Here is a 112,451-nt window from a genome sequence, read left to right on the forward strand (position 1 = left end):
CCGGCGTCGGATCCCCCTGGTTCAGTACGACGACCAGCCGCCGACCGTCGCGCTGCAACCGCTCGAGCAGCGGCGGCAACGTCGAGCCGCGGAACACGCCAGGGTCGCTCTTCACCTTCGTCTCGATCATCACGCCACGCCCGCGCACAACCAGCAGGTAGTCGGCACGGTCCCGGGTGAACTCGCGGTCGTGGTAGATCCGCGCCTTCGGCCAGAGCCGCTGCAGCGCCGCGTCGACCTCGGCGTCGTACCGCGCCGCCAGCCGGCTCACCCGCGAGCTCGTCCCGCGCGGCCGGAACGCCTCCGGTGTACGCCGTCCAGTACGCCGCCGCCCGAACAGCGGCGCCAACCAACGCCCCAACCTCGTGTCGATCATCGGCGGACCCCTCGACCTAGCCGGCACTTACCCCCAGTCTCCCCACCCCGCCGCCACACCCAACCGCCCCCACCCCGATCGTGATCCCACCTCCACAAACCGCAACCAGGTCCACCGGAACTAACCCCGTTCGCGAGGTCCGCACGCCCATGGGCCGGACAGCAAGCAGCCCGCAGGCGACCGGAGTCACCCACGGGCTGCGTGGGAGTCTGTCAGCTGTTCTTGATGGCGGAGACCTCGATCTCGAGGGTGACCTTCTCGCTCACCAGGACGCCGCCGGTCTCCAGGGCAGCGTTCCAGTTCACGCCGTAGTCCTTGCGGTTGATCACGACCGAACCCTCGAGCCCGACCCGCTGGTTCCCGTACGGGTCCGTCGCCGAGCCGGTGAACTCGAACGGGATCTCGACCGACTTCGTCACGCCGCGCACCGTCAGGTCGCCGACCACGGTGAACTCCGCGTCGTCGTCCTGCTTGATCGCGGTGGACACGAACGTGATCTCGGCGTGGTTGTCCATGTCGAGGAAGTCGTTGCTGCGCAGATGGTCGTCCCGCTGACCGTTGCGCGTGTCGATGCTCTTGGCCTGGATGGTCACCCGCCCGGACGAGTTCGCCGGGTTCTCCCCGTCGAGGTGGATGGTCCCCTCGAACTCGTTGAAGGACCCCCGCACCTTCGTCACCATCGCGTGCCGGGCGACGAACCCGACCCGGCTGTGCGCGGTGTCGATCGTGTAGTCACCGCTCAGAGCGGCGTACTCGCTGGCCATGTGGACTGCTACCTCCAGAGAATCGCATAGTTGAAGTTTGCATAGTCCACTTTTCACCTAAAGCGCCCGAATGTCCACTCCGGGTGTCCGCCTGTCAGGACGACGCCCCGGCAGTTGCCATCAGCAACGGACGTATTTCGGTTGCGGGTACGGCGGCCGGGCGGGTGTGATGTGTGGTCGAAGGATCGGAGGACCGTCGTGCAACCGCTCAGCGTCGAGGAGATCAGGCGCTCGTTCGTCAACTCGTCCAAGAGCCTGGTCAAGGCCATGACGCTGCCCCGGGGATTCCCCGAGCTCCCCTGGGAGTCGCTGGACTACCTCGGCTGGCGTGATCCGAAGGCGCCCAACCGCGCCTACCTCGTCGTCCGCCGCGACACGGGTGTCACCGGAATCGCGCTGAACACCCAGGCGACCGTGAAGCCGCGGCGCGGGACCGGGCTGTGCGACCTGTGCTACACCGCGCACCAGGTCACCGACGTGGCGTTGTTCGCGGCCCGGCGCGCCGGTTCGGCCGGCCGGGACGGCAACACCGTCGGCTTGTACATCTGCGCCGACCTGGCCTGCTCGCTCTATCTGCGCGGCCTCCGCGAGCTCGACGTACCGCAGGGCGAGACCTCGGCACCCGAGGTCCGGGCCGAGCGGCTGAACGCCCGACTTGAAGGATTCGTAAATCGCGTCCTCGGATGAGCGTCCGGAGTGGGTACCTGGAACTACGCTGGAGTCAGCGGCAGTCCACACGGGCGAAGGGAGCGCGAGTCGCGATGACGGAGTTCAGAATCACGCACGAGATCCACGAGGTACATCCGGACATCCGCGAGAAGCTCACCGCCACGACCATCGAGGCCATCAACGAGTCCAGCGCACGCTCCGCCGAGGACGCCGCCCTGGTACTGCGCCACAAGCTCGGTGAGATCGGCGTCAGCATGAGCGAAGCGGCCTGTCTGGCGGCCATCGAGCGCATCCGCTCCGGCAAACAGCTCCGCTTCGAGATCGAACGCGAGACCGTTCCCGAGCCGGAGTAGCTGCGCGACCCACCAACGGCCTCCGTCAGGAAGCCGTCGTCGCGTACTGTGCCAGGTCCTCAGCGGTGAAGAGGGCCTGGAGGGTTAGACCTGCGTCGGTGAGCGATTCGGGTGTGCCCTGGTTGCGGTTGATGACGCACAGGACGTCGGTGATCTGCGCGCCCTGAGCCCGCAGTTGCTCGGTGGACAGGACGACCTGACCTCCGGTCGTGATCACGTCCTCGACCACGGTCACGCGCCGGCCGGCCGTCTGCGCGCCTTCGGCGAGCCGCCGCGTCCCGTACGGCTTGGCCTGCTTCCGGACGAACGCACACGGCAACCCGGTACGGCGCCCGAGTGCGGTCACCACCGGGATCCCGCCGAGCTCCAACCCCGCCAGCACCTCGGTCTCCGCCTGCACCAACGGCACCATCGCCGCCGCGATCGCATCCAGCAACAGCGGATCCGCCTCGAACCTGTACTTGTCGAAGTACTCCGCCGCCACCTGCCCCGACCGCAGGACGAACTCCCCGGTCAGGTGCGCGGTCGCGTAGACCCCGCCTCCCCAGCTCCGCAATCTCCACGCCCGCACCCTACCGACGCAGGCCCTTCGCCTTCTCACCATGCACGACCCCAGGTTCAAACGTTTCCTCGAATCACCCCGCCTGGCGTTGGCTCGGGTGGTCCGGCACCGGAAGCAGCCGCCGGAAGTCCTCGGCCGAGATGATCGGGATGTCGAAGTAACGAGCAGCTCGAGCCTTGACGGACAGACTGTCGACATCGGCCGCAACGACGAACGTGGTGTCAGGCCGGACGGCCTCCTGAGGTACGAACCCAGCGGCAACGGCCCGGTCCCACCACACCTCGCGCGGCTCGACCATGTCTCCGGTGAACACCAGCGTGCTCCCCGGTGGAAACCCTTGGGCCCCCGGCCGCGCCGGTACGACGTACCGCCCGGAGCTCGCCCGCAGCAGAGCGTTGTCCACGTCGGACACACGATGCCCGAGCATCACCGCGACCTGGTCGAGATCGCTGCGCTGATCGGCCGTGATCTCACCATCGCTCCAGGAGGCCTCGGCCAACGAGGACACGTAGTACCGATGCAGGTCCTGGACCTGGGACCGGGTCAGCCCGAGCTCGGTCGCCACCTGGACGAGTTGGTCGGCGTCGGCCGCGGTGATCTCGCGGTTCGCGAGGATCCCGTCGAGCAGAGCCAGGTACGAGTCGGCCTGCGGCGGCTCGGGAACCCGCGGCAACTGATCGACGATCCGGCTCATCCACCCGTGCCGGCCACCCGCGTGCACAGGCCGCACCGTCGGCGTGAACTCACCCGCCGGCAGGGCGGGCCACGGCAGCCGCCGCACCTCCTCGTAGGCCCATTGCCAAGGCGGCGGTGACGGAAAGGCCTGTAAATACTGGGCGAACAGCTGCGCCGTCGCCCGGGTGTCCGCCAGCGCCGAGTGCCAGCCCTCGATCGAGATCCCGGCCGCCGCACAACACGCGCCGAGCGTCCGTTTGGCTCCCGGATACAGATAACCGGCCAGCGCCATCGTGCACATCGACCGCTCGGTGATCAGGGGCACGGCGTACCCGAGCCGGCCGAACTCGGCGCGCAGGAACCCCAGGTCGAACTCGACGTTGTGCCCGACAACCATCCGCCCCGCGAGCAACCCACCGAGCTCACGCGCGGCGTCACCGAACTCGGGCGCGGCCAGCACGTCGGCGGTCAGGATCCCGTGGATGTGCTGCGGGCCCAGGTCGCGTTGGGGATTGAGCAACGTCACCCACTCGTGCTCCACCTGTCCGCGCGCGTCCAGCAGCACCACGGCGATCTCGATCACCCGGTGCCGATGGCTCGGCAGCAAACCGGTCGTCTCGGTGTCGATGACGGCGTACATCCTCGGCGCCTCCTCCGGCTCGGTGACCGACCCGGAACAACCCAATCACACACCGCCGACAGTTTTATTCGGCCGGAACGTCGACCGCGATCTCCTCGCCCAACCGGGCCCCGTGCGACAGCTGGAGGTCGTCACCGCTCCAGAACCGCCCCGGGTCGTACCAGTTCGGCGACCGGCCGTGCAGCAGGCCCATCTCCTCGTACGTCACCGCCACCACCTCGGCGCAGTACGCCGACTCGAGCTCGAGCTCCCGCGATCCGCGCCGGAACGCCGGGATCCGGCCACGGGCCCACCGTGACGCCAGCCGGGCCGTCGACGGGAACGGCGTACCGTCCAGGCGCGCGATCGTGCGCAGTGCGGCGTTCTCCAGCTCCCGCGTCACGGGATGGTCCAGCTGACGCAACCAGGCCCGTTGACCGTACTTCCGCGCCCAGACGAGCACCGCGTCCCGCAGGTCGTGCAGCTGCACACCGCGGTGATGCGTACCGGTCCACATGTCCGGCAGGGACCGGCCGAGCTCGGCGTGCCACATCAGCGGCGGCAAATCTTCGATGACGACCGCCATCCCGACGTGGTTGACGGGGCTGTTCGTGGTCAGCTGAATGGCCCGGTCGGCCGCGCTTCCACCGCGGAACAGCCAAATGTCACCTGTTCGTGTCAGTTCCGTAGCGTCATCCAGCGAAATCCGGCTCTCCACGTCGCTAGGTTAGTCGCCATGAAGGTATGGAAGGTCGTAGGACTTGCGGGGCTCGTCGGCGTGGCCGCGACGGGCGTGGTGATCGCGCGGGGCGAGCGGAAGCGCCGCGCGTACACGCCGGAAGAGGTACGCGACCGTCTCAAGACCCGGGTCAAGGAAGCAGCGAACGCCTAGACCCCGGTCCGGCATCCAGCGGCCGGGCGTGGGTGGTACGCCGTAACTCGGTGGTACGGCGGACACCACCGCACGCCCGGCCGTTGTCGTCCCTTGCACGAGGCAGGAACGCCCTAGCGCGCCTCAAAGGTTGTGAAGAGCAACCTTTTCCAGGCGGCCGGACGTGATCGTCGCGGTCTGGTAGGTGCAGAACGGCTGGCGGCGGCGATCGGTCGGCGAGCCCGGATTCAGCAGGCGCAGACCGCCCGCGTTGGTCGTGTCCCACGGGATGTGGCTGTGGCCGAACACCAGCACGTCCACCCCCGGGTACGCCTTCTCGCACCGCTCCTCGCGTCCCTTGGCGGACCCGGTCTCGTGCACGACGGCGAGCGACACCCCGTCGAGCGTCACCCGGGCGACTTCGGGCAGCCGGGCACGCAACTCCGGCCCGTCGTTGTTGCCCCAGCACCCGATCAATCGGGCCGCACGAGCTTCCAACTCGTCCAGCAGCGCCACACTGACCCAGTCGCCGGCATGGATCACCACATCGGCCTGGTCGATCGCGTCCCACACCTGGTCAGGCAATTTCTTCGCACGGACCGGCAGATGGGTGTCCGAGATCAGCACCAGGCGCATGCGCCCACTCTCTACGCCTTCAGTGCCTCGATCAACTCCTTCTCCTTCGCCGGGCTCAGACCAGCCTTCCGCTCGCGATCAAGCCCGAGCTCAAGCTCCCACGCCAGCGTGTCCTCCAGGAACTCCCGCCGGGGCCGATGCGTCAGCCCGGCCGCCCGCGCCGCGGCACCGCTCCGGCTCGACCAGCCCTCGTACCCGGGCTCGGTCAGCCACATGGCGAGCGACTCCGGGCCCATGTACTGCTCGACCTTCCGCTCCTCCAGCCACTCCTTCGGCGCAAGCACCACGGGCCCCGTGTGTCCGCCGACCTCGCGCGCCAACTCGATCCACTCCCCGAACGGCACGACCGGACCGAACGTGTCGAACGTCCCGGTCCGTCCCTCGGTGGCGTTGTCCAGCAACCACGACGCGAGATCCCGGACATCGATCACCGACGTATCCAGCTCCGGAGTGTCGGGCACGAGCAGCGGATCCTCCGGCGCTCGGGCAGCCCGCGCCACCCACGCGCCGGCGCGGTCGCTGCGGTCTCCCGGGCCTCCGATCAGCCCGGCGCGCGCGATCACCAGCCGGTCCCCGACGGCGTCGATCGACGCGAGCTCGCAGGCGACCTTGGCCTCGCCGTACTGCTCCCGGTCGACCACGTCGAGCTCGGTCGGCGTCCGCAGTACGGCGGACTCGTCGGCCCCTGGCGTGTCGTACTTCTCGTAGGCGTTGTTCGACGAAATGTACGTCCAGTGCTTGGCCTTCGGACCGAACGCGGCTAGCGCGCCGCGGACGAACCCCGGCTGCCACGACACCTCGAATACCGCGTCCCAGTCCCGATCGGGGACAACGTCGTACGCGTCCGGGCGGCTGCGATCGGCCGCAACCAGCGTCGCGCCGGCTGCCACGTCACCGCTCTCGCCGCGGGCCACGCAGGTCACCGCATACCCCCGCGCGAGCGCCTGCGTCGCGATCTCGCGGCCCAGCCACGCGGTCCCGCCCAGCACCAGAATCTCCATGCCCGCAAGCCAATCAGGGCCCACCGACAAAACCCCAGCCGGTCTGCTGACGGCAGAAGGCGGAAACCCCTTGCGGTTCTGCGGATCCAGGAGCAGCCTCGAAGCAGAAGGCAACCGCGAGTGGGGGCCGTGGGCACAGGGGGAACAATGGCTTTCGTACAGATCATCGAGTACCGCACGTCCAAACCGGACGAGGTGGCGGCGCTCAGCGAGGAATTCACCAAGAGCAGGATGGCGGCGGGTGACGGGCCGTCGCCGACACGTGAGCTCACCGGCGCCGACCGAGACCAGCCGGGGCGGTACTTCGCCGTCGTCGAGTTCGCGTCCTACGAAGAGGCGATGGAGAACTCGAACCGCGCCGACACGAGTGAGTACGCGGCGAAACTGATGGAGCTGTGCGACGGGGAGCCGACGTTCTACAACCTCGACGTGGTGCACAGCGAGGACTTCAGCTGACCGACAGACCCTCGGGCCCAGCCGCTACCGCGAGTCCGGCTGGGTCCGAGTCATGCCTGGGGCGCGGTGGATCGCAGCGGATGCTTGGGACCGGGTCCGCGGCGCCGGACCCGGTCCGGCTCAGCGGAACACCCGGTACGACGACCAGCCGCTCGGTGGCGGACCGCCGGACGAACCGCCGCCGCGCTCCTGGTGCAGTGGGTCGGGGTCCTGTGGCTCGGGGGCGGAGTGCAGATCCGGCCAAGGTCTCGGCGGGAGGGTCTCGCGAGGTGGCAGTTTCAGATCGGGATCGGGGCCCTGCTCCTCGTCGATCCACTCGACGACGGTGGCGCCGCCGTGGCCGTGGATCGCGACGACGGACTCGATGCCGTCCCAGACCGTGGTCGTCGGATAGTCGCCGTACCAGCGGAGCGCGACCGCGCCGTCGGTGAACTGGACGCCCTCGGCGACGGGCCCGGTGCCGCTCACACCGGAGACGTCATGATGGCGGATCAGCCGGAAGCGACGAGACGTCATTTCGGGGCTACCTCCCAGAGCCGTTCGCCCGGCAGCGCACGGTCCGGGCCGGGGTCGGTGTCGGGGACCGGATCACTGGTCACGCGCAGGCCGGCGAACCGGCGCGACATGGCGGCGGCGTAGCGCTCGGCCACCTCGGCCTCCGCCCGGTAGTCCGCGACGACGTGGTCCCCGAACCACACCCGTACGCGGCGACGTTGAGGAACAGGGTCGGACATCTCAATGCACCCGCCTAGCCGGCCGGGGCGTTCCCATCAGCAGCGACAACGAACGACGTTTCACACCGATCACTTCCACTTCCCTGTGGGGATGGGTTCACTCGTAGTGACGGAGCCCACAACGCTTCATGACGCGATTCCCGCAGAACTTTTCGGGACCCTGTCCTCCGGCATCGCCCCGCGCGACCTCCGCGTCGCGCTCTACTAGGCCGTCCGCGACCTCCTCGACGGCACCACCGGCCGCGCCGTATCCCGCGAGTCCAAGGGCCTCCGCACGGACCTCGTCATCGACCCCACAACCGACCGCTACTCAGTCACCACCCGAACCACCCCGACGCTCCACCCACCCGCTAACGAACCCAAGCCCGCCACGCGTCCACATCAGGCGCATCCAACGTCGTACCAGCCGGGAAGGTGCGAGCACCGACCCCCGGCAGGTACGCCGCCTTCAGCAAGGACAGGGCGTGGCTGAGGACGAGCGCGACCTCGGGACGATCCGCGGACAACTCGTCGAAGACGGCACGCGCTTCTCGAGCCTGCGCCTCCTCGTCCCTCGCCCCAACAAGCCGAACCTCGACCACAACCGCGTACCGATCAATCGCCGAGACATCGTCCGGCTCCGGATCAGGCTCGCTGTAAGTATTCGGCTCGACCACGATCACCAGATCGCCGCCCGCCGTACGCGCCTTCCCACGAAAGAGAAACTCCTCCGCACCCAACTCCGGGTCCCCCACCCCCTCCAACCGCAACGCCCGCCCCACCCAACCAACCGTCTCCTCCAACGACTCACCCGCAGCTACGAAGACCTCATCGGTAGTCGACATCACCGCACGACCCAGGCACGCCAGCTGTCGAGGTCGGGCGCGTCGAGGGAGGTGCGTGCGGGGAACGTGTGCACTCCAGCGCCAGGGAGGTACGACGCCACGATCCACGACATCGCGTGGCTGAGGACCAACGCGACCGCCGGCTGCGTCGCGGCCAACTCATCAAAGACCGCACGCGCCTCCCGCGCCTGTGCCTCTTCCTCCCTGATCCCAACCAGGCGTACGTCGACCACCGCGTCGTACTTGTCAATCGCCGACACGTCCTCCGGCTCCGGTTCAGCCTCCCCATAGATGTTCGCCCCCACCACGAGCTGAACCTTCCCCTCAACAGTTCGCGCCCGCCCCCGAAAGAAGTGCTGCCCCTCCTTCAGCTCCGGATCATCGATCCGCTCCAGAGCAAGGGCGCCCGCCAGCCACTCGGCCGTCTTGTCGAGCGACTTGCCCGTGGCCATGAAGATGCTGTCGCTGGTGGACATCACTGCTCCTTCTTGTAGGTGACGAATCGCCCGTCACCGAGAATGACATGAACCACAGCCGCAAGAGGTTTGCCTGGCTGACCGCACGCCCGGCGGAACGACCGCCACGCTACTTCCTCAGACACACCGGGCGGGCGACCGTCGATCACGATCTCGTCCGCCTGCTCACTGGCCTCGTGCATCAGCCGCTTCACTGCGTTCGACGTACCGCTTTCTGGGGTCTTGAACTCGACGACGACTCCCTCGCCATGACGACTCTTCCTCACCATGACGTCCGGATTCTTCAGACCGTCCTCGGTGTGGTCCGCAATCAGGGCGTCGACTCGCCATCCTTCCTCGGCGAGCCGGTCGGCGATCGCCCGCTCCTTCGGTACGAACGAGTCCAGGGGGTCGTGGACGCCGGGGGTGAAGTCGGGGCCGAGGGGGCGGTTGTCGAAGGCTGGGTCGAAGGCGGTGGGGGCTTCTCGGGAGTTGCGTTTTAGGACGGCGGCGGGTGGGAGGGGCGGGAGGTTGATGTCTACCGTGATTGGGGTGGGAGCCTCGTCGGGGTAGTTGAAGGTGGCTTCTATGTGGGTGGGGGTGATGGTTAGGTGGGCGTGGTCCCAGGGGGCGTCGGTTGAGTCCGACATTGCTGCCAGGAGGCGTTGGAGCTGGTCGGTCAGGTCTACTTCGATGGCGTGGTCGGCGGTGGCTTGGTGTTCGTGGTGTTCACGGGCTTTGAGGTCCTTGTCGGATTCTTCTTCGATGACGAGGTCGCCGGTTTCGGTGACGGTGATCTCCAGCTCGATCGGGTCGTCGCGAGGTTCTTCGTCCTTCTCGTGGTCCTTGCGGAACTTCTCGAAGGCTTTGCGGGCGACCGTGATCAGAGGTGGTTCGTCATCGTCGTCCTCGGGGAGGTCGACGTCGTCGTAGCGGGCGGTGAGGCGTTTGGTGCGGCCGCGGAGGTCGCGTTCGGCGACGTCGCCGGTTCCGCCGGTCGCCTTGTTGCGGTCGGCGGAGTCGCTTGACGGACGGTCCGTCGTACGGGGTGAGCCGACGAGGCGCTCCGCCCAGGCCCGGGCCTTCGGCGGTGCCAGGGACAGGTAGTGGGCGGCGGCTTCGCAGGCGCGGGCGGCCGCGTCGAGTTGCTGGGCGGCGACCGTTGCCCGGCCGTGGGACGCCATCAGGGCGACCTGGGCGTTCTCGCGGCAGCGGTCCGCGGTGCGCTGCAGGTGCTGGACCACCTGCGGCACCTCGTCGAGGCAGTCGACCAGACCGCGCGCGACCCGCTGCAGGTCGGAGACCATCTAGATCTGGTCGGCGTAGCTCTTGCATCCGGCCGAGGCGATCTCCAGGGCCTCGGCGGCTTGCTCGACGGCCTTGCCGGCCGCGTCCAGGATCTCCGAGATGTCCCGGTCGACGCCGGTCGCCGTACCGGCGATCAGGCTCTCCACCTGCTGGCTGTGCTGGGTGAAGCGCAGCTTGAACCCGGCCAGGCCGCCGGCCGCCTGCTTGGCCTCCATCGAGACCTGGTGCAGCTGTTCTTTGAGCCGCTGTACATCGGACACCATGACCCTCTTCCCTAACGACGCTTCTTCGGCAGCACGATCGCCGTACCGGCCACGATGACCGGCACCAGGATCGCCAGCCACCAGGGCAGCCCGGACGCCATTACCGCGACGGCGACGACCGCACCGCCCCAGCCCCACCACCGGGCGCCCGGCAGCCGCGGCAGACCGAGCACCCGCGACGCCGCCAGCATGGTGACCGCGGCGATGGCCGCGGCCTCGACTCCGGCCAGGAACGACCGGGTGACCGCCCACACCACCACGAACCCGACCAGCATCAGGGCCGCGCTGATGGTACGGCGCCGGCGGCGCTCCTGGAGAGCCCGGGCGTCCGCGCGGACCTGTTCGAGCTGGTCGACCGCCTCACCCAACTGCTTGGTCAGCCGGGCCGCCGCGGACTCGAGGTCGGTGAGCCCGCGAATCTCGGGGACGACGATGTTGACCCGCTTGCCCTCGGCGGGCAGCCCGGCCCGCTGCAGACTGGCCGCGGCCTGCTCTGCCAATGCGTTCAGCCGAGCCTCGACCTTCCGGCCCCGCTCGGCCATCGCATCGGCCTCGGCCAGCGCGGTCGCCTCGGCCTTGGACTTGTGCGCGGTCAATCGGTCCTGTGCCTGCTGCGCGTCCGCACGGGCGCCCGCGACCTTCCGCAGCGCCCGGGCGTACTCGGACCACTCCTGCTCTTCCGTCTTCATCGCCGTACCAGTTCCACCGCGCGATCCACCTCGTCGGACCGCAGTGCCGCAAACGGTACGACGACCTGCGCCTCGGGATGCAGTCCGTCCCACAGCAGCGCCCGGTGCGGCTCGGAAGCCCACCGCACGAGCGGTCCACACACCGCCCGGACGCCGTCCTGCGGATGCCTGAGGAACAGGTGGGTCGCCACGTTGGCGCGCCCGTACCCGAGGTGCTCGGTGCACACGTGCAGTCGGTTCCACCAGCCGAACGTGATCAACCCCTGTGCTGGCCCGTCCCGGACGATGTCCTGCAACGCGTTCGCCGGACTCTCGAACAAGCCCTCGGCATGCAACTGCATCCTCGGCACGCCGTGGAACCCGAACCCGAGCAGATAGGTCTCGCCACCGACGTGACCGTGCCGCACGGTATCGCGCAACGAGAACAGCCGCGGCGCGATGTCGTCGTGCTTGTCGACCGTATCGACCTCACATCCCAGCTGGCGCAGCGCCTGGATCAACGCACCCTTGCCGTCGGCAACCTCCGGCGACGAGTTGGTGCCATCCATGAACACGAACCGCGGCGGGTGCACCGCGGCGGCTGCGGTCGACAGCGCCAGACCACTCAGCACGCCGAGCGCGTCGACCGGACCGTCACCCAGGACGAGTACGCCGGCGCCCGGCTCGGGCCGTACTTCGACCGGCACCGGCGCCTCCGTGACCGCGATCGGCAACCCCGTCCACGGCCGTCCCAGCTCGGGCTTCACCGCGGCGGCGGTGTCCGCCAAACGGGCCGGCTCGGCGAGGTGGAACACCCGCGGCGGATGCGCCGTCCTCGACTTGAGCCACAGCTCACGCCGCAGGTCGTCGAGGATCGGCTTGTCCGCGAAACTGACCAGGACGTGCTGGTTGTCGTCGGGCGAGCCGAAGTTCGCGTTCAGCACGGCCTCGCCGCGGAACTGCAGCTCGGCCGCGGCCGTGTTCCCGTTCCGCAGGATCGCCTGCGCGTCGGCGGGCGTCGTCTTCAACGCGATCCGGTACGGCACCTGGCCGAAGATCGAGTCCCGCCGGGTCGACAACCGCTTGACCCCCTCGATCGTCTGGGTCGCGAGCACGACGTGGACGCCGTACGCACGTCCCAGCCGGACCAACCGCTCGAGCAACTTGGCCGCCTCGTCGGCCAGCTCGTCGTCGTCCTCGAGCAGCACCTGGAACTCGTCCAGGACGACGAGGATCCGCGGCGGCCGATCGGGGCCGGGGGCAAGCTCCGCGATGTCGGCGACGTTGCCGTGCGACTTGAAGATCTCGCTGCGTCGAGCGAGCTCGTCGGACAAGTGACGCAGTACGGCGAGACCGAACGCCCGGTCGCTGTGGATGCCGAGCACGCGGACGTGAGGCAGCCAGTGCTCCCGCTCGGCCGCCGGGCCGAGGGCGGAGAACTCGACACCGTGCTTGAAGTCGAGCAAGTACATCTCCAGGTCGGCCGGTGCGTACCGCGCGGCCAGACCGTGGATCATCACGAGCAACAGGTTCGACTTGCCCTGGCCTACCGCGCCTCCGACGAGGACGTGTGGAAGGGCCGGGTTGCCGCTGCGCAACCGCACCAGCGCCGGCGTCCGGTCGTCGTACCCGATGACCGTGCTGAGCTCGTCCTTGACCGGTTGCCACCAGGTGGAGCGGTCCGGCAGGGTGCGGTCGAAGTCGATCGTCGGGAGTACGGCGATGTCGGCCAGCTCGGCCACGACGTCACAGATGCCTGCGGCAACGTTCGCGTCGAACGGCGGGTCGAGCTTCGCGGGCACGTCGGGCAGCTGGGCGACCTCGACGCGTTCGTTGGTGATGGCAACCGGTGTGAGCAGATCGAGCAACTGCTTGGTGTCGACGTCGTTCTCGGGCGTCATCGTCGGGTCGTGGTGGATGAGGAAGCAGATTCCGCGTTCACCCCCGGTCGCGGCCAGCCGGAGCAGGTCGCGCTGGGCGAGCGTGTCGATGCCGGCCGGGTAGTCGAACAGCACGATCAGCCGGTACGGATCGGTGACCCGGCCGGTCTCGCGGATGAGGTCCTCGAAGCGCTTGTGGCCGAGTTGCGCCTGCCGGCTGGCGCGCAGCGACGAGACGTCGACCAGCCCGGACAGCACCGCGTGCAACTGCTCCGCGGTGTGCGTTGCCCTCGGCACCAACTGCGGATACTTCGTGGTCAGGTGACCCAGAAGCCCCATCGTCCCCGTCAATCGGGGGTCGAAGGCATCGATCCTGAGCCGGAAGGGTTCGGCGGCCGCGACCAGCCGCAACGCCACGCTCTGCAGGAGCCGGCGGGCGGATTCGTTGCGGTCGGCGGTGACCCGCCAGCCGTTCGTCCGCAGGAGCGGCGCGGCGACCGGCGTACCAGGGTCGAGCTCCCCGACCCGCACGTACGACGGGATGCCCGCGCCGACGAGTTGACGCGAACGCCAGCGCGCGTCGTTCGGCGGGATGGACGCCAGTCCTGGCGCGAGGCGGTCCGCGAGCAGGCGCGCCTTCGGCTCGGCCTCGGCCAGCGCCTCAGCGGTCTTCGCGTCGACCAGGCCGCGGGACTCACGTCGCGCGATGGCGGTCTGTTCCTGCAGTTGCCGGTGCAGCTGCACGGCCCGCTGGTGCTCGCCGTGCGTCAGTCTGCGCGCGTTCTCCAGCAACTGCCCGAGTGCGTGTTGGAGACCGCGGATCCGAGCTTCCAGGAGCTCCGGCGCTGTTTCCGTCGTCCGCGCGGAGCGCGAAGCCGGTCCGGGCGTACTTCCCCCGTCAGGCTTCTCCGTCACGAGCACCGTCCTTCCACTTCTGCCCCGCGACACCATTTGCCTCGTCCAACCATGTCACACCACCAGCCCCTGACGTCACTCCAGGCATCAGTAGTCTCACGCCTCAGTCGGAGCGACGATTTCGAGCTCGTAGCCGTCGGTGTTGTGCAGGAAGGCGGCGTAATGCTGTGGGCCGCCGGCGTACGGGTGGCGGTCGGCGAACATCAGCGTCCAGCCGTGATGGGCGGCCTCGGCAACGATCGCGTCGACCTCGGCCCGGCCCGCCGCGGTCAGCGCCAGATGGTTCATCCCGGGCCGCATCCGGTCGTGCTCGTCGGCGGACATCGCCGGGCTCTGCTCGACCACCAGATAGCTGCCGTCGGGGGCGATCCAGGTCATCCCGCCGGGCCAGCTGTCACCGTCCTTCCAGCCCAGCCGGTTGAGGACCCAGCCCCAGCAGTTCAGTGCCCGGGACAGCTCCGGGACCCAGAGTTCGACGTGATGCACCGCGGCGACCATCGGAGCATTATCTGTGCTCGTCGAAATGGTTCGTCACCGCCACCGCGACCAGCCCGGTGACCACCAGCCAGACCAGCGCGGCGAGCAGCCAGGGCCACCACTGCAGACCCTGCGCGGCCTCGGCCACCGCCTTGCCGAACAGACCGCCGGCAGGCGCGAAGACGAGCACGAGCAGCACCCGCGCGATCGACGTCTCCCTGGTCATTCCTTCATTGTCCGAGCGGATCGTCCGGCCCGCAGAAACCTTGGCGTTTCGCGCCCCGTCACCTTTCTGTCCGTGGCAGGGTTTAGCGTCTGCGGTGACAGTTCGGAGATCGGGGGAATGGTGAGCGAGACCCGGATCGAGACGACGGCCTACGGTGCGGCCGCCCTGGATCGCCTGCACGCCGTCGTCGCGCGGCTCAAGGCCGACGACCCGATGAAACCTGTCACGCTCCTCCTGCCGAACAACCTGTCCGGCGTCGTCGCCCGTCGCCACCTGGCGACCTCCGGGATCGCGGGGCTGTATCTGGGCACGCTGGGCCGGCTGGCGGAGCAGCTCGCCGCCGCGGTGCTGTCCCCGCGGCGCCCGGCGACCCGCCCGATCGTGGCCGCGACCTGGCGGACGGCGCTGTCCAAGGCGCCCGGGATCTTCGAGGAGGTCGCCGAGCATCCGTCCACCATCCAAGCGCTTGCGTCAGCCCACCGGGAGCTCCGCGACCTCACCGACGGCGCGTTGGCGAAGGTCGCCGACGCGTCCGCGCTCGGCCCGGATCTCGTCCGGCTGCACCGGTACGTGACGTCCGAGCTCGAGCCCGAGTGGTACGACGAGACCGACCTGCTCCGCTCCGCCGCGGCCCGGGTCGACGCGGATCCCGGTCTGGTGGCCGAGCTCGGCGCGCTCGTCCTCTACCTACCGCAGGAGCTGACCCAGACCGAGGCCGCTTTCGTCGAGGCGCTCGGCGCGGCCGCGGCCGACCTCACGGTCATCGTCGGCCTGACCGACGTACGCCGTGCCGACCGGGCCGTCCGACGTTCGCTGGAACGGATCGGGATCGACCTGCCGACGTCGATCTCAAAGAACTACCCGGTCGCGACCGAGGTGCTGAACGCGTCCGACGCCGACGACGAGGTCCGGTGCGTTGTCCGCGACGTGGTCGCCGCGCTCGAGCACACCCCGGCGCATCGGATCGCGGTGCTCTACTCCGCCGCAGCGCCGTACGCGCGGCTGTTGCACGAGCATCTCGCCGCCGCCCGGATCGAGGTCAACGGGCCGGGCACGCGGCCGGTGCACGAGCGCGCGATCGCCCGGACCTTGCTCGAGGTGCTCGCGCTCGTCGACCAGGATCTGCCGCGTGCGGACGTGTTCCGCGCGCTGGCGAACGCGCCGACCCGTGACTTCAGCGGCGAGCGGATCCCGGTGCCGCAGTGGGAGCGGATGTCCCGAGCCGCCGGCGTGGTCCGGGGCGACGACTGGGACGCACGCCTCGCGCGGTACGCCGAGTCCGAGCGCCGTACTGCGGATCAGGAGGAGGCGGCCGAGGATCCACGGCCGGCCGCGATCCGCCGCGCGCAGTACAACGCGGCCAACGCGGAACGCTTGCATGCGTTTGCTTCGGAGCTCCGCCGCCGGCTGACCGCGGTCGCCGGGCTGGAGACCTGGTCCGAGCTGGCCGGCGGCGTGCTGCAACTCTTCCACGACCTGCTCGGCGACTACTCGTCCCTGCCGATCGAGGAGCAGTACGCCGCGGTCGCGGTCGAGGGCTCGCTGAAGGGCCTGTCGACGCTGGACGAGCTCGGGACGCCGGCCAGCCTGACGGTGCTGCGCGACGTGCTCGACCTCGAGTTGCAGCAGTCGCTCCCCCGCGTCGGCACGTTCGGCACCGGCGTGCTGGTCGCGCCGTTGTCGGCGAGCATCGGGTTGTCGGCCGACATCGTGTACGTCGTCGGCCTGTCCGAGGACCTGTATCCCGGCCGTGTGCACGAGGACGCGCTGCTCCCCCATCGGGTCCGGGAGGCGGCGGCGCCCGAGTTGGCGTCGTTCCGGGACCGGCTCGACGAGAAGCAACGGCACCTGCTGGCCGCGTTCTCGGCCGGATCCCGGGTCGTGGCGTCGTTCCCGCGCGGTGACCTGCGGCGGTCGTCGCGCCGGCTGCCGACCCGGTGGCTGCTGGGGACGTTGCGCGAGCTGACCGGCGACCACGCGCTCGCGGCGACCGAGTGGGACCAGGGTGAGTACGGCGACGGGCTGCGGACGTCGGCGTCGTACGCGGGATCGTTGACGACGGCAACCATGCCGGCGACCGAGCAGGAGTGGCAGGTCCGGGCGGTGTCGGCACGGCTGTGGCTCGACGACGAGGTCGTCGTCCGCGCGCGGGAGTTGCTGCGCGGGCGCGGCAGCAACGCGTTCACCCGGTTCGACGGCGACCTGTCCGGCGTGTCCGGCCTGCCGGAGTACGCGGTGGAGGACCGGATCGCCTCGCCGACGTCCTTGGAGGCCTACGCGACCTGCCCGCACGCGTACTTCGTCGAGCGGTTGCTTCAGGTGGAGCCGCTGGAGGCGCCGGAGGACCTGCTCGTCATCTCACCGATGCAGGTGGGGAACCTGATCCACAACAGCCTGGACGCGTTCGTCTCCCGGTTGTCCGGCTCACTGCCGTCGTACGGCGAGGCCTGGTCGGCCGAGCAGCGCTCGTTGCTGCTGGCCATCGGGGCGGATCTGGCCGACCAGTTCGAGGCGGAGGGTCTGACCGGGCATCCGCGGCTCTGGCAACGGGAGCGGCTGCGCATCCTGGGCGACCTGATGGTCCTGCTGAACGACGACGACACCTGGCGGGCCGAGCGGGACGCGTCGGTGGTGGCCTCGGAGTTGCGGTTCGGGTTCGACGGCGAGCCGCCGGTGGAGATCCCGGTGCCGTCGGGCCGCGTGCTGCTGCGCGGCAGCGCGGACAAGGTCGATCTCGGCCGGGACGGGACGATCTACGTGACCGACGTGAAGACCGGCGGCTTCTCGCGGTACGAGGCGATCGAGTCCGATCCGGTCGCCGGCGGGACGAAGCTGCAACTCCCGGTCTACGCGTACGCCGCCCGCGCCCGCCTCGGTGAACCGTCCACCCCCGTCGAGGCGTCGTACTGGTTCGTCCGCAAGGGCGGCAAGCGGATCCCGGTGCCGCTCACTCCCGAGGTCGAGGCCCGGTACGTCGACACGCTCGACGTCATCGTGTCGTCGATCGCGGCCGGGTACTTCCCGCCGAAGGCGCCCGAGGTCCCGGACTTCCTGTGGGTGCAATGCCCGTACTGCAACCCCGACGGGATCGGCCACAGCGAGGTGCGGGCCAGGTGGGACCGGAAACGGCACGATCCGACGCTGGAACGGCTGGTCCGGTTGATCGACCCTGGTGCGCTCGAGGAGGCCGGCGATGAGTGAGGTGTTGCTGGACAGCGAGGCACGCGAGCGGATCCAGTCGGACACGTCGTCGACGCTGTTCGTCGAGGCGGGTGCCGGGTCCGGGAAGACGCATGCGCTGGTCGAGCGGGTGACCACGCTGGTCCTGCGGGACGGCGTACCGCTGCGGACGATCGCGGCCGTGACGTTCACCGAGAAGGCCGGTGCGGAGCTGCGGGACCGACTGCGGGTCGAGTTCGAGCACGCGCGGAAGGGGCCGGCGCGAGCGCTGGCGGACGCGGCGCTCGATGATCTGGACTCCGCTTCCATCGGGACACTGCATTCGTTCGCGCAACAGTTGCTGCTCGCGCATCCGATCGAGGCCGGGTTGCCGCCGCTGATCGACGTACTCGACGAGGTCGGGTCGTCGGTCGCGTTCGAGGAACGCTGGTCGGAGCTGCAGCACCAGTTGCTGGACGACGACTCGATCGCGGAGCCGCTGCTGCTCGCGATGGCGGTCGGGGTCGAGTTGAAGCACCTGCGGTCGCTGGCGCGACTGTTCGGCAACGACTGGGACCTGATCGCCGAGCGGGTGCTGGTCGATCCGCCCGAGCTGGTGTCGATGCCGGATCTCAGCGGGCTGGTCGCCGCGGCCGCGCAGATCGGCGGGGCGGCCGAGTCCTGCCTGGATCCCGAGGACCGGTTGCTGCCGAAGGTCCAGCAGATCCGCGAGCTCGGCGTGATGCTCGACGCGGCGACCGACCAGGAGACCCAGCTCGCGATCCTGCAGACGTTCCGTGGGTTGAAGGTCGGCCGGATCGGCCGCAAGGAGAACTGGCCGGACATCAACCAGGTGCGCGGCGACTGCACCGAGGTGGTCGATGTCGCCGGGTCACTCGTCGAGCTGCTGCTCGATGCTTGCCTCCGGCACCTGTCACACTGGATCGCCGAGCGCGTGCTGGAGTCGGCCCGGTTGCGACGGGAGGAAGGGCGGCTCGAGTTCCACGATCTGCTTGTGCTCGCGCGGGATCTGCTGCGGCGGGAGCCGTCGGTGCGGGCCGCCTTGCAGGAGCGGTTCGAGCGGCTGCTGCTGGACGAGTTCCAGGACACCGATCCGATCCAGATCGAGCTCGCGGTGCGGATCGCGGGTGGCGCCGAGGCGGATGCGGAGGACTGGCGGGACGTCGAGGTGCCGGAGGGGCGGCTCTTCGTGGTCGGGGACCCGAAGCAGTCGATCTACCGGTTCCGGCGGGCGAACATCGCGACGTACCTCACGGCTCAGGACCTGCTCGGCGAGACGGTGGCGCTGACGACGAACTTCCGCACGGTGTCGCCGATCCTCGACTGGATCAACAACGTGTTCGGGTCGTTGATCCAGGCGCAGGAGGCTGCGCAGCCGTCGTACCAGGCGCTGTCGCCGCATCGTGGCGGACCGTCGGCGGAGTCGACCCTAGTCCCGGAGCGACAGCCGGAGCCGGACTCGCAGTCAACCGACGTCACCGGCGACCAACTATCCTTCACCGACCTCTTCGACGACACGCCTACCTCCTCCGACGACGCGTCCTCCTCCCCAAACGACGCTCCCTCCGCCTCCTCCGAGGCGGTCGGTGATCTTGCCACGGTGCTGCCGTTCCGGCGGGGCGCGGCATCGTCGACCGCCGAGCTTCCGCCTGCCGACCTGCCTGAGTACGACGAGTCCGTCTCGGGTCCCGCCGTCACCATCCTCGGCGCCGAGCCGCACGACGACCTCCCCCGCGCCCAGGCCTCCGTCCTCCGCGAACGTGAAGCGACCGACGTGGCCGCCGTCGTCGAGCAGGCGCTGACCGACGGCTGGCTGGTGTACGACGACCGCACCCACGGCTGGCGTCCCGCGGAAGCCGGCGACATCGCCGTACTCGTACCGGCCCGCACGTCGCTGCCGTTCCTCGAGGACGCCCTCGACCGCGCCGACATCCCGTACCGCGCCGAGGCCAACTCACTCGTCTACCAGACCGCTGAGGTCCGCGACCTGCTCGCCTGCGCCCGCGCACTCGGCGACCCGAGCGACCAACTCGCGCTCGTCACCGCCCTGCGTTCACCGCTCTTCGGCTGCGGCGACGACGATCTGTACGTCTGGAAGCGATCCGGCGGCTCGTTCACCCTCACCGCGCCGGTGCCGGACGCCCTGCTCACCCACCCAGTCGGCGAGGCGATGGAGTGGCTCCGGCGGACGTACTACGCCGCCCGCTGGCTCACTCCGAGCGAGGTCCTCGCGAAGATCGTCGCCGAACGACGCATGCTCGAGGTCGCCGCGATCAGGCCGCGGGCGCGGGACGCGTGGCGCCGGGTCCGGTTCGTGGTCGACCAGGCGCGGGCGTGGTCGGAGGTGGAGCACGGCGGCCTGCGGTCGTACCTCGCCTGGGCCGCACATCAGGGCGAAGAGGCGTCGCGCGTCGCGGAGGCAGTGCTGCCCGAGACCGACGCGGACGCCGTACGCGTCATGACCATCCACGCCGCGAAGGGCCTGGAGTTCCCGATCGTCATCCTGTCCGGCATGACCGCCGCGCCGAACAGGCAACGCGGCGTCCAGGTGCTCTGGCCGCCGGACGGCGGGTACGCGGTGAAGCTGAAGTCGTCGGTGCAGACCGAGGACTTCGACCTCGTCCAGCCGGTCGACGAGCAGATGGACGACTACGAACGCCGCCGCCTGCTGTACGTCGCCGCCACCCGGGCGCGCGACCATCTCGTGGTGTCGTTGCACCGGTCCGGCAACCGCCGTCACTCCAGCAACGCCGAGCTGCTCGCATCGGCCGGTGGCGTGGAGGCTCCGCACGTCACGCTGTTCGCCAGCCCGCCGCCGGTCGAGCGCGAGCCACGATCGTCGGCCGACGTGACGCCGCCCATCGCCCGTACCGACTGGGAGACCCGCGTCGCCGCGGCCAGGTCGTCGAGCCGCCGGCGCTCCGCGCAGAGCGCTTCCGGACTGGAAGGGACCGGCCCGGACGTCGCGCTGGCCGACGTCGACCCGGGTACGGCGAAGGCTGCCCGCGACCTCGAGCTCCCGCCCTGGTCCAAGGGCCGCTACGGCACCGCGATCGGCCGCGCGGTGCACGGCGTCATGCAGGTAGTCGACCTGTCGACCGGCGCCGGCCTCGAAGCAGCCGTTTCGTCGCAGTGCCTGGCCGAGGGCGTGCTCGAGTACGCCGACGTCGTCGCCGCGCTCGCGCGATCTGCTCTCGCCTCCGACATCGTCAAACGAGCCGCCGAGCGCGAACACTGGCGCGAGTCGTACGTCGGCGCCCTGCAGCCGGACGGGACGATCCTCGAGGGCTTCGTCGACCTGATCTACCGCGAGGACGACGGCCGCCTGGTCATCGTCGACTACAAGACGGACGCCGTCCCCGCGGCCGCGCTCGACAGCCGGGTCACGTACTACGCACCCCAACTCCAGGCCTACGCAGCCACTCTCCCGAACGCCGGCACGCCCGTTCTCCTCTTCCTGAACCCTGCCGGCGCCGTGCAGCGTTTGCTCTAGGCAACCAGGTCCACGGCCAATAAGGCGATCACCACACTCGACCCGAGTGCGGTCAACAGCCGTCCGAGGTGACCGGTCAACGCGCGTCCGAGCAGTGCACCGCCACCGGCCAGCAACAGTTGCCAACTGGCCGACGCGACGAATGCGGCAATGACGAACACGACCCGCTCCAACGGGTGCGAGTCACCCGATCCACCGCCGAGGACCAACGCCGCGAAGTAGATCACGGTCATCGGGCTCAACAGCGTCATGCCGAGCAGGCCGACGTACGCCTTCACCGCACTGACGGGCACCTGTGAGATCCCGGTCAGCCTGTGCGCGTGATATCGCCGTACCGCTCGGACCGCGGTGGTTGCCGCCAGCCCCAACAGCACCACGACCGATGCCCATCGCAGCGGCACGATGACCGGCTCCAGCACCGGCGCCAACGCCGACCCGGCAACCGCGGCCACCAACGCAAAGATCCCGTCCGCGGACGCGATCCCCAACGCAGCACAGGCCCCGACCCGCCACGAACTCCGCGCAGTCAACGCCACCAGGTAGGTCGCCACGGGCCCGACCGGCATGGCGATGCCATAGCCGGCCAACAACCCGGCGACCAGCGCCCCGGTCACAACTGCCCGAGGATCGCCCTCCCCCGACCACGCTGCTGCTGAACGCGCGCCGCCCGTGAGGCAACACCGTTCAACACCAGGCTCCCAACAGTCGTAGTCATACCCGAATCGTCAGCGCACCGCCTCTCCCCCGGCAACCCATTTACGCCGCCTGCGATCGCGGACGGTGGACCTGGCCTCTCTAGGATCGGCGCATGGACCCGACGCCGCACCGCCAGATCCGCGCCTTGTACGACGAGGACACCATCGCCGTCTACCAGGCGTACGATCCGGCGATCGCCGAGCCGGCCCTTGCCGCCGGCACCTTCGTGGCGCCTTTCAGCCTCAACCGAATGACCTGGATCAAGCCGTCCTTCCTCTGGATGGCTTACCGCTCGGGTTGGGCAACCAAGCCCGGCCAGACGCGCGTACTCCGCATCCACCTCAAACGATCCGGTTTCGAATGGGCTCTCGCCCACAGCACGCTCTCGCACTACGACGCCGCACACCACGACTCCGAGCAGGCCTGGCGTACCACGCTCGCCACGTCCCCCGTCCGCATCCAGTGGGACCCGGAGCAGACCCTCCACCTCCAGCCCCAGCCGAAGGTTCGGTCGATCCAGATCGGACTGTCCCCCGAGGCGGTCCGCCACTACGTCCACGACTGGATCACCACCATCGAGGACGTCACCCCGGTCATGCACCGGATCCACGAGCTGACCCGCACCGACGTCGACGAAGCGCGGTCCTTCCTTCCGGCCGAACGCCCGTACCCCTTGGATCGAGAGCTGGCCGCCCACATCGCCGCGACGTAGACGCTCGCCGCGGCGTGCGGGCGCGTGATCGGTCAGGAATCGAGAAGCCTCGATCGCCGGCCCGCTCATAGCGTTACCACCAGAGAGATCACCCCGATTCCCCTGGAGGTAGCCATGACTCAGAACCAGCAGACCGCCAAGCGCAAGCCCGGCACGCCCGGTCGATTCTCGCGCTGGATCCAGCGCACGATGAACGCCCGTACCAGCCGCAAGATCCACGCCGGCCGCGACAAGCTCATGGGCATGGACGTCCTCGTCCTCCAGACCCGCGGCCGCCGCAGCGGCGAGCCCCGCGAGACCCCGCTCGCCTGGTTCCCCGACGGCGACAACGCCTGGCTCGTCGTCGCCTCCGGCGGCGGCAGCCAGCACCCCGACTGGCACGCCAACCTCATGGCCCACCCCACCCAGGCCACCGTCGCCTTCCCCGGCCGCGACCCGCTGCCCGTCACCCCCGAAACCCTCACCGGCCCCACCCGCACCGAAGCCTGGCACCGCATCACCACCACCCAACCTCGCCTAGCCAAGTACCAATCCAAGTCCCCCCGCCGATACCCCGTGATCCGCCTGACCCCGCGCTAACCCAACCAGCCCCGGCAACCAACCAAGCCCCGCACCATCCCGCAGACACCCCGAGGACACGCCTATGTGCACCCCTGGCCGAGCCGGCCCACCAATCCCCAATCCCGCAGTACGTGACGCGAACACCGATCAGGCGCCATCGAACGACAATCCGGCGTCGCAGACTGACACTTCCCAGCCACCTGTATTCCAAGACAACCCACGCCCACGCCGAACCGCAATCGCCACTCCAGGCTAGGTGGGTGGCGACCGGCCAGCCGTCAGCAAAGTTGAGGCAACGTACGAACGAATCCGTTCCAGTCCGACGCCGTCCGTCAGCTGCTCGTACGTTCTGCCGCTGCTCGTACGCCGGGCAGCGCATGCCGGCCCAGCCAGCGATGAGCTAGGACGTAACGAGGTTGCGGCAACGTCACGTAGGACGGCGACTGCAGATCACCTACCACTTAGACGCTGCCGCCAACCGCAACGGGTCCGAGCGCTAACGGTCACCCCCGCTGGTCGTTCTCGGGAGCCTAGGGAGGGCGCTCTGCTACACGAAGCATCTTCCAATACTTGGAATCAAGGCCCAAGCGTTCGCAGAGTTCTTGGAGGCTGTTCTTCACCTGCTGGCTGACAGTCGCGTCGTACTCATGGATCTGGGTACACATCAACTCGAACGCGATGCCTGGCTCGCCGACATCGATCAACTCCCACGCCGGCTGCGTCTGTTGCGGTGTCAGTGTAGGTTCCACGGCAAGCACCACTGCCCTCATCTGTCCGATGAGGTCGTCCCAATCCGCTTTACTCATCCGGCCCGATCCCGACGATCCTTGAAGACTGCCCCTACCTGCTGAATAGACGATCCTTGAAGACTGCCCCTACCTGCTGAATACCGGTCCGGCTAGCACTCAGCGACCGCGATCTCCACGTCGTAGCTTGCCTTGAAGTCCGCGGCAAGCTCTTCGCACGCGATCCGTGGAACCCGCGCCTCCCACCACGGACGGCCTGGACGAACCTCAGTGTCGAGCAAGAGTGCCCGGTACCGCTCGTCGACGGCCGCCACCTCTTCCCGCACCCATCGCATCTGTTCAAAGTTGCTGAGCACAGGACTGTCGAGCAGCTTCATGACGAGGCTTCGCACCGACAGGTCGTTGTCGAACTCGTAGATGTTGTCGGCGTACCCGGCTTCGCACTGCTCCACGAAGTCACGCCAGCTGCCCACAACGTCCGTCGGCGTCAAGAGACGCCAGGAGCCCGCCGAGCTGGCCACCTCTTGAAATGCAGTCAGAAATCCCGCGTGTCAGTCACTTCTGAACTCGTCCCGAAGTAGGCAACTGGATCGTCCGGTCAGAGCTAATGGCCCAACGCCCACGGCCTCCGCCACGTCAATCCTCGTCGATCGAGGTCGCGCCGGCGGCCCTGAGCAGCCAGCGCAACGCGCCGATCGGCGCCGGCGAGCCATCCGTCTGCAGCAAGACGTGGAGTTCCTTGCCGGCGTCACTCGTCCAGCACCACCTGAGCCGAGGCGGCCCAGATCTTCATCTGGCCCCAGTCACCGGTCAACTCGTACAGACCCGAGTCCCACGTCATCGTGTCGATGTGACCGTAGTCGGTCTCACCGGACGCATCGGTCGCCGGCGGTGCTCCCTGCCCGGTCCATTCGAGCTCGGTAACTCCGTCGAACTCGAGGCGGCCGTCTCGATAGCAGAGGTAGGAGTCCGGGCCAGGCGCCACATACTTCGGATGGTCCGGTGTCAGCACGACCTCTAACCGGAATTTGACTGAGCCAGGCTTCGCAGCCACGTCGAGGACGAACGACTCTTCTAGCACGAAGTGTTCAAATCCCGGCATGTCCTCGTACTCAATCACGGCAGATCCCACTCGATCGGTATGTGGTTCCCAGGACTCTTACGTGTCACCGCATTGCCGAACGGATCAATGCGCTGTCCCGTGGAATCACGAACCTCTACATGTGGGAAACCGCTTCCGGGCGCGCGAGGAGTTCCCTTCTTGATTGTCATGCGCTTCACTCCTGCGGAATCGACGAAGATCATCGGACCAGTCTTTGTCTGGGTGAGGACCCAGCCTTGCGCATCACCGAAGGCGACCAGGTCGGACGCCTTCGCTGTGCCGCCCATCGTCATGCGACCGAGAACAGCGCTCGCGTCGTACTTCAAGACTGCCCGACCATCCGCCGCGCCAACTCGGCGGCTCGCCGAGCTGGCCCTGGCGACCTCGGATGCCCGGCCTAGGGCCGGGAAGCGGCTGGCTACGGCGCCTACGGCTACGTCGGCGGCTAGGTGGGAGCAGTTGCCTTTTACGACGCAGGCTTGGGTGGAGAGGATTCCAGAGGTGCCGGCTGAGAGGACGCCGGTGGCGGCGGAGACCTGCATGAAGATCGGGATGGCGGGGGCGCAGGCTCGGACGACCGTGCAGGTGACGGCGCCGGCCAGGGCTGCGGTGGAGGCGTAGGCGGAGATGTTGGAGACGTCGGTGAGGGTGCCTTCTATGTCGGAGAGGCCTTGGAGGTCGGTGGATTTGAGGGGGTTGCCGGAGGTGTAGGCGTAGGGGTTGAGGGAGCCGCCTTGGTCGGGGGTGAGGAAGGTGCCAGTGGCGGGGTTGTACTCGCGTTGGCCGAGGAGGTAGTTGCCGGTGGGGAGCTTCAGAGCGCCGATGTAGCCGGGGGTTGGAGCGTCGGCAGTGGCTGAAGGGTTGGAGCGCGGGAGGCCGTAGGGGTCGTAGGCGTGATGGGTGGGAGCTGCGGTGGCGGTGGTTAGAAGGGTGCCTGCGGAAGTGGTGGTCAGAGGGGTGAGGGCGGTGGGGGTGGTCTGGGCCAGCAGGCCGGTGCCATAGAGGTAGCGGGTAGGGGTGCGGGTGGTGGAGGTCGCGAGGATCTGCGGTGAGAGTGGATCCCAGACATACTGCGTGGTTTGGTTGCCGGTCGTGGAGGTCGAGCGGCGGCCGTCGCCGGTGTGGGTGTAGGTGGTTCGAGTGCCGGCAGTCGTCGAGGTGACTGGTTTGCCAGCCGCGGACCAGGTGTAGGTGGTCTTGCCGTCGGAGGTGAGGTTGCCGTCGGCGTCGTACGTGTGGAGGCGGGCGGTGGGCAGGTCGAGCGGGTACGTCGACGGGGCGGTGGTGGAAGCGATGAGTTCGCTGGATGGACCGTAGAGGGACCAGGTGCTGCCGGTGGGGCGTTGCTCCCAGGTGCGGTTGCCGATGCCGTCGTAGTCGTAGCGGATGAAGTCCTGGGCGTCGTCGGTGCACTGGTCGACGCCGTAACAGACGCCGGTCAGCCGATTGACCGCGTCATAGGTGTACGACGACTTGCCGGCGACCGAGTCGTCGCTGCGGATCAGGTTGTCGGCCTCGTCGTACGACGACGTGATCGTGCGGAACGGTCGACCACCACGAGTCAACGCGAGCGAGGTGGTCCGGCCCAGCAGGTCGAGCGAGCGAGTCTCAGTGAGACTGCCGGGGCGTGTGGTAGTGACGGTGCCCCGTTTGTCGTAGCGGTACGACGCCAGTGGCTTGCCGTCGACGGCCGCCGAGCTCAGCCGGTCGACGGCGTCCCAGGTGTAGGTCTCCGTCCGGCCGGCAGCGGTGCGCGCGATCAGATTGCCGACGGCATCCCAGCGGTAGGCGACCGACGCACCGGGCCGTGTGCTCGACGTCAACTGATCGAAGGCGTCGTACCCGAAGCGGGTCGTGCCAACTCCGTCGGTCATCGAGGTACGGCGACCGACCGCGTCCCACGTGAAGCTGACCGGAGGCGTCCCGTCGGAGTAGGCGATTCGCGTCATCGCCCCGCGCGGGTCGAGCGTGAACGAGGCCGACTTGCCTGAGGGCAGCGTGGTCCGGATCAGCCGCCCAGCCTTGTCGTAGCTGAAGCGCCAAGTGCGACCGCCATAGGTAGCGGCAGTCGCCCGGCCGGCACCGTCGTACTCGAAGGTCTGCGCTCGGCCACTGGCGTCGACGCGTTTCGTCAGCCGGCCGGACGAGTCGAACTCAGCCGTGGCCTCAGGCAACGACGGTCGAGTGAGGCCGATCAGAACACCGGCCGAGTCGTAGCGAAAGGAGGTCGTGTTGCCGCGACCGTCCACCACGGTCGCGAGGCGGCCTTGCCCGTCGTACGTCTGCCGGTTCGTGACGTTCAGCGGCCCACGTTGCTCCAGTGGCTGGTCGTCGGCGGAGTACGTGAAGGTGCTGACGGCGCCGCGTGGCGAGGTTGCCTTGGTCAGCCGGCCCCAGCCATCGTGCTGGAGCCGTGTGACGCGCCCCGCTGGGTCAGTGACGGCCACCAAGTCACCATCGCCCGAGTAGGCGAACCGCGTGACGCGGCCGAGTGCATCCCGCGACTGCGTCACCAGTCCGCGCCCGTCATAGACGACGGCCGACGTGCGACCCGCGTACGTCACACCGACCGGATTGCCGCGAGCGTCATACGAGTACGTCGTCCGGCGACCGAGCGGATCGATCGTCGCGACGACGTCGTTGGAGCCGTTGTACGTCCGACGCGTGACAGCGCCGGCCGCATCCGTCGACGACACGACCCGGCCGAGAGCGTCGTACGTATGGCGCGCGCCGTGGCCGAGACTGTCGAAGACCCGGATGAGGTTGCCGCCCGCGTCGTAGTGGAAGGTGACGGTCGCGCCGGTCGGGTCCGTCTGCCGGACGAGCCAGTTCCGCTCGTACTCGTTGATCCACTTCCCGCCGCCGGGATCGGTCATGGTCGACGTCCCGCGGACGCCCGCCGGATCCCAGGACCACGTCGACTTGGCGCCCTTGGCGTCGGTCTGGGCCACGACCCGACCGTCGTCGTCGTACTCCGTCACGAACGCCGGCTTCGTCGCGTCCCCCACGGTCTCCGACGTCAACCGGCCGTCGACGTACTCGTACCGCGTCCGGATCCCGCCAGGCGAGGTCACCCCCGTCAGGCGGCCGTCGGCGTACTCGTACCGCACGGTCCGTGGCTCCACGCCCGGCCCGGACAACCGGACGGACGCGATCTGTCCGAGCTCGTTGTAGTCGTACGACAGCGACCGGCGGCCGTTGGTCACCGTTGCCACGCGCCCCGAGACGCGTTCGACGATCACTCCTTGACCGTTGCGATCCACGATCGAGACCAGCGCCCCGGCGGCCGAGAAGCGCATCCGCAGCTGGTCGAAACTGGTCAGCAGGTACTCGCTGCCCGACCGCGCGAGCCGGAAGCGGGCGACACCGCGCTCGACCACGAACCCGGTCCCCTGCCGGTCGAACCCGATCACGCGTCCGTCCGAGGCGAAGTACCGCGCTCCCTCGGCATCGATCGCGAGACGGTCCGAGTACGACGGACGCCATCCGACGCCGAGTGGTCCCGCCTCGTCGTCGTTCGAGTTGTAGGTCCGGCCGACGGTCAGCGGAACCCCGAGTGCGTCGACAGAGGCATCAGTCTCGGACGCAACCAGCGCACCCGTCAGCGAGTTCACCGGGTCGGACTGCAGGGCGAACGGTCCGAACAGACCGCGCGCCTGGAGATCCGGCAGGACGAAGCCCGGCGCGCCGGCGTAGATCATCACGTTGCCGCCGGCCGAACCCTTGTCGTTCGTCAGGGACGCCGTCAGCAGGCCAGGTGAACTCGTCAACGCGCAGTCGACCGGCACTGTGACGGTCCATGTCAGGGACTGCGTGCGCGCGGGCTTCGGTGCCGGATGGTTCTCACACGGCCAGGCACTGACGTTCCAGGTGCGCGCGTCGGTGAGCTGGATCGTGCAGATGTTGCCTGACGGGGCGAAGGTCCGGGCCTGGAAGGTGAAGGTCTGCCCGGTGCCGGCGTGGGCGAACCCGCCGTCGTGCGCGATCTGCGGGCCTTTGGTCAGCAGTTGACCGCTTGCCGTCACGCTCACGTCGACGTGGACGCACGTCCCTGGAGGCGCTGCCTGCGCCGTCGGAGGAGCAGTTGAGAGGAGTTGGACGACCAGCAGTAGAGGCAGGAGCGAGGCGAACAGCCGCCTGGCCAACGACATCGGCGCGCCTCCGCTCGGTTGATGGGGTGTTACTCAGAGTCTATGGAGAATCCGGGGTCCTGCGAGCGGGTGGTTACGGGTTGTGGATATCGGGAAGTGACCCAGGGGTGTGGGTGAGCGGGGGGTCGCCTACGATCTGCGGAAACGGAGTCAGGGAATCGTTCGGATGATGGTCCGCCCGCTGGCGGGTCTGCCACCAAGAGTGTGAGGGTGTGGCTCATGAACATCGGTACTCGGAAGATCGTCGTCGACGAGGCGATAGCGCAGCTGCGCTTGTACGCCGAGACGAACGGCGCGGTACTGCGCTACTACGACGGTCTGCCGGGGATGACGTGTGTCGGGGGGTCCGACCCGAACCAGGTCACGCTCGAGGATCTGGCCCGCACGATGGTCATCGGCGCCGACCTGCGGGCGATGGACATCCCGTGGTTGCTCGAGGTGGACGCGGAGAAGGAGCTGGCGGCAATCCCGGTCGACGCGCGGCTGGAGGACGCGACGCCGGGCAGTGAGCTGTTCGAGGCGGCGATGGCGCTGGACGAGAAGTTCACCGGTCACCGCGGTTTCGGCCACGCGAAGAAGTCGAAGCTGCTGCACCTCAAGCGGCCGTACCTCTACCCGGTCACCGACAGCTTCATCCGGATGACCTACGGCTCGGCGTCGGCCGGCGCGGAGTTCCTGACCGCGGTGCACAACGACCTGGTCAACCCGGCCAACGTGCGCGACTTCAAGCTGCTGCAGGTCCGCCTGATCGCCGAGCCGCCCACGTCCGCCGCACGCCTGCTGGGTGAAGTCCCCACCCTCCGCCTCCTCGACATCCTCGCCTCCCTCCTGGGCGAGGCCAAGTAGAGCGCTAGATAACCCCGAGCCGCGCCAGCGGCTCGACCAGCTCGCGCTCCTCGTACGACAGGTGTGAGAGCAGCGTGTCGTCCAGCAGGTCGACCGCTGCGCGCAGCCCGTCGATATTCCCCGACCCGTCGACCAGCGCGACCAGCGCCTGGTCGACGCCTTCCAATACGTCGTGAATGACCCGGTGCTCCTCCTCCAGCCGGTCCACAACAGGGACCAGCGCCGGATCGGCCCGCCGCAGGTGCGGGAACAGCGAAGCGTCCTCCAGCGAGTGGTGCGTGGTCACCAGCCGGCAGTAGGACTCGCAGTACGTCCCGAGCGTCCAGTTGTTCTGCCGCATGGTCATGGTGTTGATGTGCGACCGGACCTGCCCGACACCGATCGACCCGGCAGCCACCTGCTCCACCAGATCACGCACCTGCTCGAGCTCAGCCCGCAGATGGTCGTGTACGTCGATCAGGTGCTGACCGGACTGCAGTTGGTACGGCGTGTACGTCCGCGACGGATCCAACGCCGGCCCGGTCGGCCGCTCCGACTCGTCCAGCAGCTGTACGGCGCTCCGTCGTACGGCGGGAGGTGGAGTCGGCACAACGGAGAACCCACCGCTGTCAGCCTCCGAACGAACCACCGGAGCACCGGACCGCGCAGCGTCGACCGCCTCGCGCACTCCGGCCGCGACCTCGGCGAACCGCCGGATGTCGTCCGGATTATCGGAGCCGAGGATGTACGTGCTCATGCCCTCGCCCAGCGTCAGCTCCGCGAGCTGGTCGATCCACAGCTCCTCGGGTCCCTGCAGGAACCCGCCACCGCGTCCGTCGAACCGCCCCGACAGGTTGTAGAGCCGCCGTACCGACGCAGGGTCGCGTCCAGCTTCCTCGGCGGCCTCGTCGATGGTCTTGTTCATCGCGGCGAGCTGGTCCGGCCCGGCGTACGCGCTGCTCGGCAGCCAGCCGTCAGCCAGTCGTCCGGTGACCGCGAGCATCCGTGGCTTGTAGGCGCCCAGCCAGATCTCCACGTCATGGGCGGGGCGCGGCCCGCGCTTGGCACCTGCGAGGTTGTAGTGCTTGCCGGACTGGCGAATGCCGCCGCCTTCCGGTGTCCACACCTCGCGCATGATCGCGATGGCCTCTTCCAGCGCGGTGATGCTCTGGCCGGCGGTCAGACGAGGCCCAGCGTTCGCAGCGACCGCCTCCAGGAAGCCGCCGGCGCCGAGGCCCAGCTCGACCCGGCCGCCGGTGATCAGGTCGAGGGTGGCGACGCTGCGGGCCAGCACGACCGGCTGACGCAGCGGGAGGTTGGCGACGTTGGTGGCGACCTTGACGCGCTCGGTCTGAGCGGCGACGACCGACAGCAAGGTCCAGGCGTCCATCAACCGCGGTTGGTACGGGTGGTCCTGGAACGTGACCAGGTCCAGGCCGACCTGCTCGGTCAGCTGCGCGAGCGCGACGACCCTCGCCGGGTTGTCGATCGCGGGGGTCAGGAACGTACCGAAGACCAACTCGTGGCCGTAGTCCATGGCTCACCTTTCACCGTTTGCCTGACCACGAAACTACTTCGCTGGACTAATAATCTCAAGCCAAGAACATCTGCTAACCAGCCATCAGCCGGAAGGCCTGGTCCGCGGACAGGGTTGTCCCTTGGTCCCAGGCGATCTCATAGGCCGCGTCTCCCAGGACGGCCCGGGCGGCCGCCGCGGCCCGGGAGTTGTCGCTCCCCTCGGCCGGCGCGACCACGAAGCCTTCCGTCGTCCGGATCGTGTCGACCGCGCCGAGGAGCTGGGCCGCGACCTGCTTGTCGGGCAGACACGCGGCGATGCCCTCCAGCGACCAGGCCATTCCCCGCAGCGACTCGTACTCCTCCGAGATGTGGAAGGCCTCGACGTGCAGCTTGAGCGCGGCCTCCGGGTCGCCGCGGAGCTCCATCACGTAGGCCAGCTCGGACAGCACCATCGACAGGTAGAGGACCGCCTCCTCGTGCTGACGGGCCTCGTCCACCAGCGCGCGCAGGCGCGTCTCGGCCTCGTCCAGCGCGCCGGTACGACGTGCGGCGAACGCCAGCACGATCTCGGCCAGAGCCTGTGTCGAGCGCTGGTCCTGTTCGGTCGCCACTCGAAGGGCACGCTCGGCGTGTGCCCGAGCGCCCTCGTAGTCACCCTGCCTGATGTCTGTCCAGCCCAGCATCCCCAGCGACCCTGCAAGCTCGGGCCAGAGCCCCAGCTCCTCGGCCAGCTGGACACCCTCGCGCTGCAGCCGCGCAGCCTTGTCGAAGTCGCCAGTGATCTCTGCATGCGCGCTGAGCCAACTCGTTGCCTGCAGTACGCCCCAGCGGTCGCCGAGCGAACGGAAGATGCGTGCGCTCTCCGACGCATCGGCGTACAGCGCGGCCACGTCTGACCGCACGTGTGCGAACTTCGCACGCGCTGTCAGCACCGCCGCGACACCCCACTGGTCGTCGTCCGCCTCGAACGTCTTCAGCGCGGCCTCGAGCAGCGCCTGGCACGTGCCGAGGTCCCCGACATCGCTGCCGGCAAAGGCGATCCACCACTGCGCGTGGGCGTCCGCACCGTCCAGCCAACGGTCTCGCTCGCGTGCAGCACCACTGTCTCCCTGCACGTACCTGAAACCGACCCGCCACGCACCAGCCCGAGCGGAGTCCGGCACAGCCGCCAACGAACGCAGGGCCTCGGCACTCCGGCCACGCAGGTACCAGTACCAGGCCAGTGAGTCCACCAGTCGCTCTGCCAAGTCCAACTGGCCTGACGCAACCGCCCGGTCCACGGCCGACCTCAGGTTGGGCGTGTCCTCGTCGAGCAACTGCAGCCATCGACCCTGCTCAGCGCCGTACAGGTGCGGCCGAGCTTCCTCAGCGAAGGCGGTGTAGTACTCGAGGTGCCGCTGCTGCACTGTCTCCAGCTCAGCCGCCTCAAGCAGCTTCTCCGTGCAGTACGCCGCCACGGACTCCAGCAGCCGGTATCGCGGTCCCTCCGATGCCTGCACCGGTACGACGAGCGACCGGTCGACGAGCCGTACCAGCACATCCAGTACGTCGACTCCGGGCTCAGCACACACCACCGCCGCGGCATCCGGCGTACACCCGTCCGCATGTACGGCGAGACGCCGCAGGACCACCTGCTCGTCCGGGCTGAGCAGTTCCCAGCTCCAGTCGATCATGGCGAGCAGAGTCTGCTGCCGGGGCGCCGCACCCCGGTGTCCCGTTGCCAGCAACCGGAACCGGTCGTCCAGTCGCGCCACCAGTCCGCGGACTCCAAGCGCCCGTACTCGTGTTGCGGCGAGCTCTAGCGCGAAGGGGATCCCGTCGAGCCGCCGGCAGAGCACGGCAACGTCTGCGGCCGTCTCAGCCGACAGGGTGAAGTCCCGGGCGGCAGCTGAGGCCCGCGCCACGAACAGCTGCACCGCACTGCATTGACCGACCACATCGAGCTCGGCGTCGCGTCCTGGTACGTCGAGGGTCGGCACGGTCCACACGACCTCGCCGGCCAGTCCCAACGGCTCCCGACTCGTTGCCAGGACCCGCAAGCCCGGAGCAGCGGCCAGCAGACGGTCTGTCAGTTCGGCCACCTCTGAGACGACCTGCTCGCAGTTGTCGAGCACCAGCAACCGTGAGCCCATGACCGCGGCCAGTCGCTCCACCACGTTCTCAGCAGGGCCGGCAAGCTCGCGGACATCCAGTGCGGCCTGGACTGCATCCGTCAGCGAGCTGCTGACCGACAGAGCAGCAGGCGTCACCGCAGCCAGCTCAACCAGGATCACACCGTCGGCGAAGCGCTCAGTCACCTGTGCAGCGGCAGCCAGTGCCAACCGCGTCTTGCCGACTCCCCCGGGACCGGTGAGCGTGACGAGCCGTGAGGACGCGAGCGCCGAGCTGACGTCGGCCAACGCGTCCGCACGACCAATCAGCTCGGTGAGCTGCGCCGGAAGGTTGGAGCGACGACTGGGCAGCTCCTGGGTCAGGATCGACTGGTGTAACGCCACCAGCTCCGGACTGGGGTCCAGACCGAGCTCGTCCGCGAGCAGTCGCCGCAGGTCCTCGTAACTGTCCAGGGCCTCGCTCTGCCGACCACTCCGGTACAGCGCGCGCATGTGGCTCGCCCGCAGTCGCTCACGCAGCGGGTGCTCGGCTACGAGCGCAGCCAGCTCGCTCACGGAGGCATCGGACCAGGTCTCCACTGCAGTGAGCCGCTGCTCGTTCAGCCGGGCCACGGCTGTCTCCACGAACGCCTCGTCCGCGAAGTCGGCGTACGCCGGGCCGCGCCAGAGTGCGAGAGCCTCACCGAGCTGGCCGGCGGCAATCCGGTCCGCGAAGGTCAGAGCGTCGTACGACGTGCTGTCGACGGTGATCGAGTAGCCGGCCGGGCCTGACTTCACCAGTGCGCGGCTACCGGGCTCGGCGTCCTCGAACGCGCGTCGAAGTTGCGAGACCTTGGCAGAGAGCGTTCCGGCCGGGTTGCCGGGCAGCTGTGATCCCCAGAGGTCGTCGATGAGGCGGTCGGCCGGGACCGGACGGCCCTCATGGGCCAGCAGGTCGGCCAGGAGGGCGCGCACCTTCAACCCCTGGATGGTGACGGGCTCCCCCGCGTCAGTCCAGGCCGTGACCGGCCCCAGCACCCCGAAACGCATGGCCGCACCCTAACCCGGCAGACCGGCCCTCCGGCTCGTCCCGCCGTCGCCCTGGCGCCTTACGGCCGACCGGAAAGAAACCGTAAACGGCTTCCGGCAGAGTCTGGGACATCAGGAAGGAGGCAGCAGATGCGACTGGCAGTGATCATCGGCAGCACCCGCAACGGGCGGTTCGGACCGACGGTGGCGCACTGGATCGCCGAGCAGGCGGCCAAGCAGTTCGAGGTCGACCTGATCGACCTGGCCGGCGCGAACCTGCCGGCCACCCTGCCCGACACCGACGACGAGACCCCCGCCGAGGTCGCCGTACTGGCACCGAGGCTGGCCACCGCGGATGCATTCGCCGTGGTCACGCCGGAGTACAACTGCAGCTTTCCGGCACCGCTGAAGACCGCACTGGACTGGTTCTACGAGGAGTGGCACGCCAAGCCGGTCGCGATCGTCAGCTACGGCCGGGAGACCGGTGGACTGTACGCCACGGCCCAGCTGCGGCAGGTCTTCACCGAACTCCAGGCGGTCACCATCCGCAACACGGTCGCACTGCCCTGCTACTGGGAGCAGTTCACCGCAGACGGCGACTGGCCACGGCCGGCCGCCGGCTACGAAGCCCAGGCCAAGCTCATGCTCGACCAGCTCGTCTGGTGGGCCCAGGCGCTCCTGGACGCGCGAACCCGACGTCCTTACCAACAGTAAGAAAGAAGGAAGAATCATGAGGAAGCTGATCGAGTCCACGTTCGTCACCACCAACGGCGTCATCGACAGCCCGCAGGACTGGTCCGGTCCCTACTGGGACGACGAGCACAACGACTACAACGCGAGCCTGCTGGACAACGTCGAGGCCCAGGTCCTCGGCCGGGTCACCTACGAAGGCTTCGCCGAGGCCTGGTCGCAGCGCGCCGGCGACCCGGTCGCCGACCGGTTCAACGCGATGCCGAAGTACGTCGCCTCGCGGACGATCACCGAGACGACCTGGAACGCGCAGCTGCTCGAAGGCGACGCGGCGGAAGCGGTCAAGAAGCTCAAGCAGGAGGACGGCGGCGACCTGATCAAGTACGGCACCGGCGAGTTCTCCAAGACCCTGCTCGAGCACAAGCTGGTCGACGAGTACCACTTCTGGATCTTTCCGGTCCTCGCCAGTGGGGCGAAGTTGTTCGACGGCCTCGACATCGACATCACCCACCTCGAACTGCTCGGCACGACCACGTTCAAGTCCGGCATCGTCGTCCACAAGCTGGGCCCGAAGGCCTGATCGCACGGCCACACACAGCGTCCGGCCGGTCACCCACTGGGTGGCCGGCCGGACGCTTGCTTGCTCCGCGAGCACCTTGGGTACCGGTTCGGCCTCGGGGATGTGAGGCGGCGCGGGGACCGCCTGCCACAAGTCCTCGCGATCCCTCCAGATCGCAGGTCTGCAGAGAGCCAATCGGACTGGAGGTCTGATGGATACCGTCCTGACCGTCGTCATCATCGTCGTGGTGGTACTCGCGGCGGCCGCGTTGCTGTTCATGTACCAGCGCAGACGTTCGGGTGAACTGCGCCAGCGGTTCGGCCCGGAGTACGACCACACCATCGAACAGTCGGGCGACCGGCGCAGCGCCGAACGCGAACTGCGTGAGCGCGAACGTCGCGTGTCGAAGCTCGACATCACTCCGTTGAGCAGAGAGTCCGCCGAGCAGTACAAGGCCGAGTGGGCGCGCGTGCAGCAGAGCTTCGTCGACCAGCCCGCGGCCGCGGTCGCCGACGCCGACCAGCTCGTGCTGCGGATGATGCGCGAGGCCGGCTACCCGGTCGACGAGTTCGACCAGCGGGTCAACGACATCTCGGTCGACCACCCGGAGGTCGCGGCGCACTACCGCGACGCCCACCGGGTCGCGGTCGCGCAGGCCAAGGGCGAGACCGACACCGAGGAACTCCGCCAGGCCGTCACCGCCTACCGCTACCTGGTCGAAGCCCTACTCGCCGACAGCCGAGACGCAAGCCAGAGCCGAGACACGGACCGAAGCAAGGACGTCGACCGGAGCCCAGACATGAGCCCGGCTGGAGACGTGAGCCAAAACAGGGACGTGGACCCGAGGGCAGACGGGAGCCGACCCGGGGACGCGAGCCTGCGCGGAGACGTGGACCCGAGCGCAGACGCGAGGCGACCCGGGGACGCGGGCCTGCGCGGAGACCTGGACCGGAGAGCAGACGAGGAGCAGAGCCGAGACGCGAGCCGGAGTGGGGACGTGAGCCGGACAGCCCGCTCGCACTCAACCGACGCCAAGGAGCAAGCATGACCACGCCAGACGACCGCCCGCTGAGCGAGACGGACGACCGCCGCATGACGGACGCCGACCGCGACGCGCTGGCCAGCGACGACCGCGACGCACTCGACCGCGACCCGGCGGACCGTGACCGTACGGCGGGCGCCTTCGACACCCCAGGTACGCCGGACGTCCACGACGACCGCCGTACGACGAACGCAGACACCGCCGGCCGGGACGCACTGGACCGCGAGGCGATGGACAGGGACGCGCTCGACCGCGACGGCTCGGGTCCGAGCACGACGGACCGGGACACGATGGGCCAGGGTGGGATGGACCAGGATGCCATGAACCGGGACGCGCTCGATCGGGACAGGTCGGGGCGGGACGCGCTCGATCGGGACTCTGGGACCGACTGGTCGGCCGGGGCCGCAACCGGGACCAGCACCGGAGCGGCGACCGGCGACAGCACAGCCGCGACCGGCGACCCGGCCGTGGCGGCTACCGGCGACCAGACCGCGGCGACCGGCGACCGGACCGTCGCGACCGGCGGCGGCACGGCGGGCGGTGGTGGCACCGCGGCGGTGGAGCCGTTGGTTGCGGAGGATGTCGTGGTCGACTTCCGGACCCGGTGGGAGGTCATCCAGCAAGGGTTCGTGGACGACCCGCGCAACTCGGTGAGTGAGGCCGACAAGCTGGTCGACGACCTGCTGAAGCGCCTGTCGGCGAGCTTCGAGCAGCAGCACCAGGGCCTGGAACAGCAGTGGAACAACGGCGAGCCCTCGACCGAGGACCTGCGCGCCGCCCTGCAGAAGTACCGCGCCTTCTTCCAGCGCCTACTCGCTATGTGACCCGCAGCCAACCAGCCAGGACGCGTCCGGCCAACTAGCACGTCGGCCGGAGAACAGCCCGTCGGCGAGCGTGCCGCGCGTTTAGCGGGCGGACAGCACGGCAGGACGGTGGGGCCCGGTGTGCGGGCCCCGCTGTTTGTTGCTTAGGGCATGATGTTTTGGTTGAGGTGGAAGAGGTTGCCTGGGTCGTACTTGCGCTTGACCTCGACCAGGCGGTCGTAGTTCTGCCGGTAGTTGTCCCGGATCCGCCCCTGGTCGTCGTCGGCCATGAAGTTGACGTAGCCGCCGGCCTCGGAGTGCGGTGCGACGTCGTCGTAGTACGACTTCACCCACTGGATGTTCGCCTCGTTGTCGGCCGGGTCCGGCCACATGCCGGCGATCACGGTCGCGAAGTTCGCGTCCCGGTAGGCGAACGCGGTCGCGTCCGGCGTCACCCGGTGACAGGCGCCGTTGATCGGGTAGATGTGCACGGTCGAGTTCACCGCCGGCAGGCCGGGCGCGTGCCGCAGGTGCGCCTGGATCGCCTCGTCGGTGAGTTCGGTGACGAAGTTCGCCTTCCAGTAGTGCTGCAGCCCCGGACCGACGAGTTCGTCGAACGCGCTGTTCAGCGCCGGGTACGGCATCGCCCCGACCATCTCGGCGACCACCGGCGCGAACTCGCGGAACCGGGAGATCTCGGCCTCGCCGCGCTCCGGGTCACCCGCCCAGCACCCGACGATCAGCGTGAACACGTCACCGTGCCGGTCCTCCGGGATGAACGGCAGCGGCGGCGCGATCTGGAACGCCGGGAACCCGCCGAGCTGCTCGGGCGCGTCCTTGATCATGTCCCGGTACCCGGCGAGTACGGCGGTCGCGTCCGACATCTCGAACAGCATCGGCCCGCCGTAGATCGTCGACACCGGCGCGAGCCGGAACTCGAACGCGGTCACCACGCCGAAGTTGCCGCCACCACCGCGCAGCGCCCAGAACAGGTCCTCGTTCTCCTTCTCGCTGGCGATCAGAAACTGCCCGTCGGCGGTCACCACGTCCGCCGAGATCAGGTTGTCGCACGACAGCCCGAGACCACGGTCGAGGTACCCGATGCCGCCGCCGAGCGTCAGACCGCCGACCCCGGTGGTCGAGATGATGCCGCCCGTCGACGCCAGCCCGAACGCGTGCGTCGCCGCGTTGTAGTCGCCCCAGGTCGCCCCTCCGCCGGCGCGGGCGGTCCGGTTCACCGGGTCGACGCGGACGTTCCGCATGCCCCTCAGATCGACGAGCACACCGTCGTCGACCGTGCCGAACCCAGGCACGCTGTGTCCGCCACCGCGCACCGCCAGATCTAACTCGTTGGTCCGGGCGAAATCCACCGCGGCCATCACGTCACCCGCGTTCTCACACCGCACCACGACCCGCGGACGCCGGTCGTGCATGGCGTTGTGCACCCGGCGCGCCTCGTCGTACCCGTCGTCGCCATCGGTGAAGACCGGTCCCCTGGTGCGTCCCCTCAAATCCTCGATCGTGCCCATGACCCCTCCACGGCCTCACGTCAAGATCAGCGCCGCAGTACAGCGCCAGCTCGCGGCACCACCGGCGCCGCCACCTCGCGGCACCACCCCGGCGCCGCTAGACCGGCCGTCGCCGTCGAGCGCAGCGCGAACCCCACCCCAGAGAGCGCATGAACCCCCGACGGGCGGCCGGACCTCCCCCAGAACTCACCCGTTCCAACCCGACCCTCCCGCTCCGAGCAAGATCCGTCAATGCCTGACCCAGCCTGACCCCGGCTACGTCACGTCCTCGCCGTCGCCAGCGATCCGTAACGCGGTGGCTACCGCGGCCACGGCCGGCGTACGGCTGCGGCGGGTGAGCAGGAAGATCTCCCGGCCCACCTCACCCTCAGCCGGAAGGCGGACGGCGACACCAGGAGCGCCGTACCCAATCACCAAGTCAGGCAGGAGCGCCCCGGCGCCGGTGGTGCGGACCAGCTCAAGCAGGATCAGGAAGTCGTCGGAGCTGTAGCGCAGGTCGGGCTCGAAGCCGCCGAGCTCGCGGCAGACGCGGACGTGCATCTCCCGGTGCCCGGTGCCGGGCTGGCAAGCGGCCCACGGTACGTCGGCCAGTCGCGCGATCGGCACGCGGTCGGCGCCGGCCTCGGGATGATCGGCGGGCAGGACGACGTGGATGCGTTCGCGGAGCAGCCGCTCGCGGTGCAGGTCAGCGTGCACCGCTCGAGGCTGACCGTCGTACTCGTCGCCGACCACCACGTCCAACTGCTGCAACCGCAGCGCCGGTGCGGCCTGTTCGACCTCGACCTCGGCGGCCTCGATCCGGATGTCCGGGTGACTCGCGGCCAACGCGCGCACCGCCGGCGCCACGATGCGCAGGAACGCGGACTGGAACGCCGCGACCCGCACCACCCCGGCCGCCCGCCCAGCGGCGACCGTCGCCAGCTCCGCCTCCGCGGCCTCCACCCCTTCGAGCAGTGCCGCCGCGTGCCGGACCAGAACCTGGCCGGCCGGGGTCAGCCGGACGTTGCGGCCGATCCGTTCGAGGAGCGGCGTACCCGCCTCGCGTTCCAGCACCGCCAACTGCTGCGAGATCGCGCTCGGCGTGTACCCGAGCGCGCGGGCGGCGCCGTGCACAGTGCCCCGGCCGTGCACCTCGCGCAGCAGTCGCAGCCGATGGAGATCCAGCATTCGTTCAGCATAGCTACACGTTGTTGTCCAAGAAGATGAGATGGACCTGAACGGTTGACCACCGGGACCATCGATGCCGTGGGACGCCTCTTCTGCTTACTTTCCGCCGCCAGTTTCGGGGCGATGGCTGTGTTCGGCAAGCTGGCCTACGACGCGGGTGTGTCGGTCGATGCACTGTTGCTGGTCCGCTTCGGGCTGGCCGGCGGGGTGCTGATCGTGATCGCTCTGGCTCGCGGCGCGTTGCGTCGGCTCCCGCGTCGCGCCGTACTGGCCGGCCTCGGCATGGGCGTCTTCGGGTACGCGGCCCAGTCCGGGCTCTACTTCTCCGCGCTGGCCAGGATCGACGCATCGATGGTCGCGCTGATCCTCTACCTCTACCCGGTCCTCGTGATGGCCGGCGCGATCGCCCTCGGGCGCGAGCGCGCGTCGCGGCGACGGGTCTGGGCGCTGGGCATCGCGCTGGCCGGGATCGCGTTGGTGCTGAGCGGGGCGATGACGGGACGCTTCGTCTGGCAAGGCGCTCTGCTGGCCCTGGGCGCTGCCGTGACGTACACGGGCTACATCCTCGTCGGCGATCGCGTGACTGCCGACGTACCGCCGCTCGCTCTGACCGCTCTGGTGTGCATCGGGGCCTTCGGCACGTTCGTAATCTTCGGGTTCCTCCGCGGGGGCACCGCTCTGACCTTCGCCCCTGCCGGCTGGTTCTGGCTGGCGGCGTTGTCGCTCGTCAGCACGGTCGGCGCGATCCTGCTGTTCTTCGCCGGGATGGCCCGGGTCGGTCCGTCGGTCGCCTCGATCCTGTCCATCCTCGAGCCGGTGGTGACGGTGGTCGCGGCGGCGGCTGTATTCGGCGAGACGCTCAGCGTGATCCAGTGGCTCGGCGGGGCGCTGGTGCTGGCCGCCGTACTGATCGTGCAGTGGCCGCGCCGTCAATCGTTGTCTGGACTTTCGCCGGGATCTGCGGACGCGGCGGCAGACTTGAGGGTATGAACCGGCGGATGACGTGGGCGGGAGTCGTTGCGCTTGTGGTGACGGCCGCCGTCGCCTGTACCTCCGAGGACGACGCGGCACCCCCTGCGTCCACTCCGAGCGCGACCTCCTCAACTCCCACCACGTCATCCGCTCCTCCGAGTACGCCGGCGCCCTCGACGCCGGCGCCGCCCGCGAAGCCGACCGTCGCGCCGCACCCGGTCTCGCTGCAGGCGATGATGACGAAGAAGTACGACGGCCGGAACCTGCGGCTCGGGCGCGTGCTCGCCCGCAACTCCGCCTACACCCGGTACTACGTGACGTACTCCAGCGGCTCGCTGACGATCTCCGGCATCATGAACGTCCCGCGCACCCCCGGCCGGCATCCCGCCCTCGTCCTGAACCACGGCTACATCGACCCGGCGGTCTACACCAACGGCCGCGGCCTGATGCGTGAGCAGGACTACCTCGCCCGCCGCGGGTACGTCGTACTGCACACCGACTACCGCGGGCACGCGCAGTCGACCGACGACCCGCGCAGCGACCTCAACCTGCGGCTCGGGTACACCGAGGACGCGATCAACGCCGTCCTCGCCCTGCGCACCTCTCCGTCGGTCGACCCGAACCGGATCGGCATGCTCGGCCGGTCGATGGGCGGCGGCGTCACCTACAACGCCCTGGTCGCCCAGCCCGGTCTGATCAAAGCCGCGGTCGTGTTCGCACCGGTCAGCGCCGATGCCGCCGACAACTTCAACCGCTGGCAACGCAACGACCGCCCGATCGCGTCGACCATCCTGCGCGCGTACGGCGAACCCACGCGCAACCCCACGTTCTGGCGGAACGTGTCCGCGATCAACTTCTTCGACCGGGTCACCGACCCCGTCCTGATCCACCACGGCGAGTCCGACTCGACCTGCCCGATCGCCTGGTCCCGCGAGGCCCTCGCCGCGCTGAAGTCAGCCGGCAAGACCGCCACCCTCTACACCTACCCCGGCGAAGAACACGCCTTCGGCCCCGCCTGGCCCACCTCCATGGCCCGAACCGTCACCTTCCTCAAACAACACGGGCTCTAGTTGGGCTTGCGCGCGCTGACGGCGTACATGGTGAGGGAGAGGTGGAAGGCGCCGCGGTCGGCGGCTTCGGCGAGGCCCTGGGCGAAGGCGTCGGCCTCGGGTTTGGTGATGACGCCGGCGGTGAGTGCGGCGAGGTGCATCATCGACGCGAAGCCCTGGCGGGCTCCTTCCTGTCGTTCGATCCAGGTGGCCGCGGTCTCGCCGGTGATCTCCAGGCCGGCGCCGGCGAGCAGGCCGCGGAGTTGGCGGCCCGAGTACGGGTTGGCGGATTCGGCGAGGAAGAGGTCGACCATGCGTTGCAGTACGGCGGGGTCGGCCGGGTGCACGATCGCGGTCGCCCAGTCCGTGTCGATCAACACGATCCGCCCACCGGGACGCAGTACCCGCGCCATGTCCGCGACAGCGCCCGCCGGATCGGCCACGTGCTGAAGCACCCGCTCACACCGCACCACGTCCACAGACCCCGCCCCAAGCGGCAAAGCCCCCGCAAACCCGTCAACAAACTCCACCCCAGCCAAACCGCCGTCTGCCTCAGCACCACGAACAGCGCCGGCTCCGGGGACTGCCTCGGCCCCGCCAACCACCTCGGCTCCACGAACCGTCCCGGGGCCGCGACCAGCCCCACCTCCGCCAACCGGCCCGGCCCAAGGCCCTGCCTCGGCTCCGTCAAGCGCTTCGGCTCGGCGGGTTGCTTCGGCTCGGAGGGCTGGGCTTGGTTCTATGCCCAGTGCTCGGCCGGTGGGGCCGACCAGCTTCGCGAGCTCGACGACGTCCTCGCCCGTACCCGAGCCGACATCGATCGCGGTCTCGCCGATGGTCGGGGCCAACTGCTCGAGTGCCCACCGCCTCAAGGTCTGTACGGCGGGCTGCTGCGCCATCTGATCCAGGATCATGGTCAGCTTCGCGAGATCCTGCGCCTCGACATCCGCGAGCTTGAAACTTCCCCGTGAAAGCCCGAACTCGGACTCGTCCGTCTCCGTCATCCCACTCCCCCTTCGATGGGATCGAGCGTAGCGCCGGACGAGTCCGAGCCGGCCCTGTCAGTTCGGCGGCTCCGTGGGCGACGGTTCCCAGTCGTCGTCAGGCATGCGGAGGATCGCCCACCCCACCGCGGCGAACCCGACTGCCTGGAGCCCCCAGCCGACGAGGTCGAGCGTGTGGCTGACCACGACGACCGCGGCGACGAAGTGGATCGGCTGCGAGATCGCGGTCGCGACCGCCGCCCACCGCGGCACCAACTGCGAGCGCCACATCGCGATCCCGAGCAGAATCGTGCCGATCACGTGCCCGAGCACGAACGCGAAAGCAGCTGCACCCATCGAACCGTGCGTAGCCTCCGCAGCCCGGGTGATCGCGTCGGGATCCAGCCCCGCCGTCCCGGCCGACCAGATGAAGATGTCGCTGGACGCCGTCCACGGAAGCGCCAGATACCCCGGTACGACGAGCAGCAACGCGACCGCGGTCAACCACGGCGCCCGTCGCCGGGTGACCCGCCCGACGAAGTATGCACCGGGCACCAGTGTCAGGATCCCGATGAATCCGAGCCACAGCACGAGCGAACCGCGATCGAGATTGTCGACAATCTTATTGGTGACTGTCGCCGCATCGTCCGTGGTGTCGTACGGCAGCAGGTACCGCAGCAGCGCGATCGCGGCCGGCCCGATCGGCAGGACGATCGCCGCGAACCACCGCGACACCGCCCGTACGTCGGCGCCCGTCGTACGCGTCATCGTCTGAGTCATCGCACACCGCCCTGCACGAACTCCGAGCCCTGCTCCGCCGGCACTCGGGCGGGCAGCAGGACCGCAACGACCCCGAAGATGGTCGCCGCCACCCCGACTCCCGCGGCCGCGACGGCTGGTGCGGGTACGCCGGAGGCGAAGAACGCCGGCACCGCGAGGAGCGCCGACGCGAGCCGCAGCGTGATGAGCGGCGCCAACGGCCACCGCTTCCCCCGCCACGCGATCCCGATCAGCACCAGGCTGAGGAGACCGACGACGGCCGCACCGACGGCGATCTCCATCGGCGGATGCTCCCCGTCCGTCAGCACCGGCGTCAGTACGTCGACGACCGACACCAGTGCGAGGACGATCAAGCCGGCCTTGTTCAACCTGGACAAACTGCTCTTGCTGGACATGCTTTCCCCTCTCTTTGCCCAGCACTGTCCGCCACCCGGCCGGCGGGGCACCTGGGCGTGCGCTCCCTCGGATCCGGGCGATCCCCCGACCGGCCCGGGAACGCGTTCCCGAGACGCCGGGACACTTCCGGGCGCACACTTCCGGTATGAAGGCCTCACAGCATCCGACCCGCCGGCGCCTGGCGGGCGGGCTCGGCGCGTTCGTCGTCGCGGAGGTGATCGCGGCGTTGATCCTCGCGGCCGTCGTGGGCTGGGGCTGGCAGATCCTGCTCGAGGCCTTCGTGGTGACCAACGGGTTGATGGGGCTCACGTTCGGCCTGTGCGGTGCCGTGATCGCCTGGCACCGGCCGGGCAATCCGATCGGCTGGCTCTTCATCGCCGACGGGATCGGGCACGCCACCACCGCCGTCGCCACGCCCATCAGCCAACTGATGGTCGAGGCCGACGCGCCCCTGGTCGCTCAGCGCCTCGTCGTCACGCTGTCGATGGCGGCCTGGCCGTGGTCGATCGGCCTCTTCCTGCCGCTCGCGCTCCTGCTGTTCCCGACCGGCCGCCTGCTCTCGCCCCGCTGGCGCTGGGCGGCGATCGGCATCATCGCCACCTCGCCGCTGTTCGTCCTCGAGATGACCGCCGAAGGCACCGCGCCCGGCGAGAACCTCCCGCCCGGCTACCTGAAGATCTCGTCGTACGACGCCCTCGCACCACTGTGGACGATCACCGAACTCCGCAACCTGGTCGCACTGGCACTCGCCATCACCTGCCTGACGATCCGCTACCGCCGGGCCGACGAAATGGGCCGTCGGCAACTCCTGTGGTTGCTGCTGGCATCTGTCATCGCGGTCCTGTTCGTCACGCCGTGGACGTTCGTCGCCGGCACCCCGATCCTCGTCCTGCTGGCGATCCCGCTGATCCCGGTGGCCGTCGCGGTCGCGATCGTGCGCTACCAACTCCTCGACATCAGGCTCGTCGTGTCGCGCGCACTGACCTGGGCGCTGCTGTCGTTGGTTGCCGTCGGCTCCTATGCGGCGCTGGCCGCGATCCTGGGTTCACTGATCTCCTCGCAGGTCGGGCGGTCCGCCGCGATCACGGTCCTGGTCGCGCTGATCATCGCGCCGATCCTGCCCCGCCTGCAGCGACTCGTCGACCGAGCCTTGTACGGCGACCGCCGCGACCCCGCCCTGGTCGCCTCCCGCGTCGGCCGGCAACTGTCCGCCGGACCCGGTCCCGGCGGCTTCGGTGGCGACCTTCCCGGCGTCGTCGCCGCCATCCGATCCGCGCTCCGCTTCCCGTACGTCGGTCTGATTGTCGACAATACGATTGTCGCCGCGGACGGTACGCCACCGGTCGACGTCGTACCGCTGGACCTCGAGTACGGCGGAAGCGCGGTCGGCTCGTTGCACGTCGGCTTGCGATCCGGCGAGTCCGAGTTGTCGTCGACCGATCGCAGTGTGATCGGGCTGGTCGCCGTACCGCTGGCCGTTGCTGTGCACGCGACGCGCTTGTCGGACGAGCTGCAGTCGTCCCGGGAGAAGCTGGTGTCGGCGCGCGAGGAGGAACGGCGTCGCCTCCGCCGTGATCTGCACGACGGACTCGGGCCGACGCTGACGGGGGTCGCGTTCACCGCCGACGCGGCCGCGAATCTGGTCGACACCGACGCCGACCGGGCACGCGAACTGCTCAGCACCTTGCGCAGCGACACCCGGCTGGCGATCGCCGACGTACGACGACTTGTCGACGATCTGCGGCCGCCGGCCTTGGACGAACTCGGGCTCGTCGGAGCTCTGCGCCAACGCGCCGATCAGCTGTCGTTCCGGGCCGACGGGACGTCGATCCAGGTGGAGGTGGCGGCGGACGGGCTGCCTGCTCTGCCGGCGGCCCTCGAGGTGGCGGCGTACCGGATCGCGACCGAGGCGCTCACGAACATCGTCAGGCACTCGCACGCGACGTACGCCGTACTGGCGTTGCGTTGTGGGGACGATCTCGAGGTCGAGGTGACCGACGACGGACCGCCGAACGGCGCGTGGCGGCCGGGCGTCGGCCTGCACGCGATGCGCGAACGCGCCGCCGAACTCGGCGGCCAGTTCGAGGCCGGCCCGTCACCGACTGGCGGCGTGGTCCGAGCCACTTTCCCCTTGGAACGTCGATGATCGGCTGCTCCAGGGGTGGAGACTGGTCCGGGAGCGGGCTGGTGATTCGTGCGGACGGTTGGGAGGGCGGATGATTCGGGTGGTGTTGGCGGACGATCATCCGGTGGTCCGGGCCGGGTTGTCGGCTCTGCTCACGTCGTTGCCCGGGATCGAGGTCGTGGGCGTCGCGGCGACCGGGCGGGAGGCGGTTCGCGAGGTGATCACGTCGCGCCCGGACGTCGCCGTACTCGATCTGCAGATGCCCGACCTCGACGGGTTCGCCGCGACCCGTGAGTTGGCGCGGTCCGCGCCGGACGTCGCCGTACTCGTGCTGACGATGTTCGAGGACGACGACTCGGTGTTCGCCGCGATGCGCGCCGGGGCTCGCGGGTACCTGGTCAAGGGCGCCGAGCAGGACGAGATCGCCCGCGCCATCCGCGCCGTCGCCGCCGGCGAGGCGATCTTCGGCCCCGGCGTCGCCCGCCGCGTGCTGAGCTTCTTCTCCGCCCCGCCACCGGCAGCGGACCCGTTCCCCGAGCTCACCACGCGCGAGCGCGAGATCCTCGACCTGCTCGCCGCCGGCCTCTCCAACGCCGCCATCGCCCACCGCCTCGACCTGGCGGCCAAGACCGTCGCCAACAACGTGTCGACGATCTTCACCAAACTCGGCATCGCCGACCGAGCCACCGCCATCATCCAGGCCCGCAACGCCGGCCTGGGAGGCGCCGACTCGACCTGACCCCATCCACCACTCGATCACGGCCCCTCAGCGCACCGACCACAGCTTCAGCGCAGCACGCCGGTGAGTGGGTCGTACCGAAGCACCAGGGCGCGGCTCTCGGACCGGTTCTGCAAGCCGTGCACCGTCGTCGTCAGCACGCCGTACTTGACCCGGTCCGTGGCGGCGATCCGCAGCCATGGCTGATCGCCGCGCAGCACGGTGACCTCGTCGACCAGGGAGCCGTCGCGGCCGGCGGCGATCGCATAGCGTTGCCCGTCGGCAGGCTCGATGTCGAGGCCGCCGTCCTCCCGAATGGTGAAGGTCACCACGAGCTGCCCCCTGCCGTCGTTCGCGGCACCGATGAAGTCGTACACCGGCGCGGGATCCCCGACGTAGTGCTTGAGCCGGCCGAGCCCAGTGACATCCATCCCGTTGTAGAACGTGCGTCCGTTGGCATCGAGCCAGAAGTGCGGGTTGTGCGTCGGCGCCGAGAAGTTGGCACCTGAGTTGTAGGAGATGTGCCAGTGCGGCGGGTTGTCGGCATGCAACGTGTTGTTGGTCTCGAACCCCATCAGCACGAACCGATGCCCCTTCGCGGCGGCGTGAGCCACCATGCCCGAGTCACGCCAGATGATGTGCGCGGCCATCAGTTGATGGATGACCGACCGGACCTGTCCGGCCGGCCACGGCACGCCGGTCCACGGGCCGGCAGCCCGGTCCGCATCGTTGTGCTCGATCCGAAAGTTCATACCCGGCGAGATGTCAGGCTGGGACCACACCTGGATGGTGGGCTGGTTCGCGTCGATGGTCGGCTGGTTCACCGGGAGCATGAAAGCGACCTTGCCGCCTGACCGGTCGGGGTGCAGGTCAAGTCTGGATTCCTGATGAACCACCGCCCGCACCGACACGCCCGGCCATCGGACCTGCACCTCTATTCCCTGGTCGGACCACGGGCCCCGAACGAAGGCGTAGTACTCCGACCGGCTGGCCACCGAGTACCGCTCACCCGGCACGAACTCGTACCCGTCGGGAAGGAGTATCTCCGGCACGCTCGGCTCACCGGGCCGAAACCGGACGATCCGAAACGCCGCATAGCCCAACTGCTGTGCCGTCGCCACACCGGGAACAGCGAGGGCCACACCCGTTGCCGCCGCTCCGGCAAGAAGCCCACGGCGGGTTATCGATTCGGACATCGCACCGGCCTTCGTCGAAGTTTCGCTGGCCTCGGCATCCTAGGGTTCGGATCACACGACGCACCATCATCCTGGTGAACACCGGCGAAAGGCTCTCCCACCAGATCCGTGACTCGAGCCCCGGCTGTTGGTCTCAATCGTCGATCGCGCGGAGGTAGCGGTTGCCGATGGTTCTGAGGTGCTGGACGAGTTCGGGTGGGTTGTCGACGTGGAAGTCGAGGCCGAGCATGCCGATGTAGACGGCAACGATCTCGAGCGAGTCGGCGCCGGTGACGAGCACGCTGGTGTTCTCGTCGACGGACTCGACCACGCCGACGGCGGCGTGGATCCGCGACAGCACCTCCTGCGCCGGCGCGAACACCGTGATCCGGGCATGAACCTTCCACCCCGTCGTCGCGACGTCTCGCAGTACGAAATCCGTATAGTCGTCACCTGGCATCGGCCGTGGCTTGTACCGGCGACCTGTTGCCATCCGCAACGACATCCAGTCGACCCGGTAGGTGTGCCAGGCACCGGACTCGTCGCGCGCGACCAGGTACCAGTACCGCTGCCAGCTCACCAATCGGTACGGCTCCACCAGGATCGGCAGGTCGGAGGCGCTGCCCGACCCGGGACCGCGGATCGGCGTTCCGACGGGTACCGAGTAGTCGAAGCGCAGGTAGTGCTCGTCCCGGATGCAGGCCGCGACCGCGGTCAGCACCGCCGGGTCGATCTCGGGATCCGGCACGTTGGAGCCGGTGTTGTCCGGACCCTTCTCCATCGTGCTGTGGATCGCGTTCACCTGCCGCCGGAGCCGATGCGGCAGCACCTGCTCCAACTTGGTCAAGGCCCGCGCACTGCTCTCCGCCATCCCGACCACACCGGCGCCGGTCCGCAGCCCGACGGCGACCGCGACCGCTTCCTCGTCGTCCAGCAGCAGCGGCGGCAGCTTGGCGCCGACTCCGAGCTGGTAGTGCCCGGCGGGCCCGCGCGTCGCGTCGACCGGATACCCGAGTTCGCGTAGCCGGTCGACGTCGTTGCGGATGGTCCGCGTGGTGACCTCGAGCCGCTCGGCGAGCTCCGATCCGGTCCATGCCGGGCGGGACTGGAGCAACGCGAGCAGGCTCAGCAGCCGCGAGGAAGTCTCCAGCACAAGTGATCTCCTAAATAGGAATCTACTGTTCCTATACGGATTCTACGGTGAAGCCATGAGCACACACGAGAGCATCCGGCCCTTCACCGTCGACATCGCCCAGGCCGACCTGGACGATCTGCTCGTCCGCCTCGCGCGGACGCGGCTGCCCGAGCCCGCTCCCGGCGACGACTGGGACTACGGCACTCCGAACCACTACCTCCGCGACATGGTCGACCACTGGCAGAACGGCTTCGACTGGCGCGAGCAGGAAGCGCGGATGAACGAGTTCCCGCACTACCTGACCGAGATCGACGGCCAGACCGTCCACTTCCTGCACGTGCCGTCGAAGGTCGAGAACGCGACCCCGCTGCTCCTCGTCCACTCCTACCCCGGCTCGTACGTCGACTTCCTCGACCTGATCGGCCCGCTGACCGATCCGGTCGCGTACGGCGGCGCCGCCGAGGACGCGTTCTCGGTCGTCGTACCGTCGATCCCGGGCTTCGGGTTCAGCACTCCGCTCAACGACCGCGGCTGGACGATGGCCCGGGTCGCCCGGACCTTCGACACCCTGATGCGCCGGCTCGGCTACTCGTCGTACGGCAGCCACGGCTCGGACGCCGGCGCGATGGTCTCGCGGGAGCTCGGGCTGCTGAACCCGGACGGCTTCCTCGGCCTGCACGTGCTGCAATTGTTCTCCTTCCCGTCCGGCGACCCCGCCGAGTTCGAGAAGTTCACGCCGGCCGACTACGCGGCGCTGGAGCACCTGCAGTGGTTCCAGTCGGTCGGCGGGTACAACCAGATCAACGCGACCCGTCCGCAGACCGTTGCCGTCGGCATCTCCGACTCCCCTGTCGGCCAGCTCGCCTGGAACGAACTGTTCAACAGCTTTGGCAACGGCACCAGCCTGGTCACCCGCGACCAGATCCTGACCGAGGTCTCGCTGTACTGGTTCACCAACACGTCCGCCGCGGCCGGCCGCTACCACTTCGAGGAGGCGCACTCGGGCGCCGAACCGACGCAGAACCACGCGCGCACCGGGGTCGCCGTGTTCGCCGACGACTTCAAGACGATCCGCCCGCTCGCCGAGCGGGACAACACCAACATCGTCCACTGGTCGACGTTCGACAAGGGCGGTCACTACGCCTCGCTCGAGCGCCCCGAGGAACTCGCCACCGACCTGCGCACCTTCTTCCGCACCGCGTAGCCAATCCCTTCACCGCGGGAAGCCCGGAGCGCCGATGCGCTCCGGGCTCCTGGGCTCCGCCCAGCGGGAGGGACGTCAGGGCAGAGCCTCTCCGCGATCCCGATCGCGCAGGACGGTGCGGATACACAGCGCCCGGGGGGAAGCGCGGTACCGACCTCTGTCTCAGAGACCACCGGCACAGGCAGGTCGAGAGGCGGAGCAGTGCGCGGGCTTGTGTCAGCACGCACGCCCGGGCTTGTGAGGTCCCCCTTGGTGAGCCGTCCCCCCGTCGGCCACATTGCCAAATAGTGCTCTCGACGCTACGCCCGCACCACCCACTCCACAACGGCTCACGGCGTCACCGTTTGACTGCACGACCACAGCCCCGGTTCGAACGATCGGCCGCCTGCGCCGCGCCCGTTCGCGGTCTCGCCCAGCTAGTCGAGCGTCGTACGCCGACTGCCGCTCCTGCCGATGGCCTGGCGACTCGCCGCCTACTGCCACCTCGAGGGAAACGCGCTGAGGCTCCGCCGGCCGAACGTCGCCTATTGCTCCCTCGAGAGCGACGCACTCAGGCTGACTTACTGCCCCCTCAAGAGAAACGCACTGAGCTTCTGCCGGTCGAACGTCGGCTTGTCCACCTCGATCGACTCGTCGCCGAGGGTCAGCCGCACCGTCCCCGGCCCGTGCCGCCGGCAGATCCACCGCTTCAGTACGTCGACCAACGCCGGCACCTCCACCCCGTTCAAGGCCACCGCCAACTCCGGCCGATCCCCCACCCCCGCCTGAGTCATGAACTCCTGCTCAGCCAACTCCCGCCGAACCTCCCGAACAGCCTTGACCCCCTGGGCCGCCCCCAAATCCCCCACCACCCGAACCTCAACCCACCGCCCTTCACCCATCCCCTCAGGCTACTCAAATTCCCCTGTGGATAACTCCCACGCCACCCAGCCCCACACTCCTAAGCTGTCCGTATGGACGACGAAACCGAGCACCTCCTGCCCAGCGGCGAGCGCGTGTGGGTACTGACCACCGCTGCAGCTTCGAAGCACCTGTCCAACCTTCTCGCCCTCTTCCGCTCAGGCGAGACCGAGCCACTGATCTACGGCGACGCCGGCCAGCCCGAGGGCGTCGTCATTCCGTTCGAGGTCTGGCGCGCGCTCGTCGAGACCGCCATCGACGAGGAAGGCTTCGACTCCAGCTACTCGGTCCTCCGCCACCGCCTCAAGAACCCGTCCGGCCCTTCGGTCCCCATCGAGCAGGTAGCCGAAGAGCTCGGCCTGGACCTCAGCCAACCACTCGACGACTCCGACCGTCCCAAGCCGCAATGACGCAGTACCGCCTTCTCGTGCACCGGAAGGTCCTGCAACAACTTGCCGTGCTCAGGCGAGCCGCGGCGACGCAATCCCCAGGCGGTCTCCGAGACCGCGAGCTCCGTGCTCTGGAGACAGGCCTCCGTGCTCTCGCGCATGGCCAGGAAGACTTCGTCGAGGGTAAGCGACTCGGCTACAGGGACTACGACTTGAGCGACTGCGCGGAGATCAAGCTCGCGGTCATCCCGGAAAGCCGAGGCAATCACGAGCTGGGACCATCCCATCGCATGCTCTACCGCGAGTTCGAGCCCGAGGACGGCGGCCTCCCGTATCGCGAGGTCATCGCCTTCGAACCTCGCATGAACGACCGCCCGTTCGACGTCGCCGCCGCCCGTCTCGGCCGCGGCCGCGGCGTCAAGATCCAGAAACTCAACTCAGCGACTGCCACCTCGACTGCCGCCCCGTTGCGTCAGCCACTTCCACCGGACCTGCGCAAGGCGCTCGCTGCAGCCTCCGACGTTGCTCATCCTTCCGGGGCACTTCAGCCGCGTCCGCCTACTTCGCCGACGCGCGCTGGTCCGACTCGCGACGGTCCACCAGGTCGGGAGTTATGAGCGTCGGCTGAACCGTGTGGGCCTTGCCATCGTTCAAAGGGGTGTGACGACGGTCACATCCGTACCTCGGTGAGGGAGGAACAGATGGCGGCAAGAAGAGCACGACTAGCTGCGGCGGCGATCGCGGTCGGGGTGGTGGCCACCGCTTCCGGCAGTGTGGCGACGGCGGGCCGTGACGACGCGGGAAGCTCGCCCAGCACGGTGCGCGAACGTCTGTCCGGCTACGAGGAGGACCCGGCCCCGATCTCAACGAACGGCTCGGGTCAGTTCCAGGCCCGGATCGACGACCGGAACAAGCAGATCACCTGGCGGCTCAGCTACACCAGCCTGGAAGGCGTGGTCTCACAGGCACATATCCACTTCGGCGGGAAGGCGCAGAGCGGCGGCATCAGCGTGTTCCTCTGCACCAACCTGGGCAACGGCCCCGCCGGCACTCAAGCATGCCCCGCGGCGCCGGCGACCGTGACCGGCACGATCCGAGCCGCCGACGTTGTCGGCCCGGTGTCGCAGAGCCTGCTTGCCGGCCAGTACGACGACTTCGTCAAGGCGATCCGCAACGGGACGACGTACGTCAACGTCCACACCGACCGCTTCCCAGCGGGCGAGATCCGCGGCCAACTCGACCACCACCACTGAGCCGGCACGGCGACCTGCTGCGAGACGCGTAGCCGCGGGGCGACCTGCTGCGCGGCGAGGATGGCGTGGGGGATCAAGGGCGGGCGACCGCGGTCCGCCCTTGGTCGGCCTTGCCCGCCGCCCGGTGGTACCTGTCGCCGACCTCTCTTACTGCCTGGGCGAGCTCCGGCGCATCGAGTACTTCGAACTCCGCATCCAGCAACCCCAACCACAACGCCAACTGATGCGGATCGTCCGACCCCATCTCGACGATGCACGCGCCATCGTCGACCACCTCGGGCTCGATCGGGATCGGCATCCGATTCTTCACGTACTCCGCCGACACGAACACCTTCACCCGGGCCCGGTACTGCCACGACGCCGTACCGACAGAACGCCGTACGAACTCCGCCACGTCCTCCTCAGGCAACTCCCTCGGCGTGAACCGCGGCCCGTTAGGCACCTTCAACCGCATCCGATCAACCCGAAACGTCCGCCACCCCTGCCGCCCCCGATCCCACCCCACCAGGTACCACCGCCGCCCCCAAGCCACCAACCGATGAGGCTCCACAACGCGCGGGGCTTGCGGCTCCTCAACCTCCTCCGAACCTTCCCTCGGGTGATCGGTCCCGTCCGCCCGGCTCCCCCACACGCCACCCGCCGACCCGCCGTCGTACTCGAACCGCAACGCCTCCCGATCCCGCACCGCAGCCGCAATCGCCGTCAGGACCTCGGCATCAACCCGCCCCTCACTCCCACCGACCGCAACCGTCGCCCCCGCCAACGCCCGCACCCGATGCCGCAACCGCGATGGCAGCACCTGCTCCAGCTTCACCAACGCCCGTACGGACGTCTCCTCGATCCCCGCAATCCCACCCGCAGCCGCCGAACGCAACCCCACCGCAACAGCCACCGCCTCGTCGTCATCCAGCAACAACGGCGGCAACACCCCACCAGCCCCCAACCGATACCCACCAGCAACCCCCGGCCGAGCCTCCACCGGATACCCCAACCCCCGCAACCGCTCCACATCCGTCCGAAGCGTCCGAGTAGAAACTCCCAACCGCCCAGCCAGCTCCCGCCCCGCCCACTCCCCCCGCACCTGCAACAACCCCAACAACCGCAACAACCTGGTAGACGTCTCCAACATCCCGCCATACTCCCACCCACCGCGGCGGGAACACTTCCGCGATAGCCAGGGGTTTTCGTCCACCCGACAATCTCGCGATACCCGACTTCGCCGCACCAGTCCGCGTCAGCATCAGGCCTGAACGCGACCCCCGATGCTGTCCAGCCAGGCCCGGACCTTGCCGACATCGGTGTAGCCGTGGGATCGCAGAGCTTCGACTATGTCTCGACCGCAGACGAGCGCGATCGGATGACCATCAGTTCGTACCTCCGCATAGACCTGCGTGTGAAAGTACGACGTCGTGACGAACGCTCCGAACTGGCGATGCCGGATCCGGGAGATCAGTCGAGCGACTTCGCGTACACCAACGGAGTTGTCGACGGAGTAGCACTTAGCCTCGAGAGCGAAGTCGATCCTGATCGGGTCCGCCGTAGGTCCGAGGATGTACTCGCCGACCGCGTCTCGCCCGCCGTCTCGACTCGGCTGGGTCACGTCGCACCGCCCTGTAGCTGGAGCGATCAGCCGCCACAACTGAACAGCCGCAACCTCGAAGTCGTGCTCTCGGTCGCGGTAATACTCGCGGATTTCCTGAAGGATCGCTCGACCTTCGGGATCGCCCGGAAGTTGCTGAGCCTTGCTCCGCGTGATGGTCGTCGGGGGCGCCAGCATCGGGGTGAAGACCCGGTTTTCCACCCACGCCTTCCAGACCGCAGGGCAATATCTACTATCACTGGCATTCCCATCGAGGACGTCATCGATCCATGCCCGGGAGATGCGGCCGGCATCTAGAACCGTGAAATGCGCCCGATAGTTCTGGAATCGGAGACCGCGCGTCGTGCGCCAGATCGCAACTAGATCATCATCGCTTGTCGTCGCCTCGGCACCGGGCACCAGCAGGCCTCGAAAGATGATGCTCCGTCCCGGGAAGGCCTTTTCGAACAACAGGAAGGGCGGAACTTGGCGCCGCTCGACCGGGGTGCCGTGGCTTAGCTCGAAAACGTTCCTCAGGAGCAGGTTGCCGCCTCGCTGCGTGTCGTGCAACTCGCGTCCGGGCCTGCGGTTGTCACCGTAGTAGGTGAAGACACCGGTCTGAGTATCCAAGACGTCAGGCCAGTCAACCTCAGCAGCCGTCGCGTAGAGCGCTACGACTCGTACAGTTCCCGCCCGCGGCGATCCCTTGTACCGAAATCCACCCTGGTTGCCAACGGGCAACAATCGCGCGAGCGGGTCATCGGCAACCGTACCGTTCGTCCCGCCCTCATACAGTCCATCCACGACCAGATCGGCCCTCTCGAGGCCAGCGAACGGCACCACCGCGCTCAGACTCACCCAGGCAGGCTAGCTCTCCTGCTGATCAATCGGTCGCTAGCGCCGCCGCAGCGAGTTGTGAGTAATTCGCTGTCACCGGACCGACACTCCGCCTGTTGGGCACACCTTCCGCGCCAGGGTCTATCGTCACCCGAGTGCGCGACGATCAACTGCCAGACATGCCTGTGCCTGAACCAGAGTCGGATCCTCAGCGGGACATGGTCGTAGAAGCCTTCAAAGCGGCGGATCCGGATGGCAAGCGCGCAGGCGCAGTCTTCAGGGCCACCTACGATCAACTGTACGACGGGCAGCACACTGGGCGGTTTCGGTGGGATCAGCTGTTTAAGACGGAGAAGACGCACTATGGGACGCTGCTAGAGATCAACTTGCGGCGGGAGTTTGACGACGTCATCGATGACACCGCCGAGGGCCGGCCGCTTGACTACCTGATCTGCGGACATGACGTCGACTGCAAGTTCTCTCAAAGCTTCGGCGGGTGGATGCTGCCGCCAGAGTGCTTCGGGCATCTCTTGCTGGTTGCCTGGGCTAACGACCAGCGTGGGACTTGGAGTCTCGGTGTTGTCAGAGCGTCTGATGCTAATCGGCGAGTCAGCGTCAACCGGGATGGGAAGACGCAGCTCAGCGCCAAGGGACGTGAGCAGATCGCATGGTTGCAGCTGGAAGCCGACCTGCCGCCGAACGTCTTGCTCGGCCTGCCGCCGACCACGCTTGCGCAGGTGCTTGCTCCCCGGTCTGGACAGGCTCGTGTAACTGAGCTGCTGAGACGAGTGACCGAAAAGCGGATCGGGCGGAACACGATCGCTACGCTGGCGCAGCAGGACGACTATATGGCGAGACTGAGGGACAACGGCAACGGAGCGCGGACGACCCTGAGGCAGGAGGGTTACCTCATCCCGGGCGGAGACTACGAGGCACATCGATCCGTTGCCCGACGCCTCGGCGTCGTCGTGCCTGAGCCAGGTGAGGTCGTAAGCTTCAAAGTCGTACCGTCAGAGGAGCACGCCCCTTGGAGCGTGGAGCTCGATGGGCGTCACTGGCGGCTAGCACGCGACGAAGACGAGATTGTGCTTCCTGCACCCAAACTTCCGGACGTCCGGAAGCCGAAGAAGCAGGGCGCAAGTGGAACGGGGATGTTGACGGAGAGCGCTCCGATCGAGTCCGAGGTGTAGCTGCGAATGACAAGGCGTCAGGCGACCGAAGGGGCTAGTGGAGACGCTCGCCGGCCCCGCTTGGTCAACGAGGTGCTGGACACGCCCACGAGCGCGGGCAGGTCACGGAACATGCAGGCCATTCGCCGGGTGAATACGAAACCCGAGATTCGGCTGCGGTCTGCGCTACACAGGGACGGGCACCGCTTCCGCAAAGACATGGTGGTGCAGACTTCGTCGCGGCGAGTGCGGCCGGACATTGTCTTCACCGCCCGGAAGATCGCCGTCTTCGTCGACGGATGTTTCTGGCACTGCTGTCCAGAACACGGGCGTCAACCCTCGGTGAACTCCAGATACTGGTCCCCCAAGCTTGCGCGAAACGTCGAGCGGGACCGCCTGGCTGATGCTGCACTTCAGGATGATGGCTGGACTGTGGTTCGCATCTGGGAGCACGAGTCACTTGAGACTGCCGTGCGTCTGGTCAAGCAAGCCCTGCAGACCAAGGTTGCTTAACTAACCTTCGAGCGCTTCTGAGCAAGATATTCGTGCCGGACATGGTCATCTTGTCCTATGAACGCCCGGAATCCACCAAGCTTGAAGGCTAGCTCGTTGGACCTCGATGGCTTGACGTTCATGTCGAAGTCACGCATCAAGTGCTTGAGCCGGAGGTCGATCTCCTCACGGGTGAGGACGCCGTCGATCTCCTGGAAGATCTGGTCAATCGTGAGGGGTCTATCAGCTGCCCGCAGGACTCTGTACACAGCGTCGTGAGTGACAGCTTCGCTTTGAAGCCGCGGCTCACCCACATGATTCAGCGCCGCGACGATGCGCTGGCCAATAGCCTCAGCAACTGGCGGCGGGAAGGCGTTGCCCACCTGGCGGTATCGGGAAGTCTTGCGCCCGGCGAAACGCCAGTTCCAGTCATCACGCCACCCCTGCAACCTGGCGACCATCTCAACGGTCAGCTTCGGGTTGAAATGTTCTGGCGTACCGGCCGGTGGAGGAGCATCGGCGACGCCGAGCCCATCGACGCCTAGCTCCGCCCAGGCACGCTTGGCGCGAGTCGGTCCGAGGTCAGCACCACCATGCTTCTTTGAACCGCCAACGATGGTAGGAGCGATCTTGTTGGCCCGCCTCGACCAGTGCTCGGCGTGCTCCCAGCCGTTTGAGCGCATCAGGTCGACCAGTTCCTCCCCTACCGTCCGCTGGACTGGGGTTGTTTCGGGCCAGCTGAAGTAGGGCGCATCCTCAGCGCTCAACGCAACGAGGACGAAACGCGGCCGCAACTGCGGAACGTTGAAGTCCGACGCCTGAAGCAGGCGCCAGTCGGCGACGTAACCGAGCTCACTAAGCCGATCCAGGACATGCTGGCGATAGGCCGAGAAACGCGGCGCGGATAACCCACGCACATTCTCGAGCATCAGCGCCCTCGGACGCATCAGTCCGCAGAGCTCAACTGCCCAAGCGAACAGATCCCGCTCATCCTTCGCACCCAGCTGCTTGCCGGCGATCGAGAACGGTGGGCACGGTACACCACCCGCGAGCAAGTCGATTCCGGTGAAATCCGCCGGGTTCCATACGGCTGTGTCCGCGACGTCGCCGACCCGGACGTCCCACTCGGGCCGGTTGAGCTTGAGCGTCTCGGCTGCCATGGCATCCAGCTCGACAGCTAGTGCATGCTCAAATCCTGCGCGTTCGAGGCCTAAAGCCTGACCGCCCGCTCCCGCGCAGATCTCCACTACTCGCAGCTGGGTCATCAAGCCTCCCCGGAAGTCGAACATTTGTTCGAGTGTAGAAATCGTCACGTTCCAGAGTCAAATCCGGCCACCAGCCGGGGGGTGACTCCAGAGCAAGTCGCTGAGCAGACGTCACCCGGTCACCATCTCGTCTAGTCATGGCGTGGCACATGCCGACGGCTCTCACTCTTCCGGGGACCGATGAAGCAGAGCCTAGCGCCTGCCTGCGCGCCAATCGGGGACGCCCGCCGTCGCTCCCTCGACTACTTTCCGCATGTGCTCAGAGACTCGCGTCGTCACCCCGCACAGAAGACTCAGTGCGGTCCGCACCTAGCCCAGCGACCCGGTCAGAAGCTGAGGTGATCGGACTGAGCTGATCTTTCTGTTGGAAGTGTCGGAAACGGCGAGCGAGGGTGGGGGTATGGAATTTAGTCAGCTTGGGCGTACGGGACTGAAGGTTAGTCGGGTTGTGTTGGGGACTATGAACTTCGGTCCTCATACCGAGGTGGGGGATGCGCACGCGATCATGGATGCGGCGCACGAGAAGGGGGTGAACTTCTTCGATACGGCGAACGGGTACGGGCGGGCGATCTACCCGGGGCGGACGGAGGAGATCATCGGGGAGTGGTTCGCCAAGGATCCGGGGAACCGGGAGAAGACGGTGCTGGCGACCAAGGTGTACGGCGACATGGGACAGGAGTGGCCGAACACGAGCAAGTTGTCGGCGCTCAACATCCGCCGGTCGCTCGACGCCAGCCTGAAGCGGTTGCGGACGGACTACGTGGATCTGTACCAGTTCCACCACGTGGACCGGGCGACGCCGTGGGACGAGATCTGGCAGGCGCTGGAGGTCGCCGTACAGCAGGGCAAGGTGCTGTACGCCGGATCGAGCAACTTCGCGGGGTGGCACATCGCGCAGGCGCAGGAGGCGGCGGCGCGGCGGAATTACCTGGGCCTGGTCAGCGAGCAGTCGCTGTACAACCTGATCCAGCGTGACGTCGAGCGGGAGTTGCTGCCGGCGGCGGAGGCCTACGGGCTGGGCGTGATCCCCTGGTCGCCGCTGCACGGCGGTCTGCTGGGTGGTGTCATCCGCAAGGAGAGCCAGGGCGTACGGCGGCTCGAGGGACGCTCGAAGGAGGCGCTCGAGACGCTGCGGCCGCAGATCGAGCAGTACGAGGCGTTCTCGGACGAGCTCGGCCACGAGCCTGGCGAGCTCGCGCTGGCGTGGCTGCTGCACCAGCCGGCCGTGACCGGCCCGATCGTCGGGCCGCGGACGATGGAGCAGCTGGACTCGGCGGTGCGCGCGGTCGACATCAAGCTGGACGAGAAGGCGCTCGCCAAGCTGGACGAGATCTTCCCCGGGTACAAGACCGCTCCCGAGGACTACGCCTGGTAGCTCGACTCGATCGAGTCGAGGAACAGCCTGACGATGTCGCGGGCGTCCGTACGGCGCCAGGCGACGGCCAACGCCGCCGGGGCGAGGTCGGGGACCGGGCGGAACGTCAGGCCTGGGCGTTTATAGAGGTGGGCGTTGCCCTCGGCGATGAGGGCGACGCCCACTCCTGCGTTGACGAGTTCGAGAACCTCGTCGGCGGCGGTGGCTTCGGCGCCGATGACGGGTGGATGTACGCCGCGGGCGTCGGAAGCGAGCCAGAAGTCGCGGAGCGGGCCGGCTGCGGCGGGCAGGGCGACGAAGGGTTCGTCGAGTAGATCCGAGAAGGCGAGCTCGGCGCGGTCGGCGAGGCGGTGCCCGGCGGGGAGGGCGACCCACCTCGGTTCGCGGACGAGGACGCGCCATGCGAGGTCGTCCGACGGGATCGGCAGCCAGACGAACGCGACGTCGCTGCCACCGTCGGCCAGGCCCGCGGTCGGATCGCCCCAGCCGACCAGTCTTAGGGAGACCGTCCAACCGGGCGCACGGGAGCGGAAGCGTTGGACGGCAGGTCCTTGGAGGTCGCGGCCGACAGCCGTTTGCATGCCGACGACGAGCTGGTTCGGGTGCGCGAGCGCACGCGCCTCGGCGTACCCGCGGTCCCAGGTCTCGAGGATCGAGCGGGCCACGGGGAGCAATGAGCTGCCCTGGGCCGTGAGGGCGAGACCGCGCGGCCGGCGGACGAACAGGTCGAAGCCGAGGCGGCGTTCGAGCGCTCGCAGTTGCTTGGACAGCGCTGGTTGCGAGACGAACAGGCGCGCGGCCGCGGCGGTCACGGTCAGTTCGTCGGCGGCAGCGACGAAGTACCGCAGTTCCCGGAGGTGGGCGTCCATAGCCAATGGTTATACCAACAGGTCTTGGACGCGGTGGGGGCCGCGCGTCGAGGCTGCCGGTATGACGACGACACTTCGCAGGCTCGGTGAGCTCGACGTTCCGGCGATCGGGTTCGGAGCGATGGTCCTCTCCCCCGGCATGTACGGCGAGATCGACGACGACCGCGCGGTCGCGGCGATCCAGGCCGCGGTCGGGGCCGGCGGGACGTTCATCGACACCAGTGACGCGTACGGCGAGGGCGGGCACAACGAGCGGGTGGTCGGGCGGGCGATCCGGGGCCGGCGTGACGAGGTCACGGTGGCGACCAAGTTCGGGCTCGCGGTTCCGGACGGTGCCGAGGCGCATCCGTTGAAGGTCGGGTACGCGTTCGAGGAGCTGCTCGTGAACGCGGAGCCGAAGTACGTCCGCGGGTATGCGGAGAGCAGTCTTCGCAACCTCGGCACGGACGTGATCGATCTGTACTACCTCCACTTCCCGGACCCGCAGGTGCCGATCGAGGAGTCGGTCGGGGCGATGGCGGAGCTCGTTGCTGATGGCAAGGTTCGGCAGCTCGGCGTGTGCAACGTGACGCCGGACGAGTTGCGGCGGGCGCATGGGGTGCACCCGATGGCCGCCGTACAGACCGAGTGGTCGATGTGGCGGCCGGTGGATCCGGAGCTGCTCGAGGTGGCGCGGGAGCTCGGCGTCGGCGTCGTACCTTGGAGTCCGCTGGGGGCCGGATTCCTGACCGGATCCGTGCGGGAGCTCGACGCCGACGACTTCCGGAACAACGCGCCGCGCTTCAAGAACCTGGAGGCGAACAACGCGTCGTACGCCGCCCTGCAGGCGCTCGCGGCGGATCTCGGAATCACCCGGAGTCAGCTCGCGCTGGCGTGGTTACTGCACCAGGATCCGGCGGTCGTGCCGATTCCGGGAAGCCGTACGCCGGCGCACATCGAGGAGAACCTGGCCGCCGCGGAGATCACGCTGCATCCGGACACGCTCGCCCGGATCGACACCGTGCTCGCCCGGCTGAAGCCCGTCGGGGGCACGCTGCTGTAGACGTCCGTCAACTGTGGACGGCTGTGGTGGGGAGCATGCCGATGAGGGCGTCGGCGGCCAGGGAGGCTGCCGGGGTGGTGGGTACGGCGACCGAGACCTGCCACGAGGACGCGGAGCCGGGCGTGAGCGGGACGGTGACGTGGTCGCCTCGCTTGGCGGCGATGCGTTCGGGGACGAGGGCGACGCCGAGGTTGTGGGACACGAGGGCGAGGAGCGTGTGGACGTCGTTCACCTCGATCGTCACCGGGTGGGCGACGCCGGCGTCCGCGAAGGCCCGGTCGGAGATGGCGCGGGCGCCCCAGGTCGGGTCGAAGTCGACGAAGGACTCGCCGGCGAGGTCGTCGAGCGAGACCGCGGTGGCCGAGGCGAGGCGGTGGTCGGGGGCGCAGACGAGGACCATCGACTCCCGCGACAGCGGGCGCAGGTCGAGGCCGTCGACCGGGTCGCCGGCCGTCGCTACGAACGCGACGTCGAGGCGGCCGGAGGCGAGTTCGTCGAGCATCGGGGTCGAGCCACCCTGACGTACCTCGATCTCCACGCCGGGATAGGCGGAGCGGAACTTGGCGAGCAGCGCGGGTACGTCGACCACGCCGAGGCACTGCTCCAGGCCGACGGTGAGGTGCCCGCGCAGGAGGCCTTGCACGGCGGCGACCGCGTCCTTGGCGGCTTCGGCGGCGGCGAGTGCACGGCGACCTTCGCATAGGAGAGCGCGGCCGGCCTCGGTTAGCTCGACGCTGCGGGTGTTGCGGACGAAGAGCGAGGCGCGGAGCTCACGTTCCAGCGCGCGGATCGAGGCGGACAGACCCGACTGCGAGATCGACATCGCCTCGGCGGCCCGGGTGAAGTGCTTCTGCTCGGCCACCGCCACAAAGTGTTCCAAGTGCCTCAGCTCCATGACTAAGAACTGTAGTCGATCAGCACAATCCGATTCTCCTGTCTCATCGCTCAGGGTCGCCGTACGCGCGCACCGAGGCGATCGGTAGGGTGGCGGTATGGCGGATGAGTTTCGGGTTGTGGTCGAGCTCGGTAGTGACGAGCACGGGTTGACGTTCTGGGAGCGGTTGCGCGCGCTGGATCTGGACGACGACGCGCGCAAGCGGCTCGGGAGCCAGGTGACCGTGACCCGGGACGGGAACCGGATGCTGCTGTACACGGACTCGCTCGAGGACGCCCAGGAGGCCGAGCGGACCGTCCGCGAGCTGGTTGCCGACGACAACCTGCAGGCGGAGTACTCCGTGACCCGGTGGAACCCGGCCGAGCAGGAGTGGACCGACCCGAGCGTCCCGGTCGGCGAGCACGACGCCGCCAGCGACGCGGCGAAGAACGCCGACATGGAGGTCCCGGACCCGCGCTACGTCGTGGTCCAGGCGTACAAGCCGGAGTTCCTGCGGGACCTCGGTTTGTAATCCCGGAGACCTCAGCCACACGTCGGTTCGTCGGCGCTGACGTCCGCGGCCTGTCGCCGTACCCGGACGGCCTGTCGCCGTACCCGGACGGCCTGTCGCCGTACCCGGACGGCCTGACGGTCACGGCCGGGAGTGTGGTCGGCAACGGTTCGGTGACGGGTGGGGAACGGCGGGGTGGGGGAACCCCTTGGACCACTAGTGTCGGCGTTTCGTTGCAGGCCTGGGCGGCGTGGTTCTGCGACTCTGACAATCTGAGGAGAGGGGAACCCGTGTCTCGTCGACGTGGTCTCGTGGCCGGTGCGGTCGTGCTGTCGTTCGTGCTGGTCGGCTGTTCCGACGTGGCCGCGAGTGAGTCCGACACACCGTCGTCCGAGAGTACGCCGTCCGCCACCACCCCCTCCGGTACGCCGACCACCACGCCGACGTCCTCCCCCAGCCCGACGGCCACCACGCCGACCCCGACCCCGACGGCGACCAAGCCGAAGCCCAGGGTGAAGCAGACGCCGCAGTACTACGCGCTCCGCGTCGAAGGGCAACTCGACAAACTCGGGTACCCGGTCGGCGACGTCGACGGGGACATCACCGCGCGGTCGAAGCAGGCGTTGTGCGCGTGGCGCGAGACGCACGGGATGACGGTCAGCCGCAAGGGCCTCACGCTGGCCGACGCGTACTCGGTGCTCAACGCAACCAGGCGGCCGACGCCGACGCGCTCCCCCGGGATCTACGTGAACAAGACCTGCCAGATCGCGTACCAGATCGTCGGCAAGGCATACAAGCGGATCGTCTGGGTCTCGACCGGCGCCCCCGGCTACGAGACCCCGAACCGCACCGGCAAGGTCTGGCGCAAGTGGGCCGGCGCGCACGAGAGCAGCCTCTACCCCGAGGCCTACATGTACGACTCGCTCTACTTCCTCCGCGACCGCCCCGGCATCGCCCTGCACGGCTCCCGCGTCAACTCCCTGGTCAAGACGTACCCCGCCAGCCACCGCTGCGTCCGCGTCACCCGCCCCGAAATCACCCAGATCTTCAAAGAAACCCCCATCGGCACCAAGGTCCAGGTCTACGGCGACTACTGACCGGCCCCCCGTGCGCGGGATTCTTCTCGTCGCGCTGGCGTTCACCCTGACCGCCTGCGACGCAGCTCCAGCACCAACGAGCGCGCCGACGAGGTCCGCGGTCACGGCGGCCACGGTCACGACGTCCGCGGTCACGGTGCTTCCCGAGGCGAAAGCCTTGCAGGCCGCTCTGACGATGCAGGACCTGCCGGCGAACTGGATCGGGGACGCCTCGGTGGATCCAAATGCCGGTGACGCGCCCGCTGCCGGCGACTATGTGCCGTCGAAGTGCCGAACCCTGCGTCATGCGATGCACGACCTGGGCAAGCCGCAAACGGCCGTCAGCGCACAGTTCAACGGTCCGGGAGCGTCATCGTCCGAGAAGATTCGATCGTGGCCGACGGGGCGCGAGGCATTGCTCCAGACCGTCACCGAGGTCTTGCCTTCCTGCGCCACCTTCACCATGACGCCGGTCGGGGAGAGTAGTCCGGTCAGCGTCACCGCCCGGCAGTTGTCGGTCCCGGGTCTCTCCGACGGTGTTGCCGTTCGGTTCGAGATCCGCTCGGGGACCACGTGGGTTCAGCACCGGGCGTACGCCGTACGAGGCGGAACCGTGCTCGAACTGGCAGCTGACCAGCTGTCCGACGCCGACTTCGTTCGGCTGACGGGCAAGGCGGTCGCGAAGCTGGACGCAGTCGTCCGATAGCGCCCTAGTGGTGCTTGTCGGTGCGGGTCAGGTGGAGGCTGGGGCTTGGCTCGTGGGGGTTCTTGGGGAGGGTGGTGAGGAGGTCGGGGAGGTTGAAGGTTTCGAAGAGGGTCAGGTCGAAGAAGGCGATGGCGTGGATGATGCCGGTCGCGGTCAGGGTGAGGACCTGGAGTTGGAAGGCTCGGTGGAGGTTGTCGGTCGGGTCGCGCATGTAGACCGCGAAGCCGGGTTGGCCGTTGGCCTTGATCGGGACGAGGATCTGATCGCCGGCCTCCTTGGCGGGGCAGTGCGTGGAGATGAGCCGGCCGATGGAGCGGGCGCCGCGGAACCAGGAGGTGAACGGCGGCATCTCCCAGATCGTGTCGTCGGTGAAGAAGCCGGTGATGGCCGGTACGTCGTAGTCCTCGAAGGCGGCGCGGTAGGCGGCGAGGAGCTGGGGATCGGGCTCCGGGTGGATCCGGGGTGACAGGTGGAGCCGGTCGAGGTGGACGGGGCCGACGAGGTCGATGATGCGGTCGAGGGGCCAGCCTTCGAGGTCGTGGAGGAGAAGGGCGGCGCGCTCGGGGGCGGGTAGGCGCTGGAGTGCCGCGACGTAGTCGAGGCCGAGGGGGCGGTCATCGGCGAGTTCGTCGGGGATCGGCTCGAGCCAGAGCACCTCCGGCCTCTGCCGAAGCTTGCCCTCGGGATCATCACTGGCGGCGACCAGATCGGTCGGCAGAGCGCGGCCGGTGGAGCGGGCCAGGCAGGCTGTGGTGGCGGTTGCCAGGCTGTCGGACCGGACGGCTACCTGCTGGGCTTCGCTGATCGAGCCGAGCATGCGGTAGCAGTGTGGGACCAGCCCGCGCGGCGTCGCGTGGGCCGAGAGCTCGTCGAGACGATCCGCCATGGTCAGCAACCTCGGCCACAAGCTACACCGGACCCGCGGAGTGCGTCAGGGGTTCGGCCACTCCCGGCGCTCGGTGTCCAGGTACGCCGCCAGCGCGAGCGCCTTCAGGTCCTGGTGATGCGGTACGGCGACCTGCGCCCCGATCGGGAGCCCCGACGACGACCAGCCGACGTTGACCGTGGTCGCCGGATGCTGGGACATGTTGTACGGCACGGTGAACGCGATGTGCTCGAACGGCCTGGACGGGTCGTCCGTCGGGTACGCCAGCTCCGCCGGGAACGCCGTGATCGGGGCGACCGGCGACAGGATCACGTCGTACGACCGGAAAACGGCCCCGACAGCCGAGGCCATCGCACCCATCTGGCTGTACCCGTGGAAGACGTCGAACCCGGACAGCTCACCAGCCGTCGAGACCCACTCCCGGATCTGCGGCAGCACCTTGGCCCGCCGCTCCTCGGGCAGCGCGGCGATGTCGGCGGCCGACCGCACCCGCCAGAAGCTGTCCAACCCGTCCAGCATCCCGCGAGTGATGATCGGCTCGATCGGCTCGACGATCGCATCACCCTTCTCGAGTACGGCGGCCGCCGACGACACGGCCGCGCTCACCTCAGGGTCGACCGGCAGCCCGACGCCCGCGTCGAGCAACAGGGCCACGCGCAGGCCGGCCACCTCCGCACCGAAGTTGTCGGAAGCAGGCGGAAGCGAGGTGTGGTCGCGCGGGTCGTAGCCGGAGATCACCGTCAACGCCAGCGCCGCGTCGGCCGCCGTCCGCGTGAGGGGACCGATCGCTCGACCCGGGTACGGGTTGCCCACCGCGACGCGGCCGTGCGTGGGCTTGAGGCCGACGACGCCACACCAGCCGGCGGGCAGCCGGATCGAGCCGCCGATGTCCGTGCCGAGGTGCACCGGGCCGTACCCGGCCGCCGCGGCCGCCGCCGCTCCCGCGCTCGACCCACCGGCCGTCTTCGACAGATCCCACGGGTTCCGGGTCAGCGGATGGAACGTCGACACGCCCGACGAGAGCATCCCGTACTCCGGCATCGTCGTCTTGCAGACAATCACCGCACCCGCCTCCCGCAGCCGGGCCGCGGCCGGCGCGTCCTCGGTCGCCGGGACGAGTTTCGTCGCCGCCGTACCCTGGGGCACCGGAGTGCCGCGGGTGGCGATGTTCTCCTTGACCGTCGCCGGTACGCCGTCCAACGCCCGGGCCGAGCCGGAACGCCAGCGACCCTCGGAGTCCCGAGCCGCGACCCGGGCGGCGGATGGATCCAGCGCGTACGTCGCGCAGAGACGCGGCTCGAGCTCCTCGATCCGGGCGAGCACGTCCTCGAGCACCTCGACGGGTGAGAGTGAGCCATCGCGATAGTTGGCCAGCAACTCGGTCGCGGTCAGGTCGGCGAGGCTCATCCGGGCTCCAATCGAGTCAGTTCGGTGGGTCGAAGCGGCCGTCGACCGCGGTCCAGCCGCCGTCGACCGCGAGGACGCTCCCGGTGACGAAGCTGGCGGCGTCCGACGCGAGGTAGACGACCGCTCCGGCGAGTTCCTCCGGCCGGGCCCAGCGTCCGAGCGCGCCCTTCTGCGCGTAGGCGTCGTACCAGGCCTGGTTCGCCTTGATCTGTTCGGTGAGCGGGGTCTCGACCACGCCGGGCGCGATCGCGTTCGCCCGGACGCCGTTCGGTCCGAGCTCGGCGGCCGCGGTCCGGAGCATCTGCACGAGGCCGGCCTTCGTCGCCGCGTACACCGACTGCCCGGGCTCGACAGTCGTACCGCGGATCGAGCTGAACCCGATAATGCTGCCGCTCCCCCGCTCGGCCATGTTCTTGCCGAAGGCCCGGATCAGCTGGAACGACGCCCGCAGGTTGAGCGACACCACCCGGTCGAACTCCTCGCCGGTGTAGTCGAGCATCCGCTTCCGCACATTGGTCGCAGCGGTGAAGACGAGTACGTCGACGTCCCCGAGCTCGCCGGCAGCCCGGGTGATCGCCTCGTCGTCGAGCACATCCAGCTCGTACGCCGTCAGCCCGGAACCAAGGCTGACCGTCTGGCGAGCGGCGGCCAGATCGCGGTCCGCACACGTGACGCGGGCCCCGTGGGCTGCCAGTGCGAGGGCGCTCGCGCGACCGATGCCGCTGCCGGCGCCGACGACCAGCGCGTGCTTGCCGTCGAGGCGGAAGAGACTGCCATAGTCCGTCATGACGTCCTCGGGCGGATGATCGCCATCCGGGTGGTGGTGAGCTCCTCGATCGCGAACCGCGGTCCCTCACGACCGATGCCGGAGTCCTTGACGCCGCCGTACGGCATGACGTCGGAGCGGAATCCTGGTACTTCGTTGACCACGACCCCGCCGACCTCTAGCCGGTCGACCGCCGTGAAGGCCGTGTCGAGCGAGGACGTGAAGACGCTGGCGTGCAGGCCGTATCTAGAGGCGTTGACCGTGTCGAAGGCGGTCTCGATATCGGGCACCGACCGGACCGCGATCACCGGCCCGAAGATCTCCTCGTCCCACACCAACTGCCCCGACGCCACCTCGGTCAGCACCGTCGGCCCGAGCAACTCGCCGTCCTTCGAGTACGCAAGCTTCGCGCCGGACGCGACCGACGCATCGACCCATTCACGCACGCGAGCCGTCGACTTCGGATCGATCAACGCGGACACCCGCGTCTCCGGGGAGCGTGGATCGCCGACCACGACCGACGGAAGCCGCTCGGACAGCTTGTCCAGCAGCGCGGCATGCACGGACTGCACCACGACGACTCGTTGAACCGAGATGCAGGCCTGTCCGGAGGCGTAGTACCCGCCCCGGATGATCGCGTCCGCCGCCGCGTCCAGGTCTGCATCGGCCGCGACGACGAGGGCCGAGTTCGAGCCCAGCTCCAGCAGCACCTTGGTCGGCGCCGCGTCCCGGGCGATCTGGTGACCGACCGCGGCCGAGCCGGTAAACGACACCGCGCCGATCCGGCGGTCCGTGGTCAGCACGGCACCGACGTCCGCTCCCCCGGTCACCAGTTGTACGGCGGACGCCGGACCGCCGGCCTCGACCAGTGCTTCCCGCATCAGATGCACGAGCCACAACGTCGCCAGCGGAGTCTGCGGAGCCGGCTTGACGATCACCGGACACCCGGCGGCCAGCGCCGGCGCGATCTTGTGCGCGGCCAACAGCAACGGATAGTTGAATCCGGTGATCCCGACGACGACTCCGATTGGCTTCCGCACCCAGAAGCCGACCAGACCGTCACCACTCGGCAACAGGTCCAGCGGCACAGTCTCGCCGTGGAGCCGCGCGACCTCCTCGGCCGACGTCTCCAGCGTGAGCAGTGTCCGATCGACCTCGACCCGGCAGTCGACGAGGGGCTTCCCGGTCTCCAACACGAGCAGGTCGACGAACGCATCCCGCTCGGCCGCGATCGTCGCATGCACGCTCTGCAAGGCCTTCCGGCGTACGTACGACGGCAGCCGGCCGACCACCTCGCGTACGGCGAGCGCGTGGTCGAGGGCCTGTCGGGCCAGCTCCACGTCCCCGACCGGCGCGTCCGTCACCGTCGTCCCGTCGTACGGGAAGATCACCGGCTCGGTGGACGGTGCGTCGACCCAGGTCTCTCCGATCGGCAGGCCGGCTGGGTACTTCATCCGGGTTCTCCCTTCGCAGCGAGGAGGTCGGTCGTGGTCGCTCCGGCCAGCGCCCGGTGGAGCGTGGGGATGGCCGAGACGAGGCGTTGCGTGTAGGGGTGCTGCGGCGCGGCGTACACGTCGCCGGTGAAGCCGGTCTCGACGATCTGGCCGGCGTTCATCACGGCGACCCGGTCGCAGACGTGCTTGACCACGGACAGGTCGTGCGAGACGAACACGAGCGTGAGGTTCAGCTCGTCGACGAGGTCAGAGATCAGGTTCAGCACCTGGGCGCGGACCGAGACGTCGAGCGCGCTGACCGGCTCGTCCGCGATCAGGATGCGCGGCCGCGGGGCGAGCGCGCGGGCGATCGAGATGCGCTGGCGTTGACCGCCGGAGAACTGGTGCGGGTAGCGATCGCCTGCGTCGGCGGACAGTCCGACGGCCTCGAGCAGCTCGCGGACGCGCGCGCCGGAGGCCGGATGTCCTTGGACGACGAGGGGTTCGGCGATGATGTCACGGACCCGCATCCGCGGATCGAGGGAGCTCATCGGGTCCTGGAAGACGAGCTGGAGGTTCTCGCGGAGGAACCGCAGCCGCCGTTCCGGCAACCGGGTGATGTCGGTGCCCTCGACAACGACCTGGCCGGAGGTCGCGTGGTCGAGGGCCGCGATGATCCGCAGCAGCGTCGACTTGCCGCAGCCGGACTCGCCGACGATGCCGAACCGCTCGCCGGCCTTGACCTCGAGGTTCACGCCGCGCAGCGCGTGTACGACGGGCGCCGGGCGAGTGAGCGAGGTCCGCGGCCGGGTGTAGTTGCGGACGACGTCGATCACCTTGATCGCAGGAGTCGTGTCAGCCATGGACACCCTCCGCGGGATGGTGACAAGCGAACCCGGTCGCCTCTGACCCGGTCCACGGCGGTGTGGTCGCGCAGACCTCGGTCGCGTGCCGGCAGCGCGTACGGAACACACACCCGGAGGGGAACTGACCGGCCGGCGGCACGTTCCCCGGGATCGTCGTCAGCCGCCGATCGGCCGTCTCGAGATCCGACGCGGCGAGCAGCCCCTCGGTGTACCGGTGCCGGGGACGCGTGAACACCTCACCGACCGGCCCGGACTCGACCACGCGGCCGCCGTACATCACCAGGACGCGCTCGCACACGGTCGCGACCACGGCGAGGTCATGGGTGATGAAGAGCAGAGCGGCCTCCCGGGCGACGACACCCTGGACGATGAGGTCGAGGACGAGCGCCTGCACGGTGACGTCCAGCGCGGTCGTCGGCTCGTCGCAGATGAGCAGGGCGGGATCGTTGGCGAGGGCAAGCGCCAGGACGACTCGTTGCCGTTGGCCACCGGACAGCTGGTGCGGGTACGCGCGCATCGACTCGGTCGGCAGCTGGACCCGTTCCAGCAGCTCGACCGCCGCGGCCCGGGCGGCGCCACGACCGGCCCGCGTCCGGTGGATGAGCATGGCTTCCGCGATCTGGTCGCCGATCCGCATCGTCGGGTTGAGCGCGGTCATCGGCTCCTGGAAGACCATCGCCAACTGCCGGCCGCGGACCCGCGACATCCGGCGTTCGTCCGCGCCGATCAACTCGTGGTCGACTCCCGTCAGCCGCACCGATCCGGTGGCGATCACGTCCTCGGGCAACAGACCGAGCACGCCCAGAGCCGTCAGCGACTTCCCGGATCCGGACTCGCCGATCAGCCCGACCCGCTCCCCCGGCCCGACCGTCAGGTCGACGTCGGACACGAGTGTCGTGTCCCTGACCGTCACGCTCAGCCCGCGAACCGTCAGTACGTCGCTCGTCCGCACGCCCACGTCCGTCACCACCTCGGCCGGCGGTCCTCCAGTCACCGCGTTCATCGGCGGTCCTCCAGCTTCGGGTCGAACCGGTCGCGGAGCCCGTCGCCGAGCAGGTTGAACCCGAGGACGGCGATCGCGATCGCCACCCCCGGGAAGATCGCCAGCCGCGGCGCGCTGAACAGGAACTCCTGGCTCTCCTGCAGCATCCGTCCCCACGACGGGGTCGGCGGCGGCGTACCGTACCCGAGGAACGACAGCGCCGCCTCGGCCAGGACCGCGATCGCGAACGAGACCGAGGCCTGCACGGTGATCAGGCTGCTCACGTTCGGCAGCACGTGCCGGATGGCGATCGGGAACGGCTGCCGCCCGGCGGCCCGGGCCGCGAGCACGTACTCGGTCCGCATCACCTGCAACGCCCCGCTCCGGATCACCCGCGCGAAGCTCGGCACCGACGCGATCCCGATCGCGATCATCGCCGTCATCGTGCTCGCCCCGAACACCGCGCCGAACATGATCGCCAGCAGCAACGCCGGGAACGCGAGCAGCAGGTCGTTCGTCCGCATGATCAGCTCGGCCGGCCACCGGCGCGCCATCGCCGCCAGGATCCCCAGCGGAACGCCGATCGCCGCGGCCACCCCGACCGCGACCACGCCGACGAACAGCGTGGTCCGCGACCCGACCATGATCTGGCTGAGCACGTCCCGGCCGAACTTGTCGGTCCCGAACCAGTGGTCCCAGGACGGCTTGGCCAGCCGGCCCGCCGGGTCCACGAGCGTGGCGTCGTACGGCGTCCAGACGAACGAGACGAGCGCCATCACGACGATCAGCCCCACGATCAGGCCGCCGACGATCAGGCTCGGATTCAGCCGCCTCATCGTGACCCCACCCGGAGCCGCGGGTCCAGGGCGACGTACAGGAGGTCGACGAGGAAGTTGACCACGAGGACGGCGACCACGAGGACCATCACTACGTCCTGGACGAGGAGCAGGTCGCGGTTCGAGACGCCGTCCAGGAGCAGGCTGCCGAGGCCGGGGATGACGAAGACCCGCTCCACGACGACCGCGCCGATCAGCAGGGTCGCGAGCTGGAGTCCGAGCACGGTCACCACGGGAACGGCCGCGTTACGGATCCCGTGCCGCCACAGCGCCGGGAACGGCCGAAGCCCCTTGGCCCGCGCAGTCCGTAGATAGTCCTCCCGCAGTACGTCGAGCACCGCGCTCCGCACGTAGCGCGTGAGGACAGCGCCCTGCACCAGACCGAGCGACAAGGCGGGCAGGATCAACTGCCGGACGAACATCCCGGGATCCTGCGCGGGCGGTGTCCACCCGTTCGCCGGCAGCCAGCCGAGCTTCACCGCGAACAGCATGATCAGCAGGATCCCCGCGAGGAACGCCGGTACGGCGACGCCCAGCTGGGAGAGCGCGGACAGCGCGAGCCCCGAGACCTTCCGGTGCCGCGCGGCCATCACCGTGCCGGCCGGCGCGGCGACCACGAGCGCGATCACCATCCCGGCGACCACCAGCCACAACGTCACCTGGAACCGGTCGAAGATCTGCGGCCCGATCTCGGCCTTTGACACGTACGACGTGCCGAAGTCGCCGCGCAGCAGTCCGCCGAGCCAGTCGACGTACTGCGTCGGCAGCGGCCGGTCGAGTCCGAACTGCCGGCGCAACTCCGCGACCGCCTCGTCGGACGCGTTCACGCCGAGCGCGACCCGGGCGGGGTCACCCGGGAGCACCGCCATGAACGCGAACACCAGCACCGAGCTCACCGCAAGGCTGACCAAGAGCACGGCGGTACGCTCGATCAGGCGGAGAATCATCGGCGGTCCCTCAACGGGCGAGCCGGGTCAGGTCGAAGTTCTCGGTGATCGCGTTCTGCGGCAGGCCCTTCAGGTTCTTGTCCGCGACCATCAGGTTCGGCAGCAGGAAGAGCCAGTCGCCGGCCGCCTGCTCGGAGATCCGCCGCGCCGCCTTCTTCATGTTGTCGACCTGCGCGGCCTCGTCACCGGCGTCGGCCGCGGCCAGCAGTTGCTGCAGGGTCGGGTCGTCGTACCGGGTGTAGTACTTCGCGTTGAAGACCGCGCCCAGGTCGCGCGGCTCGACGTGCGCGATGATCGACATGTCGTAGTCGGCGTTCTTGAAGACGGTGGTCAGCCACTGCGCCGGGAACTCCTGCTGGTCGATCGCGACCTTCAGCCCGGCCTGCTCCAACTGGCTCTTCACGACCTGACCGCAGGAGACGGCGTACGGCAGGGTCGGCAGCCGCAGGCGCAGCGTCTTGCCCGCCGCACCCGATGCCTGCAGCAACGACTTCGCCTTGGCCAGGTCGTACGGCGCGACCCCGGTCAGGTCCTCGGACCACGGGTCGGTCGGCGGGACCATGCTGCCGATCAACTTGCCGCGACCGGCGAAACACGTGTCCAGCAAGGCCTTGTGGTCGATCGCGTGCCGGATGCCCTGCCGGGTCCGGATGTCCTTGAACAGCGGCAACGAGTTGTTGAACGACAGCAGCACCTCGCCGTTCGTCGTCCCCTCGATCACCTGGTACTTGTCGTTGCTGGTGAACTGGCTCAGCGCCTCGGGCGCCTGCACAGTGCCGATCACGTTGATGGTCCCGGTCAGCAGCGCGTTGTTCAGCGCGGTCGGGTCCTTGAAGTACTTCAGCGTGATCTGGTTGAAGAACGGCTTCGTGCCCCAGTAGTTCTCGTTGCGCTCGAGCACGATCGAGTCGCCGCGGTTCCACTTCGCGAACCTGAACGGCCCGGTGCCGACCGGAGCGGTGGCGAGCGCGCTGACCCCGGTCTCGGAGAACATCGCCCCGATCCGCGTCGTCATCCGGAACAGCCAGCCGTTGCTGGGCTTGGTCAGCGTCACCTGCAACTGCGTCGGCGACAGCGCCTTGGCCTCCTGTACGACGTCCATCGCCGACTTCAGCGAGACCGTCCAGGCCGACTTCACCCGGTTGATGCTGAACACCGCGTCGGCCGCGGTGAACGGCTTGTCGTTGGTGAACTTCGCGTTGTCCACCAGGTCGAACGTGTACGTCTTGCGGTCCGGCGAGACGGTCCACGACTTCGCCAGCGACGGCACGATCTTGCCGGAGTCGTCCTGCTTGACCAGGCTCTCGTACACGTTGCCGAGCAGGGCCTGCGGGATCGCGGCACCGTCGGTGGTGGTGAAGTCCAGGCTGGCCGGCTCGGCGACCAGGCCGACCGACAAGGACTGGTCCCCTCCGGGTGAGCTGCCGGGCGACGTACTCGAACCGGCCGAGCAGGCGGTCAGGGCCAGCAGGGCGACAGAGGCGACAACGGCGACCACTCGGCCCTGATACGACGACTTCACGCGAACTCCTCCAGTGCTGCCGGCAGTTTCCTCGCCGCATTCTGGCGATCCGACCGGAGCCCGCCGGGCGGGCCACGCCGGGCCGGCGACTTCGCCGTCCAGCTGTGACTGGTCCGACCAGTGGACTAGGTGTCAGTGGGCCACTAGGTTTGTCGCTGCGCAGGGGTCTGTCAAGCGATGGAGGTGCTCCGGAATGACCAGAGGTCCGCGGTTCCAGCCGGTGCAGCCCGTCCGCGCGTACCAGCGGATCGTCGAGCAGGTCGAGGAGGCCCTCGCCCGCGGCGAGCTCGTGCCCGGCCAGCGGCTGCCGAGCGAGCGCGAGCTGGTCGCGCAGTTCGAGGTCAGCCGGTCGACCGTGCGCGAGGCCCTGCGGGTGCTCGAGAGCAACGGCGTCGTCCGGTCCCGCCCGGGCGATCCGAACGGGCCCGAGATCCTGCCGTTCTCGCAGTCCGCCCTGCGCAAGCAGATGGTCCGGCTGGCGCGGGTCGACGAGCTGACGCTGAGCGAGCTGATCGGCTTCCGGATGATCATGGACGGCGCCGCGATCCAGGTCTGCTCCCGGCTGCGCACGCCGGAGCAGCTCGCCGAGCTGGAGGAGACGCTGGTCGCCATGCGGGCCGCGATCGACGTCGACTTCGAGGCGTTCAGCGAGGCCGACCTCGCCTTCCACGACATGATCGCGCAGATCAGCCGGAACTCGCTGATCCAGACCTGCAACGAGGTCGTCCGCGGCGTCGTCCTCAGCCTGATCTCGGACAAGATCGCGCACGCCCGCAACAGCCGCGCGCTGATGCTCGAGTCGCTGCAGCACCACGCCGAGGTGGTCGACGCGATCCGCGCCGGCGACGGTCATGCGGCCGCCCGGATCGCCCGGCAGAACATGTACGACTACTACGCCGGCTATGTCCCCGGCCCGGAGCGGGAGACCCTGCGCGCACTGATCGAGGACTGAGGCAACTTTCCCGGCCGGGTGCTCTTCCGTTTCTGCCGCGGCGGGGATTCTCGTGTCATGCTGACGTGATCGGTTCACTGCAGTGGGGGGGCACCGCGTGAGCAAACCAGCGATTCTCAGCGTCGACGACGACCCGATGGTCTCGGCGGCCATCTCCCGCGACCTGCGCCGGCGGTACGGCGACGACTACCTCGTCGTCAAGGCGACGTCGGGCGCCCAGGCCCTGGCCGCACTGACCAAACTCGCGTTGCGTAACCAGCCGGTCGCGTTGATCGCCACCGACCAGCGGATGCCGGGCATGACCGGGATCGAACTGCTCGGCCGCGCCCGCGAGCACGCACCGACCGCGAAGTACCTGCTGCTCACCGCGTACGCCGACACCGACGTCGCGATCCGCGCGATCAACGACATCGGGCTGGACTACTACCTGCTCAAGCCGTGGGACCCGCCGGAGGACCAGCTGTTCCCGGTCGTCGACGACCTGCTCGGCGACTGGCGGCACGCCAATCCCGAGCACACCTCCGACGTCCGCGTGGTCGGCAACCGCTGGTCCGACCGGGCGCACGACATCAAGACCTTCCTCGCCCGCAACCACGTGCCCTACCGCTGGTACGACGTCGAGCGCGACGCCGAAGGTCAACGGCTGCGCGACCTGGCCGGTGCCGCCGACAACGATCTGCCGCTGGTGCTGGTCCCCGAGGGCGACACCCTCCGCGCGCCGTCCGCGATCGATCTCGCGTCCGCGCTCGGCCTCCGGACCCGCGCCGAGCAGCCGCTGTACGACGTCTGCATCGTCGGCGGTGGACCGGCCGGGCTGGCGGCCGGCGTCTACGCGGCCTCCGAAGGACTGAGCACGGTGATCGTCGAGCGGGAGGCGCCCGGCGGCCAGGCGGGGTCGAGCGCGGCGATCGAGAACTACCTCGGATTCCCGCGTGGGCTCACCGGGTCGGACCTCGCGGCCCGCGCGGTCGCGCAGGCGTCCCGGTTCGGCGCGGAGATGGTGCTCGCCCGCGGTGTCGTCGGACTCGAGTCCCGCGGACCGGTGCACGCCGTACTGCTCGAAGGTTCCGGCGAGATCGAGGCGCGCGCGGTGATCATCGCGACCGGCGTCTCCTACCGGAGCCTCGAGGTCGACGGCCTCGGCGGCCTGACCGGCCGCGGCGTGTACTACGGCGCCACGGCCAGCGAGGCGAGTCAGTGCCAGGGCGACGAGGTGTACATCGTGGGCGCGGCCAACTCCGCCGGGCAGGCGGCGCTGAACCTCGCGCGGTACGCCAAGCGCGTCGTGCTGCTGGTCCGCGGCGACACGTTGACCACCTCCATGTCGCGCTACCTGGTCGACAAGATCACCGCGGCCCCGAACGTCGAGGTGCGCTGCCGGACCGAGGTCGTGGGGTGTCGCGGTGACGGCCACCTCGAGGCGCTGACGCTCGCCGACCGGGACTCCGGACGGACCGAGGAGGTGCCGGCGAGCTGGCTGTTCGTCTTCGTCGGCGCGTCACCGCGGACCGACTGGCTCGGGCAGTCGGTCGTCCGGGACGGCAAGGGGTTCGTCGTCACCGGCCCGGAGCTGGTCGCCGCGGATCGCTGGGCGCTTCCGCGGCCGCCGTACGCACTGGAGACCAGCGTCCCCGGGGTGTTCGCGGCCGGCGACGTACGGCTCGACTCGATGAAACGGGTCGCGTCGGCCGTCGGTGAGGGCGCGATGTCGGTCTACCTCGTCCACCGCTTCCTTGCGACCGTCTGATGAACACCGAGGAACTGCGCGGGATCGCGCTCTTCGCCGGACTGACCGACGAACAACTCGGCGAGCTGATCGACGGCAGCACCGAGGTCCGGATCGAGCCGGGGGTCGTCCTCTTCCACGAAGGTGAGCCGGCCGACTACTGGTGGGTGCTGGTCGAGGGCGCCATCGCGCTGCATCGCCAGATCGGGCGCGAGGACACCGTGATGGGCAAGATCGACGTTCCGGGGCGGTGGGCCGGTGGGTTCCGGGCCTGGGACGAGCACGGCGTCTACCTCGCCACCGGCCGCGGGATCGCCGAAGGACGGGTAGTGCGGGTGCCGGCCGACGTACTGCGGGAGCGGATCGACGCGTGGTTCCCGCTGGGCGGGCACCTGATCAAGGGTGTGTACGGGACCGCTCGCGCGATCGAGTCGACCGCTCGGCAGCGGGACGCGCTGATCACGCTGGGAACGCTGGCGGCCGGGTTGGCGCACGAGATCAACAACCCCGCGGCTGCGGCTGCCCGCTCGGTTAGCGCGCTCGACACGGCGTGCGCCTCGTTGTTGTCGGCCCTGCGCCGGCTCGCGGAGGGTGAGGTCACGGCCGCGCAGTTCAGTGCGCTGGACTCGCTGCGGTTGGAACTCGGCGCGGGTACGGCGGCGCCGGATCCGGTCGACCTGGCCGACGCCGAGAACACCATCTCGGAGTGGCTCGACCGGCACGACGTCGAGAACGACTGGCTGATCGCGCCGCCGCTCGCCGCGGCCGGGGCGTCGACCGAGTGGTGCGAACGCGCCGCGGACGTGCTCGGCGACGCGTTGGAGCCCGGGCTCGAATGGGTCGCGAGCACGCTGGCGGCCACCACGTTGTTGGGTGAGGTGAAGGAGTCGACCCGGCGGATCTCCGAGCTCGTGGCCGCGGTCCGCTCGTACTCACAACTGGACCGCGGCTCGATCCAGACGATCGACGTCACCGAAGGCATCGAGAGCACGCTGGTCATGCTCGGCCACAAGCTCCGCGACGGCATCGAGGTGATCCGCGCGTACGGCGCCGACGTACCGCGGATCGACGCGTACGCCGGCGAACTCAACCAGGTGTGGACGAACCTGATCGACAACGCGGTCGACGCGATGGCGGGCCGCGGGACGCTGCGGATCAGCACTCGGACCGACGGCGACCGGATCGTGGTCGAGTTCGCCGACACCGGGCCGGGGATGCCGCCCGAGGTGGTGGCGCGCGCGTTCGAGCCCTTCTACACGACGAAGGACGTCGGGAAGGGCACCGGGCTCGGGCTCGACATCGCACAGCGCATCGTGGTCGAGCACCACGGCGGGACCATCACGATCGAGTCCCACCCGGGCGCGACCACGGTGGCGGTGCGGCTACCACCCCAGCCCGCAGGCTGACCGCCGATCCTCCAGCCTGTGACCGCCGTCCAGCCTGTGACCGCCGGCCAGCTTGGTGACCGGCCGGCGGGTGGGTCGGGGATCCGTCAGGTGTCGTGCTCGAGGATGCGGACCCGGGGGACCTTCAGGGCCTTGCGGGCCTTGGTGGTCCAGTCCGAGCAGAGGAAGCTCGCGGCGGTCTCCGGCCAGGCGACCACGACGACCTCGTGACTCGAGGTGCTGCGGACCAGGGTGTTCAGGGCCAGCAGGATCTCGCCGTGGGTGATGGAGACGTTCACCGGGTAGCCGCTGGCAGCACGGAGCTGGCGCGAACTGTGCTCGATCACCGAGGCCAGGTCGACATCCGGATCGGCCAGCGTCGCCGTCGGCGTCCGCGTCGGGCCCGCCGGTGCACGATCACCTGCGCCCGCCCGGCCGGCGGATGGGGCGGGGGCCGGGGTGCTGAGGGCCGCGGGGCCGCTCAGGCCGGCCACGTCCGCGAAACTCGACCCCAGCAGGGCCATCGGTCCACCGAATCCGCTCTCCGGATGACTCGAGACGAGCAGGTGGTAGTTGACGGGTTCTTCGTACCTTGCGTGCAGGGCGGCAACGCGGCGCGCGTCGCCCTCGCTCATCTCCCGCTCGATGAGCACCACCACGTCGTACGTCATGCGTGGCTCCCTTCGCCGTCCCTTCCGTTGTACTCCTGTCCTCCCGGCAAGCCCAAGCACCGAAGCGCGCGACCGCACAGAATTCTCGAAGATCCGCGGGGGCTCAGCTCGGGAGAGTGGCGGGGGTGTGGGCCCGGGTGTCGGGAGCGAGGGCGCTCAGCAGGTGCGGCGCGTCGATCAGCGTGTGCGTCGCAGGATCCAGCAGGTGTGGGTGGAGCGCGTAGACCTCCGCGCCCGCTCGTGGAGTGAGGTCGCCGGTCAGCACCGCCGCGAAGTCGGCCCGGGCGGCAGCATCCTGGTCCCAGGACCGGTCGGGCTCGAGCCGCGCGGTCAGGCGGCGGGCGAAAGCCGAAAGATCCTCAGCGGGATCGCGAACGTAGCCGACCACCGAGCCGTCGGCGCACCGGACGACGACCTCGTCGGTCCGCGCCGCGGCATGCCAGCAGCAGATCTCCCACAGGCTCACCCGGTCCCCCGCGCCGTGCACCTCCTCCAGCGTCGCCGCCGCCAACGCCAACTGACCGGCGTACTTCGCGACGTTGTGCCCGGACCCTGCCGCGCTCAGGTTGACGTCGTACCAGCGCAGCTCCTTGGTCTGCAGGTCGACACCGAACGGCAGCAGGATCCTCGCGCGCCCGCCCAGGTCGAACCGCTCCTCGACCGCGGCCGGGTCGAACAACCCGGTCGGCTGCTGCATCACCCCGACGAACCCGCGCCCGAGCTCGTCGAACGGCACGTTGTTGTAGCTGAAGACCACCGGCAGCACATACCGCCCGCCGACCCGGCGCACCGCCCGCAGATCCAGATCCACGAACTCCGTCGACCCGTGCGGTCCCGGCGCGGACGTCAGGTCCCCCGAGTGCACGAGCGCGTCCTGGTCGAACCGCAGCCGCGTGTAGTCACAGAGCCCGACGAAACCCCACTCGTCGTCGAACACCGCGACCGACAGATCGAGATCGACCCGTCGCCCCTCCGGCTCGACCCAGTGCAGGAACAACCGCAGCAACTCGTCCTGCGGAATCGGCACCGCGCTCCCCCGCGTCACCCGCAGCAACGTCGACGACGTACTCCGCTCCGACGCCGGCGCCGCCAACCGCGACAACTCCTCGTCCAGCAGCACCCGCCGCAACCGCGGCAAACCCGTTGCCCGACGCAACATCTCTCCCACGAGTACGTCGGCCAGCGCCGACGCCAGCGCGGTCGGCAGCGGCTCCCGCTCGTCCATCGACGTCCAGATCCGCGCCGTCCCGCCCCGGGGGAAGAACAGTCGCAGTTCGCCGGGCGGCGTACGGACCTGTCCGAGCGCTGCCGTCAGCACCACCGGCGACACGTCCGAGACCGCGGTTGCCAAGGCGTCCACCAGCGCACCGTGCTGATCGGCGGGCAACGCTCGCGCCAACTGGACCAACCGACGCGCCAACTCCCCCGGCCGCTGTCGCAGCAGGTCGAGCGCATGAGCAGGCCGGGACCTGAACGCCTCCTCGACCCGGGACGCGAACGTGCTGATCGCCAGCCGCCCGCCTTCGACCCGCACGAACGGATGCCGGGCCGCCTCCGCCACGACTGCCCGCCCCGCGGCCGTCCCCAGATCCAGGTCGGTCCCGCGCAGCACCGCGAACGCCAGGGCGGCCCGCGGCCAGCGGGACGCGAACTCGAACGGGTGCAGGCTCTCCGCGATCCGTTTCCAGGCGCGCTCGTGCCGGAGCAGGTCCTCGATCAGCGTCTCGGCCGGCAACCGGTCGAGCCGCGCCAGCACCAGCCGCCGAGTTGCCCGCGGCAACGATTTTCGCCGGGTCGGTGGGGTCCGCAGGCCCGGGTCGGCGTCCATCAGCGCGTAGAGCAGCCGCAGCACGTCGGTGGCCGTCCCGGTGCGATCGATCAGCTCGGGATACTCGCCGACGAAGTGCGCGAGGACCAGCGCCCGCGTCTCCCGGACCGGGATGTCGTCCGGCAACCAGGACGGGTCGGCGCCAACCAGCAGCACCTGCAGGTCGGCCCGATCCGCGGCCGACAGCGGCGAGCGTCGTACCAGCAGGGTCTCGACGGTCGACTGCACCGCGTCGGCCGGCGCTACGGTCAGCAGACGCAGGCGGTCAGAGCGCACGTGGGTGGGCTGCACCTCGTCGAACGACGGCTTCAGGAACGGATCGTTCGGATCGATCCGGCGCAGGCACAGCGGGCAGGCGCTGAAGTCGGAGCCGTCCCAGCACGTCCGGCAGACGAGGTGCGCGCACGGCGAGACGGCATGCACAGCCTTCGCGTCGCCGCACAGCACACACGGCTGCTCGGGCTCCTGCAGCAACCGCGCGAACACCCTGTTGACATAGAAGGTCTCGGTGTTGCCCGGCACGCTCTCCGGAAAGCCACGGAACAGTGGCACATGCCGCTGGTCGTGACCGGACTCCGAGTCGAGTAGCTCGAGCAGGCCGCGACCGAAGCCGGCGAGGGCGTGCGCGGACAGACCGGAGCAATACCTGTACAGCCCGACCGACAAGAGGAAGCCGCGCTGGACCAGGTCGGCCTGCAACGCGGAGAGGCCGGACTGAATCGTGAGCGGCCGCCGCAACCACTGCCACGCCGACCGCCGCACCGGAGGCGTCAGGGTGGCCGGGTCGACCAGCCGCCGGCGGCGCAGCAGTACGGCGGCCTGCGCGTGCTGTTCCGGCATCACGTCTCCTCCCCGGCGGGCTCGTGGACGAACACGCCAGGGGCGGAGAGCGGACGCGCTACTTGGCCTGGTGAAGGAGAAGGAAGCACGTCCAGGAGCCGCCCCTGGCAGGAAGAACGCTACCGGGAGGCACCGACAGTTTCTGGACGACCAACAGTTCTGAACCGCAACCCTGGCCCGAACATGAAAGAGCTCCGGTACCAGGGTCGGGGCCGCCCCGCCCAGACCCCGGTACCAGAGATCTCCAGAGTAGAACGTCCACCCAAATGGGGAACCACCGGGTTCACCATCTGGCACTGATGCGCCGCGAACAAACCTTTGAACCACGCCGGATCGGGCGCAGGGAAACCCTTCCAGTTACAGGCGGGAGGTGTCGGGACACGGATTGTGGTTAGGGTCTACCGCATGGAGGGTGGGGTGATGGAGCGTGCGCGCTGGCGCGACGTGTTCGGGCATGCCGAGTTCAGGGCGTTGTTCCTGGCCGGCGTGCTGTCCGTCGCGGGCGACCAGTTGGCGCGAGTGGCGCTGTCGGTGCTCGTCTTCGACCGCACCAACTCGGCCGGCCTCACCGCTCTTACCTACGCGCTGACGTACGTCCCCGACCTGCTGTTCGGGCCACTGCTCGCCGGGTTCGCCGACCGCTACCCGCGCCGGACCGTGATGATCGTCACGGACCTCGCCCGCGCTGTTCTCGTTGCAGCCATGGCGATCGAGGCTCTGCCGCTCCTGGTCGTCATCCTGTTGCTGCTCGCACTACAGGCGTTCGGGTCACCGTTCAACGCCGCACGAGCCGCGACGCTCCCCGCCGTACTGCCGGGCGACCACTACGTCCTCGGCAAGGCTGCGAACGACATGGTCGTGCAGTTCAGCCAGGTGCTCGGCTTCGGCACCGGTGGCGTGATCGTGGTCGCAGTCGGGACGTCGGGCGGCCTCCTGCTCGACTCCGCCACCTTCCTGCTGTCCGCGGCACTCATAGCCTTCGGCGTACGCCGGCGCCCGGTGCCTGCACGTGACACCAGCGAGCCACAGGGCAGCTACTTCAAGGACCTCGCCGCAGGCTTCTCACTGGTCGTGCGTACGCCGAAATTGCGCACACTGGTCATCCTGGCGACCATCGCCGGCTTCTACGTGACCGTGGAAGGCCTGGCCGTCCCGTACGCCGCTGAGATCGGTGGCGGACCGGAAGCCGCCGGCCTGCTGCTCGCCGCGAGTCCAGCCGGTGCGGTCGCGGGCATGTGGCTGATCACGCTGTGGCCGCCGGAGGCGCGGATGCGCCTGCTCGGGCCGCTCGCCGTGCTGGCCTGTGTCCCGCTGATTGTCTGCTTCCTGGCGCCAGGGCTGCTTCCCACGGTCGCACTGTGGGCGGTGTCCGGACTGGCGTCGGCGTACCACCTGCCGACCAGCGCGGCCTTCGTCCAGGCGGTGCCCGACTCGCAGCGAGGTCAGGCCTTCGGGGTCGCGAGCACGGCGCTGAAGAGCAGTCAGGGCATCGGCATCCTGCTCGCCGGGCTGATCGCCGACCAGTCCTCGCCGTCGGTCGCGGTGGGGGTCATGGGCACCGCGGGGGCCGTTGCGGCCGTGGCGGCGGGCGCCGCGTGGAGCCGCGCCCGCCGGTCCGGGGCCGGCACCCCGGAAAGGGAGGGCCGGTGAGCGTCCGGAGATTCAGGGAATACCTCCGGACGGACTCCGTAAAATGTCGGTAAAGAAATTCCGGTGATATCCGTCAGCTCACCACTCGTTACCGCCGGTGAACCACTCGTTACCGGAACCGCCGGGCCGGCGGAGCCACTCGTTGCCACCCTGGGTGAACCACTCGTTGCCGCCGCGGAACCACTCGTTCCCGCCGTGCAGCCACTCGTTCCCACCGCCGGTGAACCACTCGTTGCCGCCGTTGAACCACTCGTTGCCGGTGCTGATCTTCGCCATGGTGCTGATCCTTCCTTCGCCATCCGTCAGATGGATTTACGCGGGCCCGGGGATGACCTCGCGTGAACGGGCAGTTACTATTACGGAATAACCGCTCAGGTCTAACCGTGTGAGGCCACCATGATTCTGATCGGTCGGAGCAATTGGGTGCCACCCCGCCTTTGGAAGCTCTGGTCGTTGCCGCGTCCTGCGCTGAGCTACGTGCTCGGCGTGGACGCCGTCGCAGTCATGATCACCGCCCTGGCTCTGGCCTCGACGGTCTCCGGCGCCCGAACCGGCGTCAGGCCGACCGAGTGGGTCGCCTTCGCGGTGCTGGCGGCCGCCTCGGTCCTTCACCTGGAGTCTGCCCGCGGAATCGAGCGCCGACGCGAGATGGCGGCGAACACTTCGCCGTACACCAACCTGAAGAGCCTCTGGGTGTTCGCCGGGCTGCTGCTGCTCCCGCTGAGCCTGGTGGTCGCGCTGATCGTGGTCTCGTACGGGTACTCCTGGATCCGCGTCTACGGCCGCACCATCGCCCACCGCAAGGTGTTCTCGGCCAGCACGTTCATCCTGGCCAGTGCGGCCGCGGCCGCGGTACTGCGTGGTGGCGGCCTGCTGGCCGAGCCCCGCGTGCCGACCGGGCCGTGGACGCTGTTGGTCGTCGTGGGCGCGGCCGCGACCTGGTGGCTGGTGAACTTCGCGCTGGTGATCGGCGCGATCCTGTTGTCCTCCCCTGACGCCACCGCCCGTGGCGCGCTGGGTGACCTTGCGGACCAGCTCGTCGTGGTGGCCGGCCTCGGCCTGGGTGTAGCGGTGGCCGCGCTGCAGGCGTCGTACCCGTGGGTGGTGCCGATCCTGATGGTGACCGTGCTGGCGCTGCACCGCGACCTGCTGCTGCCGCAGTTCCAGCGGGCTGCGGGGACGGATGTGAAGACCGGACTGGCGACTCCGGCGTACTGGGCGAGCGCAGTGCCGGCCGAGCTGGCTCGCGCGGAGACTCTGCGCTCCTCGGTCGGTCTGCTGATGCTGGACCTGGACAAGTTCAAGGAGATCAACGACACCTACGGCCACCCGGCCGGCGACCAGGCGCTGCGTGCCGTCGGTGAGAGCGTGCGTGCGGAGGTCCGGCAGGGCGATCTGGTCGCACGGGTCGGTGGAGACGAGTTGGCCGTGCTGCTGCCCGGTGCCTCGGAAGGTGAGGTACTAGAGGTCGCGGAGCGGATCCGGGACCGGCTGAGCACGCTGAGCGTGTCCGTGGACACGGCCACGGAGACGACCGCGGTGATCACCGGCGTACCGGCGTCGTTCGGCGCCGCGGTGTATCCGGACGTCGCCGACACGATGGATCAGCTGGTGCTGGCGGCCGACAACGCACTGCTCAGCGCGAAGCGGGACGGGCGCAACCGCATCGTGGCGGCCCGCCCGAACCCGCCGGCAGTCACCGAGCACACAGACCAGCCGGTCGGCGACTAGCGCACTCTGGTCAGGGTCGGCGACTAGCGCACTCTGATCAGGGCTTTGCCGAGCAGTTGGCGCTGCTCCAGGGCCCTGTGTGCGTCGGCGACGTGGTCGAGGTCGTAGACCTGGTCCACCACGGGCTTGAGGTCGCCCGCGACGGCTCTGGCGATCACTTTGGCGCCGGTGATCGTCGTACTGGTCGTGTCGGCTCTGAGGTCGTAGATGCCTTTCACTGTGATCCCACGACGCTCCGCCTCGTCGGCGTCGTACGCCGCGAAGCCGCCGCTCGGGGCGCCGTGCGCGGAGAACCAGCCGCCGTCCCGAAGGACCGTGAACGCGGCCGCCCCGAGCTCGCCGCCGGCGCCGTCGAAGACGATGTCGGCGCCCAGGTTGCCGGTCGCCTCGAGCACCTGCTTCTCCCAGCCCGGCTTGGAGTAGTCGACCACCACATCCGCGCCCTGCGCCTTGCTCAGGTCGAGTTTGGCCTGACCGCGCGCGGCCGCGACGACGTGTGCGCCGGCCTTGTGTGCGAGCTGGACCAGGAGCAGACCCATGCCACCGGCGGACGCGGTGACCAGCACCTCCTTGCCCTGCATCGGTGGCGCGAGCTCCTCCAGCATCAGGGCGGTGAAGCCGTCGCCGAAGACCGCGATCGCGGTCTCTAGGTCGAGCCCGGTCGGGACCTCGACGAGACTCGCGGCGTCGGCGTTCGACAGCTCGGCGTGCGCGCCGAAGCCGACCGCGCGGCCGACGACGGTCTTGCCGATCCAGTCGGCCGGCACCTGTTCGCCGACCGCGCGGACGGTGCCGGCGAGCGCACCGCCGGGGACGTACGGCGGTTGGACGTCGAAGAACTGGCCGTGACCGCCGCTGCGGATCGCGGTCTCGACGAAGATGACGTCGGCGACGGCGACCTCGACCTGCGCCTCACCGGCTGACGGCACGGGGTCGGGCCAGTCCTGGGTCCTGATCACCTCGGGCCCACCGAACTCGGTCACCACTGCTGCTCTCATTCGCTGCTCCTTCAGGGACTCTGTGAGCTTCGAGGCTGCAACCTCAACTTGTGTTCAGGTCAAGTCGGGGCGGTTGTCCACAGGGCCTTGCGACCGGCGGGAATCTGTCGGTGGTCCGGCGTACTGTGCAGGGCATGTTCGACGCCGTCTTCGTCCCTGCCGACCCGCCCCGCGCGGGCAGGCTGGCGTTGTACGGCGACCTCGCGGCGGCCGGCGAGGTCGCCGACGGGACGGTGGAGCTCGTGCTGCCGAAGGGCTCACAGGTGCGCCGGACGACGGTGCCGGCGCGGTGGCTGACCGTCTCGCAGGTCCTCGACCGGGTGTCGGATCCCGCCGGCTCCGAGAGTTGGGAGGCGTGGCGGACGGCGACGCTGGCCGGGCTGTCGCTGATCGCCCGTGGGCGGGTGGTCCCCGACAGCAGCCCGAGCGGCTACGGCGCTTGGCGGGTAGCGCCGCTGGATCCGCTGGACCGCGGCTGGTTGAAGAACCTCGGTGCGGCGATGCCGCCGTACGCACATGCCCTGCCGATCGAGGGGACGCGACCGGTGCGGCTGGTCGATCCCGAGCAGTTGGTGCGCGCGTTCTGGGACGCGATCGCCGACACGCTCGTGCGGACGTCGGCCGCGGCTGTCGCCGTACGTCCCGGTGCGTCGGCGTTCGCGGCGGTGGAGCCGGTGTCGCTGACGGGCTCGACCGCGTGGCTGGAGGAGACCGCGCAGAGCGAGGAGGCCGGTGCGCGGTTGGTGCTGCGGATCGAGCCGCCCGAGGAGGAGGCCGAGTTCCGGGCGGTGCTGCAGTTGCGCAGCGGTGTGGATCCCAGTCTGCTCGTGGACGTCGAGGACGTGTGGAACGCGCCGGCCGCCGTACTGTCCGCGCTGGGCGAGCGTGCGGAGACGGACCTGCTGCTGGCCTTGCGGCGCGGGGCCCGGGTGTGGCCGCCGCTGGGAGCTGCGCTGCGGGATGCGGCGCCCTCCGAGATCGACGTCGACGATGCGGCGCTCGAGGAGTTGGCCGAGGGCAGCACCGAGCTCGAGGGCGCCGGGATCGAGGTGCTCTGGCCCACCGAGCTGTTTGCGGGTGAGTTGGCCGTGCGCGGGACGGTTGCGACGCCGACGCCCGGAGCGGTGACCGGGCCGGACTTCAACCTGAACGAACTGATGGCGTTCCGCTGGCGACCGACGCTCGACGGGCAGGAGCTGACGGAGCAGGAGGTGGCGGCGCTCGCGGAGGCGAAGCGGCCGATGATCCGGATGCGCGGGCGCTGGGTGCGGGTCGACCACGACCTCGTCCGGAAGCTGCGGCGCGGCGAGTCGCGGAAGCTGACCGGCGCGGAGGCGCTCGGAGCGGCGCTGACCGGCGCTCTCGAGGTCGACGGTGAGTTGATCGCCTTCGACGCGAACGGTTCGCTGGCGTCGATGCTCGCGCGTTTGCGGTCGGCCGAGGAGCCCGCGCCGTTCGTCTCTCCTGCCGGGTTGCGGGCGACACTGCGCGACTACCAACGGCGTGGTGTGGCCTGGATGGCGCAGCTTGCCGATCTCGGCCTGGGCGGCTGTCTGGCCGACGACATGGGTCTGGGCAAGACGATCCAGGTGATCGCGTTGCACCTCCAACTGCAGGGCCGTGGCCCGACGTTGGTGGTCTGTCCGTCGACACTGCTCGGGACGTGGGAGCGCGAGTTCGCCCGCTTCGCGCCGGACGTGCCCACCCGGCGGTTCCACGGTGCCGGGCGGAGCCTCGCCGACCTCTCCCCCGACGAGGTCGTCCTGACCACGTACGGCGTGGTCCGGCAGGATCACCGAGTGCTCGGCGAGGTGTTCTGGGGGCTCGCGGTCGCAGACGAGGCGCAGCACGCGAAGAACCCGCTCTCCCGGACGGCGCGGGCGTTGAGGACGTTGCCATCGGCAACCAGGATCGCGCTGACCGGGACACCGGTCGAGAACCGGTTGTCCGAGCTGTGGTCGATCCTGGACTGGGCGGCGCCGGGGTTGCTCGGGACGCTCGACCGGTTCCGGCACGACGTCGCCGTACCGGTGGAGCGGTTCCACGACGAGGAGGCGACAGCGCGGCTCGCGCGGGTGACGCGGCCGTTCCTGCTGCGGCGGCGGAAGAGTGATCCCGGGATCGCGCCGGAGCTCCCGCAGAAGACCGAGCACGACGTCGTCGTACCCCTCACCGTCGAGCAGGCCACGCTGTACCAGGCCGTGGCGAAGGAGACGTTGGCGAAGATCGAGTCGGCCGAGGGGATCGCGCGGCGCGGGCTGGTGCTGAGCCTGCTGACGCAGCTGAAGCAGGTGTGCAACCATCCGGCACAGTTCCTGCACGAGCCGGGGCCGCTGGAGCGGCGCTCGGGCAAGCTGGCCGCGCTCGACGAGCTGCTCGACGTCATCCTGGCCGAGGGCGAATCGGTGCTGATCTTCAGCCAGTACGTCGAGATGTGCCGGCTGATCGAGGCGCATCTGGCGGCGCGACGGGTCAAATCGTTGTTCCTGCACGGTGGGATCGGGGTGCGGAAGCGAGAACAGTTGGTCGCGGAGTTCCAGGCCGGCGAGGCCCAGGTGTTCCTGCTGTCGCTGAAGGCGGGTGGGGTCGGGCTGACGCTGACGCGGGCGACGCACGTGGTGCATTACGACCGGTGGTGGAACCCGGCGGTCGAGGACCAAGCGACCGACCGCGCGTACCGCATCGGGCAGGATCGGCCGGTCCAGGTCCATCGGTTGGTCACCGAGAACACGTTGGAAGACCGCATCTCCACAGTGATCGCCGGCAAGCGAGACCTCGCCGACGCGGTGGTCGGCTCCGGCGAGGCCTGGTTGAGCGAACTCTCCGACACTGAGCTGACCGAGCTTGTAGAGCTCTCGACCACGCCCGCCAAGTCCGGCTCGGCCAGCGCCTACAACCCATCGGCCGTCGGCCGCGCACCGACCGCCGGCACGTCACCCAGCCCACAGCCGGGCAGGTTGGGTGGGGGTGACGTTGATGAATGAGCGGGTGCCGTGGCAGGGGTGGCGGCGGAGAGGTGAGGATGCCGGGCTGCCCGCAGCGAAGGGTCCTGGCAGTCGGCGGCCGTTCGGCGCGACATGGTGGGGCCGGGCGTGGCTGGAGGCGTTGGAGCAACGGGCCCGACTGGATCCGAACCGGTTGTCCCGCGGACGGTCGTACGCGCGTCGCGGGAGTGTGCTCGAGTTGACGGTCTCCCCCGGACAGGTCGAGGCCGTGGTCCAGGGCAGCCGCGTCACGCCGTACCAGGTGACGGTCCGGATCCGCGCGTTCACGACCGCCGAGTGGGACGCCGTACTCGACGTCGTCTCGTCCCAGATCGGCCGGGTCGCAGCCCTCCTCGACGGTGAGCTTCCACCGGAGGTCGTGGACGACGTCCATGCCGCCGGCCTGGACCTCCTGCCCGGCGCCGGCGAGGTCCTGACCAACTGCAGCTGCCCCGACTTCGCCGTACCGTGCAAACACTCCGCCGCCGTCTGCTACCTGATCGCCGACGCCCTCGACGACGACCCCTTCGCCCTGCTCCTCCTCCGCGGCCGCCCCCGCGAAGACCTCCTCACCGCCCTCCGCAGCCGCCGCTCCACCACCACGCCCTCCAGCACGCCACCCCCCAAGCCACCACCTGCCGGCATCCCGGCCCGCAAAGCCTTCGCTCAGCACCTGACCACGGCTTCAGGTCAGGCGCGCGACCGTGGGCCGGGCCAGGCGGGTGGTTTGCCGGGGCAGGTGAGTGGTTTGCCGGCGCCGCCTCGGCCGATGGGGTCGCCCGGGCAGCCGGCGGCGGTCAAGGCCCTGGATCCACCGCGCTCCTCCGGCGTCGACGTACGCGACCTGGTCGCCCTCGCGACCGACGCCGCCCGCCGCGCCTGGGAGCTCGCGTCCGGCGACGCGGACGGCGGCCTGCACCTCACGTTCGAGCAAGACCTGGCCCGCCGCGCAGCCCAACTCCTGGGTGCGCCGGAGCTCGCGGACCTCGCCCACCGAGCGAACATCTCGGCCCGCCAGCTCACCAGCTGGGCTGCAGCCTGGCAGCAAGCCGGCCCCGGCGGCCTCGCCGCCACCATCGACGACCCCACCGACGCCGACCCCCAAGCCCTGGCCGAAGGCCTCGACGCCCTACCCGGCACCACCGAAGGCAACCGAATCACCGCGGGCCGCACCCAACTCCGCCTGGCCCAAGACGGCCTCTGGTACCGCTTCGACCAACACTTCAACGACTGGACCCTGACCCGACCACCCTCGCCCGATCCCCGGGACCTCCTGACGGACGACACTGATTTCCCGCCCGGCGCGGCACGCCCTAAGCTGCGGCCGAAGTGACTTCCTGGGGAGGGGCAACGAATGCGTCGTGTCGCCGCCGGCCTCACGTGCGCCCTGGTCCTCCTGGCCCTGCCCGCGTGCGACGCCGACGAACCAGCTAAGCCCGCCGCGCAGACGACACCATCGCCGACAGCAACACCGCCATCGACCGCGCCGCCATCGACCGCGCCGACGTCGACCAGCGACCTCTGCGAACGCGTCCTCCCAACGCTGGCCGGTGACTGGAAAGCGGAGTTCAGGACCGCCTTCTACGCACCACCAGCCGACGGCTGCCGCCTGATCGACGGCGCACAGCCGGGCCACGCCATCAGGGTCTCGGTCTCGATCCTCCCGGTCAGCGTGGCGGAGGCGGCCGCGGTACGGCGACTCGACGAGGCGCAACTCGGGACAGACACCGTCGCCAAGATCATCGACGGCGGACTCGGAGCCGATTCCTGGGCATGGAATCCGGCCGCTGCCGCTCCGCGGCTTGCGTTCCGCACCGGTGACCGGCTCGTCAGGGTCGCCGCGGAGGACTTCCGTGAAGACGGCCTGAACGAACTCAAAGCAATCGCACGGGCAATCGCCGCCCTCCCCGGAGGAATCCCGGCACCCCAGCCGGTCGTCGAGAGACCCGAATGCGCACGCGGGACAGCCGCTGCCGAAAGCCTGCTCGGCAGCAAGGCGGTGGTCCGCCGCGACGCCGTCGTCGATGGACACCTGTTTTGCCAATGGGGTACGCCGACCCGCGTCGTCCAGACCAGCTCCGGAGGCATCGGATCCGACGAGTATCTCACCTTCACCGCCCTGCGGGACGCCGGGGGCAGCCAACTGAACATCACCCGCCGCGTGGCCATCGGCGCCGAAGGCTGGCAGCAGACCGACGGCCCGCTCGCGTTCCGCACTCCCCAGGAGACCTTCGTCTCGATCAGGGTCGCCCCGTTCTCGACCATGCGAGCGATCCCCGTCGCGGCGCTCGCCCGAGCGATCGAGCCCGCCTACGTGCGCTGACCACCCCGCTCGGTGACGAAGGCTTCGGTCAGGCGGGTGATGAGGTTGTACGGGATCGGGTTGTTCAGGGGGAACTTCAGGGTGCCTTTGCCTGAGCGGTAGGGCTCGAGGGCGGCGGCCAGCTCTTCGTCGACGGGTGGGATCGGGTAGATGGAGAGGTGTTCCTTCCAGGCGCTGAAGTAGAGCAGGTACTTCCCGCCGAGCGTGATGGTCGGGATCTGGTAGCTGATCTTCTCCCCCGCGTCCGGGACGACGGCGCGGACGGTACGGCGTACCTCCTCCAACACCTCCCGTACGTCGGCCGGGAACGACGCGATGTACTCGTCCACGCTCGTGAACTTGTTCTCCGCCATACCCATCATCCTGACCGGCCGACGGACCGCGTGCTAGGGGCGGCGGCGCAGCGAGGTGTGCGTCTCCAGCGCGGTGACGAGGTGGTCCGCGATCGTCCGGTGGCCGGAGACCGACGGGTGGACGCCGTCGGTCGTGTCGGCCTCGGTGATCCAGCCGGTGGAGTCGACCAGGACGAGCCGCGGGTCGTCGACCGACTTGACGGCCGCCTGGATCACGTCGTTGTGCTTGCCGTTGAACGGCGTCAGCGACACGATCGTCGCCGCCGGGTACGCCGTCCGGACGCGCCGCACCAAGTCGGCGTACTGCTCCGGCTCGAGCGTCTCGTCGTTCACGCCGAGGTTGATGACCACGACGTCCGGCTCCTCGACCCGCTCGGCCGGCGACCCGGCGAAGTTCCAGCCGAACGACTCCACGCCCGGCGGCACGTCGCCGTTCCCCGGCCGGAGGATCCCCTGCCGCCCGAAGCCGACCTGGTACGACGTACCGCCGAAAGCGCGCGCGGTCAGATAGGCGTACGACACCGTGCCGTCGGCGCCGTCGGACTCCGGCTCGGTGCTGAGCGCGCGTACGCCCTGCGTGATCGAGTCGCCGTAGAACTCGAGCCGCGGTCCGCCCGGGCGGCCGCTCAACCGCAGCCGGCTGTTCACGTCCAGCACCAGCCCGGCGAACACGACCGCGCACTCGAACGGCGGGTTCCACCGGTTGACGTGCTCGTTGACGTCCTTGACCACGACCTCGACCTGGTGCCGGCCGTCGGGCGCGGACAGCTCGATCACCGGGTTCTCGACCAGGTGGAGCGCCGGCTCGCCGTCGTCGATCGTGATCCACAGGTGCGGCGCGATGGTGAGCCCGTCCGTGTCGAACAGCAACTGCAGCCACTCACCCGCGAACGAGAACGAGATCCGCGAGCCCGAGTTGACGGTGATCGCCACCCCGGGCTGGTGCCCCCACTGGCCTTCCAGCACGATGCGCGGGTCTCCGGGCGCGACGACCTCACCAGGCTCGAACGGCACGTGTCACTCCTCAATCTTCGGCGTCGACCGCAATTCTGCCTGGCCGCTCACCACCCTTCCTTCCGAGCCCGCGCCTCGAACAGCAGGATGCCGGCGGACAACGCGACGTTCAGCGAGTCCGCCTGCCCGAGCATCGGGATCGACACCGCCCCGCACCCCTGCTCGTGCGTCTGTTCGTGCCACGCCTTCGACAGCCCGGCGCCCTCCGAACCGACCACGAAGGCCGTCGGTCCGTCGTACGTACGTTCGCGGTAGCTGCCGCTCGCCGCCGGGTGAGCCAGGTGGATCTGGAAGCCGTGGCCGCGCAACCAGGTGGCCGCTGCCGCGACGTCGTCGAACTCGACGATCGGCGTGGTCAGGATCGTCCCGCGACTGGCGGAGTACACCGCCGGATGACTCGGCCGCGCCCGGCGGCTGGTCAGGACGAGGCAGTCGGCGTTGGCGGCGTCGACGGTACGGATCAGGGTGCCGAGGTTGCCGGCGTACTCGACTCCGTCGGCCACCAGGACCAGGGACGAGTTGGTGAACCGCAACGTCTGCGGACGCCAGACGGGCAGCCGGACGATCGAGATCAGGCCGTCCGAACGCGTCCTGCGGGAGACGCGGGTGAGCAGCTTCTCCGAGATGCGGTACACCTCGGTCGCGCGATCGGCGATCCGGTCGACGGCGTACGTCGTACCGGCCTCGGGGCACCAGAAGAGCGCCTCGATCGGGGACTCGGTGGTGAGTAGGCGGTCGTGTTCCCACGTGCCCTCGATCATGATCCGGCCGGGTGCGCCGTCCTTGCGGACGGTCAGCAGGTCACGGACCCGCGGGTGCTGCGCGCCGATCGAGCGCGCTCGGGGAACGGCAGGGTGCACGGTCATGTGCAAGCTCCGGAAGGAGAGAATTAGCAAGCGCGCCGGGGACCCTGTCGTGGGTCACACGCCGGCGTGGCGAACGCCCGAAGGCGCCGTGGTCTGGACGCGGTCTACCTGGACCGCATCAGCCAAGGATTCTCTTCACGCTTCGGATAGTAAGCACCCCCCACCCACCCCGCACCCCGTTTTCCACACCCCACCCTCCCTCAGCTCATCCACCCCACACCCCGGCCTCACTCCCCCGCAACCCCGCTCTCCCCACCCTCCCCGTCCACCCACCCTCGACCCCCACCCGCTCCTCGCCCGTCCGGTCACCCAACCTCCCCACCGCTCCTCCACCCCCAACCCGGCGCCCCCGCCCGTGAGACCCGCCTCCCCGGCCCTCGCCGTTCACCCACCCTCGACCCCCACCCACTCCTGACCTGTCCGGTCACCCACCCTGCCCGCCTCTCGACACCCATCCCCAACCCGGCCCCCGCCCGCAGGACCCGCCTTCCCGCCCCTCGCCGTTCGTCCACAGGCCGACACCAACCCGGTTTTGGTCTGTCGGTGTGCCCGCTCACCCCGCCCTTCTTGTTTGTCCACAGGTCGACGGCATCCCGGTTTTGGCCTGTCGGTGTGCCCGCTCACCCCGCCCTTCTCGTTTGTCCACAGGTCGGTGGCATCCCGGTTTTGGTCTGTCGGTGCGGGTGGTTAGAGTCCTTTCCTCTGGTAGCCGGGCGCTGTCACACGGGAGGGAGTACGGATGGACGCCACCTTGCTGGACGCCGAGGCCGAGGCCGCCGTACTGCGCGTCTACCGCCAGGTCTTCGCGGTCCTCGCCCGCGAGGCCGGCGCGATGATCGTCGACCCCGAGCTACTGGATGTCGACCAAGCGATCCTGGACGCGTTCGCCGAGGCCGGCAGCGACGGCCTGACCGTGGAGCAGGCGACGCTGGCCTGCCGCGCCTACCCGCACGACGTGATCGTCCGGCGCTTCGAGGTCCTCCGGCAGTACGGCGCCATCACCAAGCTCGTCGACCGTCCGAACGAACTGCGCCACCGCGCCGCGTTCGCGCCGTACGTCATGCTGATGTTCCTGCGCCGCATGTCCGTCCAGGGCGGCCAAGCGGAGCTGCACCAACTACTCACGCTCGAAGCGCACAGCGTCAGCGATCCGCAGGCGACCGTCGACCAAGGCCAGGCGTCGATCGAGCGGCTGACGAAGGTCTTCCGCCTGCTCGGCAACGAGCTCGCGATCCTGGTGTCGACCAGCACGACCGCCCAGCTGCGGGAGAACGCGCAGCTCGCCTGGGGCAACGAGCGCCTGATCGAGCAGGCCGAAAAGGTCCACCGGATCGTTCTCGAGCGGTGGCCGAGCCTGCACCGCGCCTGTACGTCGCTGCGCATGTCGCTGGCCGCGTACGCCGACGCCGTACAACTGGCTGCGGGACGCCTGGTGGAGCGAGCCGGTACGACGCGTGCGCTCGGGCTACTGCCGATCGAGACGTGGCTGACGTTCACCCGGAGCAGCGAGCCCGACGTACTCGCGGGCGTGCTGGACGGCCTGCTGTTCGACGCGGCCGCGCCGGACTTCTCGCCGCAGACAATGGTCGAGGCGGTCGAGACCGGTCGACGGACCGGGACCGCGCGGATGGCGCCGCCGCGACCGACCGAGGACACTGCCGCGCCGGAGTCGGCCGCGGCGACGGACCGCGAGGAGTTGCGCGCCGAGGCCGAGCGGGTGCTCGCCGGACGACCGTCCGTGGATGTCGTCGAGGTGGTCGACGAGGCCGGCGACTGGATCACCGCTCGGCGGGTGCTGGCGGAGTTGACGGCGGCGCATCTGCATGACGAGCTCGACTACGAGCTGGTGTGGTCGGACGGGATGCGGATCGACCCGAACGCCGGGACGCCGTGGGCGACCGAAGGCGTGTTCAGGCGGGTGACACGATGAGTACGCCGTCGGAGGCCGTCGAGCGGCGGCTCTACAACGCCTTGTGGTGGGCGAAGGTGCAGTCCGCCGGCCCGCTCGAGGTCCCGCCGGACACGCCTGCAGTCGCCGGCCTGACACGAGCCGCATCACCGGACGGTTCGACGGTGTGGTTGGTTCCCACGTTGCCTTCGGGCGCCGGTCACACGGTGCTGGAGGAGCTCGGCACTCCCCCGGTCGCCGTCGAGCAGCCGAACGAGACGGCCCGCGTTCTCTCGATCTGCGTGGCCTGCTGCTGGACGGACCGCAGCGGCCCGGCATGGCCCGGCTCGGTCGGGACCCTCGCGCAGATCCGGTCCGTGTACGCCGGCATGCGCGGCCGGCACGAACAGTCGAGCGACCTCACGCTGATCATCGGCAGCCTCCGCCGCCTCCATGCAACCCACTGGCTCCTGTGGAACGAGAAGGCCGGCGAGGTCCGTATGGGCCCGCGCGTCATCACCTGGACCGCCACAGACCAAGCCACCCTCAGAGACCTCTGCCGCCATCTCCCCGACCCCCCACCCGCGGTCCTCGCCGAACCCCCAGCACCGCACCCCGAATCCGACCCCCTACCCCCCGCTCCAGATGACCAGCGCCAGGCCCCGAATCCTGCCGCCGCGGAAGCGCCGCGCCCAGCCTCGGACGCCGTCCCGGACCAGCCGCCCGCCTCGGATCCCACTCCGGACCAGGCCCCGGCCCCGGATCAGCCGCTCGCCGCCGACCAGCCAGGCCCGGCCTCCGACCCTGCCCCGGACCAGCAGCACCCGACCCCGGACCAGCTGCAACCGGCCTCGACCGTTGCCTCGGACCAGCCGCACCCAGCCGGGAACGCTGACCCGGACCAGCCGCACCCGACCCCGGACCAGCTGCAACCGGCCTCGACCGTTGCCTCGGACCAGCCGCACCCAGCCGGGAACGCTGACCCGGACCAGCCCCCGGCCCCGGATCAGCCGCCCGCCTCCGACCAGCCGAGCCCGGCCTCGGACTCTGGCCCGGATCAGCCGCCTACCTCGGATCCCACTCCGGAGCAGCCCCGGGCCACGGAGCCGTTGTCCTCGGAGGCGGCGGATGACTGAGCAGCATGCGTTGTTCGATCCACTGCTACAGGACCTGAGCGATCGAGGCCGCGACGAGGTGCTCGCCGCGTTTAGCGCCGTGCAGTACGCCGCGCACCCGGTCGCCGAGGTGCAGCTGGCCGGCCTGCGCGACGTGACGCTTCGTCGACATGTCGCAAAGATGCTGAAGCTGATCGGCCGGACTCTCGTCCACGTCGACGGCACCCACTGGACGTCCGGCTACGCGGACGACATCGCCGAGACGTTGACCGCGCAGGGCTGGCAACCGTTGTCGGTCGTCGACCGCGCGGTGCTGGTGCTCGTCCTGATCCACTCGGTCGCCATCCCCCGCAGCGAAGGGATCCTGACCGGCGACAGCTGGAAGTCGGCCCGCCCGACGACGGTCGACGAGCTCCGCACGACCAAGATCAGCGGCGAGGAACGACGCCTGGCCCTGCAGCGCCTCCGAGCAGCCGGCCTGATCCAGCTGTCCGGCGACCACTCCGGCGGGCCGAGCTACATCCCCGGCCCTCAGCTGCAGCGTCTCACTCCCGCAGCCCGACGCCGGCTCCAGGACCAACTCATCCTGGCCGCCGCTCCCGCCAGCCCGATCGCGGAGGCAATCCGCGCCCGCAACGGCACCCCAGCCCCACCCGCCTCCGCAAGCAACACCGACACCAGAGCGGTCGCGACCAGCCTCGCGGCAGAACGCCGTACGGACACCGAAGGAAACGGATGAGCAAGCACAGCGCCTGGGTTTCATCCGTGCACGGAAAGCGGGGACGAGCATGAGCAGTTCGGTGGAGGACGGCCCGTTCGACATCCTCGGGTCGAAGGTGCTGCTCGGCGTCCAGGTCGTCGACCTGTCCCGCCTGTCCACGCACCCGATCCCGATGGTCGGCCAGGGCCTGGTCACGGTCGCCGGTCAGGGCCCGACCGACTCGAACGGCGCCGGCAAGTCCTCGTGGATCGCCGCGCTCAGCCTCCTGCACGCCGACGACCAGTGGCGCCTGACGAGCGGTGCCCCCGGCGCGGCCGAGCTCCTGTTCACCGCCGAAGCCGCCGGTCAGGAGGGCAACTGGTCGAACGTCGACCGCGGCTACATCATCGGCGTCTTCTCCGATCCCGAGCTGACCGACCTCACCGAGATCGAGGCGGCCGCGATCACCGTCTGGATCCGGATCAACCGCAAGGCGTCGTACATCGACCTGCGCTGGAAGAACGGCCTGCACGTTCCGTACGGCGCGACCGAGGCCGAGCGCGCCGCCGGTGCCGACGCGCTGTGGGCAGCGTTGCCGCACTCGAACGGCCGCACCGACTTCCACGCAAACAAGCTGTCCACGGTCCTGTACGGCGGCCAGGTCCGCTGCGTCTCGTTCCTGTCGACGTCGGTCCGGTCGAGCCCGACCGCCAACCTGCTCGCCGAGCCTCTGAACGAGCTCGGCCCGGCGCGCATCTTCAACGCGATCGCGACCCTGACCGGTCTCGACCACGAGCTCGAACAGGAGCAGGCGCACCGGTCCGCGGAGCACACCCAGCGCGAGGCGACCAAGCAGGCGACGGCCGATCTGCAGCGGTGGGAGCAGGAGATGGCCGCGGTCGAGGCCGGCATCCTGCAGCGTGCGGCGGCGCGGGAGGCGCTGGCCGCGGCGAAGGAATCCTGGCAGGCCCGTTGCGCCCGTCACCTGATCGACGGCGACGCACGCAACACCGAGATCCTGCAGGAGCTCGCCGTACTCGACGAGCGGGTGGCCGAGCAGGAGGCGCGCCGCGAGGCGGTCGACTCCGAGATCGATGCTTTTGGCAACGAGGAGGTACTGCTCCGGGACGTCCAGCTGACCCGTCAGGAGCGGGACAAGCTGGACGCGCGCGATCGCGAGCTCGACCTCGCGCAGCGTTCGGTGCGCGAGCAGCTCGAGCGACTCGGGCAGGAGCACCGGCGGCTGCTGGAGGCCGGACGCTCGGCCGACGGCCGTGACCTCGCCGCTGCTGCCGACGAGCAGGCCGAGGCCCGCGCCGTACTCGAAGAGCACATCGGGCGCGACCATGCCGCCCGGTCCGCGGTGGACCTCGCGACCGCCGAGCTGCGGGAGGCGGAGAGCGGTCAGACGGTGTCGGCGACGCAACAGCAGGTGCTGGAGAACGCCGGCATCGAGTGCGGCGCGCTCACCGACATCACCGAGTTGTCTTCCGCGCAGCGTGCCGAGTGGGAGCCGCGCCTCGCGCCGTACCGAGAAGCTGTCGTCATCGACTTCGGCGACGCCGCGGTCGCCTCGGCCGCGTTGGCCGATGCCGGGTACGCCGGATTCCTGCTGGTGCTCGCGAATCGGCCCGGCGCCCCCAAGACGGGGCGCGGCGGACCGAAGTCGGCCGACAAGCGGTTCACGCTCGACGGGTTCTTCGCAGCGCTGGGCGAGCGCGCGACCAAGGAGAACATCGACGACGTCTCCGGAGTCGTCGCGGTCGGGCAGTTCGACGAGCCGCTGACCGGCCGGACCGCCCGGATCGAGGCCGCGCGTCGACGCGTCGAGGCCGCGGTCGAGGCCCGTGGAGTCGCGTCCGCGGCCCTCGACCAGGCGCGCGCCCGGGTCGATCAGGCCGAGCGACGTACGGCGGCCGCCCGCGCGCTGGCCGACGCCGAGTCGGTGCAGGAGCAGATCCTCGCCCTGCGCGAGACCATCGACCGGCACGAGACCGATCGCGACTCGCTCGCCCCGCAACTCCAGGCCGCGAAGGAGTCCGCCGAAGCGGCTGCCGGCCAGCAACTCGTCCGGGACGAACGGCTCAAGAACCTCGAGGCGACCCGCCGCGACCACCTGCGCGTTCTCGACGACCTGACTGCCCGCCGCCTGACGCTCATCGAGGAGCAGACGTCCCTCGACCTGGTCACCCGGACGACGGCGTGGGGCTCGACGCCGGCGGACGCCGAGGAGTTCATCCTCGGACTGCCCGACGACGCCCAGCGCCGTACGACGGCCGACTGGAACCACCAAGCCTGCACGCAACTCGACGACGTCATCCGCCGCTGTTTCCCGAACGCGCGCTCACGCGAGGAGATCCCGACCGAGCTCTGGGAGATCCTGAACGGTCCCGACGGCTGGACGAGCGGCACCCTCGGCGCCCGCGTCGGCCTGGTGCCGGCGCTGCACCGCACGCTGAGCAGCCACCTCGCGCAGCACGAGACGTTCGACAGCGTGCAACAACGGCAGATCGCCAGCCAGCGCGCCGAACGCAACGCAGCGCTCGAACGCGCCCGCGAGGGTCTCACCGAAGCCGAGAGCACCGCCCGCGCCCACCGCGCATCACTTGCCGACGGCATCAAAGCGCGACTACGCCTGGTGTCCCAGGAGTTCGACCGGCTCGATCAGCAGTACGGCGGGTACGGCGCGAAGCTCGAGTTCCCCGAGCCCGACCCGCCGGCCGAGCCGGACAAGCCGTGGCGCTGGACGGTCACGCCGAAGTGGCGACGGTCGGAGGGCGGACCGTTCTCGGCGTTCAACGTGAAGGGCAACACCGCGCAGATGGACGAGAAGGCGGTCAAACTCGTGTGCGCCGCCGCGCTGGCCGGCGGTTCGGACCGCCCACTACTGCTCATCCTCGATGAGCTCGGGCGCAACCTCGGTTCGCAGCACCGCCGCGAGGCCGTAGCGTTGTTCGAGCAGATCGGCCGCGACCGCAACATCACCGTCATCGGCGCGCTCCAGGACGACATGGAGCGGTACGCCCTCGCGTCGTCCCGCCTCTACGTCAAGCTCCGCCGCAGCTCCGACACCATGCCGTACAACCAGGCACCGGTGGTCAAGGGCAACGAGGAGTACGCCGACCGCGTGGAGCTCCTCCGCACTTGGCTGGAGTCCTACCGCGGCACCACGCCGACCCTCGACCTCGCTGCCCCGACCCTGACCCCGTAGTTACAGCCCGCTCGCGGTTTCGACAGGCACCACCTCGTCGCGAACCTGGTGCCGGTACCGCAGCGGGGACACACCGACTTCACGCTTGAACGCCGTACTGAACGCGCTCTCCGACGCGTACCCGAGGTCGGCGGCCAACGACCCGACTCGGACATCGCCGACGCGCAGGGCTCGCTGCGCCAGCAACATCCGCCACCGGTTCAGATAAGCCAGCGGCGGTACGCCGGCGATGGACCGGAACCGCTCCGCAAACGACGTCCGCGACATGGCAGCGGCACGGGCCAACTCCTCCAAGCCCCACGCCTTGCCGGGCTCGGCGTGCATGAGGCGCAGCGCCGGGCGCAGCCGCTCGTCGGACAGCACCCGTAGCCACCCCGGCGGCAGATCGGCCTGGTCGAGATACGCCCGCAGTACTTCGAGCAGGATCAGCTGCGTGTGCTGCCGGATCGCGAACGCGGATCCCAGTCTGTTCGCGCTCACCTCGTCCAGCAGCCGGTGGAGACTCCCTCGTAGATTGGCACCCTCGACCGCCGAGCCGCGAACGTGCCCAACCGGCGGAAGTGCCTGCATCATCAGCGCCTGGCCGACCGGGTTGAGCCCGATCCGGCCGCCGATGACCACGTCGTCCACACCGGTGTGGGCGCCGATGAGACTGGCGAACGGGAATCCCGGCTCGGGCACGATCTCGCGGCGCGGCTCCGGCCCCGTGCCGCCCTCCAGCTCCAGCCACGACCGGCTGTTGATGATCGCGACATCCCCCGCCTCGAGCTCGATCGGCGCCTCGATGCCGTCCGTGGCCAGCCGACCCCGACCACTCACCACCGCAATGAACTTCAACGGCTCGTCGATCACGGTCCGGGTCACCCACGGACCATGCACCGCGAAGCCTCCCGACAGGAGGCCGCGAACCTCGATGAGGTCGAAGACCTCGGACAACTGATCACCAGCCACCCTCGTACTCTCGCGCAAGAAATCCGAACTAACAACTATTCAGAGTCCGGATCAGTCCGAGCAGACTGGTGTCGCGACGGCAGGGGCAGCTCCGTCGCAGACCTTCTGCCGAATGACCCTCACCCTCAGGAGACACCTTCATGCGTTACCGCACTCTCGGTGGCACCGGAATCCAGGTCAGCCCGTACGCTCTCGGCGCGATGATGTTCGGTGCCGTCGGCAACCCCGACCACGACGAGTCGATCCGCATCATCCACCGAGCGCTCGACGCCGGGATCAACTTCATCGACACCGCCGACATGTACTCGGCCGGCGAGTCCGAAGAGATCGTCGGCAAGGCGCTCAAGGGCCGGCGCGACGACGTCGTACTCGCCACCAAGGCCCGCTTCCCCGTCAACTTCGACCCCAGCGGCGCCACCCCGGTCGTCCCCAACCGGTCCGGCGCGTCACGCCGCTGGCTGATCCGCGCCCTGGAGGACTCTCTCCGCCGACTGGGCACCGACTACGTCGACCTCTTCCAGATCCACCAGCCGGATCCCGAGACCGACCTCGAGGAGACCCTCTCGGCGCTCACCGACCTCGTCCGTGCTGGCAAGGTCCGCGCCGTCGGTACGTCGTCCCTGCCCGCGTCGGACCTCGTCCGTGCGCACTGGGTCTCCGAGCAGCGTGGTCTGATCCGGCTGCGCACCGAACAACCGCCGTATTCGATCCTGAACCGAGGCATCGAGCGGGAGGTGCTGCCGGTCGTGCAGCAGTACGGCATGGGCACGCTGGTCTGGAGCCCACTCGCCGGCGGTCTGCTGACCGGCCGCTACCGCAAGAACCAGCAGAACACCACGCACCGATCCCGTTTCGGCTTTCGCCACCTGACCGACGAGCGCCGCCTCGACGCCGTCGAACAACTCATCGAGGTGGCCGAGGACGCCAAGCTCCCGCTGACCCACCTGGCGCTGGCGTTCGCGATCACGCACCCCGGGGTGACGTCCGCCATCATCGGCCCGCGCACCATGGACCACCTCGACGACCTCCTCGCCGGCCTCGATGTCACCCTGACCGACGACATCCTCGACCGGATCGACGAAATCGCCCCACCCGGCACCGACATCGGCACCCTCGACATGGCCTACAACCCGCCCCCCATCCTCCACCCCCACCTCCGCCGCCGCCCCACCCAATCCCGCCCAGCAGCCTGACCCTCCCGACCAACCCCACCTGGCCCCGCCCCCGGTGCGCACCACCCTCCAGCCGGCCGTCCCCGCCCCCGGCCCGCCTGACCTTCCCGGCCCAACCAGGCCCCCAGCCTGGGCCTCCCAGCCCAACCGAACCCGAGCGTGGCCCACCACCGGGTCCTGGTCCAGGCCTCCCCGCCCAACAAGTCCAGCCTGACCCTCTCCACCAACCGCACCCGGGCCCGGCCCGGGGTACCGCGCTCCAGCCGGACGGCCCCACCGCGGCCCCGAGCCTGAGCCTCCCCACCAACCGCACCCGGGCCCGGCCCACCCTCGGTCCCGGTCCGGGCCTCCTCGCCCAACGATCCAGCCCGGCCCTTCCCCGCTCAGCCAGGCCTCGGTCTGGCCTCTTCGGACCGGCGGGGCCTCCTCACCGCGCCGCGTGCTGCCGCGGCGGGGCATCCCGCTATCCACCTCGCGCGCCGCGCCGCACCCGGCTCCGCGCAGCACCTGCGACCGCATCGCAGAGAGCTGGTCTGGCGGCAGCGCTTCCACTGGTGTGGGCGGTGACTTCAGTCGCGTATTTGCCAAAACCGGACCCCGGTGCTTACCCCCGACCCACCGGTGCTTCAGACTGGACCGGTGGAACCTCCGGAGAACCGCACGGGCTGCTCACGCCGAGTAGGCGGAACTCTGGCCAACCGTCCGCTACCCCGCGTACCGTCTGCTGCGCAGGTCCGGCCGGCTCGTGATCGGAGGGCGTGAATGGCATCGTGGCTCCTCCGCGCCCAGTGGACGCACCGCGACGAGTCCGTCGAGCACCGGGCCCTCCGCGTCGGCCGTACTCTGACCGCGGTCGCCGTAGCGTTCCCCGACGTACACGTCTGGACTCAGGACGAACGCTGGGGGTACCACGTCCTCGAGGCCGACGGCTCCACCCCACTGCAGGAAATGGTCGAGGCGACCACGAAGGTCCTCGCGAACGGCTCGAGCACCACGCGCCTCCACCTGCAGAGCACCGGCGATCTCCCGTGGCTCTTCGACCTGTCCATGGGCGGCACGCTGACCACCGTGTCCGACCAGCTGACGCTGCACTGGAGCGACGAGGACGCCCTCGCGCAGTCGGAGCGCTTCGCTCAGGTACTGCGCGCCGTCGTGACGATCTGGGAACCCGAATGGGCCAGCATCGCCGACACCGAGCTCGCCGCCGCGGCCGGTGTATTCCGCCGCGGTATCCCGATGATGGGCTGGCTGACGTACGTCCGCGGGATGGTAGCCGGTGCCCACGGCATCGACATCGGCCTGACCCCCTTCGAACGCGGCACCCTCCTCCAAGCCCCGGTCGCGCCGGCCGACCTCACCCCGGTCCACATCTGCGCCGCCGCCGCCCTAGTCGGCATCGCACCCGAGTCCTAACCCCGGCCCCGCCGATCTCCGCGGCGATCCAAGCTCCACCTCGTCTTGACCGTCCCCACCTGCCTAGGCGTTCGCCTCCTGTACGTCGGTGACCACCAGTTGCCGATCCCACCGAGCCAACTCGGCCGCATCCGGCACGTGGAACTGCGAGTTGTACTCCTCCAACTCCTCCCGCGTGATGCGAAACGTGCCCTCAGGCAACGCCGCGTTCCGAGCCGCCACCCGCTCCCACAGAACCTCGAACGGCGGATTCAGTACGACGATCTCCGCGAGCGCACCGTGTTCGTGCGCCCGGTTCCGGAACAGGTCGCGCTCGGTCTCCGACCAGCACCCGTAGTCCAGAATCGCGCTCACCCCGAGGGTCAACGCTCGCGCAGCAACGCCCCACAAGAGCTGCGACTCGAGCACCCACCGCTTGCCGTCTTCCTCGTTCACCCCCAGCAGCGGCTTCATCCACTCGTCCGGCGTGAACCGAATCCCCGCCCGCTCCGCCTCGAGCCGCCGAGCCAGCGTCGTCTTGCCGGCTCCAGGCAACCCCACGATCAAACTCATCACCGCACGCTGCATACCCGAACCCTACGAACCCGCACATCCAAGCAGGACAGCACCGTCCCACCCGCACAACAAGAGACCGTCATACGACGGTCGTGGGACGTCGACGACCGACGCATGCCCCACAGACGTCCTGCGGTGAATGGACGCGGGTGCACGTCGACCTCACCGACCAGATGATCATCGTCAAATCCCTCGCCAGGCCCTCGTACCGCAGGCACCACCCGCACCCGCCGGTTGGCGACGCGAGGTCGTCTGGGGGAAATGTTAAGGGCCACCCCGAGACGGGGTGGCCCTTAACAGTGTGAATGTCCGGCGGCGTCCTACTCTCCCACGACCTCCCGGTCGCAGTACCATCGGCGCTGTCGGGCTTAACTTCCAGGTTCGGAATGGAGACTGGGTGTTTCCCCGACGCTATGGCCACCGTAACTCTATGAAAATATCAACCAACCCTGCTCGGGTCACAACACCCCGGGGTGGTTCCGGTGGGGTGTTGGGTTGCTGGGGTTGACCGTATTTCGGGAACCGTACAGTGAACGCGAGTGTCTTCGTTAACGCAGTGTGGTCTGTTGCCCTCACCCCGCTAGGGGTGTGGGTGTGTGACAAGCCCTCGGCCTATTAGTACCAGTCAGCTGCACACGTTGCCGTGCTTCCACTTCTGGCCTATCAACCCAGTGGTCTACTGGGGGCCTTACCCGGTTGTCCCGGTGGGAGACCTCATCTTGAAGCGTGCTTCCCGCTTAGATGCTTTCAGCGGTTATCACTCCCGAACGTAGCCAACCAGCCGTGCTCCTGGCGGAACAACTGGCACACCAGAGGTTCGTCCACCCCGGTCCTCTCGTACTAGGGGCAGCCCTTCTCAAGTCTCCTGCGCGCGCAGCGGATAGGGACCGAACTGTCTCACGACGTTCTAAACCCAGCTCGCGTGCCGCTTTAATGGGCGAACAGCCCAACCCTTGGGACCTACTCCAGCCCCAGGATGCGACGAGCCGACATCGAGGTGCCAAACCATCCCGTCGATATGGACTCTTGGGGAAGATCAGCCTGTTATCCCCGGGGTACCTTTTATCCGTTGAGCGACGGTGCTCCCACATGCCACCGCCGGATCACTAGTTCCGACTTTCGTCCCTGCTCGACATGTCTGTCTCACAGTCAAGCTCCCTTGTGCACTTACACTCGACACCTGATTGCCAACCAGGCTGAGGGAACCTTTGAGCGCCTCCGTTACCTTTTAGGAGGCGACCGCCCCAGTCAAACTACCCACCAGGCACTGTCCCTGATCCGGATAACGGACCAAAGTTAGACAGCCAGAACAACCAGAGTGGTATTTCAACGATGACTCCACCCGAACTGGCGTCCGAGTTTCACAGTCTCCCACCTATCCTACACAAGTTGTACCGACCACCAATACCAAGTTGTAGTAAAGGTCCCGGGGTCTTTCCGTCCTGCTGCGCGTAACGAGCATCTTTACTCGTAATGCAATTTCGCCGAGTCCATGGTTGAGACAGCGCCCAAGTCGTTACGCCATTCGTGCAGGTCGGAACTTACCCGACAAGGAATTTCGCTACCTTAGGATGGTTATAGTTACCACCGCCGTTTACTGGCGCTTAAGTTCAAAGCTTCGCCGGCCGAAACCAGCTAACCTGTCCCCTTAACGTTCCAGCACCGGGCAGGCGTCAGTCCGTATACATCGAATTACTTCTTCGCACGGACCTGTGTTTTTAGTAAACAGTCGCTTGGGCCTGGTCTCTGCGGCCATCACCGCGTCCCCCAGCAAGTGGGGTAACGGATCCGGCCCCCCTTCTCCCGAAGTTACGGGGGCATTTTGCCGAGTTCCTTAACCATGGTTCACTCGATCGCCTCGGTATTCTCTACCTGATCACCTGTGTCGGTTTGGGGTACGGGCGGCTCTAACACTCACTGCGAAGTTTTTCTCGGCAGCATGGGATCATCCACTTCCCCTGAACGGGTCCGCCTCGGCTCTCAGGCTTCATGAGGCACGGATTTGCCTATGCCTCGCCCTACCACCTTGCCCGCGGATCAGCTTGCGCCTACCATCGCCGCGGTTGGACTACCCTCCTGCGTCACTCCTCAGTGCACCTACTACCACCTCGGGCCGGAACATCCACACCTCAACCCGAAGGTCTCAGCACTTCAATTCCTTAGCATCAGCGGGTTCGGTCGGGTCGTGTCAGTGCCGGTACGGGAATATCAACCCGTTGTCCATCGACTACGCCTGTCGGCCTCGCCTTAGGTCCCGACTTACCCAGGGCAGATTAGCTTGACCCTGGAACCCTTGATCATCCGGCGGACGGGTTTCTCACCCGTCATTCGCTACTCATGCCTGCATTCTCACTCGTGCAGCATCCACAACTCCATCACTAGGCTGCTTCACACGCTGCACGACGCTCCCCTACCCATCCACACACCTGGACCACACCCAAAAGGGTGAGGCCGGGTACGAGTGTGAATGCCACAGCTTCGGCGGATTGCTTGAGCCCCGCTACATTGTCGGCGCGGAATCACTTGACCAGTGAGCTATTACGCACTCTTTCAAGGGTGGCTGCTTCTAAGCCAACCTCCTGGTTGTCTGGGCAACTCCACATCCTTTTCCACTTAGCAATCGCTTAGGGGCCTTAGCTGGTGATCTGGGCTGTTTCCCTCTCGACTACGGAGCTTATCCCCCGCAGTCTCACTGCCGCGCTCTCACTTACCGGCATTCGGAGTTTGGCTGATTTCGGTAAGCCGGTAAGCCCCCTAGACCATCCAGTGCTCTACCTCCGGTAAGAAACACACGACGCTGCACCTATATGCATTTCGGGGAGAACCAGCTATCACGGAGTTTGATTGGCCTTTCACCCCTATCCACAGGTCATCCCCCAGGTTTTCAACCCTGGTGGGTTCGGTCCTCCACGCGGTCTTACCCACGCTTCAACCTGCCCATGGATAGATCACTCCGCTTCGGGTCTAGAGCATGCGACTCAAACGCCCTATTCAGACTCGCTTTCGCTACGGCTACCCCACACGGGTTAACCTCGCCACACACCACTAACTCGCAGGCTCATTCTTCAAAAGGCACGCCGTCACACCCCACAAGGAGATGCTCCGACGGATTGTAGGCAACCGGTTTCAGGTACTATTTCACTCCCCTCCCGGGGTACTTTTCATCTTTCCCTCACGGTACTAGTCCGCTATCGGTCACCAAGAAGTATTTAGGCTTAGCGGGTGGTCCCGCCAGATTCACACGGAATTTCAAGAGTCCCGTGCTACTTGGGAAAACACTCGGAAGTCGCTGTCTTACACCTACGGGGCCATAACCCACTACGGCTCAACATTCCAGAAGATTCGGCTTCAACAGCGATTTATAACTCCCCGACACCACGGCATTAGTGTCAGAATGCTCCCACAACCCCACATGCGCAACGCACGCCGGCTATCACACACACATGGTTTAGCCTCATCCGCTTTCGCTCGCCACTACTCACGGAATCACAATTGTTTTCTCTTCCTGCGGGTACTGAGATGTTTCACTTCCCCGCGTTCCCTCCAGAACCCTATGTGTTCAGGCACTGGTAACTGGCTTTAGAATGCCAGCTGGGTTTCCCCATTCGGACACCCCCGGATCACAGCTTGGTTGCCAACTCCCCGGGGCTTATCGCAGGCTCCAACGTCCTTCATCGGCTCTTGGTACCAAGACATCCACCGATTGCCCTTAGTAGCTTGTCACAACAACAAAAACACACAAAACGCTACAAAGAGATGCTCGCGTCCACTATACAGTTCTCAAAATACGGGCAGGAACACCAACCCCTAAACCACCACCCACCAGAGAAGAACACCATCCAGGGAAACAACACACCCATCAAGTGAACCCACCAGCAGTTTGGTGAGAGCCGGCCCCAGCCACCCATCCAACCAGCACCAGCCAGTTGAACCGTGACCCAGAAAAACCAGTCCACATCCCCCCTTGGGGGACCCGGCCCGATTCCTCAGGACCCAACAGCGCGCCTCGGCCACTCACCCACACCTCGCACACGTTCCACGCATCCCCCTCGAAAGAGGGTTCAGCAGTACTAGCACACGCGATCCGGGATCCCGGCCTAATGGTCAATGTTCCACAGTCCGAAGCACCATCACCCCGAGACGCACGCTCGAGCAGTGATGAATGGACAACCACGCAGAACGTGACTGCCGCAGCGCTCCTTAGAAAGGAGGTGATCCAGCCGCACCTTCCGGTACGGCTACCTTGTTACGACTTCGTCCTAATCGCCAGCCCCACCTTCGACGGCTCCCTCCCACAAGGGGTTAGGCCACCGGCTTCGGGTGTTGCCGACTTTCATGACGTGACGGGCGGTGTGTACAAGGCCCGGGAACGTATTCACCGCAGCGTTGCTGATCTGCGATTACTAGCGACTCCGACTTCATGGGGTCGAGTTGCAGACCCCAATCCGAACTGAGACCGGCTTTTTGGGATTCGCTCCACCTTACGGCTTCGCAGCCCTTTGTACCGGCCATTGTAGCATGCGTGAAGCCCTGGACATAAGGGGCATGATGACTTGACGTCATCCCCACCTTCCTCCGAGTTGACCCCGGCAGTCTCCTATGAGTCCCCACCATAACGTGCTGGCAACATAGGACGAGGGTTGCGCTCGTTGCGGGACTTAACCCAACATCTCACGACACGAGCTGACGACAGCCATGCACCACCTGTATAGGACCCTTACGGACCTCCCATCTCTGGGAGATTTCCCTATATGTCAAACCCAGGTAAGGTTCTTCGCGTTGCATCGAATTAATCCGCATGCTCCGCCGCTTGTGCGGGCCCCCGTCAATTCCTTTGAGTTTTAGCCTTGCGGCCGTACTCCCCAGGCGGGGCGCTTAATGCGTTAGCTGCGGCACGGAGGACGTGGAATGTCCCCCACACCTAGCGCCCAACGTTTACGGCGTGGACTACCAGGGTATCTAATCCTGTTCGCTACCCACGCTTTCGCTCCTCAGCGTCAGGTAAGGCCCAGAGAGCCGCCTTCGCCACCGGTGTTCTTCCTGATATCTGCGCATTCCACCGCTACACCAGGAGTTCCGCTCTCCCCTGCCTACCTCTAGTCTGCCCGTATCGGAAGCAGGCTCGGAGTTAAGCTCCGAGTTTTCACTCCCGACGCGACGAACCGCCTACGAGCCCTTTACGCCCAATAATTCCGGACAACGCTCGGACCCTACGTATTACCGCGGCTGCTGGCACGTAGTTGGCCGGTCCTTCTTCTGCAGGTACCGTCACTCTCGCTTCGTCCCTGCTGAAAGAGGTTTACAACCCGAAGGCCGTCATCCCTCACGCGGCGTTGCTGCGTCAGACTTTCGTCCATTGCGCAATATTCCCCACTGCTGCCTCCCGTAGGAGTCTGGGCCGTGTCTCAGTCCCAGTGTGGCCGGTCGCCCTCTCAGGCCGGCTACCCGTCGACGCCTTGGTAGGCCATTACCCCACCAACAAGCTGATAGGCCGCGAGCCCATCCCCAACCGCCAGAACTTTCAACCACAAGCCATGAAGCCCGTGATGATATCCGGTATTAGACCCCGTTTCCGAGGCTTATCCCGAAGTTGAGGGTAGGTTGCTCACGTGTTACTCACCCGTTCGCCGCTCGTGTACCCCCGAAGGGGCCTTACCGCTCGACTTGCATGTGTTAAGCACGCCGCCAGCGTTCGTCCTGAGCCAGGATCAAACTCTCCGTTGAAAAATATAGACAAACCAACCCCACAAAAAGGGCCAGTATCGTCAACACATCGAGTGATCCTTTGAATCAGAAACAAACCAAAACTGGCTTGAATCCAGAAATATTTCAAAGGAATCCGCCACAGAACACAAACAAAAACCCACACCCACAAGAGCCGGGGCCAGGAAAATGTTCAATGCCCTATGAACGGGGTTAATGCATCTATCGGCATTGACTTTCGGCACGCTGTTGAGTTCTCAAGAATCGGACGCACACCGCGCTCCAGACTTTCGTTTGAAGCTCCGGGGCAACTCGCCCAACTTTACTGTTTCGTCCGGGGCCGGTCAAATCGGCCTCTTTCGTCCCAGTCTCCCTGCGCGACCCAGTGACCGAAACCCGCCGAGGCGTGTTTCGGCTTCCGAGACCTTCAGGGAGTTTGTCGGAGGACCGGCCGCTTTCGCGTCCTGCGTCTCGCTCCAACAAGAAGAACATTACTGTGACATTCGCGGGCCAGATGCAAATCGGGGTGCCGGACCTTGTCCGAGACCTTGCGAAGCACCCTCGGCGCCGGTCAGCCGGCACCCGCCACGAGGCAGTGGTCGTCCCTCAGGTCACATCACTCACTCGCGTCTCCGCGAGCGACTCCTCCCATGATGCCGCATCACACAAGCCGGCTCCACGGGATATCCGGCACCAGGGGGGAGCTGGCCGGCCAGCTCCCACCTGTCACGCACCGCACCGTCCAGCAGACGCCTCTCGGCGAGTGGCCGCTCGTAGCGGCTGAGGTTGAGGCCCGGGGTCATGAACCGGACGGCATCAGGTGTAACCGGCGCCCGACCCACATGTATTCCCGCGGGCGACCCGGGCTCGCAACCGCCCCAGAGGAAGCTGGCACTCACGGACCTCGAGGTTCGATGCTCGTGCACCACGGTCCCGACTGCCACGTGTACTCGTAGTGCAATGGCGAGCCTGCCGCGGCTTGTCCGCGGCAGGCTCGTGGCTTCGGTTACCTCGACGGCTGCGGTGCTTCGCAGTCGATCTTCGGGTTCGCGCCGACGTAGTTGAGTGGGCCGACGGCGATGGTGACGAGCACCGTGCCGACCTTGGCGCACGTCGCGTCGGATCCTGAGAAGTAGTTCCGTTGGGCCGCGGCCGCCAGGCCGATGAGCAGCCAGACAACAACAAGGACCGCGACGGTGCGGGAACCAGTCGTAGATGCTCTACGAGTGCGCATGTCCACCTCCTGGGCTGAGCGCACCCCCGTGCGTTGACACTTCT

The 112,451-nt window shown here is 68.5% G+C and carries 98 protein-coding genes and 3 rRNA genes (1 of these 101 cut by a window edge); 42 read left to right on the plus strand and 59 right to left on the minus strand.

All coding sequences use genetic code 11. The features are described from left to right. A protein-coding gene (locus ACQPYZ_RS23010) for a hypothetical protein (RefSeq protein ID WP_433159580.1) crosses the window boundary here: on the minus strand, nucleotides 1-376 show its 5' portion. 128 nt of this gene lie to the left of the window's left edge; 376 of the gene's 504 nt are visible here — the first part of the coding sequence; its start codon is at nucleotides 374-376; its stop codon lies off the left edge, out of view. Between the two features lie 212 nt (nucleotides 377-588). Then, entirely contained in the window at nucleotides 589-1,140 is a 552-nt protein-coding gene (locus ACQPYZ_RS23015; protein WP_433159583.1) for a YceI family protein, read from the minus strand. Between the two features lie 198 nt (nucleotides 1,141-1,338). On the opposite strand from ACQPYZ_RS23015, the gene ACQPYZ_RS23020 reads away from it, so the two are divergent. Further along, on the plus strand, nucleotides 1,339-1,827 hold the full coding sequence (locus tag ACQPYZ_RS23020) for an FBP domain-containing protein (RefSeq protein ID WP_433159586.1): 489 nt from the start codon (nucleotides 1,339-1,341) through the stop codon (nucleotides 1,825-1,827). Nucleotides 1,828-1,901: 74 nt separating this feature from the next. Then, nucleotides 1,902-2,162: a hypothetical protein gene (locus ACQPYZ_RS23025; RefSeq protein ID WP_433159588.1), complete on the plus strand. Its 261-nt coding sequence runs from the start codon at nucleotides 1,902-1,904 to the stop codon at nucleotides 2,160-2,162. 25 nt (nucleotides 2,163-2,187) lie between these two features. Here the strand turns inward: ACQPYZ_RS23025 and pyrE are convergent, their stop codons facing one another. The 3 genes from pyrE to ACQPYZ_RS23040 all read right to left on the minus strand — a co-directional run bounded on the left by pyrE (nucleotide 2,188) and on the right by ACQPYZ_RS23040 (nucleotide 4,604). Beyond that, nucleotides 2,188-2,718, minus strand: a complete 531-nt coding sequence (pyrE, locus tag ACQPYZ_RS23030) for an orotate phosphoribosyltransferase (RefSeq protein WP_433159591.1) — start codon at nucleotides 2,716-2,718, stop codon at nucleotides 2,188-2,190. 79 nt (nucleotides 2,719-2,797) lie between these two features. Further along, a complete protein-coding gene (locus ACQPYZ_RS23035) occupies nucleotides 2,798-4,039 on the minus strand; it encodes an exonuclease domain-containing protein (RefSeq protein ID WP_433159594.1) in 1,242 nt (413 codons plus the stop codon). A 64-nt stretch (nucleotides 4,040-4,103) separates the two neighbouring features. Next, a complete protein-coding gene (locus ACQPYZ_RS23040) occupies nucleotides 4,104-4,604 on the minus strand; it encodes a hypothetical protein (RefSeq protein ID WP_433159596.1) in 501 nt (166 codons plus the stop codon). Between the two features lie 150 nt (nucleotides 4,605-4,754). Between ACQPYZ_RS23040 and ACQPYZ_RS23045 the strand changes: the two genes are divergently transcribed. Further along, a complete protein-coding gene (locus ACQPYZ_RS23045) occupies nucleotides 4,755-4,910 on the plus strand; it encodes a hypothetical protein (RefSeq protein ID WP_165546543.1) in 156 nt (51 codons plus the stop codon). Nucleotides 4,911-5,033: 123 nt separating this feature from the next. Here ACQPYZ_RS23045 and ACQPYZ_RS23050 read toward each other — a convergent pair whose 3' ends face one another. Continuing rightward, complete coding sequence (locus tag ACQPYZ_RS23050) at nucleotides 5,034-5,525, minus strand: metallophosphoesterase family protein (RefSeq protein ID WP_433159599.1); 492 nt, start codon at nucleotides 5,523-5,525, stop codon at nucleotides 5,034-5,036. Nucleotides 5,526-5,536: 11 nt separating this feature from the next. Beyond that, nucleotides 5,537-6,526 (minus strand): oxidoreductase, encoded by a 990-nt coding sequence (locus ACQPYZ_RS23055; RefSeq protein WP_433159601.1) that lies wholly within the window; start codon nucleotides 6,524-6,526, stop codon nucleotides 5,537-5,539. A gap of 147 nt (nucleotides 6,527-6,673) precedes the next feature. Between ACQPYZ_RS23055 and ACQPYZ_RS23060 the strand changes: the two genes are divergently transcribed. Further along, complete coding sequence (locus ACQPYZ_RS23060) at nucleotides 6,674-6,982, plus strand: hypothetical protein (protein WP_433159604.1); 309 nt, start codon at nucleotides 6,674-6,676, stop codon at nucleotides 6,980-6,982. A gap of 120 nt (nucleotides 6,983-7,102) precedes the next feature. Here ACQPYZ_RS23060 and ACQPYZ_RS23065 read toward each other — a convergent pair whose 3' ends face one another. From ACQPYZ_RS23065 to ACQPYZ_RS23110, 10 genes are all read right to left on the minus strand, one after another. Continuing rightward, nucleotides 7,103-7,498 (minus strand): hypothetical protein, encoded by a 396-nt coding sequence (locus ACQPYZ_RS23065; protein WP_433159606.1) that lies wholly within the window; start codon nucleotides 7,496-7,498, stop codon nucleotides 7,103-7,105. After that, nucleotides 7,495-7,716 (minus strand): hypothetical protein, encoded by a 222-nt coding sequence (locus tag ACQPYZ_RS23070; RefSeq protein ID WP_433159608.1) that lies wholly within the window; start codon nucleotides 7,714-7,716, stop codon nucleotides 7,495-7,497. Before ACQPYZ_RS23070 ends, ACQPYZ_RS23065 begins: the two co-directional genes overlap by 4 nt. A 350-nt stretch (nucleotides 7,717-8,066) precedes the next feature. Further along, the gene (locus tag ACQPYZ_RS23075; RefSeq protein WP_433159611.1) at nucleotides 8,067-8,540 is read right to left on the minus strand and encodes a hypothetical protein; all 474 of its coding nucleotides are present in this window, start codon (nucleotides 8,538-8,540) and stop codon (nucleotides 8,067-8,069) included. Then, a complete protein-coding gene (locus ACQPYZ_RS23080; protein ID WP_433159613.1) occupies nucleotides 8,540-9,016 on the minus strand; it encodes a hypothetical protein in 477 nt (158 codons plus the stop codon). Before ACQPYZ_RS23080 ends, ACQPYZ_RS23075 begins: the two co-directional genes overlap by 1 nt. After that, entirely contained in the window at nucleotides 9,016-10,302 is a 1,287-nt protein-coding gene (locus tag ACQPYZ_RS23085; RefSeq protein ID WP_433159615.1) for a hypothetical protein, read from the minus strand. Before ACQPYZ_RS23085 ends, ACQPYZ_RS23080 begins: the two co-directional genes overlap by 1 nt. Beyond that, the gene (locus tag ACQPYZ_RS23090; RefSeq protein WP_433159618.1) at nucleotides 10,303-10,566 is read right to left on the minus strand and encodes a hypothetical protein; all 264 of its coding nucleotides are present in this window, start codon (nucleotides 10,564-10,566) and stop codon (nucleotides 10,303-10,305) included. It abuts the gene before it with no gap. An 11-nt stretch (nucleotides 10,567-10,577) separates the two neighbouring features. Then, nucleotides 10,578-11,255, minus strand: a complete 678-nt coding sequence (locus ACQPYZ_RS23095; protein ID WP_433159620.1) for a hypothetical protein — start codon at nucleotides 11,253-11,255, stop codon at nucleotides 10,578-10,580. Beyond that, complete coding sequence (locus tag ACQPYZ_RS23100) at nucleotides 11,252-14,029, minus strand: FtsK/SpoIIIE domain-containing protein (RefSeq protein ID WP_433159623.1); 2,778 nt, start codon at nucleotides 14,027-14,029, stop codon at nucleotides 11,252-11,254. Before ACQPYZ_RS23100 ends, ACQPYZ_RS23095 begins: the two co-directional genes overlap by 4 nt. Nucleotides 14,030-14,125: 96 nt before the next feature. After that, nucleotides 14,126-14,527, minus strand: coding sequence for a VOC family protein (locus tag ACQPYZ_RS23105; protein ID WP_433159625.1), 402 nt, complete (start codon nucleotides 14,525-14,527; stop codon nucleotides 14,126-14,128). Between the two features lie 7 nt (nucleotides 14,528-14,534). Further along, the gene (locus ACQPYZ_RS23110; protein ID WP_433159628.1) at nucleotides 14,535-14,732 is read right to left on the minus strand and encodes a hypothetical protein; all 198 of its coding nucleotides are present in this window, start codon (nucleotides 14,730-14,732) and stop codon (nucleotides 14,535-14,537) included. Nucleotides 14,733-14,849: 117 nt separating this feature from the next. Here ACQPYZ_RS23110 and ACQPYZ_RS23115 point away from each other — a divergent pair, with 117 nt between their 5' ends. Both ACQPYZ_RS23115 and ACQPYZ_RS23120 read left to right on the plus strand, forming a co-directional pair. Further along, complete coding sequence (locus ACQPYZ_RS23115) at nucleotides 14,850-17,933, plus strand: PD-(D/E)XK nuclease family protein (RefSeq protein WP_433159631.1); 3,084 nt, start codon at nucleotides 14,850-14,852, stop codon at nucleotides 17,931-17,933. Further along, entirely contained in the window at nucleotides 17,926-21,405 is a 3,480-nt protein-coding gene (locus tag ACQPYZ_RS23120; protein WP_433159634.1) for a UvrD-helicase domain-containing protein, read from the plus strand. The genes ACQPYZ_RS23115 and ACQPYZ_RS23120 overlap by 8 nt, the downstream gene beginning before the upstream one ends. On the opposite strand, the gene ACQPYZ_RS23125 is transcribed toward ACQPYZ_RS23120, so the two are convergent. Then, complete coding sequence (locus tag ACQPYZ_RS23125) at nucleotides 21,402-22,019, minus strand: LysE family transporter (RefSeq protein ID WP_433159637.1); 618 nt, start codon at nucleotides 22,017-22,019, stop codon at nucleotides 21,402-21,404. The two genes, ACQPYZ_RS23120 and ACQPYZ_RS23125, sit on opposite strands and share 4 nt — an antisense overlap. A gap of 194 nt (nucleotides 22,020-22,213) precedes the next feature. Here ACQPYZ_RS23125 and ACQPYZ_RS23130 point away from each other — a divergent pair, with 194 nt between their 5' ends. Together ACQPYZ_RS23130 and ACQPYZ_RS23135 are read left to right on the plus strand one after the other, a co-directional pair. After that, nucleotides 22,214-22,813 (plus strand): DUF4291 domain-containing protein, encoded by a 600-nt coding sequence (locus ACQPYZ_RS23130; RefSeq protein ID WP_433159640.1) that lies wholly within the window; start codon nucleotides 22,214-22,216, stop codon nucleotides 22,811-22,813. A 114-nt stretch (nucleotides 22,814-22,927) separates the two neighbouring features. Continuing rightward, nucleotides 22,928-23,392: a nitroreductase family deazaflavin-dependent oxidoreductase gene (locus ACQPYZ_RS23135; protein ID WP_433159643.1), complete on the plus strand. Its 465-nt coding sequence runs from the start codon at nucleotides 22,928-22,930 to the stop codon at nucleotides 23,390-23,392. Between the two features lie 512 nt (nucleotides 23,393-23,904). On the opposite strand, the gene ACQPYZ_RS23140 is transcribed toward ACQPYZ_RS23135, so the two are convergent. From ACQPYZ_RS23140 to ACQPYZ_RS23155, 4 genes are all read right to left on the minus strand, one after another. Beyond that, a complete protein-coding gene (locus ACQPYZ_RS23140; RefSeq protein ID WP_433159646.1) occupies nucleotides 23,905-24,180 on the minus strand; it encodes a MafI family immunity protein in 276 nt (91 codons plus the stop codon). A 92-nt stretch (nucleotides 24,181-24,272) separates the two neighbouring features. Next, nucleotides 24,273-24,641, minus strand: a complete 369-nt coding sequence (locus ACQPYZ_RS23145) for a hypothetical protein (protein ID WP_433159649.1) — start codon at nucleotides 24,639-24,641, stop codon at nucleotides 24,273-24,275. A 227-nt stretch (nucleotides 24,642-24,868) separates the two neighbouring features. Continuing rightward, entirely contained in the window at nucleotides 24,869-25,240 is a 372-nt protein-coding gene (locus ACQPYZ_RS23150; RefSeq protein ID WP_433159652.1) for a hypothetical protein, read from the minus strand. Continuing rightward, a complete protein-coding gene (locus ACQPYZ_RS23155) occupies nucleotides 25,237-29,373 on the minus strand; it encodes a DUF6531 domain-containing protein (RefSeq protein WP_433159655.1) in 4,137 nt (1,378 codons plus the stop codon). Before ACQPYZ_RS23155 ends, ACQPYZ_RS23150 begins: the two co-directional genes overlap by 4 nt. A gap of 219 nt (nucleotides 29,374-29,592) precedes the next feature. On the opposite strand from ACQPYZ_RS23155, the gene ACQPYZ_RS23160 reads away from it, so the two are divergent. Further along, nucleotides 29,593-30,219 carry a DUF6308 family protein gene (locus tag ACQPYZ_RS23160; RefSeq protein ID WP_433159658.1) on the plus strand — a complete coding sequence of 209 codons (627 nt, stop codon included), beginning with the start codon at nucleotides 29,593-29,595 and terminating at the stop codon, nucleotides 30,217-30,219. Between the two features lie 4 nt (nucleotides 30,220-30,223). Here the strand turns inward: ACQPYZ_RS23160 and ACQPYZ_RS23165 are convergent, their stop codons facing one another. Then, complete coding sequence (locus ACQPYZ_RS23165) at nucleotides 30,224-31,735, minus strand: LLM class flavin-dependent oxidoreductase (RefSeq protein WP_433159660.1); 1,512 nt, start codon at nucleotides 31,733-31,735, stop codon at nucleotides 30,224-30,226. Nucleotides 31,736-31,808: 73 nt separating this feature from the next. Further along, complete coding sequence (locus tag ACQPYZ_RS23170; RefSeq protein WP_433159663.1) at nucleotides 31,809-34,856, minus strand: BTAD domain-containing putative transcriptional regulator; 3,048 nt, start codon at nucleotides 34,854-34,856, stop codon at nucleotides 31,809-31,811. A 129-nt stretch (nucleotides 34,857-34,985) separates the two neighbouring features. On the opposite strand from ACQPYZ_RS23170, the gene ACQPYZ_RS23175 reads away from it, so the two are divergent. The 4 genes from ACQPYZ_RS23175 (at nucleotide 34,986) to ACQPYZ_RS23190 (ending at nucleotide 37,950) form a co-directional block, all read left to right on the plus strand. After that, nucleotides 34,986-35,549, plus strand: a complete 564-nt coding sequence (locus ACQPYZ_RS23175; protein WP_433159666.1) for an NADPH-dependent FMN reductase — start codon at nucleotides 34,986-34,988, stop codon at nucleotides 35,547-35,549. A 16-nt stretch (nucleotides 35,550-35,565) separates the two neighbouring features. Beyond that, entirely contained in the window at nucleotides 35,566-36,105 is a 540-nt protein-coding gene (locus ACQPYZ_RS23180) for a dihydrofolate reductase family protein (RefSeq protein WP_433159669.1), read from the plus strand. A gap of 190 nt (nucleotides 36,106-36,295) precedes the next feature. Continuing rightward, nucleotides 36,296-37,132 carry a hypothetical protein gene (locus ACQPYZ_RS23185; RefSeq protein ID WP_433159672.1) on the plus strand — a complete coding sequence of 279 codons (837 nt, stop codon included), beginning with the start codon at nucleotides 36,296-36,298 and terminating at the stop codon, nucleotides 37,130-37,132. Then, a complete protein-coding gene (locus ACQPYZ_RS23190) occupies nucleotides 37,129-37,950 on the plus strand; it encodes a hypothetical protein (RefSeq protein WP_433159675.1) in 822 nt (273 codons plus the stop codon). The genes ACQPYZ_RS23185 and ACQPYZ_RS23190 overlap by 4 nt, the downstream gene beginning before the upstream one ends. A 143-nt stretch (nucleotides 37,951-38,093) precedes the next feature. Here the strand turns inward: ACQPYZ_RS23190 and ACQPYZ_RS23195 are convergent, their stop codons facing one another. Together ACQPYZ_RS23195 and ACQPYZ_RS23200 are read right to left on the minus strand one after the other, a co-directional pair. Beyond that, complete coding sequence (locus ACQPYZ_RS23195; RefSeq protein ID WP_433159677.1) at nucleotides 38,094-39,458, minus strand: FAD-binding oxidoreductase; 1,365 nt, start codon at nucleotides 39,456-39,458, stop codon at nucleotides 38,094-38,096. Between the two features lie 255 nt (nucleotides 39,459-39,713). After that, on the minus strand, nucleotides 39,714-40,625 hold the full coding sequence (locus ACQPYZ_RS23200) for a LysR family transcriptional regulator (RefSeq protein WP_433159680.1): 912 nt from the start codon (nucleotides 40,623-40,625) through the stop codon (nucleotides 39,714-39,716). Nucleotides 40,626-40,748: 123 nt separating this feature from the next. Between ACQPYZ_RS23200 and ACQPYZ_RS23205 the strand changes: the two genes are divergently transcribed. Both ACQPYZ_RS23205 and ACQPYZ_RS23210 read left to right on the plus strand, forming a co-directional pair. Further along, nucleotides 40,749-41,615 (plus strand): DMT family transporter, encoded by an 867-nt coding sequence (locus tag ACQPYZ_RS23205; RefSeq protein ID WP_433159683.1) that lies wholly within the window; start codon nucleotides 40,749-40,751, stop codon nucleotides 41,613-41,615. Next, a complete protein-coding gene (locus ACQPYZ_RS23210) occupies nucleotides 41,612-42,667 on the plus strand; it encodes an alpha/beta hydrolase family protein (protein ID WP_433159685.1) in 1,056 nt (351 codons plus the stop codon). Before ACQPYZ_RS23205 ends, ACQPYZ_RS23210 begins: the two co-directional genes overlap by 4 nt. Here ACQPYZ_RS23210 and ACQPYZ_RS23215 read toward each other — a convergent pair. From ACQPYZ_RS23215 to ACQPYZ_RS23225, 3 genes are read right to left on the minus strand one after another with little or no spacing between them, the layout of a single operon-like run. After that, nucleotides 42,664-43,650 carry a methyltransferase domain-containing protein gene (locus ACQPYZ_RS23215; RefSeq protein ID WP_433159687.1) on the minus strand — a complete coding sequence of 329 codons (987 nt, stop codon included), beginning with the start codon at nucleotides 43,648-43,650 and terminating at the stop codon, nucleotides 42,664-42,666. The genes ACQPYZ_RS23210 and ACQPYZ_RS23215 overlap by 4 nt on opposite strands. A gap of 57 nt (nucleotides 43,651-43,707) precedes the next feature. Next, nucleotides 43,708-44,397 (minus strand): hypothetical protein, encoded by a 690-nt coding sequence (locus tag ACQPYZ_RS23220; protein ID WP_433159690.1) that lies wholly within the window; start codon nucleotides 44,395-44,397, stop codon nucleotides 43,708-43,710. Between the two features lie 8 nt (nucleotides 44,398-44,405). Next, nucleotides 44,406-44,804 (minus strand): hypothetical protein, encoded by a 399-nt coding sequence (locus ACQPYZ_RS23225; RefSeq protein ID WP_433159693.1) that lies wholly within the window; start codon nucleotides 44,802-44,804, stop codon nucleotides 44,406-44,408. A gap of 146 nt (nucleotides 44,805-44,950) precedes the next feature. On the opposite strand from ACQPYZ_RS23225, the gene ACQPYZ_RS23230 reads away from it, so the two are divergent. After that, nucleotides 44,951-46,951 (plus strand): histidine kinase, encoded by a 2,001-nt coding sequence (locus ACQPYZ_RS23230; protein ID WP_433159696.1) that lies wholly within the window; start codon nucleotides 44,951-44,953, stop codon nucleotides 46,949-46,951. A 70-nt stretch (nucleotides 46,952-47,021) separates the two neighbouring features. Further along, on the plus strand, nucleotides 47,022-47,669 hold the full coding sequence (locus ACQPYZ_RS23235) for a response regulator (RefSeq protein ID WP_433159699.1): 648 nt from the start codon (nucleotides 47,022-47,024) through the stop codon (nucleotides 47,667-47,669). A gap of 47 nt (nucleotides 47,670-47,716) precedes the next feature. On the opposite strand, the gene ACQPYZ_RS23240 is transcribed toward ACQPYZ_RS23235, so the two are convergent. Both ACQPYZ_RS23240 and ACQPYZ_RS23245 read right to left on the minus strand, forming a co-directional pair. After that, nucleotides 47,717-48,700 (minus strand): hypothetical protein, encoded by a 984-nt coding sequence (locus ACQPYZ_RS23240; protein WP_433159701.1) that lies wholly within the window; start codon nucleotides 48,698-48,700, stop codon nucleotides 47,717-47,719. Between the two features lie 277 nt (nucleotides 48,701-48,977). Beyond that, nucleotides 48,978-49,976, minus strand: coding sequence for a helix-turn-helix transcriptional regulator (locus tag ACQPYZ_RS23245; protein ID WP_433159704.1), 999 nt, complete (start codon nucleotides 49,974-49,976; stop codon nucleotides 48,978-48,980). Between the two features lie 55 nt (nucleotides 49,977-50,031). Between ACQPYZ_RS23245 and ACQPYZ_RS23250 the strand changes: the two genes are divergently transcribed. Next, complete coding sequence (locus ACQPYZ_RS23250) at nucleotides 50,032-51,162, plus strand: epoxide hydrolase family protein (protein WP_433159706.1); 1,131 nt, start codon at nucleotides 50,032-50,034, stop codon at nucleotides 51,160-51,162. A 560-nt stretch (nucleotides 51,163-51,722) separates the two neighbouring features. Here ACQPYZ_RS23250 and ACQPYZ_RS23255 read toward each other — a convergent pair. Beyond that, on the minus strand, nucleotides 51,723-51,935 hold the full coding sequence (locus ACQPYZ_RS23255) for a hypothetical protein (RefSeq protein ID WP_433159709.1): 213 nt from the start codon (nucleotides 51,933-51,935) through the stop codon (nucleotides 51,723-51,725). A gap of 180 nt (nucleotides 51,936-52,115) precedes the next feature. Here ACQPYZ_RS23255 and ACQPYZ_RS23260 point away from each other — a divergent pair, with 180 nt between their 5' ends. The 3 genes from ACQPYZ_RS23260 to ACQPYZ_RS23270 all read left to right on the plus strand — a co-directional run bounded on the left by ACQPYZ_RS23260 (nucleotide 52,116) and on the right by ACQPYZ_RS23270 (nucleotide 53,704). Continuing rightward, nucleotides 52,116-52,472: a hypothetical protein gene (locus tag ACQPYZ_RS23260; protein ID WP_433159712.1), complete on the plus strand. Its 357-nt coding sequence runs from the start codon at nucleotides 52,116-52,118 to the stop codon at nucleotides 52,470-52,472. After that, nucleotides 52,469-53,068 carry a hypothetical protein gene (locus tag ACQPYZ_RS23265; protein ID WP_433159714.1) on the plus strand — a complete coding sequence of 200 codons (600 nt, stop codon included), beginning with the start codon at nucleotides 52,469-52,471 and terminating at the stop codon, nucleotides 53,066-53,068. The genes ACQPYZ_RS23260 and ACQPYZ_RS23265 overlap by 4 nt, the downstream gene beginning before the upstream one ends. Before the next feature lie 84 nt (nucleotides 53,069-53,152). After that, nucleotides 53,153-53,704, plus strand: coding sequence for a CHRD domain-containing protein (locus ACQPYZ_RS23270; RefSeq protein ID WP_433159717.1), 552 nt, complete (start codon nucleotides 53,153-53,155; stop codon nucleotides 53,702-53,704). A 73-nt stretch (nucleotides 53,705-53,777) separates the two neighbouring features. Here ACQPYZ_RS23270 and ACQPYZ_RS23275 read toward each other — a convergent pair whose 3' ends face one another. Beyond that, nucleotides 53,778-54,833: a helix-turn-helix transcriptional regulator gene (locus tag ACQPYZ_RS23275; RefSeq protein ID WP_433159720.1), complete on the minus strand. Its 1,056-nt coding sequence runs from the start codon at nucleotides 54,831-54,833 to the stop codon at nucleotides 53,778-53,780. Nucleotides 54,834-54,944: 111 nt separating this feature from the next. After that, on the minus strand, nucleotides 54,945-56,141 hold the full coding sequence (locus ACQPYZ_RS23280; RefSeq protein ID WP_433159723.1) for a restriction endonuclease: 1,197 nt from the start codon (nucleotides 56,139-56,141) through the stop codon (nucleotides 54,945-54,947). Between the two features lie 134 nt (nucleotides 56,142-56,275). On the opposite strand from ACQPYZ_RS23280, the gene ACQPYZ_RS23285 reads away from it, so the two are divergent. Together ACQPYZ_RS23285 and ACQPYZ_RS23290 are read left to right on the plus strand one after the other, a co-directional pair. Then, entirely contained in the window at nucleotides 56,276-57,310 is a 1,035-nt protein-coding gene (locus ACQPYZ_RS23285; RefSeq protein WP_433159726.1) for a NaeI family type II restriction endonuclease, read from the plus strand. A gap of 111 nt (nucleotides 57,311-57,421) precedes the next feature. Then, complete coding sequence (locus tag ACQPYZ_RS23290; RefSeq protein ID WP_433169738.1) at nucleotides 57,422-57,802, plus strand: very short patch repair endonuclease; 381 nt, start codon at nucleotides 57,422-57,424, stop codon at nucleotides 57,800-57,802. Here the strand turns inward: ACQPYZ_RS23290 and ACQPYZ_RS23295 are convergent. Continuing rightward, the gene (locus tag ACQPYZ_RS23295) at nucleotides 57,799-59,070 is read right to left on the minus strand and encodes a DNA cytosine methyltransferase (RefSeq protein WP_433159729.1); all 1,272 of its coding nucleotides are present in this window, start codon (nucleotides 59,068-59,070) and stop codon (nucleotides 57,799-57,801) included. The two genes, ACQPYZ_RS23290 and ACQPYZ_RS23295, sit on opposite strands and share 4 nt — an antisense overlap. A 376-nt stretch (nucleotides 59,071-59,446) precedes the next feature. Between ACQPYZ_RS23295 and ACQPYZ_RS23300 the strand changes: the two genes are divergently transcribed. Beyond that, complete coding sequence (locus tag ACQPYZ_RS23300) at nucleotides 59,447-60,421, plus strand: aldo/keto reductase (protein WP_433159731.1); 975 nt, start codon at nucleotides 59,447-59,449, stop codon at nucleotides 60,419-60,421. On the opposite strand, the gene ACQPYZ_RS23305 is transcribed toward ACQPYZ_RS23300, so the two are convergent. Continuing rightward, nucleotides 60,409-61,290, minus strand: a complete 882-nt coding sequence (locus tag ACQPYZ_RS23305; protein ID WP_433159734.1) for a LysR family transcriptional regulator — start codon at nucleotides 61,288-61,290, stop codon at nucleotides 60,409-60,411. The genes ACQPYZ_RS23300 and ACQPYZ_RS23305 overlap by 13 nt on opposite strands. Before the next feature lie 61 nt (nucleotides 61,291-61,351). On the opposite strand from ACQPYZ_RS23305, the gene ACQPYZ_RS23310 reads away from it, so the two are divergent. Next, nucleotides 61,352-62,332: an aldo/keto reductase gene (locus tag ACQPYZ_RS23310; protein WP_433159737.1), complete on the plus strand. Its 981-nt coding sequence runs from the start codon at nucleotides 61,352-61,354 to the stop codon at nucleotides 62,330-62,332. A 7-nt stretch (nucleotides 62,333-62,339) separates the two neighbouring features. Here ACQPYZ_RS23310 and ACQPYZ_RS23315 read toward each other — a convergent pair whose 3' ends face one another. Then, nucleotides 62,340-63,227 carry a LysR family transcriptional regulator gene (locus ACQPYZ_RS23315; RefSeq protein WP_433159740.1) on the minus strand — a complete coding sequence of 296 codons (888 nt, stop codon included), beginning with the start codon at nucleotides 63,225-63,227 and terminating at the stop codon, nucleotides 62,340-62,342. Between the two features lie 97 nt (nucleotides 63,228-63,324). Here ACQPYZ_RS23315 and ACQPYZ_RS23320 point away from each other — a divergent pair, with 97 nt between their 5' ends. The 3 genes from ACQPYZ_RS23320 to ACQPYZ_RS23330 all read left to right on the plus strand — a co-directional run bounded on the left by ACQPYZ_RS23320 (nucleotide 63,325) and on the right by ACQPYZ_RS23330 (nucleotide 65,499). Further along, nucleotides 63,325-63,738: a hypothetical protein gene (locus ACQPYZ_RS23320; RefSeq protein ID WP_433159742.1), complete on the plus strand. Its 414-nt coding sequence runs from the start codon at nucleotides 63,325-63,327 to the stop codon at nucleotides 63,736-63,738. A 269-nt stretch (nucleotides 63,739-64,007) separates the two neighbouring features. Continuing rightward, nucleotides 64,008-64,814 (plus strand): L,D-transpeptidase family protein, encoded by an 807-nt coding sequence (locus ACQPYZ_RS23325; RefSeq protein WP_433159745.1) that lies wholly within the window; start codon nucleotides 64,008-64,010, stop codon nucleotides 64,812-64,814. A gap of 10 nt (nucleotides 64,815-64,824) precedes the next feature. Beyond that, entirely contained in the window at nucleotides 64,825-65,499 is a 675-nt protein-coding gene (locus ACQPYZ_RS23330; RefSeq protein WP_433159747.1) for a hypothetical protein, read from the plus strand. A 4-nt stretch (nucleotides 65,500-65,503) separates the two neighbouring features. Here ACQPYZ_RS23330 and ACQPYZ_RS23335 read toward each other — a convergent pair whose 3' ends face one another. The 9 genes from ACQPYZ_RS23335 to ACQPYZ_RS23375 are packed head-to-tail and all read right to left on the minus strand — an operon-like array spanning nucleotide 65,504 to nucleotide 75,144. Then, on the minus strand, nucleotides 65,504-66,385 hold the full coding sequence (locus tag ACQPYZ_RS23335) for a hypothetical protein (protein ID WP_433159750.1): 882 nt from the start codon (nucleotides 66,383-66,385) through the stop codon (nucleotides 65,504-65,506). Between the two features lie 45 nt (nucleotides 66,386-66,430). Next, nucleotides 66,431-67,792, minus strand: a complete 1,362-nt coding sequence (locus ACQPYZ_RS23340) for an amidase (RefSeq protein ID WP_433159753.1) — start codon at nucleotides 67,790-67,792, stop codon at nucleotides 66,431-66,433. 16 nt (nucleotides 67,793-67,808) lie between these two features. Beyond that, nucleotides 67,809-68,579 (minus strand): SDR family NAD(P)-dependent oxidoreductase, encoded by a 771-nt coding sequence (locus tag ACQPYZ_RS23345; RefSeq protein WP_433159755.1) that lies wholly within the window; start codon nucleotides 68,577-68,579, stop codon nucleotides 67,809-67,811. Further along, entirely contained in the window at nucleotides 68,576-70,012 is a 1,437-nt protein-coding gene (locus tag ACQPYZ_RS23350) for an aldehyde dehydrogenase family protein (RefSeq protein WP_433159757.1), read from the minus strand. Before ACQPYZ_RS23350 ends, ACQPYZ_RS23345 begins: the two co-directional genes overlap by 4 nt. Continuing rightward, nucleotides 70,009-70,854: an ATP-binding cassette domain-containing protein gene (locus tag ACQPYZ_RS23355; protein ID WP_433159760.1), complete on the minus strand. Its 846-nt coding sequence runs from the start codon at nucleotides 70,852-70,854 to the stop codon at nucleotides 70,009-70,011. Before ACQPYZ_RS23355 ends, ACQPYZ_RS23350 begins: the two co-directional genes overlap by 4 nt. Then, nucleotides 70,847-71,809 (minus strand): ABC transporter ATP-binding protein, encoded by a 963-nt coding sequence (locus ACQPYZ_RS23360; protein WP_433169739.1) that lies wholly within the window; start codon nucleotides 71,807-71,809, stop codon nucleotides 70,847-70,849. The genes ACQPYZ_RS23355 and ACQPYZ_RS23360 overlap by 8 nt, the downstream gene beginning before the upstream one ends. Before the next feature lie 47 nt (nucleotides 71,810-71,856). Beyond that, nucleotides 71,857-72,675 carry an ABC transporter permease gene (locus ACQPYZ_RS23365; RefSeq protein ID WP_433159763.1) on the minus strand — a complete coding sequence of 273 codons (819 nt, stop codon included), beginning with the start codon at nucleotides 72,673-72,675 and terminating at the stop codon, nucleotides 71,857-71,859. Continuing rightward, nucleotides 72,672-73,622, minus strand: coding sequence for an ABC transporter permease (locus ACQPYZ_RS23370; protein ID WP_433159766.1), 951 nt, complete (start codon nucleotides 73,620-73,622; stop codon nucleotides 72,672-72,674). The genes ACQPYZ_RS23365 and ACQPYZ_RS23370 overlap by 4 nt, the downstream gene beginning before the upstream one ends. A gap of 10 nt (nucleotides 73,623-73,632) precedes the next feature. After that, nucleotides 73,633-75,144: an ABC transporter substrate-binding protein gene (locus tag ACQPYZ_RS23375; RefSeq protein ID WP_433159769.1), complete on the minus strand. Its 1,512-nt coding sequence runs from the start codon at nucleotides 75,142-75,144 to the stop codon at nucleotides 73,633-73,635. A gap of 193 nt (nucleotides 75,145-75,337) precedes the next feature. On the opposite strand from ACQPYZ_RS23375, the gene ACQPYZ_RS23380 reads away from it, so the two are divergent. The 3 genes from ACQPYZ_RS23380 to ACQPYZ_RS23390 all read left to right on the plus strand — a co-directional run bounded on the left by ACQPYZ_RS23380 (nucleotide 75,338) and on the right by ACQPYZ_RS23390 (nucleotide 79,228). After that, on the plus strand, nucleotides 75,338-76,096 hold the full coding sequence (locus ACQPYZ_RS23380; protein WP_433159772.1) for a FadR/GntR family transcriptional regulator: 759 nt from the start codon (nucleotides 75,338-75,340) through the stop codon (nucleotides 76,094-76,096). Nucleotides 76,097-76,193: 97 nt separating this feature from the next. Continuing rightward, nucleotides 76,194-77,843 carry an FAD-dependent oxidoreductase gene (locus ACQPYZ_RS23385; RefSeq protein ID WP_433159775.1) on the plus strand — a complete coding sequence of 550 codons (1,650 nt, stop codon included), beginning with the start codon at nucleotides 76,194-76,196 and terminating at the stop codon, nucleotides 77,841-77,843. After that, nucleotides 77,843-79,228 carry a sensor histidine kinase gene (locus ACQPYZ_RS23390; RefSeq protein ID WP_433159778.1) on the plus strand — a complete coding sequence of 462 codons (1,386 nt, stop codon included), beginning with the start codon at nucleotides 77,843-77,845 and terminating at the stop codon, nucleotides 79,226-79,228. The genes ACQPYZ_RS23385 and ACQPYZ_RS23390 overlap by 1 nt, the downstream gene beginning before the upstream one ends. Nucleotides 79,229-79,314: 86 nt before the next feature. On the opposite strand, the gene ACQPYZ_RS23395 is transcribed toward ACQPYZ_RS23390, so the two are convergent. Both ACQPYZ_RS23395 and ACQPYZ_RS23400 read right to left on the minus strand, forming a co-directional pair. Next, nucleotides 79,315-79,878 (minus strand): hypothetical protein, encoded by a 564-nt coding sequence (locus ACQPYZ_RS23395; protein WP_433159780.1) that lies wholly within the window; start codon nucleotides 79,876-79,878, stop codon nucleotides 79,315-79,317. Between the two features lie 103 nt (nucleotides 79,879-79,981). Next, entirely contained in the window at nucleotides 79,982-82,546 is a 2,565-nt protein-coding gene (locus ACQPYZ_RS23400) for an MXAN_6230/SCO0854 family RING domain-containing protein (protein ID WP_433159783.1), read from the minus strand. Between the two features lie 405 nt (nucleotides 82,547-82,951). On the opposite strand from ACQPYZ_RS23400, the gene ACQPYZ_RS23405 reads away from it, so the two are divergent. Then, entirely contained in the window at nucleotides 82,952-84,196 is a 1,245-nt protein-coding gene (locus ACQPYZ_RS23405) for an MFS transporter (RefSeq protein ID WP_433159786.1), read from the plus strand. Nucleotides 84,197-84,274: 78 nt separating this feature from the next. On the opposite strand, the gene ACQPYZ_RS23410 is transcribed toward ACQPYZ_RS23405, so the two are convergent. Then, complete coding sequence (locus tag ACQPYZ_RS23410) at nucleotides 84,275-84,472, minus strand: DEAD/DEAH box helicase (RefSeq protein ID WP_433159789.1); 198 nt, start codon at nucleotides 84,470-84,472, stop codon at nucleotides 84,275-84,277. Nucleotides 84,473-84,649: 177 nt separating this feature from the next. Here ACQPYZ_RS23410 and ACQPYZ_RS23415 point away from each other — a divergent pair, with 177 nt between their 5' ends. Further along, nucleotides 84,650-85,927: a diguanylate cyclase gene (locus ACQPYZ_RS23415; protein ID WP_433159792.1), complete on the plus strand. Its 1,278-nt coding sequence runs from the start codon at nucleotides 84,650-84,652 to the stop codon at nucleotides 85,925-85,927. 23 nt (nucleotides 85,928-85,950) lie between these two features. Here the strand turns inward: ACQPYZ_RS23415 and ACQPYZ_RS23420 are convergent, their stop codons facing one another. Next, on the minus strand, nucleotides 85,951-86,925 hold the full coding sequence (locus ACQPYZ_RS23420; protein ID WP_433159795.1) for a zinc-binding dehydrogenase: 975 nt from the start codon (nucleotides 86,923-86,925) through the stop codon (nucleotides 85,951-85,953). A 134-nt stretch (nucleotides 86,926-87,059) separates the two neighbouring features. Between ACQPYZ_RS23420 and ACQPYZ_RS23425 the strand changes: the two genes are divergently transcribed. From ACQPYZ_RS23425 to ACQPYZ_RS23435, 3 genes are read left to right on the plus strand one after another with little or no spacing between them, the layout of a single operon-like run. Continuing rightward, nucleotides 87,060-89,909, plus strand: a complete 2,850-nt coding sequence (locus tag ACQPYZ_RS23425) for a DEAD/DEAH box helicase (RefSeq protein ID WP_433159798.1) — start codon at nucleotides 87,060-87,062, stop codon at nucleotides 89,907-89,909. Then, nucleotides 89,902-91,242, plus strand: a complete 1,341-nt coding sequence (locus ACQPYZ_RS23430; protein WP_433159801.1) for an SWIM zinc finger family protein — start codon at nucleotides 89,902-89,904, stop codon at nucleotides 91,240-91,242. Before ACQPYZ_RS23425 ends, ACQPYZ_RS23430 begins: the two co-directional genes overlap by 8 nt. Before the next feature lie 21 nt (nucleotides 91,243-91,263). Continuing rightward, the gene (locus tag ACQPYZ_RS23435; RefSeq protein ID WP_433159804.1) at nucleotides 91,264-92,232 is read left to right on the plus strand and encodes a hypothetical protein; all 969 of its coding nucleotides are present in this window, start codon (nucleotides 91,264-91,266) and stop codon (nucleotides 92,230-92,232) included. Here the strand turns inward: ACQPYZ_RS23435 and ACQPYZ_RS23440 are convergent. From ACQPYZ_RS23440 to ACQPYZ_RS23450, 3 genes are read right to left on the minus strand one after another with little or no spacing between them, the layout of a single operon-like run. Beyond that, nucleotides 92,220-92,585 carry an iron chaperone gene (locus ACQPYZ_RS23440; protein ID WP_433159806.1) on the minus strand — a complete coding sequence of 122 codons (366 nt, stop codon included), beginning with the start codon at nucleotides 92,583-92,585 and terminating at the stop codon, nucleotides 92,220-92,222. The two genes, ACQPYZ_RS23435 and ACQPYZ_RS23440, sit on opposite strands and share 13 nt — an antisense overlap. 33 nt (nucleotides 92,586-92,618) lie before the next feature. After that, nucleotides 92,619-93,599: a GDSL-type esterase/lipase family protein gene (locus tag ACQPYZ_RS23445; RefSeq protein ID WP_433159809.1), complete on the minus strand. Its 981-nt coding sequence runs from the start codon at nucleotides 93,597-93,599 to the stop codon at nucleotides 92,619-92,621. Between the two features lie 47 nt (nucleotides 93,600-93,646). Continuing rightward, nucleotides 93,647-94,465 carry a TrmH family RNA methyltransferase gene (locus ACQPYZ_RS23450; protein ID WP_433159812.1) on the minus strand — a complete coding sequence of 273 codons (819 nt, stop codon included), beginning with the start codon at nucleotides 94,463-94,465 and terminating at the stop codon, nucleotides 93,647-93,649. A 739-nt stretch (nucleotides 94,466-95,204) separates the two neighbouring features. Between ACQPYZ_RS23450 and ACQPYZ_RS23455 the strand changes: the two genes are divergently transcribed. Genes ACQPYZ_RS23455 through ACQPYZ_RS23470 form a run of 4 tightly spaced genes read left to right on the plus strand, consistent with a single transcriptional unit; the run spans nucleotide 95,205 to nucleotide 101,379 of the window. Beyond that, complete coding sequence (locus ACQPYZ_RS23455; protein ID WP_433159815.1) at nucleotides 95,205-96,395, plus strand: hypothetical protein; 1,191 nt, start codon at nucleotides 95,205-95,207, stop codon at nucleotides 96,393-96,395. Then, nucleotides 96,392-97,489 carry a hypothetical protein gene (locus tag ACQPYZ_RS23460; protein ID WP_433159819.1) on the plus strand — a complete coding sequence of 366 codons (1,098 nt, stop codon included), beginning with the start codon at nucleotides 96,392-96,394 and terminating at the stop codon, nucleotides 97,487-97,489. Before ACQPYZ_RS23455 ends, ACQPYZ_RS23460 begins: the two co-directional genes overlap by 4 nt. Continuing rightward, complete coding sequence (locus tag ACQPYZ_RS23465; protein WP_433159822.1) at nucleotides 97,482-98,207, plus strand: hypothetical protein; 726 nt, start codon at nucleotides 97,482-97,484, stop codon at nucleotides 98,205-98,207. The genes ACQPYZ_RS23460 and ACQPYZ_RS23465 overlap by 8 nt, the downstream gene beginning before the upstream one ends. 49 nt (nucleotides 98,208-98,256) lie before the next feature. Then, nucleotides 98,257-101,379, plus strand: a complete 3,123-nt coding sequence (locus ACQPYZ_RS23470; protein WP_433159825.1) for a chromosome segregation ATPase — start codon at nucleotides 98,257-98,259, stop codon at nucleotides 101,377-101,379. Here the strand turns inward: ACQPYZ_RS23470 and ACQPYZ_RS23475 are convergent, their stop codons facing one another. Continuing rightward, nucleotides 101,380-102,330 (minus strand): AraC family transcriptional regulator, encoded by a 951-nt coding sequence (locus ACQPYZ_RS23475; RefSeq protein WP_433159828.1) that lies wholly within the window; start codon nucleotides 102,328-102,330, stop codon nucleotides 101,380-101,382. Nucleotides 102,331-102,470: 140 nt separating this feature from the next. On the opposite strand from ACQPYZ_RS23475, the gene ACQPYZ_RS23480 reads away from it, so the two are divergent. Beyond that, nucleotides 102,471-103,523, plus strand: a complete 1,053-nt coding sequence (locus ACQPYZ_RS23480; RefSeq protein WP_433159831.1) for an aldo/keto reductase — start codon at nucleotides 102,471-102,473, stop codon at nucleotides 103,521-103,523. Between the two features lie 741 nt (nucleotides 103,524-104,264). Next, a complete protein-coding gene (locus tag ACQPYZ_RS23485) occupies nucleotides 104,265-104,915 on the plus strand; it encodes a hypothetical protein (RefSeq protein WP_433159834.1) in 651 nt (216 codons plus the stop codon). 63 nt (nucleotides 104,916-104,978) lie between these two features. On the opposite strand, the gene ACQPYZ_RS23490 is transcribed toward ACQPYZ_RS23485, so the two are convergent. The 5 genes from ACQPYZ_RS23490 to ACQPYZ_RS23510 all read right to left on the minus strand — a co-directional run bounded on the left by ACQPYZ_RS23490 (nucleotide 104,979) and on the right by ACQPYZ_RS23510 (nucleotide 112,407). Beyond that, the gene (locus ACQPYZ_RS23490; RefSeq protein WP_433159837.1) at nucleotides 104,979-105,467 is read right to left on the minus strand and encodes an AAA family ATPase; all 489 of its coding nucleotides are present in this window, start codon (nucleotides 105,465-105,467) and stop codon (nucleotides 104,979-104,981) included. 310 nt (nucleotides 105,468-105,777) lie between these two features. After that, nucleotides 105,778-105,895 (minus strand): 5S ribosomal RNA (gene rrf, locus ACQPYZ_RS23495). Nucleotides 105,896-106,065: 170 nt separating this feature from the next. Further along, nucleotides 106,066-109,193: ribosomal RNA gene (locus ACQPYZ_RS23500) — 23S ribosomal RNA — on the minus strand. Nucleotides 109,194-109,674: 481 nt separating this feature from the next. Further along, nucleotides 109,675-111,194, minus strand: a 16S ribosomal RNA gene (locus ACQPYZ_RS23505). The 16S, 23S and 5S rRNA genes sit together here, the layout of an rRNA operon. A gap of 985 nt (nucleotides 111,195-112,179) precedes the next feature. Next, nucleotides 112,180-112,407 (minus strand): hypothetical protein, encoded by a 228-nt coding sequence (locus ACQPYZ_RS23510; protein ID WP_433159840.1) that lies wholly within the window; start codon nucleotides 112,405-112,407, stop codon nucleotides 112,180-112,182. Between the last annotated feature and the right edge of the window lie 44 nt (nucleotides 112,408-112,451).

The sequence above is a fragment of the Kribbella sp. CA-247076 genome, from assembly GCF_050942445.1.
In the GTDB taxonomy this organism is placed as follows: Bacteria; Actinomycetota; Actinomycetes; order Propionibacteriales; family Kribbellaceae; genus Kribbella.

What these genes read in the sequence shown, in the direction of transcription:
- ACQPYZ_RS23015 (WP_433159583.1), bottom strand. Translation starts at nt 1,140, where the DNA reads ATGGCCAGCGAGTACGCCGCTCTGAGCGGTGACTACACGATCGACACC.
- ACQPYZ_RS23025 (WP_433159588.1), top strand. Translation starts at nt 1,902, where the DNA reads ATGACGGAGTTCAGAATCACGCACGAGATCCACGAGGTACATCCGGAC.
- ACQPYZ_RS23035 (WP_433159594.1), bottom strand. Translation starts at nt 4,039, where the DNA reads ATGTACGCCGTCATCGACACCGAGACGACCGGTTTGCTGCCGAGCCAT.
- ACQPYZ_RS23040 (WP_433159596.1), bottom strand. Translation starts at nt 4,604, where the DNA reads ATGGCGGTCGTCATCGAAGATTTGCCGCCGCTGATGTGGCACGCCGAG.
- ACQPYZ_RS23045 (WP_165546543.1), top strand. Translation starts at nt 4,755, where the DNA reads ATGAAGGTATGGAAGGTCGTAGGACTTGCGGGGCTCGTCGGCGTGGCC.
- ACQPYZ_RS23050 (WP_433159599.1), bottom strand. Translation starts at nt 5,525, where the DNA reads ATGCGCCTGGTGCTGATCTCGGACACCCATCTGCCGGTCCGTGCGAAG.
- ACQPYZ_RS23055 (WP_433159601.1), bottom strand. Translation starts at nt 6,526, where the DNA reads ATGGAGATTCTGGTGCTGGGCGGGACCGCGTGGCTGGGCCGCGAGATC.
- ACQPYZ_RS23060 (WP_433159604.1), top strand. Translation starts at nt 6,674, where the DNA reads ATGGCTTTCGTACAGATCATCGAGTACCGCACGTCCAAACCGGACGAG.
- ACQPYZ_RS23065 (WP_433159606.1), bottom strand. Translation starts at nt 7,498, where the DNA reads ATGACGTCTCGTCGCTTCCGGCTGATCCGCCATCATGACGTCTCCGGT.
- ACQPYZ_RS23070 (WP_433159608.1), bottom strand. Translation starts at nt 7,716, where the DNA reads ATGTCCGACCCTGTTCCTCAACGTCGCCGCGTACGGGTGTGGTTCGGG.
- ACQPYZ_RS23075 (WP_433159611.1), bottom strand. Translation starts at nt 8,540, where the DNA reads ATGTCGACTACCGATGAGGTCTTCGTAGCTGCGGGTGAGTCGTTGGAG.
- ACQPYZ_RS23080 (WP_433159613.1), bottom strand. Translation starts at nt 9,016, where the DNA reads ATGTCCACCAGCGACAGCATCTTCATGGCCACGGGCAAGTCGCTCGAC.
- ACQPYZ_RS23085 (WP_433159615.1), bottom strand. Translation starts at nt 10,302, where the DNA reads ATGGTCTCCGACCTGCAGCGGGTCGCGCGCGGTCTGGTCGACTGCCTC.
- ACQPYZ_RS23090 (WP_433159618.1), bottom strand. Translation starts at nt 10,566, where the DNA reads ATGGTGTCCGATGTACAGCGGCTCAAAGAACAGCTGCACCAGGTCTCG.
- ACQPYZ_RS23095 (WP_433159620.1), bottom strand. Translation starts at nt 11,255, where the DNA reads ATGAAGACGGAAGAGCAGGAGTGGTCCGAGTACGCCCGGGCGCTGCGG.
- ACQPYZ_RS23105 (WP_433159625.1), bottom strand. Translation starts at nt 14,527, where the DNA reads ATGGTCGCCGCGGTGCATCACGTCGAACTCTGGGTCCCGGAGCTGTCC.
- ACQPYZ_RS23110 (WP_433159628.1), bottom strand. Translation starts at nt 14,732, where the DNA reads ATGACCAGGGAGACGTCGATCGCGCGGGTGCTGCTCGTGCTCGTCTTC.
- ACQPYZ_RS23115 (WP_433159631.1), top strand. Translation starts at nt 14,850, where the DNA reads ATGGTGAGCGAGACCCGGATCGAGACGACGGCCTACGGTGCGGCCGCC.
- ACQPYZ_RS23120 (WP_433159634.1), top strand. Translation starts at nt 17,926, where the DNA reads ATGAGTGAGGTGTTGCTGGACAGCGAGGCACGCGAGCGGATCCAGTCG.
- ACQPYZ_RS23130 (WP_433159640.1), top strand. Translation starts at nt 22,214, where the DNA reads ATGGACCCGACGCCGCACCGCCAGATCCGCGCCTTGTACGACGAGGAC.
- ACQPYZ_RS23135 (WP_433159643.1), top strand. Translation starts at nt 22,928, where the DNA reads ATGACTCAGAACCAGCAGACCGCCAAGCGCAAGCCCGGCACGCCCGGT.
- ACQPYZ_RS23140 (WP_433159646.1), bottom strand. Translation starts at nt 24,180, where the DNA reads ATGAGTAAAGCGGATTGGGACGACCTCATCGGACAGATGAGGGCAGTG.
- ACQPYZ_RS23155 (WP_433159655.1), bottom strand. Translation starts at nt 29,373, where the DNA reads ATGTCGTTGGCCAGGCGGCTGTTCGCCTCGCTCCTGCCTCTACTGCTG.
- ACQPYZ_RS23160 (WP_433159658.1), top strand. Translation starts at nt 29,593, where the DNA reads ATGAACATCGGTACTCGGAAGATCGTCGTCGACGAGGCGATAGCGCAG.
- ACQPYZ_RS23165 (WP_433159660.1), bottom strand. Translation starts at nt 31,735, where the DNA reads ATGGACTACGGCCACGAGTTGGTCTTCGGTACGTTCCTGACCCCCGCG.
- ACQPYZ_RS23170 (WP_433159663.1), bottom strand. Translation starts at nt 34,856, where the DNA reads ATGCGTTTCGGGGTGCTGGGGCCGGTCACGGCCTGGACTGACGCGGGG.
- ACQPYZ_RS23175 (WP_433159666.1), top strand. Translation starts at nt 34,986, where the DNA reads ATGCGACTGGCAGTGATCATCGGCAGCACCCGCAACGGGCGGTTCGGA.
- ACQPYZ_RS23180 (WP_433159669.1), top strand. Translation starts at nt 35,566, where the DNA reads ATGAGGAAGCTGATCGAGTCCACGTTCGTCACCACCAACGGCGTCATC.
- ACQPYZ_RS23185 (WP_433159672.1), top strand. Translation starts at nt 36,296, where the DNA reads ATGGATACCGTCCTGACCGTCGTCATCATCGTCGTGGTGGTACTCGCG.
- ACQPYZ_RS23190 (WP_433159675.1), top strand. Translation starts at nt 37,129, where the DNA reads ATGACCACGCCAGACGACCGCCCGCTGAGCGAGACGGACGACCGCCGC.
- ACQPYZ_RS23195 (WP_433159677.1), bottom strand. Translation starts at nt 39,458, where the DNA reads ATGGGCACGATCGAGGATTTGAGGGGACGCACCAGGGGACCGGTCTTC.
- ACQPYZ_RS23200 (WP_433159680.1), bottom strand. Translation starts at nt 40,625, where the DNA reads ATGCTGGATCTCCATCGGCTGCGACTGCTGCGCGAGGTGCACGGCCGG.
- ACQPYZ_RS23205 (WP_433159683.1), top strand. Translation starts at nt 40,749, where the DNA reads ATGGCTGTGTTCGGCAAGCTGGCCTACGACGCGGGTGTGTCGGTCGAT.
- ACQPYZ_RS23210 (WP_433159685.1), top strand. Translation starts at nt 41,612, where the DNA reads ATGAACCGGCGGATGACGTGGGCGGGAGTCGTTGCGCTTGTGGTGACG.
- ACQPYZ_RS23215 (WP_433159687.1), bottom strand. Translation starts at nt 43,650, where the DNA reads ATGACGGAGACGGACGAGTCCGAGTTCGGGCTTTCACGGGGAAGTTTC.
- ACQPYZ_RS23220 (WP_433159690.1), bottom strand. Translation starts at nt 44,397, where the DNA reads ATGACGCGTACGACGGGCGCCGACGTACGGGCGGTGTCGCGGTGGTTC.
- ACQPYZ_RS23225 (WP_433159693.1), bottom strand. Translation starts at nt 44,804, where the DNA reads ATGTCCAGCAAGAGCAGTTTGTCCAGGTTGAACAAGGCCGGCTTGATC.
- ACQPYZ_RS23230 (WP_433159696.1), top strand. Translation starts at nt 44,951, where the DNA reads ATGAAGGCCTCACAGCATCCGACCCGCCGGCGCCTGGCGGGCGGGCTC.
- ACQPYZ_RS23235 (WP_433159699.1), top strand. Translation starts at nt 47,022, where the DNA reads ATGATTCGGGTGGTGTTGGCGGACGATCATCCGGTGGTCCGGGCCGGG.
- ACQPYZ_RS23250 (WP_433159706.1), top strand. Translation starts at nt 50,032, where the DNA reads ATGAGCACACACGAGAGCATCCGGCCCTTCACCGTCGACATCGCCCAG.
- ACQPYZ_RS23255 (WP_433159709.1), bottom strand. Translation starts at nt 51,935, where the DNA reads ATGACTCAGGCGGGGGTGGGGGATCGGCCGGAGTTGGCGGTGGCCTTG.
- ACQPYZ_RS23260 (WP_433159712.1), top strand. Translation starts at nt 52,116, where the DNA reads ATGGACGACGAAACCGAGCACCTCCTGCCCAGCGGCGAGCGCGTGTGG.
- ACQPYZ_RS23265 (WP_433159714.1), top strand. Translation starts at nt 52,469, where the DNA reads ATGACGCAGTACCGCCTTCTCGTGCACCGGAAGGTCCTGCAACAACTT.
- ACQPYZ_RS23270 (WP_433159717.1), top strand. Translation starts at nt 53,153, where the DNA reads ATGGCGGCAAGAAGAGCACGACTAGCTGCGGCGGCGATCGCGGTCGGG.
- ACQPYZ_RS23275 (WP_433159720.1), bottom strand. Translation starts at nt 54,833, where the DNA reads ATGTTGGAGACGTCTACCAGGTTGTTGCGGTTGTTGGGGTTGTTGCAG.
- ACQPYZ_RS23290 (WP_433169738.1), top strand. Translation starts at nt 57,422, where the DNA reads ATGCAGGCCATTCGCCGGGTGAATACGAAACCCGAGATTCGGCTGCGG.
- ACQPYZ_RS23295 (WP_433159729.1), bottom strand. Translation starts at nt 59,070, where the DNA reads ATGTTCGACTTCCGGGGAGGCTTGATGACCCAGCTGCGAGTAGTGGAG.
- ACQPYZ_RS23300 (WP_433159731.1), top strand. Translation starts at nt 59,447, where the DNA reads ATGGAATTTAGTCAGCTTGGGCGTACGGGACTGAAGGTTAGTCGGGTT.
- ACQPYZ_RS23305 (WP_433159734.1), bottom strand. Translation starts at nt 61,290, where the DNA reads ATGGACGCCCACCTCCGGGAACTGCGGTACTTCGTCGCTGCCGCCGAC.
- ACQPYZ_RS23310 (WP_433159737.1), top strand. Translation starts at nt 61,352, where the DNA reads ATGACGACGACACTTCGCAGGCTCGGTGAGCTCGACGTTCCGGCGATC.
- ACQPYZ_RS23315 (WP_433159740.1), bottom strand. Translation starts at nt 63,227, where the DNA reads ATGGAGCTGAGGCACTTGGAACACTTTGTGGCGGTGGCCGAGCAGAAG.
- ACQPYZ_RS23320 (WP_433159742.1), top strand. Translation starts at nt 63,325, where the DNA reads ATGGCGGATGAGTTTCGGGTTGTGGTCGAGCTCGGTAGTGACGAGCAC.
- ACQPYZ_RS23335 (WP_433159750.1), bottom strand. Translation starts at nt 66,385, where the DNA reads ATGGCGGATCGTCTCGACGAGCTCTCGGCCCACGCGACGCCGCGCGGG.
- ACQPYZ_RS23340 (WP_433159753.1), bottom strand. Translation starts at nt 67,792, where the DNA reads ATGAGCCTCGCCGACCTGACCGCGACCGAGTTGCTGGCCAACTATCGC.
- ACQPYZ_RS23345 (WP_433159755.1), bottom strand. Translation starts at nt 68,579, where the DNA reads ATGACGGACTATGGCAGTCTCTTCCGCCTCGACGGCAAGCACGCGCTG.
- ACQPYZ_RS23350 (WP_433159757.1), bottom strand. Translation starts at nt 70,012, where the DNA reads ATGAAGTACCCAGCCGGCCTGCCGATCGGAGAGACCTGGGTCGACGCA.
- ACQPYZ_RS23355 (WP_433159760.1), bottom strand. Translation starts at nt 70,854, where the DNA reads ATGGCTGACACGACTCCTGCGATCAAGGTGATCGACGTCGTCCGCAAC.
- ACQPYZ_RS23365 (WP_433159763.1), bottom strand. Translation starts at nt 72,675, where the DNA reads ATGAGGCGGCTGAATCCGAGCCTGATCGTCGGCGGCCTGATCGTGGGG.
- ACQPYZ_RS23370 (WP_433159766.1), bottom strand. Translation starts at nt 73,622, where the DNA reads ATGATTCTCCGCCTGATCGAGCGTACCGCCGTGCTCTTGGTCAGCCTT.
- ACQPYZ_RS23380 (WP_433159772.1), top strand. Translation starts at nt 75,338, where the DNA reads ATGACCAGAGGTCCGCGGTTCCAGCCGGTGCAGCCCGTCCGCGCGTAC.
- ACQPYZ_RS23390 (WP_433159778.1), top strand. Translation starts at nt 77,843, where the DNA reads ATGAACACCGAGGAACTGCGCGGGATCGCGCTCTTCGCCGGACTGACC.
- ACQPYZ_RS23395 (WP_433159780.1), bottom strand. Translation starts at nt 79,878, where the DNA reads ATGACGTACGACGTGGTGGTGCTCATCGAGCGGGAGATGAGCGAGGGC.
- ACQPYZ_RS23400 (WP_433159783.1), bottom strand. Translation starts at nt 82,546, where the DNA reads ATGCCGGAACAGCACGCGCAGGCCGCCGTACTGCTGCGCCGCCGGCGG.
- ACQPYZ_RS23405 (WP_433159786.1), top strand. Translation starts at nt 82,952, where the DNA reads ATGGAGGGTGGGGTGATGGAGCGTGCGCGCTGGCGCGACGTGTTCGGG.
- ACQPYZ_RS23410 (WP_433159789.1), bottom strand. Translation starts at nt 84,472, where the DNA reads ATGGCGAAGATCAGCACCGGCAACGAGTGGTTCAACGGCGGCAACGAG.
- ACQPYZ_RS23420 (WP_433159795.1), bottom strand. Translation starts at nt 86,925, where the DNA reads ATGAGAGCAGCAGTGGTGACCGAGTTCGGTGGGCCCGAGGTGATCAGG.
- ACQPYZ_RS23425 (WP_433159798.1), top strand. Translation starts at nt 87,060, where the DNA reads ATGTTCGACGCCGTCTTCGTCCCTGCCGACCCGCCCCGCGCGGGCAGG.
- ACQPYZ_RS23430 (WP_433159801.1), top strand. Translation starts at nt 89,902, where the DNA reads ATGAATGAGCGGGTGCCGTGGCAGGGGTGGCGGCGGAGAGGTGAGGAT.
- ACQPYZ_RS23435 (WP_433159804.1), top strand. Translation starts at nt 91,264, where the DNA reads ATGCGTCGTGTCGCCGCCGGCCTCACGTGCGCCCTGGTCCTCCTGGCC.
- ACQPYZ_RS23440 (WP_433159806.1), bottom strand. Translation starts at nt 92,585, where the DNA reads ATGGCGGAGAACAAGTTCACGAGCGTGGACGAGTACATCGCGTCGTTC.
- ACQPYZ_RS23450 (WP_433159812.1), bottom strand. Translation starts at nt 94,465, where the DNA reads ATGACCGTGCACCCTGCCGTTCCCCGAGCGCGCTCGATCGGCGCGCAG.
- ACQPYZ_RS23455 (WP_433159815.1), top strand. Translation starts at nt 95,205, where the DNA reads ATGGACGCCACCTTGCTGGACGCCGAGGCCGAGGCCGCCGTACTGCGC.
- ACQPYZ_RS23460 (WP_433159819.1), top strand. Translation starts at nt 96,392, where the DNA reads ATGAGTACGCCGTCGGAGGCCGTCGAGCGGCGGCTCTACAACGCCTTG.
- ACQPYZ_RS23465 (WP_433159822.1), top strand. Translation starts at nt 97,482, where the DNA reads ATGACTGAGCAGCATGCGTTGTTCGATCCACTGCTACAGGACCTGAGC.
- ACQPYZ_RS23470 (WP_433159825.1), top strand. Translation starts at nt 98,257, where the DNA reads ATGAGCAGTTCGGTGGAGGACGGCCCGTTCGACATCCTCGGGTCGAAG.
- ACQPYZ_RS23480 (WP_433159831.1), top strand. Translation starts at nt 102,471, where the DNA reads ATGCGTTACCGCACTCTCGGTGGCACCGGAATCCAGGTCAGCCCGTAC.
- ACQPYZ_RS23485 (WP_433159834.1), top strand. Translation starts at nt 104,265, where the DNA reads ATGGCATCGTGGCTCCTCCGCGCCCAGTGGACGCACCGCGACGAGTCC.
- ACQPYZ_RS23490 (WP_433159837.1), bottom strand. Translation starts at nt 105,467, where the DNA reads ATGAGTTTGATCGTGGGGTTGCCTGGAGCCGGCAAGACGACGCTGGCT.
- ACQPYZ_RS23510 (WP_433159840.1), bottom strand. Translation starts at nt 112,407, where the DNA reads ATGCGCACTCGTAGAGCATCTACGACTGGTTCCCGCACCGTCGCGGTC.